We start from the raw sequence: 113,185 nt of genomic DNA, 5'->3' as shown, positions 1-113,185 counted from the left end.
CGACGACCGGCGCCTGTTCGAGAAACTGTGCCTGGAAGGCTTTCAGTCCGGCCTGAGCTGGCTGACGATCCTGCGCAAGCGCGAGGCGTTCCGCAAGGCGTTTGCCAATTTCGAGATCGACAACGTGGCGCGCTTTACCGAGCGCGACGTGGAGCGGCTGCTGGGCGACGCCGGCATCGTCCGCCATCGCGGCAAGATCGAGGCGGCCATCCACAATGCCCGCTGCGCGCAGGAACTGCTCAAGACCGAGCCGTCGCTGGCGGCCTACTTCTGGAAGTTCGAGCCCGACCCGAAAAGCCGCCCGGCCAGGCTGACGCCCGAGGTGCTGCGCACCATGGCGATCAGCCCCGAATCCACGGCGCTGTCGAAGGACCTGAAGAAGCGCGGCTGGAAGTTCGTCGGCCCGACCACGATGTACGCGCTGATGCAGGCCATGGGCCTGGTCAACGACCACATGGACGGCTGCGCCACCCGCGACAAGGTGCTGCGCGCCCGCAAGGCGTTCAAGGTGCCACGCTAGACGCCAGCGGACGCCAGCGCGCGCAACGGTCCGTATACGTATACCTGCATTGTTTACGTATACATAAATAGTAGTAGTAATGGTTAACGCGGGGTCCGGGCCGTGGATAACCGCCTTTTTCCTTGCCCGATCAGGGACTTGCCGGGCAGATAACCCTCTGGGCAAGCGGGCGGCGCATACGTGGACCGGCGTGGACAAGCCGGGCGTGCCGCGCGGCCACGCCGGCCCGGGCGCCGGGTTGTCCGTATACGCTCCACACCGCATCCCCATGGCGCTCCACAGACTGTCCCCAGCCTTGCCCGGGAGATGTCCACAGGAAGCGCGTGCATCCGGGCGGGAATCGGCTCACACTGACGCCTCGCCGATACGGCGCCTTGCCCGGAGCGCGTTCGATGGATAGCAGCACCCTGTTCCTGTACCTGATTGCCGTGGCCGCCGTGATGGTCACGCCCGGCCCGACCATGCTGCTGGCGCTGAGCAACGGCGCCACGCGGCCGATGCGCGTGGCCGCCTGCGGCATTGCCGGCGCCGCGCTGGCGGACCTGATCCTGATCGGCGCGGTCGGCTGCGGGCTGGGCGCGGTGCTGCAGGCGTCCGAGCAACTGTTCACGGCCATCAAGTGGATCGGCGCGGCCTACCTGCTCTACCTGGCCATCGCGATGTGGCGGGCGCCGACGCAGGCGCTGGCCGCGTCGTCCGACGCCAGCTCGGCCAGCGGCCGTTCGGCCTTCCTGCGCGCGCTGTTCGTGGCGGTGTCGAATCCCAAGGCGCTGCTGTTCACGTCGGCCTTCGTGCCGCAGTTCGTCCGCCCGGACCAGCCGGTGGCCATGCAGTACGCGATCCTGGCCGTGGTGGCGGCGCTGATGGATATCGCGATGATGTCGATCTACGCGTTCGGCGGCCGGCACGCCATGCGCACGCTGTCCGCGCGGGCCGTGCAGTGGATCAACCGGGGCTGCGCCGGGATGCTGGCCTGCCTGGCCGTGGGCCTGACGCTGTACCGGCGCAGCGACCTACGCTGACACCGCCGCGTCGCGCGGCAGCCGCACCGGGTCTACGTGGGTCATCACGTTGAGCACGTCGTCGCGCGCCATCGCCCGGCGCCGGGCCTCGGTGGCGATGGCATGGCCCTGCTCGACGGTCAGGTCGGCCTGGATCTCCAGATGCACGTCGACCAGGATCAGGTCGCCCATCTTGCGCGTCTTCAGGTCGTGCAGGCCCAGCAGGCCGGGCGTCTGGAGCATGGCGTCGCGCAACGCGGCCACGACGTCCTCGTCGGCGGCACGGTCCATCAGGTCGTTCATCGCATCCCAGCCAAACCGCAGGCCCATGCGCGACACCATCAGCCCGACCACGATGGCCGCCACCGGGTCCAGCACGTGATAGCCCAGCAGGTTGCCGCCGATACCGAGCGCCACCACCAGCGACGACGCCGCATCGGACCGTGCATGCCAGGCATTGGCCACGAGCATGCTCGACCGCACCCGCTCCGCCACGCGCAGCATGTACCGGAACAACCCCTCCTTGGCCGCCAGCGTGCCCAGCGCCACCCACAGCGCCATCCCCAGCACCGGCTGCACCCCCTCCGGATGCTGGATCTTGCCAACCGCCGCCCACAGCATCCCCACCCCCACGGCCAGCAACAACGCGCCCAGCGCCAGCGACGCCGCGGTCTCGAACCGCTGATGACCGTACGGGTGATCGTGATCGGCCCCCTTGCGGCTGTGATGGCCGGCAAACAGCACCACGAAATCGGAAACGAGATCGGACAACGAATGCAGCGCATCCGCCACCAGCGCCTGCGACCCGGCCACCACGCCAATCGTCCCCTGCGCGACGGTCAGGACGACGTTGACGACGACACTGACGAGCGTCGACCGCCTGCCGGCAAGATGACGGGCTTCCGGAGAAAGGGTATCGGGGGCGACTGACGGTTCGCGCATGACCGGACGAGGGAGGCTGTAGCGCGTACGGTAGCATTTTTGGGGGTGGGGTATGAAGCGCTTCAGGTGTGGAGCCCGAAGCTGAAGCGCAGGACCTGCATCGACAGGCCGTAGGCGGCGACGAAAGCCAGCGCCGACAGGACGGCGATCAGGCAAAGCTGCAGGCGTCCGACGGGCGCGGCCCACAGGCTATAGGCAAAGCCGCCAAGCCCCACCACCCCCACCAGCAGATCGAGCAGCAGGACAACGCCGGTCGCGGCCCCGGCCTGGCCGACATAGAAGTCGTTCTTCGTCGGCGCGGTGACGAGGTAATAGAGCGTCAGGCCCAGCAGGGACGCCGGGAGCAAGGCAGCGGGGAACAGGAAGAGCCAGCGTGTGGCAGTCATCTGACCCCCTCGGCAGCAATTCGCCGCGCCAGTCTGTCCAGCCGTTCCGGGAGCTCCGCCGTGACATGCGCGTAATAGAAATGGCCATGTCCCTTGCCGGCCGACATTTGAGCAGCAAGGATCGGCGCCGCTGCAACAACCTCCCATTGCGATATGCCAGCGTAGAGAGGGTCCCCCTGCTCCTGGAGATCAATCACCACAACCTTGCGTATGGCCTTGTTGGCTCGAAGGTTTCCGAGAAACACGGCGTCGATGGGACTGCCGATCAGCACCAGGTGATCCACGGTATGGCCTTGGTTGGCGTAGTAGTTGGCCGTCTGCGCCGCCAGGAGGGAACCGTAACTGTAGCCAATCAGATTGAACTGCCGTGCCTCGCTGTCCATGCCTGACGTAATGACCCACTCACCATCGTCCTGGTACCGTATTGTCAGGCCAGCGCGCAATGCATCGACAAACATCCCGCCACCTCCCAGGACGGTTTTCGTCGCCGTGTTCGTAAGGCCTACGTTGATCGCCGCGATGCCTGCCTGCTGAAAAGCTTTCGCAGTAATTGGAAGATAGTCGCCGTCCAACCCTGCTCCACCCCAATACAACGTTCCTCTCGGGCGAAGCAGATACGACTTAACGGGCAGGCCCGTTGGCTGTAACGTCCGCGCGCCCGCTTCTGCCTCTGCCTCTGCCTCTGCCTGTCTGGCCGGATAGGCGGCCTCCTGTCCTGCCGTCTTCAAGCTCGCGTGCGAAAGGGGCGACGCATGCGAGCGGCTCCCGTCTCCCGCGTGGCAAAAGATTCTGGCATCCGCACCGGCGATGACGCGGTTCTTGCCGCATGGGCACAGTACCGCCTCTCCATCCACGACCGCCGGACGACCTTGTTCCGATATGCCGTGCCCCGCGCCGGCAATCGGATATGCCCCTTTACACCGTCCGCACGTGGCCTTGTCCCCTGCCAGGGCGACTCTCTTGCCGCTGTCACGCATTGTCGACGTGCACGCAATGACCTGCCCCCCGGTCGTGGTTGCATCGCCATCCCGAACCACTGCCTTACGCATGGCAAGCCCCCAGTCCGTTCCAGCCGAGCAACGTAAAAACGGCGACCCTCTTTTTGTTCATATCCCGCTCCCTCAAGGCGCGACAGCGCGCGCCCTCGATACGACAGGAGGGGCGGCGACGGAACAATCGGGGAACGCTTAAAAAGAGGAGTTACTGGGGGATTACCGCTACAGGCTTTGGGGCCGGGAAGCCGGCAGATGGGCGGAAGGGATCGCGGATTGCGCGTAGCGTCGCTACGGACGCTTGCGACGGACTTATGGTGGCATTGCGCCAGTTCATGAGGTCCGTTGCCACAAATTTGCCACACGCATCGTGCAGAAACTGCATTCCAAAGCAAAACAACGCACTACATCGCCAGACGTAGTGCGTTGTTTTACAAGGAATTCCTGGTGGACCGAAGGAGGATCGAACTCCCGACCTCTGCATTGCGAACGCAGCGCTCTCCCAGCTGAGCTATCGGCCCGTAGCGGAGGATTGTAGCCCAATCCCGAGCGGCCTTTCAATCGCTTCGGGGCAACAGTTTGCCCGGTTTCCCGGCGGGGGCCATGCCTGCGTTGCCGTCCATGCCGCGGACCTTGGGCAGGTTCAGGGGGTGGGCGCTGACTTCCTTGCTGGCGCGCAGCCACTGGGCCATGACGTCCCAGATTGGCGGGCCGCCGGTCTGGCGGGCGTCTTCCGATACCGGGGCCCAGCCGGCTACCTTGTAGGTCCGGCTGGCGTCGATTGGCTGGCCGGCCAGGCGCATGTCGGTGATGCGCTGGCCGATGGGCTGGAGCGGGTCGATCGTGTACTGCAGGCCGCCCACGCGCACCATGTCGCCGCCCTGCTGGTAGTACGGATCGGGGTTGAACAGGTTGTCGGCCACATCTTCGAGGATGGTCTTGATCGTGGCGCCGGTCATGGGCGTGACCGTGGTGTACGGGTAGGTGATGGCTGTCTGGTCCATCAGCGCTTCCATCGTGATGGGCTGGCCCGGCAGCAGCGTCGTGCCCCAGCGGAAACCTGGCGAGAATGCGATCTGGGCGTCCTGCACCGCCATCAGGCCGTCCAGGATCAACTGGTCGAAGGTGCCGTTGAAGTTGCCGCGGCGGTACAGCAGGCCCTGGTTGACGGCCAGCACCTCGTTCAGGCGCGTCTCGTACGGGGCGCGCACCTTGTGGATCAGCGCGGTCATTTTGGGATCGGCCGGCAGGTAGTTGGCGAACACCGGCAGCAGCCGGTATCGGAAATCGGCCACCTTGCCCTGGCGGACGTCGAAGTCCAGCACGCCCAGGAACTTGCCGTTGGAGCCGGCGTTGGTCACCAGCGTCACGCCGCCGGCGTTGCGGACCGGCACCGGGGCCGGCACGCCGTCGTGGGTGTGGCCGCCCAGGATGGCGTCCAGCCCGCGCACGCGCGACGCCAGCTTCAGGTCCACGTCCATGCCGTTGTGCGACAGCAGCACCACCACCTTCGCGCCCTTGCCGCGTGCCTCGTCAATCACCTGCTGGAGGTTTTCCTCCTGGATGCCGAACGTCCAGTCCGGCACCAGGTAGCGCGGGTTGGCAATCGGCGTGTACGGGAATGCCTGGCCGATGATGGCCACGGGCACGCCGTTCATCTCGCGGATCACGTACGGGTCGAACACCGGGTCGCCGAAGTCGTTGGTCCGCACGTTCTGCGCCAGGAACGACACCTTGCCCTTGAAATCGTTGTCGACGATCTGCTTCACGCGGTCGGCGCCGAGCGTCATTTCCCAGTGCGGCGTCATCACGTCGACGCCCAGCAGCAGCGCCGCGTCCACCATGTCCTGCCCCTGCGTCCACAGCGCCGTCGCCGATCCCTGCCACGTGTCGCCGCCATCCAGCAGCAGCGCGCCGGGCCGGCCGGCCTTCACGCGCTGGACCAGCGTGGACAGGTGCGCGAACCCGCCCATCCTGCCGTAGCGCCGCGCGGCCTCGGCAAAGTCGATCGACGTGAAGGCGTGGGCCGCCGCGCTGCCCGGCGCGATGCCGTACTGGCGCAGGAACGCCTGGCCCACCAGGTGCGGCGGCTTGCCGGCCCATTCGCCAACGCCCAGGTTCACGCTGGGTTCGCGGAAGTGCACCGGGTTGAGCTGCGCGTGGCAGTCGGTGAAGTGCAGCAGGTGGACGTTGCCGAAGCGCGGCACGTCGTAGAGCCGCGCGGCCGCCTGCGCCGCCTGGGCGTCGCCGCCCGGAAAAGCCATGCCTCCGGCGCCGGCCACCGCCAGCGCCTGCAGGAACTCGCGTCGGTTCATGCTGTTATCCGTCTCGATGGGTGGCGCGGCTACGGGCGTCCGCCACGCGCAACGCCGGCAAACCCTTGCGGGGGCCGAACGCGCGCCGCTGGCCGTCGGAGCCCATGGCGGCCGGGAACGTGCAGCCGCGCTGCTTCAGGTACGCCCTACTGGTTGACCGGCGAGGCCGGGTCCAGCAGCAGCGCCATCACGTCGCGAATCTGCTGCTCGGTCAGGATGCCCTTGTGGCCAAAGCGCGGCATGTTCGAGCACGCGCTGTAGGCGTTCGAATCCCAGATCTTGCCCCACGTGTACTTGACCACGTCCGGCGAATTGCCGCGCAGCTTGCCGTACTGGTACAGCGACGGGCCGATGTTGCCAAACGAGATCTCGGCCTTGGTCAACTGGTGGCAGGCGTAGCAGTTGGCGCCGTTGGTGCCGCCGACCTGGTCGGAAAACTGCATCCCCCGGCCGTTCTGGGCGATCTTCTCGCCCTCCTTCCAGTCGCCCAGGAAGTTGTTGTCCGCCGGGTACTTCACCTGCTTCAGCTCGGCGGCCTCGACCTTGCGGGCCACGGCGGCCGGCACGTGCAGGCGGTCCGGGTACTGGCTGCACGCCTTCTGCGTGGCGTCCTGGTTGATGACGCCCTCGACCGTGGCCGGGCCCTTCGACTGGAACGACGATTCGATCAACTGCCGCAGGTCGGCGTCGGTCACCTTGACCGGCTTCTCGCCCCGGGCGCCCTTGGCGGGAGCCTGGGCCTGGGCCTGGGCCTGGGCTGCCGGCGCGGCCAGCAGCGCCAGCGTCGTCGCCGCTGCCAGCGCCATCGTATGCAATGTCTTCATGATGTCCCCTGGTCAGCGCTTCATGTTCGGGCCGTCGTACGTGCCGCCGTTCGCGTTCCGGGCCAGGAACATCGACAGGGCGGTGATCACGTCGGAGCCGTAGGCCGGCTCGGGAAAGCGCTGCTGGCGCAGGCAGTCGTACAGGCGGTGCTGCATCGTGCGGACCTCGCCCTGCGACACGCGGTACGCCGGCCACGTCGTGTACGCGGCCTGGGCGCCCTTGTCGGTCATCAGGTTCGGCAGGTCCTGCAGGCGGATGCGCTGGCCGTCCGCGGCGTGGCACGTGGCGCACGCGAAGTCGTAGGCGCCGCCCCGGTAGAAGAACATCTTCTGGCCCAGCGCGTAGACCCGCTTTTCCTCGGGATGCCGCAACTGGACATTCATCTTCACGCCGCGCGATTCGCCGGTCAGGAAGGCGGCCAGCCGCTCGATGTCCGACGGCTTGCCCTGCGACGAGAACGGGTTCTTCGTCGCCTCTTCCTGCGTCAGGCCCTGCAGCGTCACGCGGCACCAGGCCAGCCGCTGCTCCAGGTCCATCACCTTGTTCGCGTCCTTGAAGTAGCGCGGCAGCTCGGCGTAGGCGCCCTTGGTCACGCCCGGGCCCTTGCCCAGGTCGCACTGTTCCAGCGACGCGTTCTTCGGCCCGGCCGGCTTCTTCCACAGTTCCTCGCCGGCGGCTTCCCACAGCTCGGCGGGATTGCCCTCGGCCAGCATCTGCCGATACTTGGCGATTTCCTCGGCGGTCTTGTCCTGGGCCAGCGCGGGGCCGGCCAGCGTTGCCGCCGCGGCGGCGGCCAGCGCGCCCAGCGCCACCAGCGCGGGGGCCACGGCGCGGCGCAGGCGGATGTTGCGCACGGTAACCATTGGGGGATTCTCCTCGCCATCGCGCCGCATGGTCGGCGGGCGGACGGCCTTCTTGTGCGGGTCCGGCGGCTCGTTGCCGGACGGCTTGTCAGGGCTGGGCCGGCCGGCCCGGCCCGTCACGGCTTGATATACGCGTAGCCTTCGTCGAACTGCAGCCGGGCGATTTCCACCACGCCGGCCTGCACGACCTTGGCATCCATCAGCAGGCTCTGCTCGGAAATCCGGCGCGCGGTCAGCGTGTTGCGGCAGGCGCGGAATTCCACGCCCGACGAACTGAGCGCCGCCACGGGGGCCTCGAACGTGTTGCCGCGCGCGTCCTTGGCGCCTTCCACCAGAAAGTCCACGCCGTACCCGAACGCCACCACCACGATCTTGGTGTCGGGCGCGCCGTTCAGGTGGTTGCGCAGGTTGGCCATCGCGCGCACGGCCTGGTCGATGCCGTCGGATAGCTGGTAGACCACCTTGACGCGGCCCTTGCCCGGCGCCGCCGCCGGGGCCTGCTGGGCCGCCGCCCTGGCGGACAGCCCGATGGCGGCCAGGGCCGCCGTCGCGCGGATGAATGCTCGGCGCATGCTGGTTCTCCTTCGCCCGGTTCAGGCCGTCAGGCGATGGTCGCTTCGTCGGTCCGCTTGTCGCCGCGGTTGTCGACCCAGGTCACGGCGACCTTGTCGCCCTTGGCGCCGCCCTTGAACTTGAAGTTCAGGAACGGGTCCTTGGACACCGCCGGACCAAACTGGGCGTGGAACACTTCCTTGCCCTTGTACGACGCCACCACGGTCTGGATATGCCAGGCCGGGATGGTCTTGCCGGCCGCATCCTTGCGCTGGCCGGTCTCCATGTCGTGCTTCATCAGAATCTTGACGTCGACGACGCCGCCGTTTTCCGTGGCGCGAACGCGCATCGGGTCTGCCATGTGCTTCTCCTGTCAGCAGGTATGGGGAAATCCGGTCTCGGGGTGCGTGCGCGGCATCAGCCGCCGCAGCCGCCCAGCGTGACCTTGATTTCCTTCGATGCCACGTACCACTTGCCGCCGGCCTTGACCGCCGCGTGCACCACGGACGTCTGGCCCATCTTCACGCGCGTGGACACGAACGGCTCGGTGCCGGCGGGAATGGTGAAGTCCGCCGCCAGCGTGTTCGGGTTCTTTTCCACCAGGATGGCGATCTGCTCGGTGTCGGGCAGGTTGCTGGTCACCGCCACGGGCACCACGGCGCCGTTCTCGGCGATGTCGGGCGCGTTGAACACGATGGCCGTGCTCTTTTCGGTGCCGCTGCCGCCCAGGGCCTTGATTACGTCGGCCACGCTCTTGCCATCGAAGGCGGTCTTGTTCCATTCCGCGGCCTGGGCCTCGCTGATCAGGCCGGTGGCGGCCATCAGCGACAGCACGGCGGTCATCCGCAGTACATCTCGTCGTTTTGCGTTCATCTTGCTGTGTTTCCCGTACTACCCGGTTTCCTGTCGACCCCTGCGGCGCCGGTGCGTCGCCGGCCCATGTCGTGGTGTGGATGGGCGCCCGCGCCGGCCGCCGGCATTGCCGGCCGGCCCGCGCGGGGTATCCGGATTACTTGGCCGGTGCGCCGGCCAGCACCCACTCGACCACGGTCTTGATGTCGGCGTCGCTGACGGCGGCGTTGGCCGGCATCGGCACCGGGCCCCAGACGCCCGAGCCGCCGTTCTTCACCTTGGCCGACAGCTTGGCCAGGGCGTCCTTGTCACCCTTGTACTTGGCGGCCACCTCCTTGTACGACGGGCCCACCAGCTTCTTGTCCGCCTGGTGGCAGCCCATGCAGGCGTTCTTGTTGGCGATGGCCTGGGCCTTGGCGGCGTCGACGGCGGCATGCGCGGACGCGGCGGCGGCCAGCAGCGCGGCGGCGATGACAAACTGCTTCATGTGTTGTGCTCCAAACTGTATGAGAGCCGTGGGGACGGCAAATGGCCGCGCTCGGAATGGCTTCCGCGGCGCGGCGCGCGCTGGCCGCCGTTGGGGCGGGCTTCTCAGGAGTGCCTCTGCGGTGATCGGTAAGGGCTCCCGGGCGGTTGCGGCCAGTCCGCTATTTTGCCTGAAGTCAACGTCCGCAAACGGATGCGACAGTGATAACCATATGCACAAAAGCGATGGGAAATGTCGCCCCGCTACGGGTTAACCCTTGGGGCAGGCCAACACGGCTCCACGGTGGCCGCTATCGGCGTGCCAGCGCCCTGCCCGCCCCCAGCCGGTTGCCGAACACGTTGACCAGCAGCCCGGCCATCACGACCACGGCGCCGGCCCATTGCGCGGGCGCCAGGTCCTCGCCCAGCAGCAGGTGGGCCGATACCAGCCCCACCACGGGCACCAGCAGCGTCAGCGGCGCCACCTTGCTGGCCGCGTAGCGCGTGAGCAGCCGGCCCCACATCGTGTAGCCGAAAAGCGTGGCGGCGAATGCGAGGTAGCACACAGCGAACACGCCCCGGCCCGACACCTCGGTCAGCGCGTGGGCGATGCGGGCCGGACCCTCGAACCAGAGCGACAGCAGCGCGAACGGCACGATCGGGACCAGCGCGCCCCAGACCACCAGCCCCAGCAGGTCTACCGGGCCGATCTTCTTGCTGACGATATTGCCCGTGGCCCAGCACAGCGCCGCGCACAGCGTGAGCAGGAAGCCCGCCACCGTCATGCCGCCCGGCCCATGGGCCGCCGCGCTGCCGATCAGCGCCAGCCCGCCGGCCGCGATCACCATGCCGGCCAGGTTGTGCCAGCGCACCGGCTCGCCCAGCCACAGCGCGGCAATGGCCACCGTGAAGAACACCTGCGACTGCAGCACCAGCGACGCCAGCCCGGCCGGCATGCCCACGGCCATCGCGTAGAACAGAAAGGCGAACTGCCCCAGGCTGATCGACGCCCCGTACGCCACCAGCATGCGCAGCGGAATGCGCGGGCGCGGGATGAAGAAGATGGCGGGAAACACCACCAGGGCAAAGCGCAGCGTACCCAGCAGCATCGGCGGCACGCCGGCCAGCCCCACCTTGATGACGACGAAATTGACACCCCAGACCACGATGATGGCGAGGGCGAGCAGACGGTCTTTGGCTTGCATGATCGAGAAGAAAGTGCCGCGTCCCGGGGGCGGGACGTCCGGCACGGCCAGCGTACCAGCCGCTGCGGCCGGCCGATTGCACGATCCTGCGGTTCTGTTGCCGGTCGCCGGTCGCCGCCTAGGCGAGCATGTCGGCCCAGATGCTGCGCGCCCAGGCCCAGCCGTACTGGCCCTCCAGCGCGCTCGGCGCCGTGGACAGCCCGCCCGAGCCCGGCACCGTCACCATCGTCCGCTGGGCGGGGTCGTAGCGGTGGACGCTGGCGATGTGGATTGCCTCTGTCGCCGACGTGAAGCTGTAGCAGGTATTGGTATAGAGCGGCACCGGGTCCGGCGCCTGCCCCGCCAGCAACTGGAGGATGGCCGCCGCGGCCACCTTGCCGTGCTGGTTTGCCATCGTGCCGGACTTGGGCATCAGCGGCGCAATCTGCACCGCGTCGCCCAGCACGTGGATGTCGGGCGCCACCTTCGACGCCATCGTCAGGAAGTCGACCTCGCACCACCGGCCGTTGGCGGTGGCCAGCCCGGCCCCCACCGCGATGGCGCCGGCCCGCTGCGGCGGCAGCAGGTTGGCCACGTCCACTTTCTCATCGTCCTGCACGTCGAAGCGCAGCATGCCCGTGGCCGGGTCCACGCCCACCGTCTCGTGCTGCGGCCGGTACTCGATCATGCCGGCGTAGCGCGTCTGCCAGACCTGGCGGAACAGCGCACCCTTCGACGTGATGTCGGGATTGGCATCGAACACCAGCACCTTGCTGCGCGGCTTGTGCTGCTTCAGGTAGTCGGCCACCAGGCAGGCGCGCTCGTACGGCCCGGGCGGGCAGCGGTACGGCGCCAGCGGAATGGTGATGGCGAAGGTGCCGCCGTCGCGCATGGCGGCCAGTTGGCGGCGCAGGATATCGGTCTGCGGGCCGGCCTTCCAGGCATGGACCACCCGGTCGCCAGCGCCGGCCAGCCCGTCGATGGCGCTGGACTGCATCTCCACGCCGGGCGAGAGAACCAGCCGGTCGTACGGCAGCGTGCCGCCACCGGTCAGCCGCACCTGGCGCCGCGACGTGTCGATGGCGGCCGCCGTGTCCCGCACGTGCTGTACGCCGTGGCGCCGCACCAGCGCGTCGTAGGGCAGCGTGAGATCGGCCATCTGCCGGAAGCCGGCCACAACCAGGTTCGACAGCGGACACGAGACGAACGCGGCATCGGGCTCCACCAGCGTCACGTCCACCGTGCCCCGGCTCCAGGTGCGCAGGTAGCGCGCCGCCGTGGCGCCGCCGTAGCCGCCGCCGATGACCACCACCTTCGCGCGGGCGGCCGCGCGCGCCTGGCGCACGGACAACGCGCCCGGCGCCGTGGCGGCCAGCGCGGCCTTCAGTACCGTCCGGCGGTCCATCGGCTTACTTCTGGTCCGCGAACCACGCGGCCATCGCGATGATCTCGGTGTCGCTGTAGCCCTTGGCGATCTGCGGCATCACCGTGCCGGGCCGCTTGCCGTTCTTGAAGTTCAGCATCAGTTCGATCAGCTCCGCCTGGGACCGCCCGGCCAGCCCGGGCACGGGACTGTCCGCCGGCGCCCGGCCGTCGGGGCCGTGGCAGACCGCGCACGATGCGGCCTGGTTGCGCGCCTGGTCGGTCCGGGCGCGCTGGACCTCCACCGTCATCTTGCCGGTATCGGCCGGGCCGGCGGTCATCGGTGCCGAGGCCGGGGCCGCGGCCGGTTGCGCCAGCAGCGGCGCGGCGCACATCGCCGCCGCGAGGCCGGCCATCCAACGCAGGGAGAACGGGTATCGCAGCGGCGCGGTCATGGCAGTTTCCTTAAGGGAGATTGCGGCCCGGCGGCAGCGCCACCGGGGACGATACCGGCGCGGTCACGGGGCTCGTGGTGGCGCCCGACGTGCCCATCGACGCCGGCGCATCGGAGGTGACCGGCGCGTTCGGCTGGCTGCCCGGCACGCTCTGCACCGGCGCCGGGGTGCCCACGGCCTCGCTGCCGGCGTTACCGTTCTGCGAGCTCGACGCCTGGTCCAGGCGGGCACGCTCGGCCTCGCTCACGTAGTCGAACACCTTGACCACCTTCTGCACGCCGCTGGCGTTGCGCGCCACGTCGGTGGCCTTGTCGCCTTCGGGCGAGGTCACCACGCCCATCAGGTAGACCACGCCCTTTTCGGTCGTGACCTTGATCGAATTGGCCGGCACGCCCTCGGCCGTCACCAGCAGCGTCTTGACCTTGCTGGTCAGGTACGTGTCGTTGCTGCGCGTCATGAAGCCCGGCGACGCCGTGACCTCCAGCTCGTTGACCACCTCGCGGGCGTTCGACAGGCCGCGCACGTACTGTTCGATCTGCTGCTTGATCTGGGCGTTGGCCGCCTCGCCGGTCAGCAGCACTTTGCGGTTGTACACGGTGGTGTTGACGCGCGCCTGGCTGTCACCATAGCGCTGGCTCAGCGTGCTGTCGATTTCCACCTGCAGGCCGCGGTCGATCGCCTGGGTGCCCGTGGGCCGGCGGTCCGTCGCCAGCACCACGCCGGTTCCTACCGCGCCGGCCAGCACGGGAAAGCAGCCAGCCAGCTGCGTGGCGGACACCAGCAGGGCGGCCACGGTGACGGCGGTACGGGCCATGCGGGCGGGAGAGGTCTTCTTGGAATGGGTCACGTTCGCCATGCGTAGAGGGTGTCTGGATGAATGCCGAGATTGCCTGAAAAAACCGTGCTGCGCGAGGCGCCAATGCCGCCGCGCCTGTGGATAAGCCTGTGGAAGACGCGGCCATTCCTGTGCACAGGCTGTGGGTAGCCCTGTGGATAGCCGGGGATAACTGCCGCGCGGCGCGTCATGCCTCGCCCAGCAGCGCCTCGTCGATCCCGTCGCACAGGCAGTGCAGTGTCAGCAGATGCACTTCCTGGATGCGTGCGGTGCGATCGCTCGGCGCGCAGAGGTGGATGTCGAATTCGTCGAGCACCGTGGCAATGCGCCCGCCGCCCTTGCCGGTCAGCGCCACCACGCCCATGTCGCGCTGGTGGGCCGCGTGCACCGCCGCCACGACGTTGGCCGAGTCGCCCGACGTCGACAGCGCCAGCAGGATGTCGCCGGGCTGGCCCAGGGCTTCCACCTGCTTGGAAAACACCACGGAAAAGTCGTAGTCGTTGCCGATGGCGGTCAGGATCGAGCTGTCGGTGGTCAGGGCGATGGCGGCTAGCCCCGGCCGCTCGCGCTCGAAGCGCCCGATCAGCTCGGCGGCAAAGTGCTGGGCATCGGCCGCGGACCCGCCGTTGCCGCACACCAGGATCTTGTTGCCGCTGGTCAGCGCGGCCACCATCCGCTCGACGGCCGCGTCGATATGCGGCGCCATCAGCGTGGCGGCCAGCCGCTTGGTTTCGGCACTGTCCAGGAAATGCTGTTCGATACTGTCAATACTCATGGTCTGGAGACATCCGCGGAAATCCCGCGCATTATGACGCAGCGTCCGCGCCGCCGTTCCCGTCGGCCGACGTGAGATCGAACGCGCCGGGCAGCCAGTCGATCCGGCCCGGCTCGATGGCCACCACGTCCACCCGGCACGGCGGCACGCTCGGCAGCGTGGCCAGGTAGTGCGCGGCGGCGTGCAGCACCCGCCGCTGCTTGGCCGGCGTGATGCTCTGCGCCGCGCCGCCAAACCCCCGGCCGCGCCGCTGCCGTACCTCCACGAACACCAGCGTCCCGTCCGCGGCGCGCATGATCAGGTCGATCTCGCCGCCTTTGCAGCGATAATTGCGCACGACCTGCGCCAGCCCCTGGCGGCGCAGATAGGCCAGCGCGCGGTCCTCGGCCAGCGCGCCGGCCTGCGTCGCGGTACGCGCCACGCCCGGCGTGGTGGATTGGAATGAGCGATTCAACGGAAGTTCTCAAGCATGAATGACTGGACCCAACTGGCCGCCGGCCAGACCTATCCCGCGGGTACGCTGTACGTGGTGGCCACGCCGATCGGGAATGTCGCGGACCTGTCGCTGCGCGCGCTGCACGTGCTGGGCCTGGCCGACGCCATCGCCTGCGAGGACACCCGCAACACCGGCCAGCTGCTGTCGCGCGTGGGGCTGCAGCGGCCGCTGGTGGCCGTGCACGAGCACAACGAGCGAGAAGCCGCCGTGCGCATCGTCGAACGGCTGGGCGCGGGCGAGCGCATCGCCTACGTCTCCGATGCCGGCACGCCGGGTATTTCCGATCCCGGCGCCCGGCTGGTGGAGGCGGTGCGCGCGGCCGGCCTGAAGGTCGTGCCGCTGCCGGGGCCCAGCGCGGCGGTCACGGCGCTGTCGGTGGCCGGCGACATGGTGGAGGCCGGCGACGGCCGCTTCACGTTCGTCGGCTTCCTGCCCGGCAAGGCCAAGGCGCGCCAGGACGCCATCGCGCAACTGGCCGCGCTGGACCATGCCTGGATCCTCTACGAGGCGCCGCACCGCATCGCCGACACGCTGGCCGCGCTGGCCCAGGCCCTGCCCGCCACGCGCCGCCTGCTGATCGGCCGCGAGCTGACCAAGCTGTTCGAGGAAACGCCGGTGGTGACCGTTGCCGATGCACCCGCGTGGCTGGCGGCCGAGGCGGCGCGCGGCAAGGGCGAGTTCGTGCTGGTGGTGGAAGGCGCGGGCCGTGCCGAGGACGCCGATGCCGACACGCCCGACCCCGAGGCGGTGCGCGTGCTGAAGCTGCTGCTGGCCGAGCTGCCGGCCAAGCGTGCCGCCAAGCTGGCGGCGGCCATCACCGGGGCCCGCACCGACGCGCTGTACCAGTTGGCGCTCGCGCAGCGCGGCGAAGCGGGTGCGGACGGCAGCGAGCAGGAAGCCTGAAACGCCGCCTGAAACGCCAAACGGCACGTCCTTGCGGGTCGTGCCGTTTGAGATATTTCTTACTGGAAGGAGAAGCGGGAGGCGGCAGGTCGGGAGCGGGAGCATCCGGTGCCAGCCGTGGCGCATCGCCTTACTTCTTCTTGTGCCGGACGGTGCGGGCCTTGGCCTTCGCCTTGGTCGGCACCAGCGTGCTGGCCGTGTCGGGCACCTCGTCGGCGCCGCTGCCGTCGCCGGCTTCCATGCCGCCCGCCTCGACGTTCGGGCCCAGCGCCGCCACTTCGGTCCGCGACAGCCGGCGGATTTCCACCTGCGTGGCGCCGTGATCGACGAAGTTCAGCCGCTTGGCGGCGGCGTAGGACAGGTCCAGGATCCGGTTGCCGTGGTACGGGCCGCGGTCGTTGATGCGCACCACGGCCACCTTGTTGTTGCGCAGGTTGCGCACCAGCACCCAGCTATCGAGCGGCAGCGACGGGTGGGCCGCCGTCATCGCGCGCATGTCGAAGCGCTCGCCGTTGGCGGTTTTTCGGCCGTGGAAGCCCTTGCCGTACCACGACGCCATGCCGCGCTGCTCGAACGTGCCCATGTCGGCGCGCAGGCCGTCGATCGACGGCTGGGACGGCGCGTTGTCGTCCTGCAGCCCGAACAGGTTCCAGTTGCCGCGATCCTCGGACTTGGCGCCGGCGGCCGTGGCCGGACGCGCCGGCCGGGTCTTGGCGGACTTCGTGGCGATGGCGCCCGAGGCATCCGCGGCGGTGTCGGTCTCGCTGCCCGGTGGCGTCGCGCACGCGGCCATCACCAGCGCCGACACGATGATGGCGCATTGACGAAGGAAGCGGTTGGAGCCGGGCGCTGCCTCGCGCACGGACCCCGGACGAAATAGGGGCAGACTGAGCATCGGCGCAGTCTAACACCGGTCGTTTCAAGCTAGTGCCTTGATTTTGTTACGAAATCTGTAAGATTGGCGCCCAATTTCCCGCAATCCGCCGTCTGACAAGGGATTGCGCCGATTGGCCCGGCGCGTCGCGCGGGTGATCCATATTCGACTTTCAGACGATTCTCACTCGCGCTTCAAACGCCGAACCGAGGATTCCGGACACCGCCGCGCCTGCCGCCGGCGGCTACAATGTTTCACCCCGCCGGCGCGCCGTCCGCCCTGCCCGGCTGGCCCTTCAAGCGCTCTGTCGATCACAAAAGTGAAAGTCCTCCTGATCCCCGTCACGCCGTTCCAGCAGAACTGTTCGCTGCTGATCGACGAAGCCACGCAGCGCGCGGCGGTCTGCGACCCCGGCGGCGACCTGAACCGCATCACGGCGGCGATCCAGGAGCACGGCGTCACGCTGGAGAAGATCTTCCTGACGCACGGCCACGTCGATCACTGCGCCGGCGCCGCCGCGCTGGCGCGCCAGTTTGGCGTGCCGATCGAGGGCCCGCACGAGGACGAGCGCTTCTGGATCGAGCAACTGCCCGAGCAGACGCGCCGCTTCGGATTCGGGCACGCCGAGGTCTTCGAGCCCGACCGCTGGCTGCAGAACGGCGACACGGTCACGTTCGGCAACGAGACCCTTGAGGTCTACCACTGCCCCGGCCATACGCCGGGCCACGTGGTGTTCTTCTCGCGCGCCAACCAGCTGGCCATCGTCGGCGACGTGCTGTTCGCCGGCTCGATCGGCCGCACCGACTTTCCGCGCGGTAATCATGCCGACCTGGTCCGCTCGATCCGCACGCGGCTCTGGCCGCTGGGCGACGACGTGACGTTCGTGCCCGGCCACGGCCCCGTCTCGACGTTCGGCGACGAGCGGCGCAGCAACCCGTTCGTGGCCGACCACGTGATCGACGCCGCCTGACGGCCCGCCGCATGGCCAGGAAGCAGCCGCCCGACACCCGGCCCGAGATCTACGTCAGTACCGACGTCGAGGCGGACGGGCCGATCCCCGGGCCCCATTCGATGCTGTCGTTCGCGTCGGTGGCCATGCTGGCGGACAAGACCGTCGTCGGCACGTTCGCCGCCAACCTGGAGACGCTACCCGGCGCGGCCGGCCATCCGGTGCAGATGCAGTGGTGGAAAACGCAGCCCGACGCCTGGGCCGCCTGCCGCCGCAACCTGGAACGGCCCGAGGACGTGCTGCCGCGCTACGTCGACTGGGTGGAAAAGCTGCCCGGCAAGCCGGTGTTCATCGCCTTCCCGGCCGGCTTCGATTTCACGTGGATGTTCTGGTACATGATGCGGTTCGCCGGCCGTTCGCCGTTCGGCTGGGCCGCGCTGGACATCAAGACGCTGGGCTTCGCGCTGACCGGCCGGCCCTACCGCAAGTCGGTCAAGGCCGCGTTTCCCGCCCACTGGCACGACCCGTTGCCGCATACCCACGTGGCGCTTGACGATGCCCGCGAGCAAGGCGCGCTGTTCTGCAACATGCTCGCCGAACTGCGGGCGCGGGAAGCCCGGCTGGCGGCCGCCGACCCCGGCAGCCCGGCCGACCCCTTGCCGCCGTCGACGTCCTGACACGGCCGGCGGCGCGGCATCGGTGCGCTGGCCCACGGGCGCCGGCGCGACACGCCGGGCCACATTTTCGCGGCGTCTTCTATATTGGAAGGTGGGAATGGCCATCTGACGGCCATGTGAGCGCGGCCCCGGCCTCCGGGCGCGGTGGCATGCGGAAGGAGGCAAGACCATGCGATTCCATCCAGACCTGCATCTCAGGGACCTGTCCGGCAAGCTGCACTGGCCACACCGCTCTCCGGCGCGCACCAACGTCGTCTCGCATTTCCATTCCTCGTCGGAAGACGCCGAGGTCGCCAAGGCGCTGATCTACGTCAGCGCGGTCACCGCCATCGTGCTGCTGGTAGTGCTGGCAGGCATCAGTTTCGGTCAGGAAGCCATGCACTGGCTCGGTGTCGAATAACACGACGACCGCGCCTGAAGCAGATTGCCCACTGACCGGCCGGCCTCCCTCGGGGAGGCCGGTTCTGTTTTGTGCGCCGCAACATGGCGCTCGCCCGGTTCAGTCCAGCAGCGGCGCGACGTTTTCCGGCGGGCGGCCGATCACGGCGCGGCGGTCACGCACCACCACGGGCCGCTGCAGCAGGATCGGGTTGTCGGCCACGGCCGCCAGCAGCTCGGCGTCGGTCAGGCCCGAATCGGCGAGGTCCAGCTCCTTGTAGACCGCCTCGCCGTCGCGGATCATCTCGCGCACCGGCACGCCCAGCATGGTATGAAGCTGCCGCAGCGTGGACAGCGTCGGCGGCGTCTTCAGGTACTCGATCACCTCCACCGGCTCGCCCAGGCGCTGCGCCGCCGTCTCCACCAGCGCGAGCGTCTCGCGCGACTTCGAGCAACGGGGGTTGTGGTAGATCGTGATCATGAAGGTTCTCCTGCCGGCTTTTGGGGCCGATCCGGTGCGGTGGATGGGCATGCGCGGGGCGCGATGACTGGCACTATACAACCGGCCCCGCCCGATGCACCATGCTGGCGCGCACCATTGGGGCGCCACGGGCATGCATCGTGCGTGGGCTGCATCACAGCGGCCCGCCGTGGCCGTTCCGCCCGATAACCGAGACCATTCCGTGATGCCCGCCGCCACCCCGCGCCCGCCGTTCCGGCTGCGCGATGCCACCCCCGACGACGTTCCCGCCATCCACGCCATCTACGCGCACCACGTGCGGCACGGCCGCGCCTCGTTCGAGGAAGTCGAGCCCAGCGTCGACGACATGCGCCTGCGCTTTGCCGAAGTGCGCCGCAAGGGCCTGCCCTACATCGTGGCCGAGCGCGACGGCGCGGTGCTGGGCTACGCCTACGCATCGAGCTACCGCGCCCGCAGCGCCTACCGCTTCGCCATCGAGGATTCGATCTACATCGACCATCGCCATACCGGCGAGGGCTTGGGCCGCGCGCTGCTGGCCGAGCTGATCGCGCGCTGCGAAACCGGCCCGTGGCGCCAGATGGTGGCCGTGGTGGCGCTGACGTCGGCCGGCGAGGGCGCCAGCTCGGTGGCCGTGCACGAGCGGCTGGGGTTTCGCACCGTCGGCCGGCTGGAATCGGTGGGCCTCAAGCACGGCCAGTGGATCGACACCGTGCTGATGCAGCGCCCGCTGGGCGCCGGCGACGCCTCGGTGCCCGACCCCGACGCGCTACGCCAGTAGCGCCGGCACCACCGTCGCGCACCAGCCCTGGAGCTGGTCGAACGCGCGCGCCACGTGCTCGGGGCCGCGCGCCGTGCTTTCCAGCCGCACCACGTCCACCCGCCTGAGCCCGATGGTTTCCATCACGTAGGTCAGGTACGGCGTGAAGAAGTCGCGCTGGCTGATGGCGTCGTCCGAGAACCGGCCGCCGCACGCCACCACGGCCAGCACCGGCCGGTCGCGCAGCATCCCCTGCTTGCCCTGCGGCGTGCCGGCGAACGTGCGCTCGGGCCGGACGACGAGGTCGATCCACGTCTTCAGCGTGGCCGGCACCGTGTAGTTGTGCATCGGCGACGTGATCAGCACCACGTCGGCCGCCTCCAGTTCGGCGATCAGCGTCTCGGACAGCGCCAGCGCGGCCCGGTCCACGTCCGCATGGCCGGCCGCCACGGCCAGGTTGGCGTGCGTGAAGGCCGCGTCGATCGGCGGCAGCGGGCTGGCGGCGAGGTCGCGCTCGATCACGGTCAGCGTGCCGTGGTGCGCGGCCAGTTGTTCGCGGACCAGCTGGCCCGCGCGGCGGCTGGTGGAGGTGTCGCCACGCGGGCTGACGTTCAGGTGAAGCAGGGTTGCCATGGGTCGTTCCGGCCGGGCCGGGATTCAGTCGATCGGGAAATAGAAGCGCAGCGCCCGCGCCAGCAGGCCGTTGCGGTAGTAGAAGCGGTGGCCCAGCACGTTGGTCAGCGGGGTGTCCAGCACGAGCTGGGTGCAGCCGGCCGCCGCCGTTTCGGCCTTGAGCCAGTCCATCAGCCGGCGGCCGTACCCGCCGCTGCGCGCGTGGGCGTCGGTGACCAGGTCATCGACATACAGGTGCTGGCCGACGATCAGGTTGTCGGCCAGCCGGTAGCCGGCCAGCGCCACCAGCGCGCCGTCGTCCCACAGGCCGGCCAGGTGGTAGCCGTCGCCGGTCTGGCGGCGCCAGCGCGTGACCAGTTCGGCGGCGTCCGTCAGGTGCGGGCGTAGCTGGTGCATCAGCGGGAAGGCGGCGGCAACTTCCTCGGCCGTTTCCAGCCGGCGGATTGCGATGCGGTCGGCGATGCGGTCGCTCATTGCTGGCCTCCGCGCGGTGCCTCGGCCGGCGGCGGCGGAAAATGCAGGCCGACGGCGATACGGTTCCAGGCGTTGATGGTGGCCACGGCGGCGGCCAGGTTGACCAGCTCCTTCTCGTCGAACACGGCGCGCGCGCGGGCCAGGGCGGCGTCGCGGGGGCCGGGGGTGCCGGCATCGGCCAGCCGCGTCAGCGCCTCGGCCCAGTCCAGCGCGGCGCGCTCGCGCTCGGTGTAGAGGCCGGCGTCGCGCCAGCCGGCCAGCAGGTCGAACTTGCGCGGATCGATATCGAGCTTGCGCGCGATGTTCAGGTGGAATTGCAGGCAGAACGCGCAGCCGTTGATTTGCGAGACGCGCAGCTTGACCAGTTCGACCAGCGCCTTGTCCAGGCCCGAGGCCGTCACCGCCTTGCTGACGCCACCCAGCGACGCATACACGTCCGGGGCGAGCTGCGTGAAATTCTGAAAGTCCATCGGGGGCTCCTGGAGTAAGATGTCAGAGCTCGAAGATTAATGTAAGAACTCTGACAACATGGCAAAGACCCCTGCATCGAAAGGGAAAACAACCGGCGACACGCCGCCGGAGGTGGAAATCCCGGCACCCGGCGAGGGCAAGCGTGGCGAAAGCGGCTACCTGGCCTATCTGCTGCGCCAGGCCAGCGCCGCCAACCGGCTGCGGATGGAACGCGCGCTGGCGGACCTTGGCGTCACGCTGCCGCAGTTCTTCGTGCTGACGATGCTCGGCGCCTACCCGGGCGCGTCGGGCGCCGACGTGGCACGGCTGGCGCTGCTGACGCCGCAGACGGTCAGCGTGATCATGGGCAACCTGGAGAAGATGGGCGCCATCGCCCGGCAGCCGCACCCGGTGCACGGCCGCATCCAGACCATCGCGCTGACCGACGCCGGCACGGCGCTGCTGGCGCAGTGCAAGGTCCGCGCGAGCGCGGTGGACCGCGAGTTGCGCGCGGGGCTGACGCCCGACGAGGAGCAGGTCGTGCGGCGCTGGCTGGTCAGCCTGGCCGTGCCCGGCGACGCCGTGGCCGAGTAGCCGGCGCCATGAAAAAAGGCCCGCCGGCGGCATGCCGGGCGGGCCATCGTCACAACCAGGAAATCAGCGGATTCGCGGCGGGCGCGAACCCTGGGGCGCTCAGCCCATCAGGTCCGACAGCGCCAGCGCCACCACCTTCGTGGCACGGTTCAGGTCGTTCAGACGCAGGTTCTCATCGGAATTGTGGCCGCGCGCTTCCATCAGCGTGCGCGGGCCGGCGCCGTACAGCACCGTGGGGATGCCGCGGCTCGTGTAGTGGCGCGCGTCGGTGTACAGCGGCACGCCCTGCACCGGGATGTCCACGCCGAACACGGCCTCGGCGCGGGTCTTCAGCGCGCCGATCAGCTTGTCGACGCCGGGCAGTTCCGACAGCGGCTCGGCCAGGATGATCCGCTCCACCTTGACCTCGATGCCCGGACGCTCCTTCGCGGCCTTCTCCACCACAGCGCGCAGTTCGCCTTCGGCATCGAAGCCGATTTCTTCCGGAATCATGCGGCGGTCGACTCGGAACGTCACCAGGTCCGGCACCACGTTGGTGTTGATGCCGCCCTTGATCAGGCCGACGTTCAGCGTGGCGGTGTCGATGCCGGGCACCTTGCTCTTGCGCGTGGCCAGCTCGGCGCGCAGGCCGTAGATTGCCTGCAGGATGTGCGTGGCGGCCTCGATGGCGTCCACGCCCGTGTGCGGCATGGCGGCGTGGCCCTGCTTGCCCTTGACCGTCACTTCCACGTGCAGGCAGCCGTTGTGGGCCGACGTGATGCCGTACGAGAAACCGGCCGAGATCGCGTAGTCGGGCTTGGTCAGGTTCTCGTCGAGCAGGAATTTCGGGCCGATGTCGCCGCCGGTTTCCTCGTCGTAGGTGAACTGCAGCTCCACCGTGCCATTCAGCTTCGCGCCCTGCTTCTCGGCTTCCATCAGCGCCAGCACGGCGTACGTGTAGGTGGCGAAGTCCGACTTGGACACCGCCACGCCGCGGCCGTACATGACCGGGCCGTGCTCGCTGTCGGCAATCTCGCCGCCGTACGGGTCCTTGGTCCAGCCCAGCCCGGGCGGCACCACGTCGCCGTGGGCGTTCATCGCGATGGTCGGGCCGCCGCTGCCGAACGTCTTGCGCACCAGCAGGTTCGTGGCGCTGATCATGCCCGCCGCCTTGACCTTGGCCTCCGGCACCTTGTGGGCTTCCACCTTGAAGCCCAGCCCTTCCAGCAGCGCCTTGGCGCGCAGGCCGTGGGCCTCGCAGTCGCCGGCCGGGTTGTCGGACGGCACCTTCACCAGCTCGGCCAGGAACGCCTCCTGCTCCGGGCGGTGCTGGTCGACGTACTGGGTCAGCGTGGTCTCGATCGGGTTCATGTTGTCTCGTGCGGTCATCTTGGTCTCTCGGATTGTCTGGATGTCTGGCGGCGCCGTGGCCGCGTCTTACTGCGGACGGTGGAAGTGTTCGACGAAGCTTGCGAACACCCGCGCGGCGATCTGCGCGTCTTCGGCCGTCATGGTTTCGGTGGGGTGGTGGCTGATGCCGCCGTTGCCGCAGCGCACGAACAGCATCGCCACGTCGGCGATGGCGGCGATGGCCATGGCGTCATGGCCGGCGCCCGACGGCAGGTGCCGCACCGGCACGCCCTGGCGCTCCACGGCGGCGGCCCATTGCGACTGCAGCCACGGCGCGCACGGCACGCTGGCCGCCTCGTGCGTCTTGCGGATCTGGGCGCGCACGTTGCGGCGGGCGCAGACGCGCTCGATCTCGGCCAGCACGTCGTTGACGGCGGCCTCGCGCTCGGCGTCGACGCCCGCGCGGATATCGATCGAGAACGTCGCCCGGCCCGGCACCACGTTGGTGGCGCCGTTGGGCACGTTGAACTGGCCCACCGTGCCCACCAGGCCCGGCTTGCCGCCGCAGCGGCGCTCGATGTACAGGCCGATCTCGGCGCCAGCCATCGCGGCGTCGCGGCGCATGTCCATCGGCACGGTACCGGCGTGGCCGGCCAGCCCTTCCAGCTCGACGATGAAGCGCGTGGCGCCGGAGATGGCCGTCACCACGCCCACGGGCAGCCCTTCGTTGAGCAGCACCGGGCCCTGCTCGATATGGACCTCGACGAACGCCAGCACCTGGCTGCGGTCGTGGCGCGCGGCGGGCAACTGGGCGGCGTCGAAGCCGGCGTCGCGCATCACGTCGCGCATGGTGCGGCCGGCGTCGTCCACGTTGTCCAGCACGTTGGTATCGAACGTGCCGGCGATGGCGCGGCTGCCCAGCAGCGTGGCCTTGAAGCGCACGCCCTCTTCCTCGGCAAACCCGACCACCTCGATGGCGAACGGAAAGCGCTTGCCCTGGCGGTTCCACTCGGCCACGCAGGCGATGGGCAGGATCACGCCCAGGTTGCCGTCGTAGCGGCCGGCGTCGCGCACGGTGTCGAAGTGGGACCCTGTCAGCAGCGCGGGCGCGCCGGGCGACGTGCCTTCGTAGCGGCCGATGACGTTGCCGGCGGCGTCGCGGCGCACGGACATGCCGGCCGCCTGCATCCATTCGGTCAACTGCGCGGCCGCGCCGTGGTGGGCGTCGGTCAGGTAGGTACGGGTGAGCAGGCCGGGCTGTTCGGTATGAACGGCCAGGGCGTCGGCCCAGGACATGATGCGGGTGCCGGTGTCGGCCGACAACGGCGGAAGGGTTGCTGCCATGTGCGTGTCTCTCCTGCTGGTGGTGCGGAGCCGGTTCTGGGCGGGGATGACGGGCGGGCGCCCGCTGCCGTGGCTCTATTCTGTGCGATTCATGTTAGCACAGTGAATTCAAAAATTGCATACAAAAATGATATGCACTATATTGGCCTGCACGCACCGACAATCCGCCGCGGACAATCCGGTCCGGACAAGCGGGTAGCGCGGATTCCGCCTCAACAGGGAGGCTTATCCAGCGCGGGCAACGCCGACATGGCGTCTGCCGGCGGTGCCATGCCAGCCCGGCGTCTGCAAGGCACGTGACGGCGGGCACCCCTGAACCAGATCAGGGCCGGACGATGTGCGCCAGCAGGCGCCACGGACCAGGCCCGGCACGGAGACAACGATGCAGCATGCCGTACCCCCGCAGCCCGCCAACCGCGCGCGCCTGCACATCCGCTTCACCCGTTCCCTGTTTGGCCAGGTGCTGATCGCACTGGCGCTGGGCACCCTGCTGGGGCTCGCCTTTCCCGAATTCGCCGCCAAGCTGAAGCCGCTGGGCGATGGCTTCATCAAGCTGATCAAGATGCTGATCGGGCCCGTGGTCTTCTGCGTGGTGGTGGGCGGCATCTGCGGCGCCGGCGAGCTCAAGAAGGTGGGCCGCGTCGGCATCAAGGCGGTGGTCTACTTCGAGATCGTCACGACCCTTGCGCTGGCGCTGGGCATCGTGCTGGCCTATGTGTTCCAGCCCGGCGTGGGGATGAACGTGAACCCGGGCAGCCTGGACGCGTCGGCCATGGCCGCGTACGTGGAATCGGCCGACAAGGTCAAGAGCGCGGGCACGGTGGACTTCCTGATGAAGCTGATCCCGAACACGATCATGGGCGCCTTTACCAGCGGCGACGTGCTGCAGGTGCTGCTGGTGTCGGTGCTGTTCGGCTGCGCGCTGTCCGTGGTGGGCGAGCCCGCGCGGCCGGTGGTGAGGCTGATCGACGCGTTCTCCAGCGCGCTGTTCAAGATGATGGGCTTCATCATCAAGCTGGCGCCGCTGGGCGTGCTGGGCGCCGTGGCGTTCACGGTGGGCAAGTACGGCATCGGGTCGCTCAAGCAGCTTGGCTTCCTGGTGATCCTGTTCTACGGCGCCGTGGCGGTGTTCGTGTTCGGCGTGCTGGGCGTGGTCATGCGCCTGTGCGGCTTTTCGGTGCTCAAGCTGATCCGCTACCTGCGCGCCGAGCTGCTGGTGGTGCTGGGCACGGCGTCGTCCGACAGCGTGCTGCCGCAGGTGATGAAGAAGCTCGAATTCATGGGCATCCGCAAGTCGGTGGTCGGGCTGGTCATTCCCACGGGCTACTCGTTCAACCTCGATGCGTTCTCGATCTACCTGACGCTGGCGGCCGTGTTCATCGCGCAGGCCACCAACACGCCGCTGGCGCTGGGCGACCTGCTTGGCATCCTGGCCGTGGCGCTGGTCACGTCCAAGGGCGCGCACGGCATTCCGGGCTCGGCGATCGTGATCCTGGCCGCGACGCTGTCGGCCCACCCGGCCATTCCGGCCATCGGGCTGGTGCTGGTGCTGTCGGTGGACTGGTTCATCGGCATTGCGCGCGCCGTGGGCAACCTGATCGGCAACTGCGTGGCCACGGTGGTGGTGGCCGCCTGGGAGCGCGATATCGACCGCGACCGCGCGCACGCCGTGCTCAACGGCACGGTGCCGGCCGGCGAGCTGGACGAGGGGCTGCCCGCGCTGCCGGAGGCACCGGGGGAAGTCCCGGTGCCGGCGCCGCTGCCGGGCACGGCCCCGGGGCGGTAGAATCGCGCATCCCAGTCAACGCGCAGGTCCGGCAAGAGACGCGCGCTCACCATGCCCGAGCATATCGATCCCGACATGACCGCCGAGGCGATTGCCGACGACATCGTCGCCGCCATCGTCTCGCACCGTCTGCCGCCCGGCACCAAGCTGCGCGAGGAAGCGCTGGCCAGCGTGTACCGCGTGAGCCGGACGAAGGTACGCGCGGCGCTGCTGATGTTGTCCAAGGACAAGGTCATCCAGATCGTGCCGGACAAGGGCGCCTTCGTGGCCAAGCCCAGCGCCGAGGAAGCGCGCGAGGTCTTTGCCGTGCGCCGCATCCTGGAGGCCGCGCTGGCGCGCGAGTTCGTCGCCCGCGCCACGGCGGCCGACTACAAGCGGATCGAGAAGCACCTGGTGGCCGAGCGCAAGTCGCTGGCCGGCAACGACGCGCAGACGCGCACGCGGCTGCTGGGCGACTTTCATATCGTGCTGGCCGAAGTGGCGGGCAACAACGTGCTGACCGAAATCATGCGCGAGCTGTCGATGCGCAGCGCCGTGATCACGATGCTCTATCAGAGCCGTCGCGATGCCACGTGCTCGTCGGACGAGCATCGCGCGTTCATCGACGCCGCCAAGGCCGGCGACGCCGACCGCGCCGTGGCGCTGATGGTGGAGCACCTGAACCACGTGGAAAGCGCGCTGCATTTCGAGGAAGCCCCGGCCGCCGCGCGCGGCAAGGACCTCGTGGCCGCGCTGCTGGCCTAGGACAGTGCGATCGGCTTGATCGTCATCAAGGACGAGGACGGGGTGGGAGGCGCATCATTCCTCTCGCCATGGAGTTGCGGGGGCGCACTTCATGAGCTCTCCCCGTCCTTCGCAAGAAGGACTGCCCGCAGACCGCAATGGCTGCGGGCTTTTTCTTTCGGGCGTCCGGTTCCGGCCGGGCGCCCATCCCCCTTCCCCTTTCCCGATACCCCATATCCGATACCCGACAGCTATCCGTTCCCATGCCGGCGCGTGCTGCCCGGCGTCCAGCTGCTGTCGCGCTCGGTCCAGTACCCGGGCTTGCCGAACGCCTGCTTCAGGTGCTCGATGAAGAAGCGGATCTTGGCCGGCACCGGGCGCTGCTGCGGGTACACGGCCAGGATGTCGTAGTCGGGCAGCGCGAACTCGTCGAGCACCGTGATCAGCTCGCCGCTCTCCAGCTGCGGCAGGATTTCCCAGGTCGACCGCCAGCCCAGCCCCAGGCTCTCGCCGGTCCAGCGGTGCAGCAGTTCGCCGTCGTTGCAGTCCAGGTTGCCGCGCACGCGCACGGTCACGGTCTTGCCGTTCTGCTGGAAGTACCAGCCGCGCTGCTGGCCGCCCTGCAGGTTGAACGCCAGGCAGTTGTGCTTTTCCAGGTCTTCCAGCGTGTGGGGCACGCCGTGGCGCGCAAAGTAGGCCGGCGTGCCGCAGACCACGCGCTTGTTGGTCGCCAGCTTGATCGCCACGAAGTTGGGATCGATGGCGCCGCCGATGCGGATGCCCAGGTCGTAGCCCTCGCGCACCAGGTCCACCACGCGGTCGGTCAGGTTGAACGAGATCTGGACTTCGGGGTTGGCCGCCAGGAAGGCCGGCGCGTGCGGCGCCACGTGCTTGCGCCCGAACGCGGCCGGCGCCGACACGATCAGGTGCCCGGTGGCCTTGTGCTTGCCTTCGGCGATCAGCATCTCGGCCCGGTCCAGGTCGGACAGCGCCTTCTTGCACTGTTCCATGAACGCGGCGCCCTGCTCCGTCACCACGATGCGCCGCGTGGACCGGTGCAGCAGCTTCACGCCGATGCGCGCCTCCAGCGCGTTGATCCGCCGGCCGATCATGACCGGCGTGACGTTCTGCGTCAGTGCCGCGGCCGCCATGCTGCCGTGCTCGACCACGGCGATGAATGCTTCGATTTGTTTGAGTTTGTCCATAACGCCATTTGTCTCCTGCCGCCACATTGTGAGGCATTGGCGCCGCCATGCGGTATGCCCGCCCGGCGATGCCGCCCATGCGCGGGCGGCCATGGACTGAGGCCCGCCCGGCCCTAGCGGGCCAGTTTCTCGCTGATCTCGGCCGCCTCGCCCAGCACGTAGGCCAGCCGCCGCAGCGGCGCGCTGCACTGCAGCTGGGCGAACAGCGCCAGCGCCGCGCCCAGCACCAGCACCACGCCGTAGATGGCCACCACGGCCGGCGCGTGGCCCGGCTTGACCACGGCCATGCCGTCGGCCAGCACCACGGCGGCCGGGACCAGCGCCAGCACCAGCGCCACCGTACGGGCGCTGCCTTCCCAGATGCGGGCCTGCAGCAGGATGCGCCGCTGCCGCGCGCGCAATTGCAGCGCTGGAATCCGGCCCAGCCGCCGCAGCAGCGCGTTCTCGACCTCGTTCTGGCTATCGACCCGGCGCGACAGCCAGTGCCGCGGATGCCGCCACACCTCGCGCCCGCCCAGCAGCCGCGCCAGCCATGCCGCCACGTAGAACACGCCGCTGACCGCCAGCAGGATGTGGAACGCCTGCGGCAACCAGCCCGGTGGCGGCTGGAGCAGGACCTGGTGCCACCAGACCAGCGCCCCGCCGGCCACCAGCGTGGGCACCAGCGCCAGCACGAAGCCGGCCCACAGCACCGCGCCCAGCCGGCTGTCGGGCCGCTTCTGGGCCGGCGCCGTCTGGAGCGCTTCCATCAGTTCGAAGGTGGTGGGCAGCCGCGTGTACATGGCAAGGCGATGGCAATTCCAAACCCGCTATTCTGGCCCGAGCCCCTTGCGCGCGATAGTGCGGGGTGACCCTCTTTTGGTCTGGGGTGGGGTTGGCCTGGAATGGGTCGTGTCGCGGGTTGGGCGGCGGGCCCCCTCCCCCGGCCCGTCTTCCGATGGCGGGAGAGGGGAGCAAACCTTGCGGTAATTGCCCAAACGGGAAGTGCGCAAAGCGCCATAAATCTCCATCAGTCCCGCTGCCATTGCAAACCCCACGTATCGAATCAACTGATCCCCCTTCCGTTTATCCACAGGCTGCAGCGGCATAGCATCAACGCCAGAACGAATCCCACCCATTGTTTTTGAGCGTACTGGAGAGAGACATGCCGAAAATGAGAGCAGTCGACGCGGCCATTGCCGTGCTGGAAAAGGAAGGCATCACCACCGCGTTCGGCGTGCCCGGCGCCGCGATCAATCCGTTCTACTCGGCCATGCGCAAGGCCGGTTCGATCAAGCACCTGCTGGCGCGCCACGTGGAGGGCGCGTCGCACATGGCCGAGGGCTACACCCGGGCCGAACCCGGCAACATCGGCCTGTGCGTGGGCACCTCGGGCCCGGCCGGCACCGACATGATTACCGGCCTGTACTCGGCCTGGGCCGATTCGATCCCCATCCTCTGCGTCACCGGCCAGGCGCCGCGCGCGCGGCTGTACAAGGAAGACTTCCAGGCCGTCGACATCGAGTCGATCGCCAAGCCGGTGACCAAGTGGGCCGTGACCGTGCGCGAGCCGGCGCTGGTGCCGCAGGTGTTCCAGCAGGCGTTCCACCTGATGCGCTCGGGCCGTCCCGGTCCGGTGCTGATCGACCTGCCGTTCGACGTGCAGGTGGCCGAGATCGAGTTCGATCCCGAGACCTACCAGCCGCTGCAGCCGTACAAGCCGGCCGCGTCGCGCGCGCAGATCGAAAAGGCCATCGCGATGCTGAACCAGGCCGAGCGCCCGCTGATCGTCTGCGGCGGCGGCGTGATCAACGCCAACGCCAATGCACTGCTGGTGGAGTTTGCCGAGCTGGTCAACGTGCCCGTGGTGCCCACGCTGATGGGCTGGGGCGTGCTGGCCGACGACCACCCGCTGCAGGCCGGCATGGTCGGGCTGCAGACGTCGCACCGCTACGGCAACGCCACGCTGCTGGCGTCGGACTTCGTGATGGGCATCGGCAACCGCTGGGCCAACCGCCACACGGGCAGCATCGACGTCTACACCAAGGGCCGCAAGTTCGTGCACGTGGACATCGAGCCCACGCAGATCGGCCGCGTGTTCGGGCCGGACCTGGGCATCGTGTCCGACGCCAAGGCCGCGCTGGAGCTGTTCGTCGAGGTGGCGCGCGAGATGAAGATGGCCGGCCGCCTGCCGTGCCGCAAGGGCTGGGTGGCCGACGTGCAGAAGCGCCGCCGCACCATGAAGCGCAAGAGCGACTTCGACAACGTGCCGGTCAAGCCGCAGCGCGTGTACCGCGAGATGAACCAGTACTTCCCGCGCGACGTGCGCTACGTGACGACGATCGGCCTGTCGCAGATCGCCGCCGCGCAGTTCCTGTCCGTGAACCAGCCGCGCCACTGGATCAACTGCGGCCAGGCCGGCCCGCTGGGCTGGACCATCCCGGCCGCCATCGGCGTGAAGACCGCCTCGCCCGATTCGGACGTGGTGGCCATCTCGGGCGACTATGACTTCCAGTTCATGATCGAGGAACTGGCCGTGGCCGCGCAGTTCAAGGTGCCGTACATCCACGTGGTGGTGAACAACTCGTACCTGGGCCTGATCCGCCAGGCGCAGCGCAACTTCGAGATGGACTACTGCGTGCAGCTGGCCTTCGACAACGTCAACGCGCCCGAGCTGGAAGGCTACGGCGTGGACCACGTCAAGGTGGTGGAAGGGCTGGGCTGCAAGGCGATCCGCGTGTTCAAGCCCGAGGACATCGCCCCGGCCTTTGCCGAGGCGCGCGACCTGATGGCCGAGTTCTCGGTGCCGGTGGTGGTGGAGGTGATCCTGGAACGCGTGACCAACATCGCGATGGGCACCGAGATCGACAACATCAACGAGTTCGAGCCGATCGAGGACATCGAGGACGCCGACGAGGCCATCCTGGCCGAGGAAACCGCCACCGCTTGAGTTTCGCGGCAGTCGTCATTCCACGAGTTTTCCGCAGCAAGCCGCCCCTGCCCCGCCCCCTTGCGGGCAGGTGCGGTGCTTTTTCCCCAGACACCGAGAGAGACAACACAATGCCAAAGCTCGCAGCCAACCTGACGATGCTGTTCAACGAGGTGGGATTCCTGGACCGCTTCGAGGCCGCCGCCCGCGCCGGCTTTCGCGGCGTGGAGTTCCTGTTCCCGTACGCGTTCCACGCCGACCAGATCGCCGACCGCCTGAACCGCTTTCAGCTCGACCTGGTGCTGCACAACCTGCCGGCCGGCAAGTGGGATGCGGGCGAGCGCGGCATTGCCTGCCATCCGGACCGCGTGGGCGAGTTCCAGGACGGCGTGGGCGAGGCCATCAAGTACGCCAAGGTGCTGGGCGTGCGCCAGTTGAACTGCCTGGTCGGCATCGTGCCGCCCAACGTGCGCCGCGAGCAGGCCGGCGAGACGCTGGTGGAGAACCTGCGCTTCGCGGCCGGCGCGCTGGCCCGCGAGCAGATCGACCTGCTGGTCGAGCCGATCAACACGTTCGACATCCCCGGCTTCTACCTGTCCGGCACGCGGCAGGCCGTGGACCTGATCGGCCAAGTCAACGCGCCGAACCTGTACGTGCAGTACGACATCTATCACATGCAGCGCATGGAGGGCGAGATCGCCAACACGATCCGCGCCAACCTGCCGAAGATCCGCCACGTGCAACTGGCCGACAACCCCGGCCGCAACGAGCCCGGCACCGGCGAGATCAACTACCAGTACCTGTTCCGCTTCCTTGACGAGATCGGCTACGACGGCTGGATCGGCTGCGAATACAAGCCGAAGACAGCCACCGAGGAAGGCCTGGGCTGGCGCAAGGCGCACGGGGTCTGAGCGGCGCTGGCTTGTTGCGCCGGTTTCCCATGGTGTGGGAGCCCCCGCTTCTCGCTCCCCTCTCCCGCGCAGTGGGAGAGGGGTTGGGGGTGAGGGCAACGCGGTTCTGCTTGCCGACCTTGGCAACCTGAACCGCCGGCCCTCTCCCCCGGCCCCTCTCCCGCATGCGGGAGAAGGGAGAAAACAAGACACAAACCGACATCCATTTCATTCATCCACCGGAGACAAACATGGCAAATCAACGAAACATCGGCTTTATCGGCCTGGGCATCATGGGTGCGCCGATGGCGGGCCATCTGCGCGCTGCCGGGCATACGCTGTTCGTGCATGACGTGAACCCGGCGCCCCAGGCGCTGGTCGATGCCGGCGTGACGGTCTGCACGAGCGCCGAGGAAGTGGCCAAGCGCGCCGACATCGTCATCGTCATGGTGCCGGACACCCCGCACGTCGAGGCCGTGCTGTTCGCCGACAAGGGCGTGGCCGCCGCGTACAAGGCCGCCGGCAAGGATGCCACCTACGGCAAGATCGTCGTCGACATGAGCTCGATCTCGCCGATCGCCACCAAGGATTTCGCGGCGCGCATCAACAAGCTCGGCGCGTCGTACCTGGACGCCCCGGTGTCGGGCGGCGAAGTGGGCGCCAAGGCCGCGTCGCTGACGATCATGGTGGGCGGCCCGTCGGAGGCATTCGACGAGGTCAAGCCGCTGTTCGAACTGATGGGCAAGAACATCACGCTCGTGGGCGGCAATGGCGACGGCCAGACCACCAAGGTGGCCAACCAGATCATCGTGGCGCTGAACATCCAGGCCGTGTCCGAGGCGCTGCTGTTTGCATCGAAGGCCGGCGCGGACCCGGCCAAGGTGCGCCAGGCGCTGATGGGCGGCTTCGCGGCATCGCGGATTCTTGAAGTTCACGGCGAGCGCATGGTCAAGCGCACCTTCGACCCGGGCTTCCGCATCGAACTGCACCAGAAGGACCTGAACCTGGCGCTGCAGGGTGCCAAGGCGCTGGGCGTGGCGCTGCCGAACACCGCCACCGCGCAGGAACTGTTCAACACGTGCGCGGCCAACGGTTTCGGCAAGCAGGATCACTCGGCGCTGTGCCGTGCGATCGAGATCATGTCGAATCACGAAATCGCCAAGAACGCGAAGTAAGCCGCACCGCTGCCGCCCGCGCCGGGCGGTGGCCCCGTTTTTCCGCACCCGCCTTCCAGGACCCGCATGTTCGCCACCGACGCCAATGCCGCGCTGCTGTCACCCCAGCGGCCGCCCGATTACCGCCACCCCGCGCAGGCCCGCGCGCTGCTGCGCGACCTGTTCGACACGGCCGTCGCAGCCGTGAGCGCCAGCCACTGCCTGCCGCCGCACCTGCCGCAGCCCCCGCGTGGCCGCACGGTCGTGATCGGCGCCGGCAAGGCCGCCGCCGCGATGGCGCAGGCCGTGGAATCGCACTGGCAGGGCGAACTGTCGGGCCTGGTCGTCACGCGCTACGGCCACGGCGCCGCGTGCCGGCGCATCGGGATGGTGGAGGCCGCGCACCCGGTGCCGGACGCCGCCGGCCAGCAGGCCGCGCAGCGCATGGTGCAGATGGTGCAGGGGCTGACCGCCGACGACCTCGTGCTGTGCCTGATCTCGGGCGGCGGTTCGGCGCTGCTGGCCGCGCCCGCGCAGGGGCTGACGCTGGCCGACAAGCAGGCCGTGAACAAGGCGCTGCTGCGCAGCGGCGCCAGCATCGGCGAGATGAACTGCGTACGCAAGCACCTGTCGGCGCTCAAGGGCGGCCGGCTGGCGCTGGCGTGTGCCCCGGCGCGCGTGGAAACGCTGCTGATTTCCGATATCCCCGGCGACGACCCGACGCTGATCGCCAGCGGCCCGACGCTGCCCGATGCCACCACCTGCGCCGACGCGCTCGCAGTCATCGCCAAGTACGGCATCGAGGTGCCGGCCGCAGTGCGCGCCCATCTGGAATCGGGCGCCGGCGAGACGCCCAAGCCCGGCGACCCGCGCTTCGACGGCCACCGCAGTGCCACGCTGGCCAGTGCCCAGCAGTCGCTGGAAGCCGCCGCCGCGCGCGCCCGCGAGCTGGGCCTGACCGCGCACATCCTGTCCGACAGCATCGAGGGCGAGGCCCGCGACGTGGCCGAGGTGCACGCCGCCATCGCCCGGCAGGTGGCGTCGCACGGCCAGCCGTTCCAGCGGCCGTGCGTGATCCTGTCCGGCGGCGAGACCACGGTCACGGTGCGCGGCAACGGCCGCGGCGGCCGCAATGCCGAATTCCTGCTGGCGCTGGCCGTGGCGCTGGACGGCCTGCCCGGCGTGCACGCCATCGCGGGCGACACCGACGGCATCGACGGCTCCGAAGACAACGCCGGCGCGCTGCTGGACCCCGACACGCTGACCCGCGCCGCCGCGCGCGGCCTGTCGGCCCGGGCGCACCTGGACAACAACGACGGCTACGGGTTCTTTGCCGGGCTCGACGACCTGATCGTCACCGGCCCGACCCGCACCAACGTCAACGATTTCCGCGCGATCCTGATCGTCTGACCGACGCGCGCCCCCGCATAAAAGAGGATGGAGAAGGAGACACACATGAGACGCCAGCGCAAAGCCAAGATCGTCGCCACCCTGGGCCCGGCCAGCTCGGACATCGCGGTCATCCGCCAGTTGTTCGATGCCGGCGCCGACGTGTTCCGGCTGAACTTCAGCCACGGCAACCACGAGGACCACCGCGCCCGCTACGACGCCGTGCGCCAGGTAGAGGCCGAAACCGGCCGCCCGATCGCGATCCTGGCGGACCTGCAGGGCCCGAAGCTGCGCATCGGCACGTTCGCGGCCGGCAAGGTGGCCGTGCGCGCCGGCGACCCGTTCGTGCTCGACAGCGACCCCACGCCCGGCGACGGCACGCGCGTGCACCTGCCGCACCCGGAACTGTTCAAGGCCGCCAGCGCGGGCCAGTCGCTGCTGATCGACGACGGCAAGGTGCGGCTGAACATCGAGTCGGTGTCCAGCGGCAGCATCATCACGCGCGTGGCCAACAACGGCACGCTGTCCGACCGCAAGGGCGTGAACGTGCCCGACGCGGTGATCCCGATCCCGGCGCTGACCGACAAGGACCGCCGCGACCTGGCTTTCGCGCTGGAACTGGGCGCCGACTGGATTGCGCTGTCGTTCGTGCAGCGGCCGTCGGACATCGTGGAGGCGCGCGAGATCATCGGCACGCGCGCCGGCGTGCTGTCGAAGATCGAGAAGCCGGCCGCACTGCAGCAGCTGGAGGAAATCGTGCGTGTCTCCGACGCCGTGATGGTCGCGCGCGGCGACCTTGGCGTGGAACTGCCGCCCGAGCGCGTGCCCGGCGTGCAGAAGCGCATCCTGCGCATCTGCCGCCAGCTCGGCAAGCCGGTGGTGATCGCCACGCAGATGCTGGAGTCGATGATCGACTCGCCGGTGCCCACGCGCGCCGAGGCGTCGGACGTGGCCAGCGCCATCTACGACGGCGCCGACGCCGTGATGCTGTCGGCCGAATCGGCCAACGGGCGCCATCCGGTGCCGGCCGTGTCGATGATGGACCGCATCATCACCGAAGTGGAGCGCGACCCGCTGTACCGCAACATGATCGATGCGCAGCACGAGGTGCCGCTGTCCACGCGCCAGGACGCCATCTGTGCCGCGCTGCGCGAGGTCACGCACATCATCGGCGCGCGGGCCACGGTCACCTACACGTCGTCGGGCGCCACCGCGCTGCGCGCCGCGCGCGAGCGGCCGGGCGCGCCCATCGTCAGCATCACGCCGAACCTGGACATCGCCCGCCGGCTGGCCATTGCCTGGGGCGTGCATTCCACCGTGAGCCCCGACGTGCAGAGCGTGGACGAAATGGTGGAGGCCGCCGCGCGCGCCGCGCTGGTGGAAGGCTACGCGTCGCCCGGTGACCAGATCACCATCGCCGCCGGCATGCCGTTCGGCCAGGGCGGCACCACCAACCTGCTGCGCGTGGCCGAGGTGGGCACGGAAGTGGGCGCGCTGGCGCTGGGCAGGTCGCCGGCGGCCGCGGCGGTCTGACCGGGGGCGAGGGGGCGACGGGCCGGGCCAGCCCGGCATCCGGCGCCCCGTGCCCCGTTGCTATACTCCCTCGGACACCCCTAACAAACCCGACGGAGCCCCCAAATGCGTCTCGACGACGAAGCCGAAAGCCAGAACGTGGAAGATCGCCGCGGGGGCGGCTTTGGCGGGGGCGGCTTCCCGCTGGGCGGCAAGTCGATCGGCATCGGCACCGTCGTCATCGCGCTGGCGGCGTCCTACTTCTTCGGCATCGACCCGATGCTGATCCTGGGCGGCGCGTCCAACGTGCAGCAGCAGCCGGCGCCGTCATCGCAGGCCCAGCGCGCCCCGGCCACCGACGAGCTGACCGTCTTCACGCGCAAGGTGCTTGGCAACACCGAGCGCACGTGGTCGCACATTTTCGAGACCGACCTGAACCGGCGCTACGCGGCGCCCACGCTGGTGCTGTTCTCGGGCGCCACGCCGACGGCCTGCGGCACGGGGCAGTCGGCCATGGGTCCGTTCTACTGCCCGGCCGACCAGAAGGTCTACATCGACCTGTCGTTCTACAACGAACTACGCCAGCGCTTTGGCGCCAGCGGCGACTTTGCGCAGGCGTACGTGATTGCGCACGAGGTGGGCCACCATATCCAGAACCTGCTGGGCGTGTCGGGCAAGGTCGACGCGGCGCGCCGCCGCATGGGCGAGGCACAGGCCAACCAGCTTTCGGTACGCATGGAGCTGCAGGCCGACTGCCTGGCCGGTGTCTGGGCCGCCACGGCGCAGAAGATGAACCAGCAGCTACTGGAGCCGGGCGACATCGAGGAAGGGCTGAAGGCGGCGGCGGCCATCGGCGACGACCGGCTGCAGCGGCAGTCGCAGGGCTATGTGGTGCCCGAAGCCTTCACGCACGGCTCCAGCGAACAGCGCGTGCGCTGGCTGCGGCAGGGGCTGACGAGCGGCGACATCCGCAAATGCGACACGTTCGCGCAAAAGCAGCTTTAGGAATTCAGGGGAACGACCAGGGGAGAAAACCGGGGCGGGGCAAAAATCACCTGCGCGACGTGAGAGAGAAGGAGGAGGTCGGTCGCGCAGGTGGGAGAGAAACCGGAAATCAGGATCGGCGGCCAGCGTGTGGAACGGGGCCGCCGATTTGCGTTCTGGCCGGCTGACGGGTCATCAGACCTTATAGCCGTACAGGTCGCCGTTGCGTGCGTTGTCCAGCGCCGAGCCCGAGATCTCGCCGCTGAACGCGCGCGAGCCTTCGCTGAAGCTGTCGAACTTGCCGGTGCGGGCACCTTCGCTGAACGTGTCGAACGAGCCCTGGCGGGCGCCGTCCGTGAAGGTGTCGTACTTGCTGATCTTCGAACCTTCACTGAACGTGTCGAACTTGCCGGTGCGCGCGGCGTCGGCATACACGTCGAACTTGCCGACCTTCTTGGTGGCGGCGGGCGCGGCAATCGCTGCCGACGCGGCAAACGCGGCGAGCACGAGGGCGCCGCCAACGAAACGTTTGGCGTTCATCTGGGACTCCTTCAACTGATTTACGACTTGTTATGGGTGCTGCCGACTGCTGCCCGCCGACGCTCTCTGTGTAGCGATGCGAGCACGGAGTGAAGGTTAGTGGCTCGTAGTTCTACGAGAAATACCGCTGCGACGAATGGTGCGTTGCACGCCGTGAAACGCTGGGTCTGTGGACGAACGGTAGGGGTAGCCGGCCAAATGGAAAAGCGGCCGTCATTCTGCGGAGCGGAATGGGCCACCTACCGGGCGGTACGGGGAGGCGGTCTAGGGGGAAGAGGCGGTCTACGGGGAAGAGGTCGGGAAGGGCCGTTGGTTCAGATCCCCTCTCCCGCGCGCGGGAGAGGGGTTGGGGGAGAGGGCCAGCGGTCCAATCCGCGACAGGTCGGCAAGCAGAACCTCAACGCCCTCACCCCCGGCCCTTCTCCCGCGCTGCGGTGAGAGGGGCAGCAAGACATCGCCGGATACAGGCCAACCATGCCGGCCAGCCCAACCAGCCTCACAGCGTGAACTGCCCGCTGGCCTCCGGCTGGAATGCGATGCTGACGATGGTCACGCGCTGGGCGCTGCCGTTGGGCAGCCGGTAGTCCACCGTCTTGCCGGCGCGGGCGCCAAGCAGCGCCTGACCGATCGGGGACAGCACCGACAGCCGGCCGGCGGACAGGTCGGCGTCGTCGGGGTAAGCCAGTGTCCACTCACGCGGCGCGGGCTCGCCCTCCAGCGTGCAGACGACGCGCGAGTTCATCGTCACGACGTCTTTGGGGATGGCGTCGGGCGACACGATGGCCGCGCGGGCCAGCAGCGCGTCGAGCATCTCGTCGAGTTCGGCGGTGCCGGCGCGGCTGGCAATGCCTTCCAGGCGCGTCACGTCGAGTTCGGTCAGGTAGAGGGTCGGGTTCTGGGTCTTTGCCATGACGGGTGTCTCGCAAAAGCGGCGGCGTGGCGTCGGGGCGACGCGGACGGCAGCCAGGGAAAAATCGGTCGGCGCCAGCGCGCAGGCGCGCGGCGGTTCTACAGCGGCGATGCGGGGTGGCTGGGGCCCGGTTCGGCGCCGGACCCGTGCCGTTCAGGCGTGGGGGCGGTCAGGCCGGGACCGGGCGGGATCAAGCGGGGCGTCGATCCGGCGGCTGGCGGTGATGGGCTGCGCCACCGCCATGCGCGCGCGGGCCGGCCGCATGGAGCGGACCCGGGCCAGTACGGCGGACGGAAGGTGGCGAGACATCATGAGAATGTTCTGGGTAGCGAAGGAGCGTCATGGGTGACGCGAACGGCCATGCTAGCACAGGCCCGGCGCGGCGGCGGCGGGCCGGGTGCTAGTGCCGCGGATGGCATTCGCAGCCGGCGCCCTCGGCCGCCTGCTGCAGGTTTTGCAGGATGCCGCACTCGCTGGCCGGGTGCGGGTCGGGGTTCTCGCAGGTATGGCGCAGCGCCCGAAGCTGGACTTCAAGTGCTTCCAGCGCCACGCGCTGCGCGTGGATCTGTTCGATCTGGCGGTCCAGCAGCGTGTTGATGTCGTCGCAGGCCAGCGACGGATTGCGCTGGAAATCGCGCAGCCGCCGCACGTCGGCCAGCGTCATGCCGAGCGAGCGGCAATGCCGCACGAAGTTGAGCTGCACAAGGTGGCTGTCGCCATAGCGGCGATAGCCGTTGTCCTCGCGCTGCGGGGCGTCCAGCAGGCCCTCGCGCTCGTAATACCGGATGGTTTCCACGTCGCAGCCGCTATGGCGCGACAGTTCGCCGATTCGCATGGTCAATCTCCGCGATGGCCGGCCGCCGTGACGCGCGCCGTGCCGCTATCTCTGTAGTGACTACAGGGTTAAGCGGCAGTGTAGACCTGTCTGCCGCAGCGCGCAAAACCCGGCCGCGCGCAGGGTCTGGCGGCGACGCGGCCAGCCAGGCCGGGCCTTGTGCCGCCCGGCCATCGCCCCATATGAGAATCGTCGGATAGTGCGGGCCCCGCCCCGCCCTGCCGGCCCGCGCGCCATCCTGTAGAATCGGCGCATCGTTTTTTGGTCTTCCGCGTCACCCGCCCCCGTGCACCCGTTTCGATTCCTGATGATGATCGTGCTGCTTGCCTTCCTGCCGCTGCAGGCGTGGGCGGGCATGGGCGCGTCCGCATCAGTGGCCGGGATGGCGCGCGCGGCGCACACGGTGACCGTCGCGCCGGCAGCCGCCGGCGCAGAACGGACCGACCTTGCCCACCCGGCCGACCTGGCCGCGCTTGCCGATGTGGCCGGTTACGCCGATGCCGCGCCGGACGCTCCCGACCCTTCCCTGCCCGGCGACACTGCCGAGCCGACCCCGCCGGGCGCCGATTTTGCCGAGCAGTTGCTGCCGGCGCCGCTGCCCCGCGTGGCAACGTCGGGCGCGCGCGGCACCGTGCCGCGCTATGCCGCCGCGGCGCTGCCCGATCCCGACCTGCCCCTGCCGCCGCGCCCGCCGCGCGGCTGACCCGTCTCGCGCGCGCCCTGGCGGCCCGCGCCTGCCCTGAACGCCTGGCACGCGCATCGCGTGCCGCGCGCCCCTGCGGCCACGGCCGCGCCTTTACCCGTATTGCCCCACAACCATGAAACGCATCTTCCTGTTCCTGGCGACCAACCTCGCCGTCATGCTCGTCCTCAGTATCACGGCCAGCCTGCTGGGCGTGAACCGATTCCTGACCGCCAACGGGCTGAACCTTGGCATGCTGCTGGCCTTTGCGGCGGTGATGGGCTTTGGCGGCTCGTTCATCTCGCTGCTGATGTCCAAGACCATCGCCAAGTGGTCCACCGGCGCGCAGGTCATCACGCATCCGAGCACCAGCACGGAGCTGTGGCTGATGCAGACCGTGGAAAAGCTGGCCACGCGCGCCGGCCTGCCGATGCCCGAAGTGGCCATCTACGATGGCGAACCCAACGCCTTTGCCACGGGCGCGTCGAAGAACAGCTCGCTCGTGGCGGTGTCCACGGGGCTGCTGCAATCGATGTCGCATGACGAGGTGGAAGCCGTGCTGGCGCACGAGGTGGCCCACGTGGCCAACGGCGACATGGTCACGCTGACGCTGATCCAGGGCGTGGTGAACACGTTCGTGATCTTCATGGCGCGCGTGGTCGGCTACTTCGTCGATTCGTGGCTGCGCCGCAACGACGAGGAATCGAGCGGCCCCGGCATCGGCTACATGATCACCGTGGTGATCTGCGAGATCGTGTTCGGCATCCTGGCCAGCATCATCGTGGCCGCGTTCTCGCGCCACCGCGAGTACCGCGCGGACGCCGGCGCGGCCGGCCTGATGGGCACCCCGACGCCGATGGTGGCCGCGCTGCGCCGCCTGGGCGGCCTGGACGCCGACGGCCTGCCGCAGAACATGCAGGCCATGGGCATCTCGGGCGGCAAGTCGTGGCTGGCGCTGTTCTCCAGCCATCCGCCGATCGAAGCCCGCATCGCCGCGCTGCAGAACGCACGCTGACCGGCAGGCGCCGCGCGGGACGGGTTCAGTTGAACACGTCCTGCCGGTACCGGCCCTGCCGGACCAGGGCCGCGAACCAGTCGGACGCGCCCTCGGGCGCCATGCCGCCCTGGTCCGCGCCGATGTCGATCAGCGTCTGCCGCACGGCCGGCGCCATGCGGCGGCCATCGCCGCAGACATAGACCGTGGCGCCCGCCTGCAACTGCGTCCAGACCTGGGCGCGGCGCTGCCAGAGCAGGTCCTGCACGTAGCGCGCCGCGCCGGGCACCACCGAATACGCGGTGTGCACCTCGGCCACGCCCGCCGCCGCCCATCGGGCAATCTCGTCGTGAAACAGCCAGTCGTGGCGCGGATGCCGGCAGCCGAAGTAGAGCTGCACCGGCGTCACGCGCTGGCCGGCCGCCTGCTCGGCCGCGCGTTCTTCCAGGAAGCCCCGGAACGGCGCGATGCCGGTACCGGGCCCGACCAGCAGCATCGGCGCCGACGGATCGGCCAGCGGCGCGAACGGCGGGTTCGGCGTGCGGATGGACGCCGACACCGTCGCGCCGGGCGCCAGCCCCTGCAGCCACGTGGACGCCACGCCCCGGAACTGGCCGCGCCCCGACAGCGCCGGCGCCCACACCGTACCCACCAGCAGCGTCGCCACGTCCGGCGATACGCGCGGCGACGACGCGATCGAATAGAACCGCGGCCGCATTGGCACCGTGCACGCCAGCAGTTGCGGCAGCGTCGGCGTGACGGCCGGATGGGCCGCCAGCACGTCGCACAGGTTCAGGCGGCGGGCCGCCACCTGCGTGGCGTAGCCGTCGGCCTCATCGTCCGATGCCAGCCGTTCCAGCGCCGCGCGCGTGGCCGGGCAGCGCGTGGCCTGCGCCAGCGCGCGCAGCGTCTGGCGCGACACCACGTCCTGCAGTTCGACGAAATGCGTCAGCAGTTGCCGCAGCGGCAGCGGCTGGCCGATCGGCAGCCCGCGTCCGGTGCCATGCGGGGCGGACAGCGTGACCATCGCGTCGGCATCGAGGTCCAGCCGGGCGCACAGGTCATCCACCAGGGCGTCCGCGTTGCGGGGCCAGACCGCCACGTGATCGCCGGTCTCGTAGGTCATGCCCGGCGGCAGTTGCAGGCGAATGGCGCGCGTGGACGTGCGCGGCGGCTCGACGGCAAAATCCCACAGCCCGGCCGGGTCGCCGACCAATTCCTCGTTGGCCAGCACCGTGAAGGTCCGGGTGCCGGCCGGCAGCGTGTCCGCGCGGATCGCCGCCACGCTGCGCACGTCGACATCCACCCCGATGCCGCCCGCGCCGGCGCCGTCGGCCTGCAGCGCCTGCCAGAGCGCGGCCAGCCAGCGCTCGGCCGCCTGGTCGAAATCGCCATTGCCGTCGGCCTCGCCGCGCGGCAGCAGCGGCACCGCGCCGGCCTGCGTGAAGACGTCGAACACGCGGCGCGGAAACGCCTGGTACGTCGCCCACTGCGAATTGCCGCAGCCCAGCAGCGCCAGCCGCAGGCCGTCCGCGCGATAGCCGTCGGCGCCGCCCGCGTCGAGCATGGCCTCGAAGCGCCGGCCCGAATCGGGCGCGTGGCCGTTGTAGGTGGCGGCCACCACAACGAGCAGGCCCGATGTGGGCAGCGCGTCGGCCACATCGTCCAGGTCGGCCAGCGTGGCGTCGAAGCCCGCCGCCACCGCGCCGCCGTGAATCTGCTCGGCCAGCTCGCGCGCGGTGCCCAGGCTCGACGCGCAGAGCACCGCCATGGGCTGCCCGTGGCCGCGCACGTCGGCCTGCGCCGCATCGGTCACGGCCGGCGTGGCGGCCGGCGCGGCGATGCGCTCGTGCGGACGCCGCCGGCGCGCGCGCAGCACCAGGTTGTCGGGCTTGATGGTCAGCGTTTCCTTGAGCCGGAACTGGTAGTCGTAGGGGTCGTGGAACGCAAAGTTGCGCAGCATCAGCGCCAGCGCGAGCTTGGCCTCGGTCAGCGCGAACTGCCGGCCGATGCAGGCGCGCTCGCCGTGCCCGAACGGCAGGTAGGCATGGGCGGGCAGCTTTGCCTCGTGCTCGGGCAGGAAGCGGTCGATGTCGAACCGCTCGGGGTTGTCCCAGACCGCCGGGTCGCGGTGCAGCGCGGTAAGCACCACCGAGATCCGCCGGTTCTGGCGCAGCCGGTAGCGGCCGCCGAGCACGACGTCCTCGAACGGCGCCACCGCAAAGGCTGGCGCGGTGGGCCAGAGGCGCAGCGTTTCCTTGAGCACGCGGTCCAGCACCGGCATGCGCGCCAGGTCGGCATGGACGGGCGGCGCATCGCCGGGCAGCACGGCATCCACTTCGGCGTAGGCCTGGGCCAGCACGGCCGGGTTGCGCAGCAGTTCGTACAGCGTGAAGGTCAGCAGGCCGCTGGTGGTCTCGTGGCCGGCAATCAGGAACGTGATGACCTGGTTGCGGATGTTGGCGTCGTCGAGCTGGCGGTCGGTCTCGGGGTCGCGCGCCTCCAGCATCAGGTTCAGCAGGTCCATGCCGGGCCGGGGCGTGGCGCGCCGCTGGCGGATCACGTCGTCCACGAGGTTGCGCATGGTCGCCACGTCGTCGGCGAAGCGCCGGTGCGCGCGGCCCATGAAGCGGTCCTGGATCGGCAGTCGCGTGAGCTTGCGCATGGCCTCTTCGAGCGCGCCGACCATCGCCACGATGAACGGGTCCGGCGCGTCGCTGGCGAACGACCGGAAGTCGTAGCCGAAGCCGGCCAGCGCGATGGTGTCGAGCGTCAGCCGCGTCATGTCGTCGGCCACGGCGATGTCGGCGTCGGGGCCGTTGCGGTCCCATTTGTCGACGAGCCGGTTGGCCACGCGCAGCATCACGTCGAAATAGCCCTTCATCGCGCGCTGGCTGAACGCCGGCATCAGGATGCGGTGCGCGCAGCCCCAGTTGGGCTCGTCGCTGTGGGCCGTGAACAGGCCGTCGCCGGCCATGTCGCGCAGGTACGACAGCGGCGGGCCGATGATCTTGCGAAAGCGGGCCGGGTCGCAGACCTCGGCCGCCAGCGCCACCGACGACACGAACGGCACGCGCCGGCCCGCGAAATCGAGTTCGAAGATGCCCTGGTGATGCCGGCTGCGCGCCAGCAGGTGCTGGCCGACCTCGCCCGGCGTGATCTGGAACAGGTTGCCGACGATGGGCCAGCCCGGATCGCGCGGAATCGGTTCGAGGGCGTCGGGGGCGGGGACGGATGACATGGCTGGGGGCATTCCTGGTCGTGGGCGGACGGGCGCGTGGCTCCACAGCATGCCCGCCCGCCGCCGCATTGTCCCGCCCCCGCGCCGGGCGTTTGAAATCTTTGTTCGGATTTGCGCCGGGCGCTCAGTCGGTCACCCGGCCGCGCAGCGCCTTGATCTGGCCGCGCTGGACCTTGGCGTCCACCCGGCGCACCTTCGACGCCCGCGTGGGCCGCGTGGCGCGCCGCACGCGCGGCGGCTCGGCCACGCTGCGCACCAGGTCGTGCAGCCGGCGCACGGCTTCCTCGCGGTTCATCTCCAGGCTGCGATGCTGCTGGGCCTTGATGACGATCACGCCGTCGCGCGTGATGCGGTGGTCATGCAGCGCCAGCAGCCGGTCCTTGTGGTCGGCGGCCAGCGACGACATCCGCACGTCGAACCGCAGGTGCACGGCGTTGGACACCTTGTTGATGTTCTGCCCGCCCGCGCCCTGCGCGCGGATGGCGGTGATCTCGTACTCGTGGTGGGGAATGAACAGGTCGTCGGCCATGCGCCGCATCATAGCAACGCATGGCCGCCCCGAGTGTGCCGGATGGTCTCCGGCACGCCCGCCCGCCGGCCGTCAGGGCGCCGGCTGGATGTTCTGGTTGGTGCAGAACAGGTTCTGCGGATCGTAGGTGCGCTTGGCGCGTGCCAGTCGGTCGAAGTTGTGGCCGTAGGCCGCGTTGACGCGCGCGGTCTCATCCTCGGTCATGAAGTTCACGTAGACCCCGCCCGTGGCGTACGGCGCCGAGGCGTTGAAGAAGTCGCGCGCCCAGCCGATGCAGGTGGCGTCCTCGTCCGCGCGGTCCCAGCGCGAGTGCACGTTCATCACATAGCGCGCGTCGCGGTGGTGGTACGCGGTGGCGTCCGGCGCCACGCGGTTGGCCACCCCGCCCACCTGCCCGATGAAGATCTCCGCATTGGCCGACGGGCCGCGCGCGGCGTAGTCGGTCATCAGGTCGATGGCGGCATCGTCCAGCCGCGTGAAGTTGTGCGATTTCCAGTAGTTGCGGGCGCCCGGCGTGAGCAGCGGGTCGAACGCCTGCTGCCAGGCCGTGTAGGGCATCGGGCCCACGTGCTCGCCGATGGCCTGGCCAAAGCCGCGCAGCGGGTCGATGGCCCGCGCGGCCGCGCCCGGATCGCCGGCATGGAACACCGCCAGCACCACCACGTTGGCGCCGTGGGCCGACGACGGCAGGAACGGCAGCGGCGGCGCCTTGCGCAGCACGACCCAGACGTTCATGTCGTCCGGCATCGCCGATTCCGTGTACGCGCGATATTGCCGCAGCACCGACTTGCCCTCCACCGCCGGGAAGACGATCAGCCCGGCCGTGACCATCGGCCCCACCCGGTGCAGCCGGAACTGGAACAGCGTGACCACGCCGAAGTTGCCCCCGCCGCCGCGCAGCGCCCAGAACAGCTCGGGCTCGTGGTTGGCATCGGCCCAGCGGCGCTGGCCGTCGGCCGTCACCACCTCGCAGCCCAGCAGGTTGTCCACCGTCATGCCGTACTGGCGCGTCAGCCAGCCAAAGCCGCCGCCGAGCGTCAGCCCGGCCACGCCCGTGGTGGAGTTGATGCCGAGCGGCGTGGCCAGCCCCAGCGCCTGGGCCTCGTGGTCGAAATCGCCCAGCGTGGCGCCCGGACTGACCCACGCCACGTTGTCCTGCGGATCGACGTGGACGCTGCGTAGCTGGGACAGGTCGACCACCAGCCCGTTGTTGCAGATCGCGCTGCCGGCGATGTTGTGCCCGCCCCCGCGCACGGCCAGCGTCAGGCCATGGTCGCGCGCGAAGTTGACGGCCTGGATGACGTCGGCGGTGCCGGTGCACTGCACGATGACCGCGGGCCGTCGGTCCACCGTGGCGTTCCAGACGGTGCGTGCGACGTCGTACCCGGCGTCTTGCGGCAGCAGCACCTTGCCGCGCACGGCGTGGCGCAGCATGTCGAGATGATCGGCGGAAAGCGTGGGCATGGCAGGTCCTCCCCTTCTGCATCGGAATCCGATGGGCGAAGGAGCGTCGATGCAAGGCACGCGCCAGCGGCCGGCAAGCGGCCTCGCATCAACGTTGGCCCGCGGCAGCCGCTGGCCGCGTCACCCGGATCGGCACGAAAGGTTGCAACCGTGAGGCGGCGGACGCGAGACATGGGGCGGCCGGCCTGCGTGGCGGGACGATCGAGGGGGAAACGACGGAGGAGGAAAACCAGGAAGGACTTGGCGCGCCCGGCTGGGATCGAACCAGCAACCCCTGCCTTCGGAGGGCAGTACTCTATCCATTGAGCTACGGGCGCGATGTGTACGGCGTTGACTCCGGCGAGTGCCGGCGTCGGAAAGTCGCATAGGATACCCGAGTTGTCCGCCGGCGTCCATGCGGGATGGGCCGGGGCCGGCGGGGTCGGGGTTTCCACAGGTCTCTGAGCCGTCGCATTTGGCCCCTGTGCCGAAGTCTTGGGTCTATAATCGGCAGCTATTTGCGTCGTAACAGAGACGCGAGCGGGGTGGAGACAGCCCCGGACGCAAAGACCGACAGATTCATCCCCGAAAACAGGGCCAGACAAGCAAGCCGCCCCCACGTGCTGTGCACCAGGTTTCCCGCAAAATCGAGAGTTCTGTATGAGTGACGTCCATCAAAACGACCACCACGAGTCGCCAATCAAGACCCCTAAGCAACTAATTGCCGTGGTGATCGCCGCCTTTCTGGTGCCGATCATCGTCATCATCCTGCTTGTCAATTTTGTCGGCCACGGCACCCGTGACGGGGACGGCACCGCGTTCAGCGCGGAAGCCGTGAACGGGCGTATCGCGCCGGTGGCCTCGCTGGAAATCAAGGATCCCAACGCGCCGCGCGTGTTCAAGACCGGCGAGCAGGTCTACAAGGAAGTGTGCGCGGCCTGCCACGCCACGGGTGCCGCGGGCGCGCCGAAGTACGGCGTGGCCGGCGACTGGACGGCGCGTATCGGCCAGGGTTTCGACGGCCTGCTCAAGGCCGTGCTGCAAGGCAAGGGCGCGATGCCCGCCCGCGCCGGCACCTCGCCCGACGACATGAGCGATTACGAACTGGCGCGCGCCGTGGTCTACATGGCCGACGCCGGCGGTGCCAAGTTCCCCGAGCCGGCCGCACCGGCCCAGGGCGCCACCGCGCAGGCGGCTGCCTCCGCACCGGCGGCATCGGCCCCGGCCGCCGCTGCGGCCCCGGCTCCCGCCGCTCCCGCCGCCGCCGCGCCGGCAGCCCCTGCTGCCGCACCGGCTGCAGCCGCCGCACCGGCCGTGGCATCGGCCGAGACCGGCAAGAAAGTCTACGAACAGGTCTGCGCCGCCTGCCACGCGGCTGGCGTGGCCGGTGCGCCGAAGTTTGGCGACAAGGCCGCCTGGGCGCCGCGCCTCAAGGAAGGCATGGACGTCGTCCACAACTACGCGCTCAAGGGCAAGGGCGTGATGCCGCCCAAGGGCGGATACGCCGGCCCCGATGCCGACGTGATCGCCGCGTCGGACTACATGGCCAACGCCGCGAAGTAAGCTGCGAACCAAGCCCCCGGTTCAGCGGCCAAGCCTGCCGCTCCGGAACGAAAAAGCCCGCGATTCATCGCGGGCTTTTTGCTTGTGGGGCCGGACAGTCCTGGCCTGACGGTGAGGCTCAGACCACGCGCGAGTAGCGCACCAGCGGAATCACCTTGCCATCGTTTGCCGCCGGGGCCGGCTGCGGCCGGGCCGCGTCCTCGCGCAGGTAGCGGTCGAACACCATTGCCACGCGGCGCACCAGCAGGCGGCCCAGCGGCGTGATCTCGATCCGTTCGGGCGTGCGGCGCACCAGGTGGTCGGCGGCCAGCGTGTCCAGGTCGGCCAGCTCGGCCGCGAACGTCGATGCGAAGTCGATGCCGTGCTCGGCCTCCACCATGGCGATGTCCAGCGTGCCGTTGCACATCAGCGCGCCGATGATCGCCTTGCGCAGGTGGTCGTCGGCGGTCATTTCCAGCCCGCGCACGATGGGCAGCCGGCCGGCATCGAGCGCGGCGTAGTAGGCATCGGTCGTGCGGGCGTTCTGGACATAGTGGCCCGCCACGGCGCCAATGGCCGACACGCCGAGCCCGATCTGGTCGTAGCCGGCATGGGTGGCATAGCCCTGGAAGTTGCGCTGCAGCCAGCCCTCGCGCTGGGCCACGGCCAGGTCGTCGTCGGGCAGCGCAAAGTGATCCATGCCGATGTAGACGTAGCCTGCGGCGGTCAGCCGCTCGATGGTCGACACCAGGATGTCGAGCTTCTCGGCGGCCGGCGGCAGCGTCGCGGCATCGATGCGGCGCTGCGGCTTGAACACGTGCGGCAGATGGGCGTAGCTGTAGACCGACAGCCGGTCGGGGCGCAGGTCGAGCACGCGATCCACCGTGGCCGCAAAGCGTGCCGTGGTCTGGTGCGGCAGGCCGTAGATCAGGTCCACGCTGACCGACTGGAATCCCAGCCGCCGCGCGGCCAGCACGATGTTGCGCGTTTCCTCGTACGACTGCACGCGGTGGACGGCCTGCTGCACCTCGGGGTCGAAGTCCTGCACGCCCAGGCTGATCCGGTTGAAGCCGAGTTCGGCCAGCAGGTCCATCCGCGCGTCGGTCACGCGGCGCGGATCGATCTCGATCGAGTGTTCGCCCTCGGGCAGCAGGTCGAAGTGCTCGCGCAGCGCCGCCATGACGCGGCGCATCTCGTCCGGGTCCAGGAACGTCGGCGTGCCCCCGCCCCAGTGCGACTGCATCACCGCGCGGCGCTGGCCGAGCCGGCCGGCCACCATCGCCATTTCGCGCGCCAGATAGTCGACGTACTGCGCGCTGCGGCTGTGATCCTTGGTGATGATCTTGTTGCAGCCGCAGTAGTAGCAGATGTTTTCGCAGAACGGGATGTGCAGGTAGAGCGAGAGCGGGGCCGGCGCGTTGGCGCGGCAGTCCTGCAGCGCGCGCAGGTAGCCGGCGTCGCCGATCTCGTTGTGGAAGCGGTCGGCGGTGGGGTAGGAGGTATAGCGGGGGCCGTTGCCGTCGATGCGGCCGGCCAGGCTGCGGAAATCGGCAAGCGCGCGGCGGTCGAAGGCGGTGCCGGCGACGTCGGGATTGGGGGCGGACATGGCAAAACTCTGGGTTCGCGTGGGGGGACAAACGATCCTATGCCTCGCCCGATCGCCAAACCTTGATGCCAATCAAGGTCACGGCAACCGTACGCCTGCCAGCCCCGCCGACGAGGGGCGCCAAGTCGGGTAAAAGTCACGGAAGCGTCATGAAGGGCCGATAGTCTCGCTTCCGGCCCGGTGCCGGCTCGCTTTATGGCGATGTCCGCCGGCCGCCGTTGCACCGCCTTCGCACCCCCGCTCCACCGTCACTTGCCTACTGCCATGCGCCAAGCCTTGCCGCAGTCGATCCCCTCTTGCGCCCCCGCCCAGGCCGGCCGCCGCACCGCGCTGCGCACGCTGGGCGCGCTGGCGTCCGCCGCGATGGTGCCCGCGTTCGCGCAGCCGGCGGGCCCGGCGGTACGTCGCCAGCTGGTGGTGGCGCATCTGGTCGATCGCGCCGGGCCGCAGGCCGACCAGGCGCGCGACTACCTGGCCGGCGCCAAGGTCATGTTCGATGCCTGGAACGCCTCGCCCGGCGCCGGCGGTGGCCTGCGCATCGTCCACGTGGTGCGCGATGCCGACGCCGCCAACCCGCGCGGCGCGGCCGCGCAGGCCGTGGCGCTGGCTGACAACGAGCGCGCCGAAGTGTTGTTCGGACCCGGCGACAGCCTGCTGCCGACGCTGGCGGGCGCATCCGAACTGACCCGGCGCGGCGTGCAGATCGTGGCGCCGCTGTCCGGGCTGGCGCTGGCCGCCGACAACGTCTGGTTCACGCGCGCCGACTATCAGTCCGAACTCGATGCGGCGGTCCGCCAGTTGCGCAGCTACGGGCTCGGCAGCATCGCGCTGGCCGTGTCGCCCGACTTCGCGGCCGGCACGCTCGGCACCGGCACGCCGTGGCTGGCGCGGCTGGAGAAGGACATGGGCACGCGGGCCGTCGCGCTGGACGGCAACCTCGACGACAGCGCGCGCCGCATCGCGGCGGCGCGGCCGGGCGCGGTAATCGTGGCCGGTGACACGCTGGCCTACGGCAGCCTGGGACGCGCGCTGGCGGCGCGCAACTGGTATGGCTTCCTGGTCGGGCTGTCGGCGGTAAGCCCGTCGGCCGCGCGCGAGATCCTGGGCAGCGGCTACGCCGGCGGCATGGTCGTGACGCAGATCGCGCCGGGGCCGCAGGAATCGACGCTGCGCGTGGTGAAGGAACACGTGGCACGCATGAAGCAGTATCTCGACGAACCGCCCTCGCCCGCCACGCTGGCCGGCTACATCGGCGCGGCGTGGCTGGTCCGCGCCGCCGCCGGCATGAAGGCGCCCGGCACCGCCGAGTTGCGCCGCGCGCTGCAGGCCCGTATCGACGTCGGCGATTTCACGCTCGATTTCACGCGCGGGCTGCGCGGGTCGCAGTACGTGCAGCTTGCGGCCATCGGGAAAAGCGGGTTGCCGCAGCGGGCTTGAGGGGGCTGGATGCTGGTAGTTGGGTCCCCTCTCTCACGCGGTGGGATAGGGGTTGGGGTGAGGCATGGTGGTTGGATTTGCGACATGCGCATCTTGAGACGCCGGCCCTCACCCCCGGCCCCTCTCCCGCAGGCGGGAGAGGGGAGCAAAACGGCGCCGGACCTCGTGTGGACATTTCTCCCGCAGGCGGCAGCGGGGAGCAAACCGACGCCGACCCTCGTGCTGGACATTTCTCGCGCGGGCGGGAGCGGGGAGCAAACCGGCGCGGTTTATCCCCTGGGCAGCGTGATGCTGACGCGCAGGCCGCCTTCGGGGCGGTTGGACAGTTTCAGTTCGCCGCCGTGGCGCGCCACGATGTCGGCGGCGATCGCCAGGCCCATGCCGACGCCGCCCGTGGCGCGGCTGCGTGACGACTCCACGCGGTAGAACGGTTCCAGCACGCGCTGCAGTTCGGCGGGCGGGATGCCCGGGCCGTTGTCGCAGACGTCGATGGTCACGCGCTCGGGGCTGTCGGCCAGCACGATGTGCGCGGCGCCGCCGTAGCGGTGCGCGTTCTCGACCAGGTTGACCACGGCGCGGCGCAGTTCCGCCGGGTACGCCAGCAGCGGCGCGGCCTCGCCGGAGAGCCGGACGTCCTGGCCGATCTCCTGCGCGTCGTCGACGACGGCCTGCAGCAGCGCCAGCACGTCCACGCGCTGGCGCGGACCGGTGGCGTCGTCGCGCTCGCGCAGGTAGTACAGCGTGGCGTCGATCAGCCCGTTCATCTCGGCCAGGTCCTGGCGCAGCCGGTAGCGCACGTCGTTGTCCTCGATCCGCTCGATGCGCAGGCTCATGCGCGTGAGCGGCGTGCGCAGGTCGTGCGACACGGCCGCCAGAAAGCGCGACTGCTGCGCGAGCTGCGTGCGGATGCGCTGCTGCATCAGGTTCAGCGCGTGCGTGGCGTCGCGGGCCTCGGCCGGGCCGGTGTCCTCGTCCAGCGGCGGCGCGTGTACGTCCTGCGCCAGCCGGTTGGCGCCGCTGGCAAGCTGCTGCACCGGCCGCGCCAGCAGGCGCGCGCCCACCCACGACGCGATCAGGATGGCGGCGAGCTGGAACAGCAGCCCCAGGTGCGGTGGCCAGATGCCGCGGATGTGGAAGCCGTCGGGCCGGCCCTGGGGGCGGCCGCCGGGGCGTTCCATGAAGGCGTCCGGCCGCAGCGGCGGGCCATCGAAATCGAACGGTTCGTTGCCACGCATGCCCGGTGGCGGGCCGGCGGGATGGCCGGGCATGAACACGCCTTCGAGCGGATGCGCGGGCGGGCCGGACAGCAGCTTGCCGGCCACCTCGGCGTCGGACGCGGCGCGGCGCATCCGTTCCATGTAGCGCTCCGATCCCGGCCGTGGGAACACGCTCTCGATCACGGTCACGCCCAGCACGTGCACGGCCAGCATGATGGCCGTCATCACGAAGAACAGGCGCGTGAACATCGAGTTGAACCGGCGGCGGCGCACCGCTTGCGGGGGCGCGGCCGGGGCGCCGGCAGCGGGCGGGGGCGTTGCGGCCATGCGCTCAGTGTTCCACGTTGACCGTGAACACGTAGCCCTCGCCGCGCACGGTGCGGATCAGCGACGAATCGCGCGGGTCGTCGCGCAGCTTCTGGCGCAGCCGCGACACCAGCAGGTCGATGCTGCGGTCGAACACGTCCAGGTCGCGGCCGCGCGCGTTGTTGATCAGCATCTCGCGGTCCAGCACGCGGTTCGGGTTCTCGATGAACGTCAGCAGCAGCCGGAATTCGGCGTTGGACAGCGGCACCACGGTTTCCTCGGCATCGACCAGTTGCCGCAGCGTGGTGTTCAGCCGCCAGCCGCCGAACCGCATCTCGTGGCCCGCGGCTGCGGCCGGCGCGCGGCGCGTCTCGCCCCGGCTGCGGCGCAGCACCGTGTGGATGCGCGCCACCAGCTCGCGCATTTCGAACGGCTTGGTCACGTAGTCGTCGGCGCCCACTTCCAGGCCCACCACGCGGTCGGCCAGCTCGGCGCGGGCGGTCAGCATGATCACGGGCAGGTCGCTCTGCTCGCGGATCTCGCGGCACAGCGTCAGGCCGTTTTCGCCGGGCAGCGACAGGTCCAGGATGACCAGGTCGTACGTCTGCCGCCCCAGCGCCGCGCGCATGGCCGCGCCGCCTTCCACGCCCTCCGCCTCCATGCCGAACGTGGCCAGGTATTCGGCCAGCATGGAACGGATCTGGGGATCGTCGTCGACGATCAGCAGACGGGTGGGCAGGTTGAGCGACAGGTCCATGGCAAACGGGGAAAGCGGGCAACGGGAGGGTGGAACGCGGGAAATCCGAGCGGCCAATGTACCAGCCGCGAGATTACAGGCGATGCCCGCTTTGTATCAGCGCCGATACGTGCGCCATGCGGCACCTGGGGGGCGCCATCGACGATGATCGGCGCCAGGTGCCGAAAAATACGCTCCCGGTGCTGCCGCAGCCGGGAGCGTTCAACAGGGAAGAAGCCGGGCTCGCATGCGCCCAGCCACACCGCAACCGAAGGGCTGGCGCGGTGTGTCGGAGAAACGCCGAGACGTTTCCACGCGAGTGTCCATCGTAGTGAGACGACCCGGCCGAATCTTGTCGGCCTTGTATCAGCGTCAGCCGGCGGCGGGCTTGTTGAGCAGCGCCTTCAGGCCGGCCAGCCGGTCCTTGGGGCTCATGGCCGGCATGGCGTCCTGCGGCGCCGGGGCTTCTTCCAGCTTCATCTCGGCGATGAAGCGCGACGGCTCGACCGAGTAGGTCTCCCGCGCGCGCTTGCGCTTCTTGCACCAGCTGATCTGCAGGCTGCGCTGTGCGCGCGTGATGCCCACGTACATCAGCCGGCGCTCTTCCTCGATCTTGTCGTCGCCCAGGTCCTCGTCCTCGCGCGTGTGGGGCAGGATGCCCTCTTCCACGCCCACCAGGAACACGTGCGGATATTCCAGCCCCTTCGAGGCGTGCAGCGTGGACAGCCGCACGGCGTCCGGGTCCTCCTCGCGGCCTTCGAGCATGCTCATCAGCGCCACGGTCTGCGTCAGTTCCAGCAGGTTCTTGCCCTCGTCGCCAAAGCCGTCGGCGTTGTCGAAGCCGGTGGCATCGCCCTCGCCTTCCGGCTCGGGCCGGGTGCCCTTGCGCTTGAGCCAGTCCAGGAATTCCAGCGTGTTGGTCCAGCGCGACTGCGCCTGGCGTTCGTCGAAGGTGTCGTACAGGTACGCCTCGTAGTGGATGCCTTCCATCAGGTCGTCCAGCACCACGGTGGCGGGGTCGCGCGCGGCGCGGTCGGCCAGCCGCACCATCGACTCGCAGAACACGCGCAGCGGCTCAAGCTGGCGCGGCTGCAGCTTTGCCTCGATGCCGCCCATCATCGCCGCCTCGAACAGCGACACCTTGGCCTGGCCCGCGAACGTGCCCAGCACCTCCAGCGTGGTATTGCCCACGCCCCGGCGCGGCGTGGTGATGGCGCGGATAAACGCGGGGTCGTCGTCCGGATTGGCAATCAGCCGCAGGTACGCGCAGATGTCCTTGATCTCGGCCTTGTCGAAGAAGCTCTGGCCGCCCGACAGCACGTACGGAATCCGCTCGCGCCGCAGGATCTGCTCGAACAGCCGTGCCTGGTGGTTGCCGCGGTACAGGATCGCGTAGTCGCGGAACTGCGCGCGGCGCTCGAACTTGTGGGCCGACAGCCGGAACACCACTGACTCGGCCTCGTGCTCCTCGTCGTTCATCGGATGCACCGCGATCGGGTCGCCCATGCCGTGCTCGGACCAGAGCCTCTTGTCGAACAGCTTGGGGTTGTTGGCGATGACCGCGTTGGCCGCTTCCAGGATGCGCACCGTCGAGCGGTAGTTCTGTTCGAGCTTGACGACCTTGAGGTCCGGGAAATCCGTTTGCAGCAGGCGCAGGTTGTCCAGCGTGGCGCCGCGCCAGCCGTAGATGGCCTGGTCGTCGTCGCCCACGGCCGTGAACGCCGGCGCGCGCAGGTGCGAGCCTCCGGCCAGCAGCTTGAGCAACTGGTACTGGCACGCGTTGGTGTCCTGGTACTCGTCGACCAGGAAGTAGCGCAGCCGGTTCTGCCACTTCAGCCGCACGGCCTCGTCGCGGGCGAACAGTTCGGCCGGCAGCCGGATCAGGTCGTCGAAATCCACGGCCTGGTAGGCGTGCAGCGTGGCCACGTAGTTGCGGTAGACCATGGCGGCCTGGTGCTGGTCGGCATCGGCGGCCTGGGCCAGCGCGGTCTCGGGGTCGACCATGCCGTTCTTCCAGAGCGAGATCGCGTTCTGCACGCTGCGGATCAGCTTCTTGTCGGTGGTGCCCAGCTGTTCCTGGACCAGCCCGAAACAGTCGTCCGAATCCATGATCGAGAACTGTGGCTTCAGGCCCACGTGCTCGGCTTCCATGCGCAGAATTTGCACGCCGAGCGAGTGAAACGTACAAACCGTGAGCTGCTTGAGTGGAATGCGCTTCCCTTCGCGCGTGGTCTTGCCCTCCATGAGCTTGGCAATGCGCTCCTGCATCTCCTTGGCCGCCTTGTTCGTGAACGTGACGGCGGCAATGTGACGCGGCTCGAACCCCTTGTCCTCGATCAGGTGGGCGATCTTCTGCGTGATCACGCGCGTCTTGCCCGAGCCGGCGCCCGCCAGCACAAGGCAGGGGCCGTCCAGGTAGCGAACCGCTTCGGATTGCGCGGCGTTGAGTCCGTGGGTCATGGGCAGGGGGAAAAACGGGTACGGCCGGGATGGCGCAAGGCGCACGTGCGGGCCGGGCGCGAAAGGCGTCGATGTTAACACGCGGGCCGGTGTCGGGCGGTGTCCGACAAGAGGCGTTTCAGGCTGGTAACAATCGTAAAGCGGGGGCACCCGCGGCATGGAGATTGCCTCTTACCGTGCACGACCGCGCGGGTTTTGCGCCAAGCGCGACCGGCTCGGGAGACCAGACAACGGCCATCGCAACCATGACAATCCATTGAAAAGAAGGAGCCCATCATGAAGACGCTTCGCACCATTTCCAAGGTCGTGCTGATCGGTGCCACGCTGGCAGGTTTCGCCGGCTGCGCGGACATGACCCCGAAACAACGTAATACGGCCATCGGCGCGGGTGCCGGTGCGCTGGGCGGCGCCGTGCTGACCGACGGCAGCGCGCTGGGCACGCTGGGCGGCGCGGCCGTCGGCGGCGTGGTCGGCAACGTCGTGACCAAGGACCGCCGCTGATCTTGCCGGCCTGGGGGACCGGGTGCCCGCGCAAGGGCGCCGCCGGCGCGTTTGACAAAGGCAGACCGGTCCCGTACATTCTCGCGCATCCGGCCGGGAGAGCGCGCAGCGACTGCGCCGCCGAAGGGGAACTACCCAAAAACTCTCAGGCACCATGGACCGACCGGATCGGCATGCAACATGCACACGATGCATGCCGCACTCTGGAGAGCGACATCCGCCGCGGCACAGGCCAGGCGAGCATGTCCACCGAAGGGGCGCACGACGCCGGCGCACGCAAGCGCCAGGCTTCGTAATCTCTCAGGTATCGAGGACAGAGGGGTCATCGCCGTGACACGGGTCACGGCGATGACCCTTTTTTCGTTTTCGAACCGCCCCGAGGGAACTCCATGACGCTTCAGGCCACGCCTCTCAACGCTATCCACCGCGCCCTCGGCGCTCGCATGGTCGACTTCGGCGGCTGGGACATGCCGGTCAACTACGGCTCGCAGATCGAGGAACACCACGCCGTGCGCGCCGACGCCGGCATGTTCGACGTCTCGCACATGTGCGTGGTCGATCTCCACGGCGCCCAGACCCGCGCCTTCCTGCGCGGCCTGCTGGCCAACAACGTCGACAAGCTCCAGACCCCGGGCAAGGCGCTTTACTCGTGCATGCTCGACGAAAAAGGCGGCGTGATCGACGACCTGATCGTCTACTTCTTTGCCGAGGACCATTTCCGCCTGGTGGTGAACGCCAGCACGGCGCTGGGTGACATCGAATGGATCCAGCAGCGCAACGCGGCCACCGGCAGCGACGTGACGATCACGCCGCGCCGGGGCGACGTGGCGCCGGACGGCGCCGGCAAGCTGGCCATCGTGGCCGTCCAGGGCCCGAACGCGCGCGCCAAGGTCTACCAGGCATTCCCGTCCACGCAGCCGGCCGACGCGCTCAAGCCGTTCAACGCGCTGGTGGTGCAGGACCCCGACATGGGCGAGCTGATGGTGGCCCGCACGGGCTACACCGGCGAGGACGGCTTCGAGCTGGTGGTGCCGGCCCAGAACGTCGCCGGCATCTGGGAAAAGCTGTCCGCCGCCGGCGTGCGCCCGGCCGGCCTGGGCGCGCGCGACACGCTGCGCCTGGAAGCCGGCATGAACCTGTACGGCCAGGACATGGACATCCACACCTCGCCGCTGGACGCCGGGCTGGCCTGGACGGTCGACCTGCAGAGCGAGCGCGACTTCGTCGGCAAGTCGGCCCTGGTGGCCGGGGGCCATAAGCAGACCTTCGCGGGCCTGATCCTGCGCGACAAGGGCGGCGTGCTGCGCGCGCACCAGAAGGTCGTCACGCCCGCCGGCGACGGCGAGATCACCAGCGGCACCTTCAGCCCGAGCCTGCAGCAGTCCATCGCCTTCGCGCGGCTGCCGAAGGACGTGGCGCCCGGCACCGACGTCCAGGTCGAGATCCGCGACCGCAAACTGACCGCGACTGTGGTTAAACTGCCGTTTGTGCGCAATGGCAAGGCACTCGTGAGCTGAGGCATCGCCCGGCTTCACCCAACGGTCGCCCCTTCCACCCGTCCGCGTCGAGCCCAACCTGCTGCGGGCCGGGTGATTGAAACAAGAAACACACTGCATTGACGGAGAACCTCATGAACTTCCCCGCTGACCTGAAGTACACCGAGTCGCACGAATGGGTGCGCGTCGAGTCCGACGGCACGCTGACGATCGGCATTACCGACCACGCGCAGGACGCGCTGGGCGACATCGTCTTCCTGGAACTGCCCGAGGTGGGCAAGTCGGTTGGTGCTGGCGACGCGCTGGCCGTGGTGGAGTCCGTGAAGGCGGCCTCCGACATCTACGCCCCGGTGGCCGGCGAGGTGGTGGCCGTGAACGACGCCGCCTCGGCCTCGCCGGAATCGGTCAACGCCAACGCGTTTGACGCGTGGCTGTTCAAGATCAAGCCGGCCAACGGCGACGACGTGAACGGCCTGATGGACGCCGACGCCTACAAGGCCAGCGTCGGCGCCTGAGCCCGCCCGTTTGATGCCGCGCGCGGCGCGCCGGGCTGACCACCCGGGCGCCGCCCGCTCCTCGAGATCCTTGCCATGAATGCCCCGCTTCCCATGAACGCAGCCGCCCAAGCCCGGCCCACGCTGGCCGAACTGGAGGCGCGCGACGCCTTCGCCGCCCGCCACATCGGCCCCGATTCCGCCGAACAGCAGCACATGCTCAAGGTACTGGGCTTCGACAGCCGCGCCGCGCTGATCGACGCCGTGGTGCCCGCCGCCATCCGCCGCCGCGACGGCATGCCGCTGGGCGAATTCACCGCCCCGCTGACCGAGGAAGCCGCGCTGGCGCGCCTGCGCGGCCTGGCGGCCAAGAACCGGGTGCTCAAGAGCTTCATCGGCCAGGGTTACTACAACACGCTGACGCCGGGCGTGGTGCTGCGCAACGTCTTCGAGAATCCCGCCTGGTACACGGCCTACACGCCGTACCAGCCCGAGATCTCCCAGGGCCGTCTGGAAGCGATGCTGAACTTCCAGCAGATGGTGACGGACCTGACCGGGCTGGACATCGCCAATGCGTCGATGCTGGACGAGGGCACGGCCGCCGCCGAGGCCATGACGCTGCTGCAGCGCGTGAACAAGCATGCGTCGAACACGTTCTACGTGGCCGACGACGTGCTGCCGCAGACGCTGGAAGTGGTGCGCACGCGCGCGCTGCCGATGGGCATCGAGGTCAAGGTCGGCCCCGCCGCCGACGCCGCGCACGCCCACGCCTTCGGCGTGCTGCTGCAGTACCCCGGCGTCAACGGCGACGTGTCGGACTACCGCGCGATTGCCGACGCCGTGCACGCCGCCGGCGGCCTGGTGGTGGCCGCGGCCGACCTGCTGGCGCTGACGCTGATCGCCGCGCCGGGCGAATGGGGCGCCGACGTGGCCGTCGGCAACTCGCAGCGCTTTGGCGTGCCGCTCGGCTTTGGCGGCCCGCACGCCGGCTACATGGCCGTGCGCGACGACTTCAAGCGCTCGATGCCGGGCCGGCTCGTGGGCGTGACCATCGACGCGCAGGGCAACCGGGCGTACCGCCTGGCGCTGCAGACGCGCGAGCAGCACATCCGCCGCGAGAAGGCCACGTCGAACATCTGTACCGCCCAGGCGCTCCTGGCCGTGATGGCGTCGATGTACGCGGTCTACCACGGCCCGCAGGGTCTGAAGCGGATTGCCCAGCGCGTGCACCGCCTGACCGCCACGCTGGCCGCCGGCCTGCAGGCGCTGGGCCTGCCGCCGGTCAACGCCACGTTCTTCGACACCCTCACGCTCGAAACCGGCTTCAACACCGACGCCTTCCACGCCACGGCCACGCAGCGCGGCATCAACCTGCGCCATGCCGGCGCCACGCGCATCGGCATCTCGCTGGACGAAACCGCGTCGCGCGAGGACGTGGTCACGCTGTGGGAAATCTTCGCGCACGGCAAGCCGGTGCCCGACTTCGACCAGATCGAGACGCAGGTGGGCGACGGCTTTCCGGCCGCGCTGGCCCGCCAGAGCGACTACCTGACGCACCCGGTGTTCAACACGCACCACGCCGAGCACGAAATGCTGCGCTACCTGCGCTCGCTGGCCGACAAGGACCTGGCGCTGGACCGCACGATGATCCCGCTGGGCTCCTGCACGATGAAGCTGAACGCCACCAGCGAGATGATCCCGGTGACGTGGCCCGAGTTCAGCAACATCCACCCGTTCGCGCCGCTGGACCAGACCGTGGGCTACCGCGAGATGATCGACCAGCTCGAAGCCATGCTGTGCGCGGCCACTGGCTACGCGGCGGTCAGCCTGCAGCCGAACGCCGGGTCGCAGGGCGAGTACGCCGGCCTGCTGATCATCCAGGCCTACCACGCCAGCCGGGGCGAGAGCCATCGGAACATCTGCCTGATCCCGTCGTCGGCGCACGGCACGAACCCCGCGTCGGCGCAGATGGCCGGCATGCGGGTCGTGGTGGTGGCCTGCGACGAGAACGGCAACGTCGACCTGGACGACCTGGCGAAGAAGGCCGAGGCGCACAGCCAGAACCTGGCGGCGATCATGATCACGTACCCGTCCACGCACGGCGTGTTCGAGCCGGGCGTGCAGCAGATCTGCGACATCGTGCACAGGCACGGCGGCCAGGTCTACGTGGACGGCGCCAACATGAACGCGATGGTCGGCGTGGCCGCGCCGGGCCAGTTCGGCGGCGACGTGTCGCACCTGAACCTGCACAAGACCTTCTGCATCCCGCACGGCGGCGGCGGCCCGGGCGTGGGCCCGGTGGCGGTGGGCCCGCACCTGGCGGACTTCCTGCCCAACCAGGACAGCGTGGGCTATCGCCGCGACGACAACGGCATCGGCGGCATCTCGGCCGCGCCGTTCGGCTCGGCCAGCATCCTGCCGATCTCGTGGATGTACATCGCGATGATGGGCTCGGCCGGCCTGACCGCGGCCACCGAGAACGCGATCCTGACGGCCAACTACGTCGCCCGGCGCCTGTCGCCGCACTACCCGGTGCTGTACGCGGGCCAGGGCGGGCTGGTGGCGCACGAGTGCATCCTGGACCTGCGGCCGCTGCAGAAGAGCACTGGCATCACCAACGAGGACGTGGCCAAGCGGCTGATGGACTACGGCTTCCACGCGCCGACCATGAGCTTCCCGGTGCCGGGCACGCTGATGATCGAGCCGACCGAGAGCGAGGCGCTGGCCGAGCTGGACCGCTTCATCGACGCGATGATCGCCATCCGTGGCGAGATCGCCCGCGTGGAGGACGGCAGCTTCGACCGCGAGGACAACCCGCTGCGGCACGCGCCGCACACGGCCGCCGTGGTGGTGGGCAACGAGTGGACCCACAAGTACACCCGCGAGGAAGCGGCGTACCCGGTGGCGTCGCTGCGCACGCAGAAGTACTGGCCGCCGGTTGGCCGTGCCGACAACGTCTACGGCGACCGCAACCTGTTCTGCTCGTGCGTGCCGATGAGCGAGTACGCTGAAGGGGAATAAGCCCTTCGGCGAGCACCCGTTCCCTGCGTCACGCATCCGCCCCGCCGGGCGGTTCGGGCGGCGTGCCATGGGGCACGCCGTCTTTGCATCTGGAGTCAGCCGTGGCAGTCAGCGTTTTCGATCTGTTCAAGGTGGGTATCGGCCCGTCGAGCTCACATACCGTCGGCCCGATGCGTGCCGCCCTGATGTTCGCGCACGGCCTGGAGCGGGACGGCCTGCTGCCGAAGGTGGCCAGCGTGCGCGTGGAACTGTATGGGTCCCTGGGCGCCACGGGCAAGGGACACGGCACCGACAAGGGCGTGATCCTGGGGCTGATGGGCGAGGCGCCGGACACCGTCGATCCCGACACCATCGACGCCCGGCTGGCCGCGCTGCGCGCGAGCCGGACGCTGTCGCTGCTGGGCCGGCACGCGGTGCCGTTCGTCGAGCGCGAGCACGTGGCGTTCTACCGCCGCGAGGCGATGGCCGAGCATCCCAACGGCATGAAGTTCCACGCCTATGACGCGGACGGCACGCCGCTGCGCGAGGCGCGCTACCTGTCGGTCGGCGGCGGCTTCGTGGTCACGGCCGGCGCCCCGAACACGCAGGTGCTGGCGGCCGAGAAGCAGTTGCCGCACCCGTTCCGCAGCGGCCGGGCGATGCTGGACATGGCGCACGGCAGCGGCAAGTCGATCGCGCGGCTCATGCTGGAGAACGAGCTGACGTGGCGCACCGAGAGCGAGGTGGTCGACGGCCTGCTGCACATCTGGGACGTCATGCAGCAATGCGTGGCGCGCGGCTGCCGCACCGAGGGTGAGCTGCCCGGGCCGTTCAAGGTCAAGCGGCGCGCGCCGGAGCTGTACCGCAACCTGACCCAGCGCGCCGAGCGGACGCTGTCAGACCCGCTGTCGGTCATGGACTGGGTCAACCTCTACGCGATGGCCGTCAACGAGGAAAACGCCGCCGGCGGGCGCGTGGTGACGGCGCCGACCAACGGCGCGGCGGGCATCATCCCGGCCGTGCTGCACTATTACGACCGCTTTGTGCCGGGCGCGAACCGCGCGGGGGTGGTGGACTTCCTGCTGACGGCCGGCGCCATCGGCCTGCTCTACAAGCTCAATGCGTCGATCTCGGGCGCCGAGGTGGGCTGCCAGGGCGAGGTGGGCGTGGCGTGCTCGATGGCGGCCGGCGCGCTGGCCGCCGTGCTGGGCGGCACGCCCGGGCAGGTCGAGAACGCCGCCGAGATCGGCATGGAGCACAACCTGGGCCTGACCTGCGACCCGGTGGGCGGGCTGGTGCAGATTCCGTGCATCGAGCGCAACGCCATGGCATCGGTCAAGGCGGTCAACGCGGCCCGCATGGCGCTGCGTGGCGACGGCACGCACTACGTGTCGCTGGACTCGGTCATCAAGACGATGCGCGAGACCGGTGCCGACATGAAGACCAAGTACAAGGAGACGGCGCGCGGCGGACTGGCCGTCAATATCGTCGAGTGCTGACGCGCCGAGCGCGGCTTGCCGGCCCGCGCCGGCGACGTATGATGGAAGCACTTTTCCGGTTTGCCAGAAAAACACCGCCATGCAGACCTTTCACCAGCTGTTCGACGATGTCTCGTCCACGTTCACCTACCTGCTGATCGACGCCGCCACGCGCGACGCGCTGCTGATCGACCCGGTGGACCGGCAGTCCGCGCGCGACCTGGCGGTGCTGGAGCAGGCGGGCGCCCGGCTGGTCTGGATCGTGGAAACGCACGCCCACGCCGACCACATCACCTCGGCCGGCCATCTGGCCCGGTTGACCGGCGCCGGCACGGCCGCCCCGGCCGGCTGCGACATCAAGCCCGCGCTGAAGCAGTTGATCGACGGCGACACGCTGGCCTTCGGCACCCAGGTGCTGCGCGCGATCCACACGCCCGGCCACACGGCGGGCAGCATGAGCTATCTGTGGGAAGAAACCACGGCGGAAGGCACCACGCGCCGCATCTTTACCGGCGACGCGCTGCTGATCGACGGCTGCGGCCGTACCGACTTCCAGTCCGGCGATGCCGGCACGCTGTTCGACAGCCTGACGCAGAAGCTTTTCCGGCTGCCGGACGACACGCGCGTCTATCCGGCCCACGACTACAAGGGCCAGACCGAATCGACCATCGGGCGCGAACGCGCCACCAACAGCCGCGTTGCCGGGCGCACCCGCGACGAGTTCATCACGATGATGCGCGGCCTGAACCTGCCGCGTCCGAAGCTGATCGACGTCGCCGTGCCGGCGAACCAGCAGCTTGGGCTGGTGACCGGCCGGGACGGGGAAAGTGTGCCGCACGGGGCCTGACACACCGCGCGGCTACGACTCCCACTGCTCGCAGGTCCGCCGCACCGTGTCGCGCAGGCTGTGCGCCTCGTCGTTGACGGTGCGCACCATGCGCGCGTCGTTGTCGCGCGCCGCCGCCTGGGCGCGGATGTTCGCCAGCGCCTGGAGCGACCCCAGCGCCTCGGCGTGCGGCTCCAGCGCGTCGCAGATCGACAGGATATGGTCAGCAATCGGCATCCGCGTCAGCTCGTTGGGATGCACGTACTCGCCCTCCAGCCCGAAGCGGCACGCCTGGAAGCGGTTGAACGTGTACACGAGGTAGTCGTCTTCCTGGGGCATGAAAGGCCGCGACAGCAACAGGTAGCGGGCCAGCGCCTGGATATAGGCGGCGATGTCGCAGGCGCGCTGCACCGTCAGCGGCGTGTCCATCACGCGCACCTCGATCGTGCCGAACTCCGGCTTGGGACGGATATCCCAGTAGAAGTCCTTCATGCTCTCGATCACGCCCGTGGCGTGCATCTTGTCGAAGTACGCCCGGAAGCCCTCCCACGTCAGTACATGCGGCGCCCGGCCGCTCATCGGGAACGCGGCCACCGAATTGAGCCGCGCCGAGGCAAACCCGGTGTCCACGCCCTGCACGTACGGCGACGACGCGGCCAGCGCGATGAAGTGCGGCACGTAGCGGCCAATGGCGTGCAGCAGGAACAGCGACTCGTCGGCGCTGGGGCAGCCGATATGCACGTGCTGGCCGAACACCGTGAACTGCTTGGCCAGGTAGCCGTAGAGCTCCGAAATGTACTGGTAGCGCGGCGAGTCGGAGATCGTCCGCTCGGACCACACCTGGAACGGGTGGGTGCCGCCCCCGCAGATGCCCAGGTTCAGGCCGCGCGATGCATTGACCATCAGGTCGCGCATCACGGTCAGCTCCTCCAGCGCCTGCGCGTAGTCGCGGCAGATGCCGGTGCTGATCTCGATCATCGACGGGCTGATTTCCGGCTTGATATCGCCGGCGTGCTGGGCGCCCTTCAGCGCGCGGATCAAGTCGGGCGCGAACGGCGCCAGGTCGTAGTCATGACGATTGACGAGCTGCAGTTCCAGCTCGACGCCGAAGGTCAGTGCCTCGGAATGCTTGAACGGTTCGAGCGACATCAGCGCCCTCCTCCATTGACCCGTGCCTCGCCCGCGTACCGCAGCGCCCACGCGGCGATGATGGGCCCGAGCAGTTGCTCGATCGCCAGCGCGCACAGGATGATCGATGCCAGCGGCGCGCCCGTGCCCGGATACAGGCGGGCGACGTCGCTCATCAGAAGATAAGCCAGCCCCGACATTGGCGCCAGCGCCAGGCCCAGCGCCATGCACTGGCGCAGGCTAAGGCCCGAGAACGAACCCAGCGACACCACGCCGGCCAGCTTGGCCACGTGGCGGAAGAACACCAGCGCCACGGCCAGCGTGCCGCCGATGACCCAGTCCTTCGCGGTCAGCGGCAGGCCCAGCGACACCACCATCACGATGATCAGCAGGCTGCCGGCGCTGCCGAAGTGCGTGGGCCAGACATGCGGCTGGCGGTCCTGATGCTTGAACACGATGCCCGCCAGCATCAGCGTCAGCGGCATCGACAGCTTCAGCACACGCGTCAGCGCCAGCGTGAACAGCACCAGCCCCACCAGCACCAGGAAGCTGTAGTGGTCGTCAGCCGACATCCGGGCGTAGATCGCATGGCCCACCTTGCCCACCACCCACGCCAGCAGGCTCGACCCCACCAGCAGGTACAGCGGATGGAGCAGCGCGGCGCCGATGTTGCCGTATTCCGAATGGAGCCAGCCCGTGGCCACCTGGACGATCGCGGCGGCATAGATCGAGTTCAGCGCGGCCATCGCCAGCAGCCGCTCGGTCACCTGGCCATCCGCCCGAAGCTCGTTCTTGAGCTGCAGCACGATGGTCGGCGACGTGCTGACCGCGATACCGCCGGCCAGGATCGCCACGCCAGGCGAGGCGCCCAGCCATTGCAGCACCGTGGACACCAGGCCCCAGGTCAGCAGGCTTTCCGCCGCGCTGGTGATCAGCAGCCACGGGTTGGCCCGCAGCCACGACAGCGACACCCGATGCCCGAGCTCGAACAGCGCCAGGGCCAGCGCCATGTCGATCAGCACACGCGTCTGCGCAATCATGTTGTCGTCGACGATGCTGCGGCCGAGCATGCCGGCAAACAGCCCTACCACCGCGTAGCCGACGATACGCGGGCACCCCAGCCAGCGGCGGCAGACCTCTCCGGCCAGACCCGCGCCAACCAGCGCAAGGCCCACCCAGAACAGTCCGCCCGGCGCCAGCGGCAGGGAGGGGAAAAGTTGGCTCAATCCGTTCATGCGCGACATGGTAACGGAAGGACACGTCGGGAAATGTAAGTGCTTGTCCGACACTTTCTCGAACATGCGCGCAACTTACGCCATCCCCAAACAAAAACCGCCATCGTCTCCGATAGCGGTTTTGTAGGTCTTTCAAAATCAGAATCGTCGCATATGGCGCCGCGTGCGGTGGCTCACATGGCGCGGCGCCCGGTTCACACGCCCCAGAGCTTCCACTTGGGACGGGTGGCCTTCAGCGACGCCTCGACCTTGGCGAACAAGCCACGCGTGCTGCCCTTTTCGGCATCCTGCGCACGGGCCCGCTCGAACCACGCCAGCGCCGATTCGCGCTGACCCATGCCGAGGGCCGCCTGCACGGCCACCAGCCAGGTATGGGCGTCCCAGTCGTCGCGTGCCGCAAACGCCATCTGGAAGTCGGTCAGTGCCTCGGGGTAACGCTCCAGATCGACCAGCAGCCGGGCACGCTGCACCCGCGCCGTGGCCTGGGCGCGGGGATCGGCCTGCGCCAGCGTCACGGCCTGTTCCAGCAGTGGCAGCGCGCGTTCGTGGTCGCCCAGGTCGCGCCAGAGTTGGCCGAAGCGGCCCGATACCCAGGCATCGTCGACCAGCAGCGACCGCCGTTGCAGCGCTTCCAGCTCGGCCACCGCGTCGGCCTTGTCGTGCTCATCCATGGTCGCCATGCCGGCTTGCAGCAGCGCGGCATAGTGGGCGCGGGCATGGGCCATGGCGTGGGCGCCCTCGGTGCGGGCCTCCACGGGCAGCGCGTCGAGCCGCATGTCCATGTGAGAAAGCGCGGCGCTGGCCGATTCGGTGGCATCGCGGCCGCCGATTGCCGCCCAGGCGGCCACCAGCCGGCTGAACGCCCAGCTCACGCGGGCCGGATCGCGCTCGACCGGATACCGGTTCAGCACCTCGCCGGCCAGGTCCACCACCTGCTGGTGCTGGCCAGCCGCGGCGTGGGCGTCGAGCAGGTCGATCCAGTGGTCGATGAACTCGCTGGCGGCCATGCCTTTCTGGTGCAGCGCGACCTTCTCTTCCAGGTGCGTGGCGTCGGCCGGCAGCGTGCGCGCCAGCAAGCGGCACAGCAGCGAGTACAGATGCGGATCGGCGTTGCCGCCGTGGCCGTGGGCGTCGCCCTCGCCGGTCTCGAAATACGACTCGAAACAGGCCAGCCCCTTGCGGCACATGGCCTCCAGCATCGGCTTGAGCGCGGCCTGCGAGGCGGGCACCTCGTCCAGGAAGCTGCCGAGCGCCGTGGCGGCGTGGAAATACAGCGCGCCATCGTCGGCATCGGCCGTGACCGCAAAACCGGTCCAGGCAGGCTGGGCCGGCGCGCTGGCCCCGGCGGCCACGTGCGACTGGTGGCGCCACGTCAGCGCGCGCACCTGCGCGAGCGGATCGGGCCGCTGGCGCAGATAGGTCTCCAGGTCGTCCAGCGCGGCAGCCGGCTCCGAGCCCAGCCGCAGCGGGGCCCGCAGGCGGCGCGCCTCGGGATGGTCGGCCTGCTCGGCAAGCACGCGTTCGGCCTGCGCCGCCGCCAGGGCATCGCCCTGCGCCGGCGTGAGATCGAGCAATTCCGGCGAATCGAGCGCGATGCGGCCAAAGCAGATCCGCAACAGCGGCTCGCCAAGCTGCGCGGCGGCGTCGCTACGGGCCACGTAGTCCTGCACCAGCGGCAGGATGTCGCCCGCACCGAGATCGGGCGCCCGGTACAGCAGGTCGTGCCAGTACCGGCCGGCCAACGCGAAATCGTTGAGCCGGAACGCGACAAAGCCGGCGTAGAAATGCGCGGCCCACTCGCCAGTAGCCAGCCCGTTGCGCCGCGCCGCCTCGTGCAGCCACGGCTGCGCCTCGGCGTCGCGGCCTTCGCGCATCAGCAACGTGCCATACATGTGCGCCAGCGCCCCGCGCGACGCCCAGCGGTGCATCGGCGCCAGCGACAACTCCGGCAGCCGGGCCATCGCCTCGTCCAGCGCAGCCAGCGCACCGGCCACGTCGCCCCGGTCGGACTGGATCTGCGCACGCAGCGCGGCGTAGTCGACAACCTCGGGATGCGCCGCCCAGAGCTGGTCGGCTACCTGCAAGGCATCGTCATGGCGCCCGGCGTTCGCAAGCGCAATGGCTTGGTCGTAACGGACATCCTGCAAGGCCCGCTCCTTCATCAGAATTCAGCAAAAGCGGAATTATGCGCCAACGGCGCGACATGCTCCCGGGAGAACAGCGGAAGAATGGGGGTTGATCGGGGTTGACGGGGGGATTTTGGGGGTGGGTGGAGCTTGAAGACGAAGCCGAAGCAGATATAGAACGCGAGCCATGGCGAGACCTGTCGCAGCCACCGGAAGCGCATCCATGGTCAATAGCAAAGCCGATGGAAATCGCTCATCCCCGCGTCCGTCGGGAGATGCAGCGTGGCTTGAGGTTTGTTGAAGATATGGACCTCGGTGCCAAACCACCACGGCCCACCTTCGGTGTTGAGCGCGCCATCCCATCGATGCACGAGATTGCCGTACTTGTCGTAGATCAGCACCCAACCCTCCCGGTCTTCGTGTCGCCACGTCCACGAGGACACCAGCGATTCCTTGCGCACCATGAAATATTCGTGATTCGGGCTCCAACAATCGTCGTCGTAGGGAACGCCGCGCTGGAACTTGAAGACGACGAAGCCGAAGCAGATATAAAACACGAGCCATGGCAAAACGCGTAGCAGCCACCGAAAAAAGCGCCTCATGGTCAATAGCAGAGCCGTACCAAATCAGTCCGCCCCGCGTCGGTCGGAAGATCGAGCGTGGCTTGGGGCTCATTGAAGAAATGGATAGCAGTGCCCGACCACCACGGCCCGCCCTCGGAACTGAGCCCGCCGTCCCACCGATGTAGCAACTTGCCGTACTTGTCGTAGATCAGGACCCAACCGTCCCTGTCTCCATGCCGCGAAGTCCAGGAGGACACAAGCGACTCCCTCCGCACCATAAAGTACTCATGATTTGGGCTCCAGCACTCGTCGTCGTAGGGAACGCCGCGCTCGAATTTGAAGACGACGAAACCGAAGCAGATATAAAGGAAGGCCCAGGGAAGAAGCCTCCTAAGATAGCGCCACATGACCGTCAGCGGATCCAGCTATCGAATTGCAGAGAGACATCCAGCGGATCACCCTCCACCGCCGCGTAGAACATCGCCATCGTTCCCCCTGTTTGTCGAAGCTGACGCAGCAGGCTATTAGGCGTGGGCGATAGGCCGCAATCGGTGTTCCCTGAAATGCACGGCCAATAAAAAACGCCACCGCGGGCCGATGCCCGGGTGGCGTCAGTTCTGCCTGCGCGCCGGCCGTAGGAAAGCCGTCCGGCGCGCGTTGGGGCGGGATTACTTGCCGCCCACGGTCTCCAGCACGGTCCACTTGCCGCCTTCGACCTTGTAGACGGTGATGCCGCCGTCCTTCAGGTCGCCGCGTGCGTCGTAGGCCAGGGTCTTGGTGGTCACGCCCTGCATGTTCGTGGCGGCCAGCACCGGCAGGTAGCGTGCCGGATCTGCTGAACCAGCCTTGATCATGGCGGTCATCATCGCGGTGGCGCCGTCATAGGCGTACGGCGAGTACGTCTGGACCTTCGAGCCAAAGCGCTTCTCGTACTTCTTCTCGTAGGCGGCGCCGCCGGGCATCTGCTCCAGCGGCAGGCCGGCCAGCGACACCACGGTGCCGTCGGCGGCCGTGCCGGCCAGCTTCAGGAAGTTGTCGGTCTTGGACATTTCGCCCGAGACGATCGGTGCCTTCAGGCCCAGTTCCTTGACCTGCTTGGCCATCGGGGCCGACTGCGTCTCGGCGCCGCCGTAGAAGATCACGTCCGGGTTGCTGCGCTTGATGTTGGTCAGCACGGCCTTGAAGTCGACGGCCTTGTCGTTCGTGAATTCGCGGCGCACGATCTTGCCGCCGGCGGCCTTGGCAGCCTTCTCGAACTCGTCGGCCAGGCCCTGGCCGTAGGCAGTGCGGTCGTCGACGATGGCGATGTTCTTGGCGCCCAGCTTCTTCACCACGAAGGCGCCGATCACCGAACCCTGCTGCGTGTCGGACGTCATCATGCGGAACGTGGTCTTGAAGCCCTGGCGGGTGTATTCCGGGGCCGTCGCCATGGCGATCTGCGGAATGCCGGCGCGGTTGTAGACCATCGACGCCGGGATGCTGGTGCCCGAGTTGAAGTGGCCGAGCATGCCCTGGATGCCGGCGTCGACCAGCTTCTGGGCCACGACGGAACCGGTCTTCGGGTCAGCCTGGTCGTCCTCGGAGACCAGGACGAACTTGACTTCCTTGCCGCCGATCTTCGGCTTGGTGGCGTTCATGTCGTCGATGGCCAGCACGATGCCGTTCTGCATGTCCTTGCCGTACTGGGCCTGGCCGCCGGTCAGCGGGCCGGCGTAGCCCAGCTTGATTTCCTGCGCCTGCGCGAAAGCGGCCGAGGCGGCGGTCAGGCCTGCAACGGCCATGGCGACGGTCATGGCCGTCTTGCGGAATGTCGAGCTCATCAGTTCTCCTTGGGTCCCATAGGGTGCCATATGGTGCCGGTGTCGGCATATTTGCGGGCCGGCGTTGGCAGCACCGGCCCGTTCCTGGGTTGCGCGGCAGGGTCGGGATCGCCGGCCCCCGCCACGCGCTTCATGTGACCACCCGCGTGAGGCCGGAGCCTCAGCCGATCGTCATCAGACTTGCGTTGCCGCCCGCCGCCGCCGTGTTCACGGACAGCGAACGCTCGATCAACAAACGCTCCAGCGCGATATTCGGTTCACCCTGGGCCAGGCCCTGGACGCCGACGATCGGGCCGGGGCGCGTGGCCACCTGCTCGCAGACGGTGCGGAGCTGGTCGGAATCACCGTGGTGCAGCACCGCGTCGAAGCCGATATCCGTGCCCTGCCAGTCGGAAACCACGCGGACGCGCGATTGTACTGCGGCAGGCAGCCGCGCCAACAGGGCCTTGGCCACCGGTGTGTCAGTCCACAACGCCTCGGAGCCCACCGCCAGCACGGCGGCAAGCTGCAGCGCCAGGTCGGCGTCGGTCTGGGCCAGGCACAGCACCCGCTCACGCGGCAGCAGCGAGTAGGTGTTGCGCTCGCCGGTCGGGCCCGGCAGCGTCACCGACATGCCCGAGGCCGAGGCGGCGGCAAAGCGCTCGCAGGCGTCGGCCACGTCCGGCAGGTTGCCCTGCGCCCAGCCCTTCAGCGCGGCCAGCGCGGCGTTTTCCGGGGCCGGCGGCGTGGCGCCGCCCATGTCGGACGTGCGCACGCCGCGCACCACGGCGTCCTGCGGGCAGACCGACAGCAGGCGATGCAGGTACAGCGGGCCGCCCGCCTTCGGGCCGGTGCCGGACAGGCCCTCGCCGCCAAACGGCTGCACGCCCACCACGGCGCCCACGATGTTGCGGTTCACATACAGGTTGCCCACGTGGGCGCGGTCCACGATATGCGCGATGGTCTCGTCGATCCGGGTGTGGATGCCCAGCGTCAGGCCGTAGCCGGTGCTGTTGATCTGGCCGATCATCGTGTCCAGCGCGGCCCGCGGGAAGCGCACCACGTGCAGCACGGGGCCGAAGACCTCGCGCTTGAGTTCGTCGATCGAGTCCAGTTCGATCAGCGTCGGCGGCACGAAAGTGCCATGGCGGCACGCCCCCGACTGCACCACGTTCGGATCGGCCTGGTGCACGCGGCGCCCCTTGGCGCGCATGGCCTCGATATGGCGGACGATGTTGCCGCGCGCTTCCTCGTCGATCACCGGGCCCACGTCGGTCGACAGCCGGTCGGGGTTGCCCAGCGTCAGTTCGCCCATGGCGCCCTTGAGCATCTCGACGATGCGGTCGGCCACGTCTTCCTGCAGGCACAGCACGCGCAGCGCGGAGCAGCGCTGGCCGGCCGAATCAAAGGCCGAGCTGACCACGTCGCCCACCACCTGCTCGGCCAGCGCCGACGAGTCGACGATCATCGCATTCTGGCCGCCGGTCTCGGCGATCAGCGGGATCGGGCGGCCAGCGGCGTCCAGCCGGCCGGCGACATTGCGCTGGAGCAGGCGCGCCACTTCGGTCGATCCCGTGAACATCACGCCCTTGACGCGGGCGTCGCCCACCAGCGCGGCGCCCACGGTCTCGCCGCGGCCCGGCAGCAACTGCACCGCGCCGGCCGGCACGCCCGCCTCGCGCAGCAGGCGCACGGCGGCGGCGGCGATCAGCGGCGTCTGCTCGGCCGGCTTGGCCAGCACCGGGTTGCCGGCGGCCAGCGCGGCCGCCACCTGGCCGGTGAAGATCGCCAGCGGGAAGTTCCACGGGCTGATGCAGACCACGGGGCCCAGCGGGCGGTGCGTATCGTTCGAGAACGTCTCGCGCACCTGCACCGCGTAGTAGCGCAGGAAGTCCACCGCCTCGCGCACTTCGGCAATCGCGTTAGAGAACGTCTTGCCGGCCTCGCGCATGATGATGCCCATCAGCGACTGCATCTGGGCTTCCATCAGGTCCGCGGCGCGTTCCAGCGCGGCGGCGCGCACCTCGGGCGGCGTGGCCTGCCAGATCGGCGCCACGTTCACGGCGGCCGTCAGCGCGGCTTCCACCTCGGCCGGCGTGGCCTCGCCCACCTGCCCCACCACGTCGCGGTGGTCGGCCGGGTTCAGCACCGGTTCCAGCCGGGCGTCGCCGCGCGGCACATCGGCGCCCAGCAGCGGCTCGGCGCGGTGCGTCTCGCTGGCGCCGGCCAGCAGCGCCGACGACAGCGACGCCAGGCGGTGCTCGTTCGACAGGTCGATGCCGGCCGAATTGGCGCGCGCCTTGCCGTACAGCGTGCGCGGCTGCGGAATGCGCGGGTGCGGCAGGCCCAGCGCGCCCTCGGTCTTGTGCATCTGCTCGACCACGGCCACCGGGTCCGCCACCAGCTCGTCGAGCGGAATCGTGTCGTCGGCAATCCGGTTCACGAACGACGTGTTCGCACCGTTTTCCAGCAGCCGGCGCACCAGGTACGCCAGCAGCGTCTCGTGCGTGCCGACCGGGGCGTAGATGCGGCACGGGCGGCCGAACTTGCCGTCCGCCTTGGTGCCCACGATCTGGTCGTACAGCGGCTCGCCCATGCCGTGCAGGCACTGGAATTCGTACTGGCCGGGATAGTAGTTCTGGCCGGCGATCTGGTAGATGGCCGACAGCGTGTGCGCGTTGTGCGTGGCGAACTGCGGATAGATCGCGTCCGGCACCGACAGCAGCTTGCGCGCGCAAGCCACGTACGACACGTCGGTGTACACCTTGCGCGAATAGACCGGGTAGCCTTCCAGGCCGTCCACCTGGGCGCGCTTGATCTCGCTGTCCCAGTACGCGCCCTTGACCAGGCGGATCATCAGGCGGTGGCGGCTGCGGCGGGCCAGGTCGATCAGGTAGTCGATCACGAACGGGCAGCGCTTCTGGTAGCCCTGTACCACGAAGCCGATACCGTTCCAGCCGGCCAGCTCAGGCTCGAAGCAGAGCCGTTCGAGCAGGTCCAGCGAGATTTCCAGGCGGTCGGCTTCCTCGGCGTCGATGTTGATGCCGATGTCGTACTGGCGCGCCAGCACGGTCAGCGACTTCAGCCGCGCGTACAGCTCGGTGATCACGCGCTCGTGCTGGGCGCGGCTGTAGCGCGGATGCAGCGCCGACAGCTTGATCGAGATGCCGGGGCCTTCATAGATACCGCGGCCGCGCGACGCCTGGCCGATCGCGTGGATGGCCTGCTCGTAAGACGCCAGGTAGCGCTGGGCATCGGCCTCGGTCATGGCGGCCTCGCCCAGCATGTCGTACGAATAGCGGAAGCCTTCGGCCTCGTACTTGCGCGCGTTGGCCAGCGCCTCGGAGATCGTCTCGCCGGTCACGAACTGCTCGCCCATCAGGCGCATCGCCATGTCCACGCCCTTGCGGATCAGCGGCTCGCCGCCCTTGCCGATGATGCGCGTCAGCGCCTTCGACAGCCCGGCCTCGGTGTGCGTGGCCACCAGCTTGCCGGTCAGCAGCAGGCCCCAGGTGGCGGCGTTGACGAACAGCGACGGGCTCTGGCCCAGGTGCGACTGCCAGTTGGCGCCGCTGATCTTGTCGCGGATCAGCGCGTCGCGCGTGGCCTTGTCCGGAATGCGCAGCAGCGCCTCGGCCAGGCACATCAGCGCCACGCCTTCCTGCGACGACAGCGAGAATTCCTGGATCAGCCCCTGCACCAGGCCTTCGCGGCCGGTGCCCACCTTCTGCTCGCGCAGCTTCTGCGCCAGCGCCTTGGCCATCTTGATGGCGGCCTCGGCCTGCGCCTGCGGCAGCCGGGCCTGCTCCAGCAGCACCGGCACGCACTCGGTCTCCGGGCGGCGGTAGGCCGAGGTGATGGCCGCGCGCAGCACCGACTGGGGCTGGATGCTCTGGGCGAATTCAAGGAACGGCTGCGGCATCGCGTCGGCCTGGGCGGTGTCGCCGGCGTCGGCGCCATCGCCATCGGCCAGCGCGGTGGCGCCCGCTTCGTGCGGCATGTGGCCGCGTTCCACCTGTTCCAGATACGTGAAGATGGCCTGCTTGATCAGCCAGTGGGGCGTGCGGTCGATCGATTGGGCGGCGCGTTTCAGGCGTTCGCGCGAAGCATCGTCGAGCTTGACGCCAAGGGTGGTGGTGGCCATGCGGGCAGTTCTCCAGCGGATCTCGGGAAAGTCGGGAGGCAGCCTGGGCGATGCGCGCGCGCAAGCCGGCCAGGCTGCCGGATTGGCGCGATCTTACTCTCGCTGAATTACTAGGTGCAACCTAGTGCAACCCCTAATCTCCGGGCGGCGCGGGCAGGTTGCACTGACGCAACATTTCAGATGCGCAGCGGGTCGATTTCGAGCTGCCAGCGGACGCCCTTGACCCGCGTGGCGACGTCGTCGAAGGTGGGTACCCACTCGCTGACAAAGCGTTGCAGCACCGGGCGCGACGCCGCTTCCACCAGCATCTGGGCGCGTTCCTTGTTGAACAGCCGCACCATCGACATCGGCACCGGGTCGTGCAGTTGCACCTCCAGCGCCATCGGACACGACTCGGCGTGCTCGCGCGCCGCCTTCAGGAAGTCCAGCGCCCGCTCCAGCTGCCCGTGCTCGGCGGTGACCAGCACCTGGTACGCAAACGGTGGCAGGCCGGCCTGCCGGCGCTCGCGCAGCTGGCTGGCCGCGAATCCATCATAGTCATGCCGCGCCAGCGCCTGCAACGCGGGGGCGTCCGGATAGCGGGTCTGGATCATGACCTCGCCGCCCAGCCCGGCGCGGCCCGCGCGCCCGGACACCTGCATCAGCGACGCGAACAGGTGCTCGGCGGCCCGGAAGTCGTGGCTGAACATCGCCGCATCGGGGTGGACGATGCCCACCAGCGTCACCCGCTGGAAGTCGTGGCCCTTGGCGACCATCTGGGTGCCCACCAGGATGTCGACCTCGCCGGCATGCACGTCGTCGAACATGGCCTGCGCGCTGCCCTTGCGGCGCGTGGAATCGGCGTCGATCCGCGCGATCCGGGCCTGTGGAAAACGTGTGGACAACGCTTCCTCGATGCGCTGCGTGCCGCGCCCAAGCGGCGCAATATCCACATTTCCGCAATCGGGACAATGGTGCGGCACCGGCGATTCGAGGCCGCAGTGGTGGCAGCGCAGCCGCCGCTCGGGACGGTGCAGCACCAGGTACGCCGAGCAGCGCGGGCAGCCCGACAGCCAGCCGCAGCTATCGCACGCCAGCACGGGCGCGTAGCCGCGCCGGTTCAGGAACAGCAGGCTCTGCTGGCCACGGTCCAGCCGCTGCTGGATCGCATCGAGCAGCGGCACCGACAGCCCCTCGAACAGCGGACGCTGCCGCTGGCGCTCGTGGTTGAGATCGATCAGCCGCACCACGGGCAGCGCGGCATCGGCCTGCGCGCGCTCGCGCAGCACCAGCTTGCGATAGGCGCCCTGCTCGGCCCGCTGCCACGTTTCCATCGACGGCGTGGCCGACCCCAGCACCACGGGAATCCCGAGCTGGTTGGCCCGCCACACGGCGAGGTCGCGGGCGGAGTAGCGCAGTCCCTCCTGCTGCTTGTAGGACGTGTCGTGCTCCTCGTCCACAACGATCAGCGCCAGGTGCGGCATCGACGCCATCACGGCCATGCGGGTACCCAGCACGATGCGGGCTTCGCCACGATGGGCGGCCAGCCATTGCAGGCTGCGCTCCTGGCCGGCCAGGCCGCTGTGCAGCACGGCCAGCGGCATGTGGGGGAAGCGCTCGGCGATCCGGGCCTGCAACTGGGGGGTGAGATTGATCTCAGGCACGAGCATGAGGACCTGCGCCGCGGGGTCGGCCGCCAGCCGGGCGGCGATGGCGTGCAGGTAGACCTCGGTCTTGCCGCTGCCGGTCACGCCATGGAGCAGGAAAGCTGTGTATCCGGCTGCGGCGCCGATGGCGTCGACCGCCTGCTGCTGCTCGGCGTGGAGTGCGGGCGACGGCGACGGGGCCCGGCTGGCGTCGGGCTCCAGCAGCGGCCGGTCGGCGTGGCGGCACACGATCCAGCCGGCGGCCAGCCATTCCTCCAGCCGCTGCGGGGCGGCGGTGCACAGCGCGCGGGCGTCGGCCAGGCGTACCCAATCCTGCGTGCCGGCGGTGGCGGACAGCGCGTCAGCCAGCGCGCGGACGCTGCGCGCCCGGGCCGGCACCGATTCGACCAGCGCCTGGGCTTGGTCGGCGTGTACCTGATACTGCGTGGTCCGGGCGCGCTGGCCCAGCCGATCCCAATGCTCGGCCTCGCGCAGCGACGGCGGCAGCGACGGCAGCATCACTTCGCCGAGCCGGCGGTGGTAATAGCGCGCGGCAAACCGGGCCAGCGCCATCCATCCCGTGCTGAGCGGCGGCATCCAGCCGATTCGGGATGCGATAGGACGAATCTTGTCCGCGGGGACATCGGAGTGGTCGGCCAGCGCCACCGCTACCCCGACCGCCTGCCGCTTGCCGAACGGCACGACCACCAGTTCGCCGGGCTGGATGTCGAGATCGCCAGCCAGGTAATCGAAGCAATCGTCGGCCGGGGTATCGAGCGCGACACGAACGATAGCCGGGCGCTGATCGGGCGCAAGGTCGGTCGTCGGGCCGTTCGTTGTCTGTAAGGTATTCGCCACAGTGGCGGCGTCCGCCGGACCCGCGCTCATGGCCGCACCCCGGCCTGGTGCAGCGCTTTTGCGCCGGCGTTGTGCACGCGCGCAGTGGGCGAAAGAGGGGCGAAAGACGGTGTGCGGCGCAGCATCAACTTAAAGTAAAACTTCAAATGTGACCCTAAGTCGATGATCCACGGACGGTTTTCCAACCCTACCATCGGGCCTGTGGATAACTTTGTTGAAAAGTCGCATCGACTTCCCGCCAAGGCGCTTGACACAAGGCTTTCATCGACCTGGCACCCTGTGTTGCAGAAGATTCAAATCCTTATGAATCAACAACTTGCAAACACCCCCCAACTGAGTTAAGGGGTAACCCGCTCGTGCAGTGCCGCAAACCTATCGGTGTGCATAAGTCAAGCCTTGACAACAAGCCCCGGGCACCTTTTTGGCGAAAAGCGGTGAAATAGTTTACTTGACAGCGCGCCCGCAGCGCCTCTCGCGACACTGCGGCGCCCGTACCCATCACATCGCTGCGGCGCGGGGAAAGCGGTTCAGGCGGCCATGCCGCGCAGCCGGCGGCTGTGATTGTGGACTTCGTCCACCAGGACCGACACGTTTTCCGGCGGCGTGAACTGCGAGATACCGTGGCCCAGGTTGAAGATGTGACCGTCACTGCCCCCGGCGGCGGCGTAGCTGTCCAGCACGCCGCGCACTTGTTCGCGGATGGCGGCTTCGGGGGCGAACAGTACCGTCGGATCGATATTGCCCTGGAGCGCCACCTTGCCCTCGGTGCGGCGGCGCGCCTGGGTCAGGTTGACGGTCCAGTCGAGGCCGATGGCGTCCGGTTCAATCGCGGTGATCTGTTCGAGCCAGATGCCGCCGCCCTTGGTGAAGACGATGACCGGGATCTGCTGGCCGTCATGCTCGCGCTTCAGGCCCTGCAGCACGCGCCGCATGTAGGCCAGCGAGAACGTCTGGTACATGCCGTCGGCCAGCGCGCCGCCCCAGGTGTCGAACACCATCACGGCCTGCGCGCCCGCTTCGATCTGGGCATTCAGGTAGGCCGACACGGCCTGGGCGTTGATGTCGAGGATGCGGTGCATCAGGTCCGGGCGGCCGTACATCATGGCCTTGACCGTGCGGAAGTCGTCCGAGCCGCCGCCTTCGACCATGTAGCAGGCCAGCGTCCACGGGCTGCCCGAGAAGCCGATCAGTGGCACGCGCTGCTTGCCGTCCTGCACCAGCGCACGGCGGATTTCGCTGACCGCGTCGAATACGTACTGCAACGACGACATGTCGGGCACCGCCAGTTTGGCCACGTCGCCCTCGGTGCGCAGCGGATGGGCAAAGCGCGGGCCCTCGCCCTGCGCGAACGACAGCCCCAGGCCCATGGCGTCCGGCACCGTGAGGATGTCCGAGAACAGGATCGCCGCGTCGAGCGGATAGCGGTCCAGCGGCTGCAGCGTGACTTCCGTGGCGTACGCCGGGTTCTTGGCCAGGCCCAGGAAGCTGCCGGCGCGGGCGCGCGTGGCGTTGTACTCGGGCAGGTAACGGCCCGCCTGGCGCATCAGCCACAGCGGCGTGTATTCGGTCGGTTGCCGGCGCAGCGCGCGCAGGAAGGTGTCGTTCTGCAGTACGGTCATGGTCATCCTCGTAAGACCGCCATTCTACGGGAAGGCCGCTGCATGCAGCCGTCCACGGGGATGATGGCCGTCATATCCGCGCCGGCTTTCGGCGATGCCTCGCCGGGCTGGATTTCAGGCGTCGTCGAAGCTCGCCACGAAGGCCTGCGCGGCGCGGCGCATCCATTCGCGGGCGCGCGGCGCTTCCGGTTGCAGCCGGGCAAAGCCGTGGGTCATGCCGCTGGCTTCGATCGTGATGACCGGCGCGTCGTGGCGGACCAGGAAATCGGCATAGGCCAGGCCGTCGTCGCGCAGCACGTCGTTCGACGCCACTATCACCACGCTGGCCGGCGGCAGGCAGGCGGGGGGCGTCGCCATCAGGCAGATGCGCGGGTCGGACTGGTCGGCGCCCAGCGCCAAGGCATCGGCGCCGATGTACTGCGTCCAGAACCACGCCATCTCGTCGCGGGTCAGGCCGGGGCCGTCCGCGAAGGCGCGGTAGCTTTCGGTGGTCAGCACCGGCGCGGTCACCGGGTAGATCAGCAGTTGCGCGTTGACGATGTGACGGCCGGCGGCGTCGTTGATATGCCGCGCCGCGGCGGCTGCGAGGTGGCCGCCGGCGCTGTCGCCGGCCACGGCCAGGAAGTCGGCCGCCATGCCGAGCGATGCGCGCGCATCGGCCAGCCATTGCACGGCGGCGATGGCGTCATCGCAAGGGGTCGGGAAAGGCATTTCGGGCGCCAGCCGGTAGTCCACGCTGGCCACTGCGCACCCGGTATCGGCTGCCAGCAGCGCGGCCACCGTGTGGTGCGTGGCCGGCGATCCGACCACCCAGCCGCCACCGTGGAAGTAGACGATCAGCTTCGGGCTGGCTTCCCCGGCGGGACGGAACAGGCGGACGGGCAGCGACGTGCCGCCGGACGGGATGGCGAGATCCTCGACAGTCATGCCGTCCGGATCGGGTAGCTGGGACTGGGCCGCCACGTCCTCAAAACGTGCGCGGCGTTCGGGCGCGGTCACGGCGGAGGGCTGGCCGGCATAACGGTCCGCCATCTGGCGGTAATAGGATTGCAGCTGGGGATCGATGGCCATGGAGATGCGAGCTTGGGTGCAAACGTCCGCCAGTGTAGCGGCGGCCACCCTTGTCCGCGATCAGAAACGGCTGGCGCGCCGTTGCGAGTCACCGTTTCAAATCGTAACGCTGAATGCGCTACCGAACACACTTCTGCAAAACACGTTTCTGGCATCCCACGAAAGTAGGGAATGACTTAAGCGGACACGGAAAAAACGTAATGTATTCAGTACACTACGAATTAAATGTCTTAACATTTCGACTGTAACCGCCGGCGAACTCTCGCCGTGAAAACGCTTTCAAAATCGAATAAATGTGTTCAAAACGCCGGCCGCTTACTCGCCGGCCTTTCATCTACTTGCAAAACGATACATTTTGTTACTGCCACACCCGGAAGTTTCCCCCACAATGCATTGACAGACCAGCGCTTGGTGTGAGGCACCCCCGCCGCTAAAGCCTTAAATAATAAGGGGTGTGGAAGAAAGCCTGAGCAGTGCCCCGATTTACCGGATCAGACATTTCGTGCAAATGCCTGATCCGGCACTAGGAAGACCGGTAGCGCGTGGCTTGAGGTTCCGAGCATGGAATCTCGCCAGAATATACGGACGCAAAGTTCCGTTGCGCTTGTAAGTGAATCCTGGACCGAACCCGTTCCTTCGAATTGACCCCTCGAAGGGATTTTCCCGTCCGCGCGGAGCCTCCCCGGCCCGCGCGCTTTTTTTTGTGGTCCAGGCACAGAAATATAGCGTTTGGAAAATAAAAAAGGCAGCCCGTTGGCTGCCTTTTTTAATGCCTCGCCGAAAAAACAACAGCGCGGCGGGCCTGCGTAACGCGCTTACTTCTTGCGGCGCAGGCGGGCGATTGCGGCGAGCTGGGCAGCGGCGACGGCCAGTTCGCTCTGGGCGCGCGCCAGGTCCAGGTCGCTGCTCTGGTTCTGCATCAGTTCCTCCGCAGCACGCTTGGCTTCCTGAGCCTTGGCTTCGTCCAGGTCGCCGCCGCGAATCGCGGTGTCGGCCAGAACGGTCACGTGCTGAGGCTGGATTTCGAGAATGCCGCCGGCAACGAATACGAATTCCTCGCTGCCGTCTTCCTTCTCGATGCGCACGGCACCCGGCTGGATGCGCGTGATCAGCGGCGTGTGGCCGGGCAGGATACCCAGTTCACCCGTCTCGCCGGGCAGCGCCACGAACTTCGCCTGACCGGAGAAGATCGACGCTTCCGCGCTGACGACGTCTACAAGAATGGTTGCCATATAAGATCCTTTCTCCAGAAAGCGTTGGCTCCCTGCACATCAGGAAGCCTGTGTCCCGCCTTCACGCTGGCCGCGGCGCCGTGCCTGGGCACGACCGCCGCGACGCCGCGCGAAAGCGAAAGACGCCGCTTACTGAAGCTTCTTGGCCTTCTCGAAGGCTTCGTCGATCGAACCGACCATGTAGAACGCCTGCTCGGGCAGGTGATCGCACTCGCCATCGACCAGCATCTTGAAACCACGGATGGTTTCCTTCAGCGGCACGTACTTGCCCGGCGAACCCGTGAACACTTCGGCCACGTGGAACGGCTGCGACAGGAAACGCTGGATCTTCCGGGCGCGGGACACGGCCAGCTTGTCTTCCGGCGACAGTTCGTCCATGCCCAGAATCGCGATGATGTCGCGCAGTTCCTTGTAGCGCTGCAGGGTCTGCTGCACGCGGCGGGCCACTTCATAGTGTTCCGTGCCGACGATCTGCGGATCGAGCTGGCGCGAGGTCGAGTCGAGCGGGTCGACGGCGGGGTAGATACCCAGCGCGGCGATGTCACGCGACAGCACGACGGTCGAGTCCAGGTGCAGGAAGGTGGTGGCCGGCGACGGGTCGGTCAAGTCATCGGCAGGCACGTACACGGCCTGGATCGACGTGATCGAGCCAGTCTTGGTCGACGTGATCCGCTCCTGCAGCTTGCCCATTTCTTCAGCCAGCGTCGGCTGGTAGCCCACGGCCGAAGGCATACGGCCCAGCAGTGCCGACACTTCGGTACCGGCCAGCGTGTAGCGGTAGATGTTGTCGACGAAGAACAGGATGTCGCGGCCTTCGTCGCGGAAGCGCTCGGCCATCGTCAGGCCGGTCAGCGCCACGCGCAGACGGTTGCCCGGCGGCTCGTTCATCTGGCCGAACACCATGGCCACCTTGTCGAGCACGTTCGAGTCCTTCATTTCGTGGTAGAAGTCGTTCCCTTCACGGGTACGCTCGCCCACACCGGCAAACACCGACAGACCGCTGTGCTGCTTGGCGATGTTGTTGATGAGCTCCATCATGTTCACGGTCTTGCCGACGCCGGCGCCACCGAACAGGCCCACCTTGCCGCCCTTTGCGAACGGGCACACCAGGTCGATCACCTTGATGCCGGTTTCCAGCAGGTCCACCGACGGCGACAGTTCGTCGAAGCGCGGGGCCTTCTGGTGAATCGCACGCTTTTCATCGGCGGCGATCGGGCCGGCTTCGTCGATCGGGCGACCCAGCACGTCCATGATGCGGCCCAGCGTACCGTGGCCAACCGGCACCGAGATGGGGGCGCCGGTGCTCTTCACCGACATGCCGCGGCGCAGGCCGTCCGACGAACCCAGGGCAATGGTACGCACCACGCCGTCGCCGAGCTGCTGCTGCACTTCGAAGGTCAGACCCTTCTCGGCGAACGACTTGTCGTTGCCCTCTTCGAGCACGAGCGCGTCGTACACCTTCGGCATTGCGTCGCGCGGGAACTCGATGTCCACCACGGCGCCAATGCACTGCACAATATTTCCGATACTCATTTCGTATCTCCGATAGCTTGAATTCTTGACGCCTTAGACCGCCGCTGCGCCGCTGACGATTTCCGACAGTTCCTTCGTGATCGCGGCCTGGCGGGTCTTGTTGTAGACCAGCTGCAGTTCGCCAATCACGTTCTTGGCATTGTCGGAAGCCGCCTTCATGGCCACCATGCGCGCCGACTGTTCCGACGCCATGTTCTCGGCCACGGCCTGGTACACCAGCGCCTCGACGTAGCGGACGAGCAGCTCTTCCACAACCGTCTGGGCGTCGGGCTCGTAGATGTAATCCCACGAGTAGGCGCGCTTTTCATCTTCGGTCTGGTTCAGCTTGTCTGCCGCCAGCGGCAGCAGTTGCTCGACCACCGGCTCCTGCTTCATCGTGTTGATGAACCTGGTATAGGCCAGGTACACCGCGTCGACTTCGCCGTTGGTGAAGGCGTCGAGCTGGACCTTGATGGCGCCGATCAGCTTTTCCAGATGCGGGGTGTCACCGAGGTGCACAACGTTCGAGACCACCTTGGCGCCGATACGGCCCAGGAACTGCATCCCCTTCGTACCGATCGCGGTGGCCTGGACGGCCACGCCACGGTTCTGCAGGGTCTTCAGCTCGTTGGTCACCGCACGCAGCACGTTCGTGTTCAAGCCGCCGCACAGGCCCTTGTCGGTCGTCACCACGATCATGCCGGCGCGCTTGACGTCGCGGCCAATCATGAACGGATGCTTGAACTCGGGGTTGGCGGTGGCCAGGTGCGCGGCGATATTGCGCACTTTCTCGGCGTACGGGCGGGCATTGCGCATCCGTTCCTGCGCCTTGCGCATCTTGGACGCGGCGACCATTTCCATCGCCTTGGTGATCTTGCGCGTGTTCTGCACGCTCTTGATCTTGGTTCGAATCTCTTTCGTTCCGGCCATATCTTTCCTCTCCATTCGTGCCGCGCCGTCAGCCTTGCGGCGTCACGGCGCGGTCCGTGGAATCACGCGGTTAGAACGCGGCGGACTTCCTGAAATCCTCGATCGCGGCACGCAGGGCGGCTTCGTCGTCCTTCGACAGATCCTTGGTCTCTTCGATGCGGTTGACGAGGTCGGCGAACTTGGTCTTCAGGTGGTCGTGCAGGCCCTTTTCGAACGGCAGGATGTCCTTCACGTCGACGTTGTCGAGGAAGCCATTGTTCGCGGCGTACAGCGACGCGGCCAGTTGCCACACCTGCAGCGGCTGGTACTGCGGCTGCTTGAGCAGTTCCGTCACGCGGCGGCCGCGCTCCAGCTGCTTGCGGGTGGCATCGTCCAGGTCCGAGGCGAACTGCGCGAACGCAGCCAGTTCACGGTACTGGGCCAGGTCGGTACGGATACCGCCGGACAGCTTCTTGATGACCTTCGTCTGGGCTGCACCACCCACGCGCGACACCGAGATACCGGCGTTGATGGCGGGACGGATACCGGCGTTGAACAGGTCGGTTTCCAGGAAGATCTGGCCGTCGGTGATCGAGATCACGTTGGTCGGCACGAACGCGGACACGTCGCCGGCCTGCGTTTCGATCACGGGCAGCGCGGTCAGCGAACCGGTCTTGCCGGTCACGGCGCCGTTCGTGAACTTCGACACGTAGTCCTCGTTCACGCGCGCGGCGCGCTCCAGCAGGCGCGAGTGCAGGTAGAACACGTCGCCCGGGTAGGCTTCGCGGCCCGGCGGGCGGCGCAGCAGCAGCGACACCTGGCGGTAGGCCCAGGCTTGCTTGGTCAGGTCGTCATAGACGATCAGCGCGTCTTCGCCGCGGTCGCGGAAGTACTCGCCCATCGTGCAGCCGGCGTACGCGGCCAGGTACTGCATGGCGGCCGAGTCCGAAGCCGAGGCGGCCACGACGATGGTGTATTCCATCGCGCCGTTTTCCTCGAGCTTGCGCACGACGTTCGAGATCGTCGAAGCCTTCTGGCCGATTGCCACGTACACGCAGAAGACGCCCTTGCCCTTCTGGTTGATGATGGCGTCGACGGCCACGGCGGTCTTGCCGGTCTGGCGGTCGCCAATGATCAGCTCGCGCTGGCCACGGCCGATCGGCACCATCGCGTCGATCGACTTCAGGCCGGTCTGCACCGGCTGGCTCACCGACTGACGTGCGATCACGCCCGGGGCGACCTTCTCGATCACGTCCGTTTCCTTGGCGTTGATCGGGCCCTTGCCGTCGATCGGCTGGCCCAGCGTGTTGACCACGCGGCCCAGCAGTTCCTTGCCCACGGGCACTTCCAGAATGCGGCCGGTGCACTTGACCGTATCGCCTTCCGAAATGTGTTCGTACTCGCCCAGCACCACGGCACCCACCGAGTCACGCTCGAGGTTCAGTGCCAGGCCAAACGTGTTGCCCGGGAATTCCAGCATCTCGCCCTGCATCACGCCGGACAGGCCGTGCACGCGGCAGATACCATCGGTCACGGAAATCACCGTGCCGGTGTTGCGCACTTCAGCGTCGGCGCCAAGACCCGAGATGCGGGACTTGATCAGCTCGCTGATTTCTGAGGGGTTCAGTTGCATCACAATGCTCCTAATTCTTCAATCCGTCGGCCGTTGCGGTCAGGCGGTCAGCGTGGCTTGCATGGCAGCCAGGCGCGCGCGCACGGAGGTGTCGAGCACTTCGTCGCCGACCTTGACGCTCACGCCGCCAATCAGCGACGGGTCCACCGCCACCTTTGCGTACAGCTTGCGGCCGAACTTGCGTTCGAGTGCGGCGACCAGTTCCTTCGTCTGCGAATCGTCCAGCGGGTAGGCGCTGGTGATCTCGACGTCGGACGAACCCTCGCGGGCGTTCTTGAGCGCATGGAACTGCTCGGCGATTTCCGGCAACACCGTCAGGCGGTTGTTTTCCACCAGCAGCTTCACGAGGCGGCGAGCCTCGTCGTTGACCGGGCTCTTCAGCACCGACAGGAACACCTGCTCGAGCTTGTCGCCCGGCACGTTCGGATCGGTGGCGAGCGCCTGCATGTCGGGGTTGGCGGCAACCTGCCCCATCTCCGACACCAGTTCGGACCATGCACCCAGGTTGCCTGCACCGGCTTCGCTCGCGACGCGGAACAGCGCCTCGGCGTAGGGACGGGCAATGGTTGCGGTTTCAGCCATGATTAGAGCTCAGCCTTGAGTTGATTGAGCAGGTCGGCGTGCACCTGCGCGTTCACTTCACGCTTGAGGATCTGCTCTGCACCCTTCACGGCCAGCACGGCAACCTGGTCGCGCAGCGTTTCGCGTGCGCGGGTCACCTGCTGCTCTGCCTCGGCCTTGGCCTGGGCGATGATGCGTGCGGCTTCTGCCTGGGCGTTCTGCTTGATCTCGTCGGCGGCGGCCTGGGCGCGCTTTTCGGCGTCGGCCACGCGCTGTGCGCCTTCGGTGCGGGCTTCGGCCATGGCCTGGTCCACACGCTTGTTGGCGAGTTCAAGCTCCGCCTTGCCCTTTTCGGCAGCGGCGAGGCCATCGGCGATCTTCTTTGCGCGTTCGTCGAGCGCCTTCACCAGCGGCGGCCAAATGAATTTGGCAACAACCCACCACAGGATGAAGAACACGACCATCTGCGCAAGAAACGTTGCGTTCAGATTCATGGTGTGTTCCTTTCGGTAATCAAACTACAGATAAATGCACAAGGGCGGCCAGGCCATCGGACTGAGGCCTGCGCCGCCCGTCAGCATCATGCAGACCGAAAAGACTTACTGAATGACCGACAGCAGCGGGTTGGCGAATGCGAACAGCATTGCAACGCCCACACCGATCAGGAATGCAGCGTCGATCAGGCCAGCCAGCAGGAACATCTTGGTTTGCAGCGGGTTCATCAGCTCGGGCTGACGTGCGCAGGCTTCGATGTACTTGCCACCCATCAGGGCGATACCCAGGCAGGCGCCGATAGCGCCCAGACCGATGATGATGCCGATACCGATAGCGGTCAGACCCTGGATGTTGGCGAGAAATGCTTGCATGATGACTCCTTTAATTTAGAGAGACTTAGAACCAAAAAACCAAAAAACGAAGAACCGGAAAATCAGTGGTGATCGTGAGCCTGGCCGATGTACACCAGCGTCAGCATCATGAAGATGAAGGCCTGCAGCAGCACGATCAGGATGTGGAAGATGGCCCAGACGGCGCCAGCAATCACGTGACCGACGAAGCCCAGTGCGGACAGGTCCGCGCCGAACGTCCAGATCGAACCCAGCAGCGCGATCAGCAGGAACACCAGCTCGCCGGCGTACATGTTGCCGAACAGCCGCATGCCCAGCGACACGGCCTTGGCCAGGAACTCGATGATGTTCAGGACGAAGTTGAACGGCGCCAGGTACCACTTGGCACCGAAGGGGGCCGAGAACAGCTCGTGCGCGAAGCCGCCGACGCCCTTGATCTTGAAGCTGTAGTAGATCATCAGCACCAGCACCGAGCACGACATGCCCAGCGTGCCGTTCAGGTCGGCCGTGGCCACGGCGCGGTGGTGCGGCAGGTGGATGTGGAAGATGCCCAGCACGTGGTTCAGGCCGGTGACCCAGTCCACGGGGATCAGGTCGATCGCGTTCATCATGGTGATCCAGCAGAACACCATCAGCGCCAGCGGGGCGATCCACGAGCGGTCGCCGTGGATGATGCCCTTGGCCTGGTCGTCGACCATCTCGACGATCATTTCCACGAAGGCCTGGAAGCGGCCCGGCACGCCGGCCGTGACGCGGCGGGCGGCCATGTAGAGGAACAGCAGTGCGATGACGCCGCACAGCACCGACCAGAACACGGTGTCATAGTTGATGACACTGAAATCGACCACGGACTGCTGCTTGCCGCCGACCGAATTAAAGTTCTGCAGGTGTTCGGCGATATAGCCTGAGGGTGTGAGCACGTGCCCTGCGCCTTGCGTAGCTTCAGATGACATGTTGAAACGATCGGTATATTGCGAAATCTGCGTTGCCGGCGACCGCCCTGGCGGCCTACCGGTATGAGACTTGCCTGGGCCTTCGGTCACATGACCGGTCACCGCCGCGGCAAATCCTTCGTATTGTTCAGGGCAAAACCTTGCTCACGCAGCGCTGCACCGTTGTGACGCCCTGCGCGTTGAAACCTTGATATTCCGGATGGGTGCCTCATCTGAGACCGAACCCCAAGCCGTGGCCCTGCCTTGCGGCGTGGCCCGGGCGACGGGATTCGCGACTCTCCGCCTAGCGGATCGCGAGCGCCACCCAGTAAGTCTTGAGCGCCAGCAGGAACGTGACCAGCAGCGGCACCCATCGAAGCTCGCGGTACAGCACGATCACCAGCACCAGCAGTGCCACCGTGCCGAAGACCTTGATCGCCTCGCCGGCCACCAGGCCGCCGACCGACGGCTGCGCGCGCGACATGTACAGCCGCAGCGCGAAGAAGCCGCTCGGGACGAAACACGCCATGCCGCCGAAGAAGGCCGACCAGCCCGAAGGCCCCGGCGCCCCGGCGAACATCGCCCAGGCCAGGGCCGACAGCAGCGTGACCACGATCTGGGCCACCACGACCTTGCCCGGTGTCATCCGCGACGGGCGCAACGCGCGCTCGCCCAGCAGCCTCACCGCCTCGGCATGCGACAGCGGATCGACAGCTTCGTCCTCGCGCTCGGCGTTATCATCCCAGTCGTCTCGCCAATCGTCGTGACGACGACTGCCGGGGGACGCCGGGCCGGCTTGCGAATATTCCTGCTGACGGTCTCGAACCACCACCTGCCTAGCCTCGTTCCAGGCCGGAACTTTTCGTCGCCGGCCAGAATTCAAACCGCACGATTCTATTAGCAATCGCCAAGACGAGTCAATCTGCTTTCAGTTAGCTTGCAGTGAATTTCGCACAACGGTTGCTATCACGCCTTCATGATGGATGGTGGGATATTGCGCGGCAATGACGCGCAACGTAATCGGATTGCGCGCGCCCGAGCGGGCATGATGGTGAATCGGCCGTCACTGGACCCGGCCCCGGCGTGCACCGCATTGCGACACGCGCCGGGCGCCGTTCGGTTATCGCGCAGATTCATGCCGCGGCATGGTGCACGCTGGCGTGCCTGTCGCGCCGGGCCGACAGGCCACCGATTCCACCTGTAAAACGATTGCCGTATACCGTGGAAACGGCTAGGCGTTGGCCGCCGGCTCGCGCAGCCGCGTCAACACGCCGTCCAGCGCGTCGTTGTTGTTGAAGTGGATGGTCAACTGGCCCTTGCCGCGCGCGCCGAGCTTGATCTGCACGGCCAGCCCCAGCGCGTCGGACAGTTCCTCTTCCAGCCGCGCCACGTCGCGCGTGCCGTTGCCCTGCTTCTGCTTGAGCGACTTCAGGTCGAACGGCTTCAGCGTCGAGGCGACCAGCTTTTCCGTCTCGCGCACCGACAGCCGCTTGTTGACGATCTGGTTGGCCAGCGTGATCTGGTTGGCGCCGTCGACGGCCAGCAGCGCCCGCGCGTGCCCCATGTCCAGGTCGCCCGCCATCAGCATGGTCTGCACCGGCGCGGCCAGGTTCAGCAGCCGCAGCAGGTTCGACACCGCGCTGCGCGAGCGGCCCACCGACTCCGCGGCCTGCTCGTGCGTGAAGCTGAATTCGCGGATCAGCCGCATGATGCCCTGCGCCTCTTCCAGCGGATTGAGGTCCTCGCGCTGGATATTCTCGATCAGCGCCATGGCGGCCGCGGCCTCGTCGGCCACGTCCTTGACCAGCACCGGCACCTTGTCCAGCCCGGCGAGCTTCGACGCGCGGTAGCGGCGTTCGCCGGCGATGATCTCGTAGCGATCCGGCTCGGCCACGCGGCGCACCAGGATCGGCTGCATCAGGCCCTGCGCGCGGATGCTGGCGGCCAGCTCCTGCAGTGCGCCCTCGTCCATGCGCGTGCGCGGCTGGTACTTGCCCGGCTGAAGCTGATTGACGTTGAGCACCGACGGCAGCCCTTCCTGCCGCGCCGTCTCGACGATCTCGGCCGGCCCGCCGAGCAGTGCTTCCAGTCCCCGGCCCAGCCCCTTCTTCTTAGCGGTCACCATGCTCGCCACCCTTCCCTGTCAGTTCGTGCCGCTCAACCGAGCTGGCGGACGCGCGCGATCATCTCCGCGCCGAAATCGAGATACGCCTTGGCGCCCTTGGAGGACGCATCGAATGCCACGCCGGGCATGCCGTACGACGGCGCCTCGGCCAGCCGCACATTGCGCGGGATCACGGTCTTGAAGACCTTCTCCGCGAAATGCGCCTCAAGCTGGGCCGACACCTGCTGCTGCAGCGTCACGCGCGGATCGAACATCACGCGCAGCAGGCCAATCACCTTCAGGTCGCGGTTCAGGTTCGCGTGCACCTGTTTGATCGTGTTGACCAGGTCGGATAGCCCCTCCAGCGCGAAGTACTCGCACTGCATCGGCACGATCACGCCGTGCGCCGCGCACAGGCCGTTCAGGGTCAGCAGCGACAGCGACGGCGGGCAGTCGATCAGCACGAAGTCGTACTGGTCGTCCACCTCGGCCAGCGCCTGCTTGAGCCGGCGCTCGCGCTGGTCCAGATCCACCAGTTCGACTTCGGCGCCGGCCAGTTCGCGGTTGGCCGGCAGCACGTCGTAGCGTCCGGCTTCCGACCGCTGGCGCGCCTGCGGCACCGACGCCAGCCCCAGCAGCACCTGGTACACGCTGTGTTCCAGCGACTGCTTGTCGATGCCCGAGCCCATCGATGCGTTGCCCTGGGGATCCAGGTCGACCAGCAGCACCCGCTGGTCCTGCGCGGCCAGACCGGCGGCCAGGTTCACCGTCGTGGTGGTCTTGCCCACACCACCCTTCTGGTTGGCGATCACGAATACCTTGGCCATAAGCGCTAGCAGCTCCTGTTTGCCCAGTTTTTCGCCACTCATATTCATCAGATGAATGACATTTTCAAATTTACAGCTTTGACGATTCAACGTCGTGATATGGCGACGATGTGCCGCTCCGCATCCAGCTCTGGTACGTTGAGCTTGGTCACGGCTTCCACCTGCCACGTTTCCATCAGCCCCGCCGCGGCCATGCGGTCGATCTCGGCCTGCGGATAGACACCCTTCATCGCCAGCAAGCGGCCGCCCGGTGCCACCAGATGGCCGGACAGGTTCACGAAGTCGGTCAGCTCGGCAAACGCGCGCGACGTAATCACGGCGTACCCGGCGGCATCCTCGATCTTCTCCACAGGCCCCCAGTGTGCAGCCGCATTGGTCAGGCGCAACTGGGCGCGACACTGGGTCAGGAAAGCGGTCTTTTTCTGGACGATGTCGACCATCAACACCGACACGTCCGGGCACGCGATGGCCAGCGGCATGCCCGGCATGCCGCCGCCCGAGCCCACGTCCAGCACCCTGCCCCGCGCAGCGTCGGGTACGGATGCGACGCGCGCGGCGTCGGCCAGCGCCGGCACGGCAGCCAGCGAGTCCAGCAGGTGGTGGGTCAGCATCTCGTCAGGATGACGGATGGCGGTGAGGTTGTAGACGCTGTTCCATTTGCGCAGCAGCGTCAGGTACGCGAACAGCGTGTCGACCTGGGTTGGCGACAGCGCCAGCCCGATCGCATCGAGCCCCGCTTCAAGACGCTTGCGCTGCGCCGCCTCGTCGGTCACGGTGTAACGGTAGCCACCCACTCAGGCAGCCTCCTGACCGTCACCGGACTTTGCTGCCGCCGGCGCGGCGCGCCCCATGCCCTTCTTCTTCAGGTGGACCAGCAGCAGCGAGATCGCCGCCGGCGTCACGCCCGAGATGCGCGAGGCCTGGCCCAGCGTTTCCGGCCGATGCTGGTTCAGCTTCTGGCTGACCTCGAAGCCCAGCCCGCGCACCTCGGTGTAGTCAAAGTCCAGCGGCAGCCGGGTGGCCTCGTTGGCTTCCAGCTTGTCCACCTCGGCTGCCTGGCGCGCGATATAGCCGTGATACTTGATGCCGATCTCGATCTGCTCGCGGATCTGCTCGGCCAGCATGGCATCGTCGGCCAGCGGTGCCTCGGGGGCGTACTTGCCGTCCTGCATGGCGACCAGCGCCTCATAGCGGACTTCCGGGCGGCGCAGCAGATCGGCCAGCGAGTATTCACGCTCGATGGCCTTGCCCAGCAGCGGCACGGCGTCGGCTTCCGGCAGCAGCGTCGGGTTGACCCAGGTACTCTTGAGCCGCTCTGTTTCACGTGAAACAGCGTCGCGCTTGCGGTTGAAGGCGTCCCACCGGACGTCGTCCACCACGCCCAGCTCCCGGCCCACTTCGGTCAGGCGCATGTCGGCGTTGTCTTCGCGCAGGCTCAGGCGGAATTCCGCCCGGCTCGTGAACATGCGGTACGGCTCGGTCACCCCGCGCGTGATCAGGTCGTCGACCAGCACGCCCAGGTATGCCTGGTCGCGGCGCGGTGTCCAGGCATCGCGCTCGCGCACGTAGCAGCCAGCGTTGATCCCGGCCAGCAGCCCCTGCGCGGCAGCTTCCTCGTAGCCGGTGGTGCCGTTGATCTGGCCGGCGAAGAACAGGCCCGAGATCGCCTTGCTTTCCAGCGACGCCTTGAGCCCGCGCGGGTCGAAGTAGTCGTACTCGATGGCGTAGCCCGGGCGCAGGATGTGCGCGTTCTCCATGCCTCGGATCGAGTGGACGAGATCGAGCTGGACGTCAAACGGCAGGCTCGTCGAGATGCCATTCGGGTAGAACTCGTTGGTCGTCAGCCCTTCCGGCTCCAGGAAGATCTGGTGGCTTTCCTTGCTCGAAAAGCGATGGATCTTGTCCTCGATGCTAGGACAGTACCGCGGCCCTACCCCTTCGATCACGCCCGTGTACATCGGCGAACGGTCCAGGCCGCCCCGGATGATGTCGTGCGTACGGCTGTTGGTATGGGTGATCCAGCACGGCAGTTGCTGCGGGTGCTGGGCGGGGTTGCCCAGGAAGGAGAACACCGGCACCGGATCCAGATCGCCCGGCTGCTCTTCCATCACCGAAAAGTCGATGGTGCGGCCGTCGATGCGCGGCGGCGTGCCGGTCTTCAGGCGGCCTTGCGGCAGCTTCAGCTCCTTGAGCCGCGCGGACAGCGAGACGGCTGCCGGGTCGCCGGCACGTCCGCCCGTGTAGTTGTCCAGCCCGACGTGGATCTTGCCGTCCAGGAACGTACCGGCCGTCAGCACCACGGCGCGGGCCCGGAAGTCGATGCCAGCCTGGGTACGGGCGCCGACCACGCGGTCGCCCTCGACCATCAGGTCATCCACGGCCTGCTGAAACAGCATCAGGTTCGGCTGGTTCTCCAGCCGCGTGCGGATGGCCTTGCGATACAGCACCCGGTCGGCCTGGGCGCGCGTCGCGCGGACGGCCGGCCCCTTGCTGGAATTCAGAATCCGGAACTGGATGCCCGCCTCGTCGGTGGCGGCAGCCATCGCGCCGCCCATGGCGTCCACTTCCTTGACCAGATGCCCCTTGCCGATGCCGCCAATCGACGGATTGCAGCTCATCTGGCCCAACGTTTCGATGTTGTGCGTGAGCAGCAGCGTCTGGCAGCCCATCCTTGCGGCAGCCAGGGCGGCTTCGGTGCCGGCGTGACCACCGCCGACGACTATGACGTCGAATTCTTTCGGGTAAAGCATGGGACACCTCCTCCGGGAGGCTGGGCGGGAAAATACGGGATGCCGAATTATAGCGGCAATCGATTTGGGATCGTCGGCCGTGGCAAGTGTTTCACGTGAAACATGGGCGCCAAGGTATGCCGGCGGCACAAAGCGTGTTCCACGTGAAACACCATCCGGAAACAACAAGGCCCCGTTTGCACGGGGCCCTGCCCTACCGTCGATGTTTCACGTGAAACGTCTCGTTAAAGCTGCGCGCGGATATAGGCGGCGAGCTGGCCGGAAAGCGTAGCCAGGTCACGCTGCAGCGCAGCGAAATCGGCATTCGGCACCTTGGTCGCCTCGTCCATATAAAGCGGCCGGCGGATCTCGATCTGCAGGCTGTTGCGCCGCTCGGCCGGACGGCCCATCTGGGCAATCAGTTGCACACCCTTGTACGGGTCGTTGCGCGCCACCGTGTAGCCCATGGCCTTCAGCCCGGTCTCGACCACATCGACCAGCCCCGGCTCGCAGGTGGTACCGTCCCGGTCGCCCAGCACGAAGTCCGCCAGCGGATGCGGGCTGTCGATCTTGAGCCGCGCGTAGGCGTTGTTCGGCATCGAGTGCAGGTTCAGGTGCCAGACCGCGCCAAAGCGCCGGTGCGCCGCCTCCACCGCCTCGGACAGCGCGGCGTGGTACGGCCGGTAGTAGGCGTCGATCCGGCGCTGTACCTCGGCTACGGTCAGCAGGCGGTCGTAGATCGGCGTGGTCGCGTCCAGCCGACGCCAGATCAGGCCGTAGCCCAGCCGCGTCTTCTCGCCCGGCGACAGCAGCGTCGGCCACGGCGACACCAGCAGCTCGGGGTCCAGGTCGTCCAGCGTCCGGTTCGGGTCGATGTAGACGCGCGGGAAGGTGGCGCCGATCAGCGTGCCACCCACCTGGGGGATGGCGGACCACAGCGTGTCGATATGGGTATCCTCGCCGCCGCGCAGCCGCTCCAGCGGCACGGCCGCGCCGAAATCCAGCGGATAGTGGGTGCCGCTGTGCGGCGAGTCGCATACCAGCGGCAGCGCGTCGGCTTGCGGCAGGGCCAGCGTGAACGGGCCGGCCGGGGCGTCGCCCTGCACCGCCTGGGCTTCGATCATCGTCATCGCTCAGTCCAGGCGGATATTGGCGGCCTTGGCCACGCGGGCGTAGCGGGCCATCGCCTGCTGGATCTGCGCCTTGAACTGGTCCGGCGTGGTCGGCACCAGCGTGCCGCCCGATTCCTCGATCTTGCGCTTGAACTCGGGGTTCAGCATCGCCTTGTGGATGGCGGCGTTGAGCTTGTCGACCACCGGCTGGGGCGTGCCGGCCGGCGCGACGATGCCGAACCAGCCGCCGTCGCCCATGTCCTTGTAGCCCAGCTCGGCGTAGGTCGGCACGTTGGGCAGTTGCGGAGACCGCTGCGCGCCCAGCACGGCCAGCGCGCGCAGGCGGCCGGCCTTGACGTGGGGCAGCGTGGTCGACAGGTTGTCGGTGATCGCGGTCACCTGCCCTGCCAGCGCGTCGTTCAGCGCCAGGCCGGCGCCCTTGTACGGCACGTGCAGCAGGTCGATCTTGGCCAGCATCATGAAGTTCTCGATGTTGGCGTGGCCCAGCGATCCGGCGCCCGGCGAGGCAAACGTGTACTTGCCGGGGTTGGCCTTGGCCAGCGCCACGAATTCCTGCATCGTCTTGGCCGGCACGCTCGGATGCACGGCGAACACGCTGGGGATGGCCGCTACGTTGGTGATCGGCGCGAAATCCTTGATCGGGTCATAGCCGAGCTTCGGATAGACGGCCGGGTTCGAGCCGTGTGTGCTGACCGTGGCCATGCCGATGGTGTAGCCGTCCGGCGCGGAGCGCGCCACCTGCTCCATGCCGATGGAGCCGCCCGCCCCGCCCTTGTTGTCGACCACGATGGTCTGGCCCAGCTCGCGCCCGGCGTACTCGGCCACCAGGCGGGCCGACAGGTCGGTGGTGCCGCCGGCCGCAAACGGCACGATCAGGCGGATGGGCTTGGTCGGGTAGGTAACCTGCGCCGCAGCCGGCAGGGCCACACCGCCAAGCGTGGCGATCACGGCTGTGGACAACACTGTGGAAAACACCAGCCGGCGACGCTGCGCGCGGCAATTCTGGGCTCGCTTCATGGCAAACACTCCTCGATTTATCGTTGTCGAATCTGGGTATCGAGCAGCGAGTGTCGGAGAGTTTACCGGTCCGACACAAACGACTATATTGCACGCTTCCATTACCAAAGATCATGCTCGGCGGCTATGCGTATACGGTCTCCTTCGATGTCGGAACTGCACGCGTTTGCAACGGCCGCGCGGCTGGGCAGCTTCACGCGGGCGGCTGAAACGCTGTGCGTGACCCAGGGCGCCATCAGTCGCGCCATCGCCCGGCTGGAGGCCCATTTCGGCCAGCCGCTGGTCCATCGCAATGCCCACCGCCTGACGCTAACCGAGGCGGGGCGCGCCTATCTGGACGCCATCGCCGATCCGCTGGCCGCCTTGGAGACCGCCAGCGCCGCCATGTTCGGCGAGGATCGGCGCCACCATCTGACGCTTTCCGCCGTGCCGACGCTGGCCAGCGTATGGCTCGTGCCCCGCCTGCCCGACTTCCATCGCCAGCATCCGGACATCCAGCTGGACTTCGTCCCGTACCGCCGCGAGGAGGATTTTTCGGGTGCCCGGCCGGACGCCGCCATCCTGACCGGCGAGGCCAGCCAGTGGTCAGGCTGGCAGGTGGATTACGTGATCGGCCGCGAAATGGTGCCCATCTGCCACCCCGCCCGCGCCCACGCACGGCAGGCCGCGCATCTGTGGAAAACTCCGGCCGACCTGATGGCCGAACCGCTACTTTTCCACACAACTGCCCCCAGGAACTGGCAGCACTGGCTGCAGGCCGCGGGCGTACCCGATGCTGCGCCCACCCTGGCGCGCGGCTTCGACCAGGTGTCGATTTTGCTGGAGGCCGTGAAGGCCGATATGGGCGTGGCCGTTTTGCAGCGATGCCTTGTCAGGGATGCGTTGCAGGCCGGTCAGGTGGTGGCGCCGTTCGACCTGCCCATCACGCTGAGCCGGGGATATTTCCTCTGCGCGCCGCGCGAAAAGCGTGACCATCCGGCCCTGGCGGCCTTCCGTTCCTGGCTGCTGGGAGTTGCCGCCACCGATATCGCCGCACTGATGCGCTGAGGCTTATCCACACTGTGGATAAAAGTGTGAACAAGATCGGCTGCATGAATAGAAAACGGCGCCAAGATGGCGCCGCTATTTTCATGACGTATACGTAGCCGGTTCAGGCGGCCCGTTTCGCCAGCCCTAGGTACGTTTCGATCACCTTCGGGTTGCTGGCCAGCGCGGACGCCTCGCCTTCCATCGCCATGTCGCCGGTCTCGATCACGTACCCGTAGTCCGCCACCTGCAGCGCGGCCCGGGCGTTCTGCTCGATCAGCAGCGTCGCCACGCCGGTCTGGCGCAGGTTGCTGATGATGTGGAAGATTTCCTTCACGATCAGCGGCGCCAGGCCCAGGCTGGGCTCGTCCAGCATCAGCAGTTGCGGCTTGGCCATCAGCGCGCGGCCGACGGCCAGCATCTGGCGCTCGCCACCGGAGAGCGTGCCGGCTTCCTGCCGCGCCCGCTCCTTCAGGCGCGGGAACAGCGCGTAGACCACTTCCAGCTGGTCCAGGTAGTTGCGCTCGCCGGCGCGCTTGCGGCGGAAGGCGCCAAGCTGCAGGTTGTCCTCGACGCTCATCGTCGCAAACAGCTCGCGCTTCTCGGGCACCAGGCACATGCCGCGCGCCACCCGCCCTTCCACGGGAATGCCGGCCATGTCGTGCCCCAGGTATCGCACGGTGCCGCTGGCCGAGCCACTGACGGGCAGCGCGCCCATGATCGCGTTGAGCATCGTCGACTTGCCCGCGCCGTTGGGCCCGATCACGGTGACGATCTTGCCGGCCTCCACCTTCAGGCTGGCGCCGTGCACCGCCTCGACCTTGCCGTAGCGGACGTGCAGGTCGCCCACCTCCAGAATCAGACTCATCTCCGCTCCTTACTCCACGCCGCCCAGGTACGCTTCCAGCACGGCCGGGTCCTTCTGCACGTCGGCCGGCACGCCCTCGGCGATGCGCGTGCCGAATTCCATCACCACGAGCCGGTCGGTCAGGTTCATCACGAAGTCCATGTCGTGCTCCACCAGCAGCACGCTCATGCCTTCGCCGCGCAGCTTGCGCAGCAGGTCGGCCAGCGCCTGCTTTTCCTTGTAGCGCAGCCCGGCAGCCGGCTCGTCGAGCAGCAGCAGCGCGGGGTCGCAGCACAGCGCGCGGGCGATCTCCAGGATGCGCTGCTGGCCCAGCGCCAGGCTGCCGGCTTCCATGTACATCGCATCGGCCAGCCCCACGCGCTCCAGTTGCCGGCGTGCCTCGAACAGCAGCTTCTGCTCCTCGGCGCGGTTCATGCGCAGGATGGCGGCCGATACCCCGCCCTGCGCGCGGAAGTCGCCGCGCAGGTGGGCGCCGATGGCCACGTTCTCCAGCACGGTCATCGTCGGCAGCAGGTGCACGTGCTGGAACGTCCGGCCCACGCCGCGCTTGACGATCTCGCGCGACGGCAGCCCCGAGATGACCTCGCCGCGATAGCGCACTTCCCCGCCGGTCAGCGGCAGCACGCCGGTCACCAGGTTGAACGTGGTGGACTTGCCCGCGCCGTTCGGCCCGATCAGCCCGATGATCTCGCCCGCGCGCACCTGGAAGCTCACGTCGTTGACGGCCACCAGCCCGCCAAACTGCTTGCGCGCGGCGCGTACGTCGAGGATCAGCTCGCCGGCCGCCGGCTTCTTGCGCACTGGCAGCGGGTCGGCCTGGGTGGGCGCCAGCACCGGCGGCCCGGACGGCATCAGCCGGCGCAGGAACGGCCAGATGCCGTCGCGCGCGTACTGCAGCAGCAGCACCAGCAGCACACCGAACACGATGATCTCGAAGTTGCCGGTGCTGCCCAGCAGCCGCGGCAGCAGGCCCTGCAGCACGTCCTTGAGGATGGTCAGGATGCCAGCGCCCAGCACCGCACCCCACACGTGGCCCACGCCGCCCACCACGGCCATGAACAGGTACTCGATGCCGTAGTTGAGCCCGAACGGGGTGGGATTCACCGCGCGCTGCAGATGGGCGTACAGGAAGCCCGACACGCACGCCAGGATCGCCGCCACGACGAAGATCACCACCTTCATCCAGGCCGTGTTCACGCCCATCGCCTCGGCCATCGTGCCGCCGCCCTTGAGCGCGCGGATGGCGCGCCCGGGCCGCGAGTTCAGCAGGTTCTGCATGGCCACCACGGCCAGCAGCACCACGGCCCAGATCAGGTAGAACATCGACCGCCCCGACTGCAGCTCGATGCCCAGGAACGACAGCACCGGAATGCCGTTCAGGCCGTCGTACTTGCCCAGGAACTCCAGGTTGCCGAACAGGAAGAACAGCGACAGGCCCCAGGCAATGGTCGCCAGCGGCAGGTAGTGGCCGGACATCCGCATCGTGATGAGCCCGATCACATAGGCCGACGCCACCGTGATCAGCAGCCCCACCAGCAGCCCGAGCCAGGGCGACAGTCCGAACTGCGTGGTCAGGTACGCGGTGCTGTAGGCGCCCAGCCCCACGAACGCCGCCTGCCCGAACGACGTCATGCCGCCCACGCCCGTCAGCAGCACCAGGCCGATGGCCACGATGCTGTACAGCCCGATGTAGTTGCCCAGCGTGATCCAGAACTCGGGCGTGGGCAGCACCGGCAGCAGCGCCAGCACCGCCACGAACACCAGCGCCACCACGCGGTTGCGCGCGGCCCCCGCCACGCGCGGCGTGGCCTGCGCGGGCACGTCCTTCTGCAGCGGCTTGTTGGTCAGCATCGTCATGGCTTACTCCTCTTCCTCGACGTGCTTGCTGGTCAGCGACCGCCACAACAGCACGGGAATGATCAGCGTGAAGACGATGACCTCCTTGAACGCGCTGGCCCAGAAGGACGAATACGACTCCAGCAGCCCCACCAGCAGCGCACCCAGCGCCGCCACCGGATAGCTGGCCAGGCCGCCGACGATGGCGCCCACGAAGCCCTTGAGCCCCACCAGGAAGCCCGACTCGTAGTAGACCGTGGTCAGCGGCGCGATCAGAATGCCGCACAGCGCGCCCATGGCCGCCGCCAGCGTGAACGACAGCCGCCCGGCCTGCGTGGTGCCGATGCCCACCAGCCGCGCGCCCAGCCGGTTCACGGCCGTCGCGCGCAGCGCCTTGCCCTGCAGCGTGCGCTCGAAGTAGAAGTACAGCGCGGCAATCAGCAGCCCGGACACCGCCACCACCCACAGGCTCTGGCCAGACACGCTCAGGCTGCCCACCTCGAAGCGCGCGTCCGAGAACGGGTTGGTACGCGACCCTTCTGCGCCGAACATCACCAGCCCCAGCCCCACCAGCGCGAAATGCACGCCGACGGACACGATCAGCAGCACCAGCGTGCTGGCCTCGGCCAGCGGCTGGTAGGCCAGCCTGTAGAGCATGGGCCCGAGCGGAATCACGATCAGCAGCGTCAGCGCGATCTGCGCCGCCATCGGCAGCGGCAGGCCGCCGTACTGCTGCACCAGCACGTGCACCGCGCCCGGGAACAGCAGGTACTTGCCGGCCAGCACCAGCACCCGGCGCGGCGCGGTCAGCCGCAGCTCGGGGCTGCGCAGCACGGCCACGCCGTCGTAGAGAAAGGTCAGCACGCCCATCGCCAGCAGCAGCCACGTGGTCTGCGGCGCGTGGCCGGCCTGCATCGCGGCCAGCGTCAGCGCGCCATAGGCCACGAACTCGCCCTGGGGAATGAAGATGACGCGCGTGACCGAGAACACCAGCACCAGCGCCAGTGCCAGCAAGGCGTAGATCGCGCCGGAAGTGATGCCGTCCTGCGCCAGGATGGCGGCAATCGAAAGGTCCATTGTCTGCCCGTGTGATGTGCGGATTCGCGGTGCCAGCTTATCGGCTGCGCCGCACGGTGCCTAGGGACGGCGTGCGGCAGCGGAGGCGAAAAAAAGGCGCATGGATGTCCATGCGCCCTCCGTGTGCTGCGTCTGCCCTGCGCGGCTCCCGCGTGCCGGTGATGAACGCCGGCTTACTTCTGCAGCTTCCACTTGCCATCGACGATCTGCACCATCACGCGCGCGCGCTGGTCCATGCCGAGGTGGTCGGTGGGGCTCATGTTGATGATGCCGTGCGATACCGGCAGGTTCCGCGTCTGCTCCAGCGCGTCGCGCAGGGCCTTGCGGAATTCCCGCGTGCCGGGCTGCGCCTTCTTGAGCGCCTCCGGAATCGCGTTCTGCAGCAGCAGGCCGGCATCCCAGGCATGGCCGCCGAAGGTGGACACCTGCCCGCCGAACGCCTTTTCGTAGGCCGTCTTGTACGTCATGGCCGGCTTCTTGACCGGATTGCTCTCGGGCAGTTGCTCGGCCACCAGCAGCGGGCCGGCCGGCAGGAACGTGCCTTCGCAGTCCTTGCCGCACACGCGCAGGAAGTCCGGGTTGGCCACGCCGTGCGTCTGGTAGATCTTGCCCTTGTAGCCGCGCTCCTTGAGCGCCTTGACCGGCAGCGCCGCGGGCGTGCCCGAGCCGGCGATCAGCACCGCGTCGGCGTTGGCGCCCATCATCTTGAGCACCTGGCCGGTCACCGAGTTGTCGGTGCGCGCAAAGCGCTCGTTGGCCACCACCTTGATCTTGCGCATTTCCGCCACCTTGGCGAATTCCTGCGCCCAGCTATCGCCGTAGGCATCCGCAAAGCCGATGAACGCCACCGTCTTCACGTTGTTGCTGGTCATGTGCTCGGCCAGCGCGGTGGCCATGTGCGAATCGTTCTGCGGGGTCTTGTAGACCCATGCGCGCTTGGCGTCCATCGGCTCGATGATGCGGGCCGAGGCGGCCATCGAGATCATCGGCGTCTCGCTCTCGGCGGCCACGTCCACCATCGCCAGCGAATTCGGCGTGACAGTGGAGCCCACCACCACGTCCACCTTGTCCTCGCTGATCAGCTTGCGCGTGTTCTTGACCGCCGTGGTCGTGTCGGTGGCGTCGTCGAGCACGATGTACTCGATCTTCTTGCCGGCGATTTCCTTGGGCAGCAGCGTGAACGTGTTCTTCTCGGGGATGCCGAGCGACGCGGCCGGCCCGGTGGCCGAAACCGTGACCCCGACCTTGACCTGGGCGCTGGCCGCACCCGCGAACAGGCTGGCGGCGGCAAGCGCCAGCAAGCTGGCGCGCTTGAACGTCATGACTTGTCTCCTTCGATTCCAAAACGGAAAAAGGCACCCGCCGGCTTCCGGCCGGCGGATGCCTTCAGTTTGTTTGTCGGCCCGCTCTGGCAGGCTCTCTGGCGGATGCAGCGCTGGCATCCGATCTGGTCGGGCACCTCGAAGTTCGTCCCGTTATTTTCCCGTCCTGCGCCGTTACCCCCGGATTGCGCAGTTCATTCGCCGACCGCTCGGTCGGGAATGCGAATCGAGTCTAACACAGCGATGTGATACGAAAAGGCGGGATTAACCCGCAGCGGCACGGGCGCAACAGGCAAGGGTTTCCCGGCGCGCTAGCGCAGGAACGCGTCGTAGGCCGTCTTGACGATCAGCGCGCTCACCACGGCGATGAACACCTTGCGCACGAAGCGGCTGCCATGGCGCAGCGCCAGCTTGCTGCCCACCTGGCTGCCGGCCACGTTGGCCACGGCCATCACGATGCCGAGCTGCCACCAGACGTGGCCCTTGGCGGCCAGCAGCAGCAGCGCCGCCAGGTTGGTGGCCAGGTTGACGATCTTGGCCGACGCCGACGCATGCAGGAAGTCGTACCCGAACACCCGCACGAAGACGATCATCAGGAAGCTGCCCGTGCCGGGGCCGAACACGCCGTCGTAGAAGCCGATGGCGGCACCGGCCAGCAGCGCGGCCAGCCGTTCGCGGCCGCCCGACAGCGCCGGCGCGTGGTCGGTGCCCAGGTCCTTCCTGGCCACCGTGTAGGCCAGCAGCACCAGCAGCACGAACGGCAGCGCCTTGCGCAGCGGCTCGGCCGGGATCATGGTCAGCGTCCACGCGCCGGCCATCGAGAAGATGAACGCCGCCAGCGTGGCCGGCCCGGTGGCGCCCCAGTAGATCCGCACCTTGCGCGCGTAGCGCAGCGCCGCGTTCGACGTGCCGGCCAGCGACGCCACCTTGGTCGTGCCGATCAGCGTGGCCGGCGACATGTTCGGATAGGTCGAGAACAGCGCCGGCACCTGCACCAGGCCGCCGCCACCGGCCACCGCGTCGATCAAGCCGGCCAGGAAGGCGGCCGCCGCCAGAAAAACGAACTCCATGGATCTACCGTGCGAGGGGGTGAAAGGTCAAAGGGGATGGGCCGGAGCAGGACGGTCGATGACGATGCCGGGCCCGGTCAGCCGAGCTGCTTCGGCGTCGGCAGGAGGCTGCGGGTCCAGAGGCCGTCGGCATCGCGCCGAAAGCCGTCGGGTGCTTGCGCGGCGTCGGCCACCAGCGCCGGGGCCAGCCGGATATGGCGGATGCCATGGGCACGGCACCAGTCGGCCAGTTCGGCGCAGCAGGCGTCGCGCCATGCTTCGGCGGCTTCCGCCGGATCGGCGGGCGGCCACCATTCGGCCACCATCGCCACCCACCCGCCCAGCGCCAGGCTGTGGACCAGCGTGACCGGCATCAGGCAGACCGGCTGCCCGGAACTGGTGCGACCCACCAGGCACAGCCCCTCCCCGCCCTGCGCCAGCAAGGCGTCGAGCGACAGCCGCCGGGCGCGCGCCTCGGGCACCGGCAACGGCGCGCGGGCCTGCAGCCAGGCGTCCAGCAATGGACCGTCGGCGCCAGTCGCGGGATGTACCCGATACGGCACTTGATGGGATGGGGAAACGTCGGATGGGGTGGACATGGCCGGGCCGGAAGATGCAGCCGGGCATTGTCGCACGCGGGCTGGCGGCCGGTCATGCCGAAGATGCATCGGCGGCACATGCGCCGGAGGGGCGGCGATGCGGGGCGCCGGAAATGAAAAAGGCGTTGCCAGGGATCACCCAGCAACGCCTCTTTATCGTATTGGCTGCTGCTACCCGACACCGGGTGCGCGCCTGTCGTCTCCTCGCTTCCGCCTCCAATTAACCTGCGAAAACCGTATATGCAATGTAACGAAGCGGTGCGTATGAAACAAGTCAGCAATAACCCTAGCCCCAAAATCGGGCATGTCGCCCCATCTTCACTCGCGGCCGGCTACTTGTGGCCCGGCTTGCGGCTGGTCAGGGCGATCAGCTCGCCCATGATGCCACGCCGGAACGTCAGCACGCAGATCACGAAGATGATGCCGGTCACCATGGTCACGGACTCGCCCAGCGAATTGAACCAGGACACGCCAGTCAGGTTGGCCAGGAAGGCGCCGATGTCGCCGAGCTTGTTCTCCAGCGCCACGATCACGAACGCGCCGACGATCGGGCCCGACAGCGTGCCCAGGCCGCCCACCAGCGTCATCAGGATCACCGAGCCCGACATCGACCAGTGCACGTCGGTCAGCGTGCCAAAGCCCAGCACCAGCGCCTTAATCGCGCCGGCCAGGCCCGACAGCGCGGCGGATATCACGAAGGCCAGCAGCTTGAAGCGGTCCACGTCGTAGCCCAGCGAGATGGCGCGCGGCTCGTTCTCGCGGATCGCCTTCAGGATCTGGCCGAACGGCGAGTGCACGGTGCGCACGATCAGCGCGAACGCAGCCACGATGATGACCAGCGCAACGTAGTACAGCGTCATGTCGTCAGACAGCGGCAGCACGCCGAACAGCTTGCCGCGCGGGACGCCCTGCAGCCCGTCCTCGCCGCCGGTGAACGGCGCCTGGAGGCAGACGAAGAACAGCATCTGGGCCAGCGCGAGCGTGATCATCGAGAAATAGATGCCCTGGCGGCGGATGGCCAGCCAGCCCACCACGAGCCCGATGACCGCGCCGGCCAGCGTGCCGAACAGCAGGCCCAGCTCCGGCGTCACGCCCCACACCTTCATTGCGTGGCCGGCCGCGTAGCCCGCCCCGCCGAAGAATGCCGCGTGGCCGAACGACAGCAGCCCGGTAAAGCCGATCAGCAGGTTGAACGCGCACGCGAACAGCGCAAAGCACAGCACCTTCAACACGAACACCGGATACGCCCCGGCCAGCGGCGCCACGATCAGCCCCAGCAACAGCAGGCCGTACAGCACCTTCTTCTGCACGCCCGTCCCTTCCCTGAAGCCCTTGGCCTCGACTGCCACGGCAGTCTGTCCCGTCTGCCCGCTCATCACTTTTCCCTCCCGAACAGCCCGGCCGGGCGCAGCATCAGCACGATCACCATGATGAAGAACACCACGGTCGACGATGCCTCCGGATAAAACACCTTGGTCAGCCCCTCGACCACGCCCAGCCCCAGGCCGGTGATGATCGATCCCATGATCGAGCCCATGCCGCCGATCACCACCACCGCGAACACGATGATGATCAGGTTCTGGCCCATCAGCGGCGACACCTGGATCACCGGCGCCGCCAGCACGCCGGCAAACGCGGCCAGCGCCACGCCGAAGCCGTAGGTCAGCGTCACCATCAGCGGCACGTTGACGCCGAACGCCTCCACCATCTTGGGGTTCTCGGTGCCGGCGCGCAGGTACGCGCCCAGCTTGGTCTTCTCGATCACGAACCACGTGGCCAGGCACACCACCACCGACGCCGCCACCACCCACGCGCGGTAGTTCGGCAGGATCATGAAGCCCAGGTCCGTGGCGCCCTGCAGCGCGTCCGGCGGCGAATAGGGCAGCCCCGACACGCCGTAGATCGACCGCAGCACGCCCTCGATGACCAGCGTGATGCCCAGCGTCAGCAGCAGGCCGTAGATGTGGTCGAGCTTGTAGATCCAGCGCAGCATCGTCTTCTCGATGATCACGCCAATCACGCCCACCACGATGGGCGACAGCGCCAGCATCACCCAGTAATTGAGTCCGGCGTATTCCATGCCCGCCCAGGCCAGCACGGCCCCGAGCATGAACAGCGCGCCGTGCGCGAAGTTGATCACGTTGAGCAGGCCGAAGATCACGGCCAGCCCCAGGCTCAGCATCGCGTAGAAAGCACCATTGACCAGCCCAAGCAGCAGCTGGGACAGCATGGCGGGTAGCGGAATTCCGAAAATGTCCATGGGCGTCGATTGCCTGTCTGTTTCTCCCCGCGCCCTGAGGGCGCGGGGTCGGGGGCGAGGGCCGGCGGCTCAAATGGCGACAAGTCGCACCCAGACCGCCCTGCCCTCATCCCCAGCCCCTCTTCCGCGTGGCGGGAGAGGGGAGCCACACCTCACGCCTTACTTCTTCAGCACCGAGCACTTCGACTCGGCCACGGTGGTGAAGGCCTGGTCGCCCGGGATCGTGGTCACGACCTTCATGTAGTCCCAGGGCTTCTTGGAGTCGGCCGGGGCCTTGACCTGCATCAGGTACATGTCGTGCACGTAGCGGCCGTCGGCGCGGATCTGGCCCTTGCTGTAGAAGTCGCTCAGCTTCATCTTCTTCAGCTCGGCCATGACCTTGTCCGGATCGTCGGTCTTGGCGGCTTCCACGGCCTTCAGGTAGTTGCTGACCGACGAGTAGTCGGCGGCCTGCAGGCTGCTCGGCATCTTCTTCATCTTGCCGAAGAACCGGTTGGCAAACTTGCGCGTGTCGTCGTTCATGTCCCAGTACCAGCTGTCGGTCATCAGCAGGCCCTCGGTGTTCTTCAGGCCCAGGCTGTGCACGTCGTTGATGAACATCAGCAGGCCGGCGATCTTCATGTTCTTGGTGATGCCGAATTCCTTGGCGGCCTTGATCGAGTTGATCGTGTCGCCGCCGGCATTGGCCAGGCCCAGGATGTCCGCCTTGGACGACTGCGCCTGCAGCAGGAACGACGAGAAATCAGACGCCGACAGCGGATGGCGCACCTGGCCCACCACCGTGCCGCCGTTGGCCTTCACCACGGCCGCCGTGTCGCTTTCCAGCGAATGGCCGAACGCGTAGTCGGCGGTCAGGAAGAACCACTTCTTGCCGCCCTGCTTGACCACCGCGCTGCCGGTGCCCTTGGCCAGCGCCACCGTGTCATACGCGTAGTGCACCGTGTACGGCGAGCATTCCTCGTTGGTCAGGCGTGCCGTGCCGGCGCCGATGTTGATGTAGACGCGCTTCTTTTCCTGCGCCACCTTGTTCATGGCCAGCGCCGTGGCCGAGTTGGTGCCGCCGATCAGCACGTCCAGGCCCTGCTGGTCCATCCATTCGCGCGCCTTCGACGCGGCGATGTCGGCCTTGTTCTGGTGGTCGGCCGAGACCAGCTCGATCGGCTTGCCCAGCACCTTGCCGCCGTGGTCCTCGATCGCCATCTTGATGGCTTCCAGGCCGCCCGGGCCGTCGATGTCGGCGTACAGGCCGGACAGGTCGGTGATGTAGCCGATCTTGACCGTATCGTTGGTTACCTGCGCCGAAGCGCTGCCCGCGAATGCACCAAGGACAGTTGCCGCCACTGCGACGGCCAGCCGAGTCATCTTCATGTTGTGTCTCCTGAGTTGCGGCGGCGCGCTGCGCCACCCGTTCCTGCCAATCGTTGACGACGACAAATCGTGCGACCCTGGCGCGGGATGCGCGCAGTGGGTCAGACCCCTAGCAGTTCATTGAGCACAGGCATCTTGGCCTGCAGCTCGCTGGCGGCAAAGCGCTCGACGATGGCGCCGTGCTCCATCACGTAGAAGCGGTCGGCCAGCGGCGCGGCAAAGCGGAAGTTCTGCTCCACCATCACCACCGTGTAGCCCTTCTTCTTGAGCATCAGGATCATCCGCGCCAGCGCCTGCACGATCACCGGCGCCAGCCCCTCGGATATCTCATCGAGCAGTAGCAGGTTCGCGCCCGTGCGCAGGATGCGGCCCACGGCCAGCATCTGCTGCTCGCCGCCTGAGAGCCGCGTGCCCTGGCTCTGCCGGCGCTCGCGCAGGTTCGGGAACATCTCGTAGATCTCGGCCTCGCTCATGCCCGGCGTATCGCCGTTGCCGGACCCCTTGAGCACCGGCGGCAGCAGCAGGTTTTCCTCGCACGACAGCGACGAGAAGATCGCGCGCTCTTCCGGGCAGTAGCCAATGCCGTAGTGGGCAATCTTGTGCGTGGGCAGGCCGATGGTTTCCTGGCCGTTGACCTTGATCGATCCCTTGCGGGTGCCGGTCAGGCCCATGATCGCGCGCAGCGTGGTGGTGCGCCCGGCGCCGTTGCGGCCCAGCAGCGTGACCACTTCGCCACGGTTCACGGTCAGGTCCACGCCGTGCAGGATGTGCGATTCGCCGTACCAGGCGTGCAGGTCCTTGATTTCCAGTGCGGGAGTGTTGGCCGTCATCAGTGCGCTCCCTGCAGTTCGGCGTCGACGGTGCCCATGTAGGCTTCCATCACACGCGGGTCCTTCGACACGTCGGCGTACGGCCCCTCTGCCAGGATGGCGCCGCGCTGGAGCACCGTGATGGTGTCGGCAATCGACGACACCACGTTCATGTTGTGCTCGACCATCAGGATGGTGCGCCCGGCCGATACCTTCTTGATGAGCTGCGTCACGCGGTCCACGTCCTCGTGGCCCATGCCCTGCGTGGGCTCGTCCAGCAGCATCAGCTCGGGCTCCATCGCCAGCGTGGTGGCAATCTCCAGCGCGCGCTTGCGGCCGTACGGCAGGTTGACGGTGGTGGTCTCGGCGAATTCGGTCAGGCCCACCTGGTCCAGCAGCTCCATGGCGCGCGCGTCGAGCACGTCCAGCGACCGCTCGCTGCGCCAGAACTGGAACGCGGTGCCCAGCTGGCGCTGCAGCCCGATGCGCACGTTCTCGCGCACGGTCAGGTGCGGGAACACGGCGGAGATCTGGAACGAGCGGATCACGCCGCGCCGGGCAATCTGCGCGGGCTTCTCGCGCGTGATGTCGACGCCGTTGAAAAGGATGGTGCCCGTGGTGGGCTCCAGGAATTTGGTCAGCAGGTTGAAGCAGGTGGTCTTGCCCGCGCCGTTGGGCCCGATCAGTGCATGGATCGAGCCGCGACGCACGCGCAGGTTGACGTCGCTCACCGCCGTGAACCCCTTGAATTCCTTCGTGAGGTTCTTCGTTTCCAGGATGATTTCCTGAGTCATAGTCTCCTGCCCGCCCTCTTGCTGCATGCCGGGTTGTGCCCGGCTACTGACAATGGTTCGAACTCCGGCGCTTTGTCGCCATGGTTGCCGCGTTATAGGTGTGTGGGAACGGTGCGGCTGCCGTGTCGGCCGGTGCGCCAAGTGAAGGTGGCGGCACCGTATACCGGCGACTATTGTGTGCGCCTGCTGCGTCGCAAAACATCGGGGTTTGCACTAGGCTTAATACATTCCCGATGCCGCGCGAATCCGGTGTGCGGAGCCGCACCGACGCCCCCCGCGCTGCCTTGCGCCGGGTATCGTGGAAGACCCCTATGCCGACACCGGCGCGACGATTTCGGGCGCATTTGCTGCACCGCTCGCGCGCGCCTTGCGGTCGGCGCGAATCATGTCGCTGGCGCGCTCCGCGATCATGATCGTGGGCGAGTTGGTATTGCCCGACGTGATCAGCGGCATGACCGACGCATCCACCACGCGCAGCCCGGCAATGCCGCGCACGCGCAGGCGGCTGTCGACCACTGCGTCGGCGTCATCGGCGGCCCCCATGCGGCAGGTGCCCACCGGGTGGAAGATCGTCGTGCCGATCGCGCCGGCCGCCTCGGCCAGCTGCTCGTCGGTCTGGAACGCGGCGCCGGGCAGCCATTCGGACGGCTGGTACGGCGCCAGCGCCGGCGAGGCGACGATGCGCCGCGTGAGCCGGATCGAGTCGGCCGCGACCTTGCGGTCCGCGTCCGTGGACAGGTAGTTCGGCGCGATGCGTGGCGCGCGCCGGAAGTCGGCATCGTCGATATGGACACTGCCGCGCGACGTGGGCCGCAGGTTGCAGACGCTGGCCGTGAACGCGTTGAACGCGTGCAGCGGATCGCCGAACTTGTCCAGCGACAGCGGCTGCACGTGATATTCGACATTGGGACGCGCCTGGCCCTCGTCGCTGCGCGCGAACGCGCCAAGCTGCGACGGCGCCATGCTCATCGGCCCGCTCTGGTTGAACGCGTACTGCAGCCCGATGCCGAGCTTGCCCCACCACTTCGACGCGCGCGTGTTCAGCGTCCGCACGCCCTGCACCTTGACCACGGTGCGCAGCTGCAGGTGGTCCTGCAGGTTCTCGCCGACGCCGCGCAGCGCATGGCGCACGCGGATGCCCAGCGCCTGCAGCCGCTCGGGCTGGCCGATGCCGGACAGCTCCAGCAACTGCGGCGAATTGATGGCGCCGGCCGCCAGGATGACTTCCTCGGTGGCGCGCGCCTCCAGCGGCTGGCCGCCGCCCACGTACTGCACGCCGGTGCAGCGGCGGCCGTCGGGCGTGTCGAACACCAGCCCGCTGACCTGCGCGCCGGTCACGATGGTCAGGTTGGGCCGCTCGGCAGCCTTGCGCAGGAACGCCTTGGCCGTGTTCCAGCGGATGCCGCGCCGCTGGTTCACCTCGAAATAGCCCACGCCGAAGTTGTCGCCCCGGTTGAAGTCGTCGGTGCGCGGAATGCCGGCCTGCTCGGCGGCGTCGATGAAGCGCTCCAGGATGTCCCAGCGCAGCCGCTGCGCCTCCACGCGCCATTCGCCGCCCGCGCCGTGGTACGCGTTGGCGCCGCGGTAGTGGTCCTCGCTGCGCTTGAACAGCGGCAGCACGTTGTCCCAGCGCCAGCCGTCGTCACCGGCAATGCGCGCCCAGTCGTCGTAGTCCTCGCGCTGGCCGCGCATGTAGATCATGCCGTTGATCGACGAGCACCCGCCCAGCACGCGCCCGCGCGGGTAGCCCAGCGAGCGGCCGTTCAGGCCCGCTTCCTCGACCGTGCGGTAGAGCCAGTCGGTGCGCGGATTGCCAATGCAGTAGAGATAGCCGACCGGGATGTGGATCCAGTGGTAGTCGTCCTTGCCGCCCGCTTCCAGCAGCAGCACGTTGACATCGGCGTCCTGCGTCAGGCGGTTGGCCAGCACGCAGCCGGCCGAGCCTCCGCCCACGATGATGTAGTCGTACGTCTCCATGTCCCTAGCTTCCTTTGCCGGCCCTGAGGGCCTCGGATTTTTCTTGTTGGAATGCCGGGCATCATCGCACGTCTGGCGCGCCGCTGTCGTCAGGGCTTTGCCGGAGCCTCCAGGTGGCGCCGCAGCCAGTCGGTCAGTGCCGCAAGCACCTCACCACGCAGCGGCTCGGCCTCATTGAATATCTCGTGGTAGCCGGTGTCGAACCAGACCATCTCGCGCAGGTCCTCGGGCGTGCTGGCAAAGAAGGTGCGGCTGCCCTGCGGGTCGACGATGCGGTCCGCGCCGCCCACCAGCATCAGCATCGGCGCCTCCAGCCGTGGCGCGTCGGCCTGGGCCTGCGCCATGCCGCAGATCATCGACTCCAGCACGCAGGCGCTGATCGTGCCCTGCACGACCGGGTCGGTGCGATAGGCGCGCGCCACTTCCACGTCGTGCGACAGCAGCCGTGCGTCGATGGGATTCGGCACACGAATATTTGGCGCCAACGCCAGCAAAACACGATGCATCGTGAGCATACTATTGGAAATCTTCAGCGCCAGCGCCGGCGACGAGAGGATCAGCGCCCGGATCGGCCGCACGCGCGCCGTGGCAAAGCGTGCCGCCACCAGCCCGCCCATGCTGTGGCCCAGCAGGATCGGCAATTCGTGCCACTGCCGCACCGCCGCGTCGTGGATTTCAGCCAGATCGTCGAGATAGCTGTCCGGGCCCGGCACCACCATGCGCGGGCCGCCGCTGGCGCCATGGCCGCGATGGTCGTAGGCGCGCACGCGCAGGCCCAGCGCCAGCAGCGCCGCCGCCACGTGGGCGTAGCGCCCGCTGTGCTCGGCCAGTCCGTGCACCAGCAGCACCGTACCGAGCGGCGCCGGATAGCGCTGCGGATCGGGCAGCCAGGTGCGCAGCAGCAGTTCGGTGCCGTCGCGCATGCGCTGGCGCGACTCCACGGCGGCGGGCGCGGCCGGGGCGGTATCGGACGGGTGCGTGGCCATCACAGGTTGATCCATGCCGGGGGTCTCCTCGTGGTCCCTGCTTGCGGTGCGGGGTAAGGCAAGGTGCCGGTGCGGGCTGGCGCGGCCTAGCGGTGGCAGGACGGACAGTCCGACGCCATGTCCGACAGGATCGGGCAGTCGGGCCGGTCGTCGCCGCTGCACGCCTCGGCCAGCGCGCGCAGCGTGTCGCGCATCGCGGCCAGTTCGGCAATCTTCACTTCCAGGTCCGCCACGTGCCGCAGCGTCAGCGCCTTCACGTCCGCGCTGGCCCGGCCGCGGTCCTGCCAGAGCGACAGCAGGTTGCGGATCTCGTCGAGCGAGAAGCCGAGATTACGGGCGCGCCGCACGAAGCGCAAGGTGTGCACCGCCCGGTCGTCGTAGCGCCGGTAGCCGCCCTCGGTGCGCGGCGGCGCCGCCACCAGCCCGATCGATTCGTAGTGCCGGATCATCTTCGCGGACACGCCCGAGGCGTCCGCCGCTTCGCCGATATTCATCGCGTCTCCCTGGTGTCCGCCGGGTGCCAGCGCCGCAGCAGCAGCGCGTTGCCGACCACGCTGACGCTGGAAAACGCCATGGCGGCGCCGGCCACCACGGGGTTAAGCAGGCCGGCCACCGCCAGCGGAATGCCGATCACGTTGTAGATGAAGGCCCAGAACAGGTTCTGGCGGATCTTGCGCACGGTCCGGTGCGACACGGCCAGCGCGTCGGCCACCAGCGCCGGGTCGCCGCGCATCAGCGTGATGCCGGCCGCGTGCATCGCCACGTCGGTACCGGTGGACATGGCGATGCCGACGTCGGCCGCCGCCAGCGCCGGGGCGTCGTTGATGCCGTCGCCCACCATCGCCACCACGGCCGCGCCATCGCGCCGCAGCGCCGTGACGCGCGCCGCCTTGTCCTGCGGCAGCACCTCGGCCTGCACGTCGTCCAGGCCCAGCGCCTGGGCCACATGCGCCGCCGCCCCGGCGTTGTCGCCGGTCAGCATGACGGTGTGGATGCCGGCCGCGCGCAGCCGGGCGATGGCGGCCGCCGCGCCGGGCTTCAGCGCATCGCCAAACGCCACGAGGCCCAGCACCACGTGCCGAGCCGGATCGACCAGCCACGACACGGTGCGCCCCTCGCCGCGCAGGCGGTCGGCCTGGGCCTGCAGCGGCCCGGCCGGCGCGTCCAGCGACACGCGCAGCGCCTCGCTGCCAAGCTGCAGCGGCTGTCCGTCGACGATACCGGCGATGCCACGGCCCGGCAGCGCGCGCACGTCGCTGGCAACCGGCGCCGCCACGCCGCGCGCGGCGGCCAGCGCCACCACGGCGCGCGCCAGCGGATGCTCGCTGCCCGCCTGCAGCGCCGCCAGCCGCGCCAGCAGGCCGGCCTCGTCGCCATCCGCCGCGTGCAGCGCGACGACCTCGGGCTTGCCCACGGTCAGCGTGCCGGTCTTGTCGAACGCCACCACCGACACGCGATGCGCCACTTCCAGCGCCTCGGCGTCCTTGATCAGGATGCCGGCGCGCGCGCCGGCCCCAGTACCGGCCATGATCGCCGTCGGCGTGGCCAGCCCCAGCGCGCACGGGCAGGCAATCACCAGCACGGCCACGGCGTTGAGCAGCGCCTGGCTCCAGTCGCCCGCCACCACGCCCCAGCCCAGCAGCGTGACCAGCGCGATGCCCAGCACCACCGGCACGAACACGGCGCTGACACGGTCCACCATGCGCTGGATCGGCGCCTTGGCGGCCTGCGCGTGCTCCACCATGCGGATGATCCGCGCCAGCACCGTCTCGGCGCCCACGGCCACGGTGCGCGCCACCAGCAGCCCTTCGAAATTGATGGCGCCACCGGTCAGCCGATCGCCCGGCTGCTTGGGCACCGGCACCGATTCGCCGGTCAGCATCGATTCGTCGGCGTGGCTGGTGCCCTCCACCACTTCCGCATCGACCGGAATCCGCTCGCCGGGCCGTACGACGATGGCGTCGCCCACGCGCACGTCGGCCATCGGCACCGTGTGTTCCACACCATCGCGACGAACCCGCGCGGTATCGGGCCGCAGCGCGGCGAGCGCGCGGATGGCGTCGGCGGTCTGGCGCTTGGCGCGGACTTCGAGCCATTTGCCAAGCCGCACCAGCGTGATGACCAC

The 113,185-nt window shown here is 68.3% G+C and carries 102 protein-coding genes, 2 tRNA genes, 1 pseudogene and 2 riboswitches (2 of these 107 only partly in view); of the genes and pseudogenes, 27 read left to right on the top strand and 78 right to left on the bottom strand.

Going from position 1 to position 113,185, the window contains the following annotated elements; genetic code table 11:
- Positions 1-520 carry the 3' portion of a DNA-3-methyladenine glycosylase I gene (locus EHF44_RS06355; RefSeq protein ID WP_124682978.1) on the top strand. 104 nt of this gene lie to the left of the window's left edge, so the window shows 520 of its 624 coding nt (coding positions 105-624); the start codon falls outside the window, past its left edge; it ends in the stop codon at positions 518-520.
- A gap of 392 nt (positions 521-912) precedes the next feature.
- Positions 913-1,542 (top strand): LysE family translocator, encoded by a 630-nt coding sequence (locus EHF44_RS06350; protein WP_124682977.1) that lies wholly within the window; start codon positions 913-915, stop codon positions 1,540-1,542.
- Here EHF44_RS06350 and EHF44_RS06345 read toward each other — a convergent pair.
- The 18 genes and pseudogenes from EHF44_RS06345 to EHF44_RS06260 form a co-directional block, all read right to left on the bottom strand.
- Positions 1,534-2,463, bottom strand: coding sequence for a cation diffusion facilitator family transporter (locus tag EHF44_RS06345; RefSeq protein WP_124682976.1), 930 nt, complete (start codon positions 2,461-2,463; stop codon positions 1,534-1,536). The two genes, EHF44_RS06350 and EHF44_RS06345, sit on opposite strands and share 9 nt — an antisense overlap.
- A gap of 62 nt (positions 2,464-2,525) precedes the next feature.
- The gene (locus EHF44_RS06340; RefSeq protein ID WP_124682975.1) at positions 2,526-2,849 is read right to left on the bottom strand and encodes a hypothetical protein; all 324 of its coding nucleotides are present in this window, start codon (positions 2,847-2,849) and stop codon (positions 2,526-2,528) included.
- On the bottom strand, positions 2,846-3,421 hold the full coding sequence (locus EHF44_RS06335) for a thioesterase domain-containing protein (RefSeq protein ID WP_253700054.1): 576 nt from the start codon (positions 3,419-3,421) through the stop codon (positions 2,846-2,848). The genes EHF44_RS06340 and EHF44_RS06335 overlap by 4 nt, the downstream gene beginning before the upstream one ends.
- A 312-nt stretch (positions 3,422-3,733) precedes the next feature.
- Positions 3,734-3,826: pseudogene (locus tag EHF44_RS28655) on the bottom strand (PAAR domain-containing protein); the annotation flags it as partial.
- Positions 3,827-4,286: 460 nt separating this feature from the next.
- A tRNA-Ala gene (locus tag EHF44_RS06325) sits at positions 4,287-4,362 on the bottom strand.
- Between the two features lie 36 nt (positions 4,363-4,398).
- Positions 4,399-6,156 (bottom strand): thiosulfohydrolase SoxB, encoded by a 1,758-nt coding sequence (soxB, locus tag EHF44_RS06320; RefSeq protein WP_124682974.1) that lies wholly within the window; start codon positions 6,154-6,156, stop codon positions 4,399-4,401.
- Positions 6,157-6,302: 146 nt separating this feature from the next.
- Entirely contained in the window at positions 6,303-6,980 is a 678-nt protein-coding gene (soxX, locus tag EHF44_RS06315) for a sulfur oxidation c-type cytochrome SoxX (RefSeq protein ID WP_124682973.1), read from the bottom strand.
- Between the two features lie 12 nt (positions 6,981-6,992).
- A complete protein-coding gene (soxA, locus tag EHF44_RS06310; RefSeq protein WP_124682972.1) occupies positions 6,993-7,844 on the bottom strand; it encodes a sulfur oxidation c-type cytochrome SoxA in 852 nt (283 codons plus the stop codon).
- A gap of 116 nt (positions 7,845-7,960) precedes the next feature.
- Positions 7,961-8,416, bottom strand: a complete 456-nt coding sequence (locus tag EHF44_RS06305) for a DsrE family protein (RefSeq protein WP_124682971.1) — start codon at positions 8,414-8,416, stop codon at positions 7,961-7,963.
- Between the two features lie 29 nt (positions 8,417-8,445).
- The gene (gene soxZ / locus EHF44_RS06300) at positions 8,446-8,757 is read right to left on the bottom strand and encodes a thiosulfate oxidation carrier complex protein SoxZ (protein WP_124682970.1); all 312 of its coding nucleotides are present in this window, start codon (positions 8,755-8,757) and stop codon (positions 8,446-8,448) included.
- 56 nt (positions 8,758-8,813) lie between these two features.
- Positions 8,814-9,269, bottom strand: coding sequence for a thiosulfate oxidation carrier protein SoxY (gene soxY / locus EHF44_RS06295; protein WP_124682969.1), 456 nt, complete (start codon positions 9,267-9,269; stop codon positions 8,814-8,816).
- A gap of 136 nt (positions 9,270-9,405) precedes the next feature.
- Complete coding sequence (locus EHF44_RS06290; protein ID WP_124682968.1) at positions 9,406-9,735, bottom strand: c-type cytochrome; 330 nt, start codon at positions 9,733-9,735, stop codon at positions 9,406-9,408.
- A gap of 289 nt (positions 9,736-10,024) precedes the next feature.
- A complete protein-coding gene (locus EHF44_RS06285; protein ID WP_124682967.1) occupies positions 10,025-10,918 on the bottom strand; it encodes an EamA family transporter in 894 nt (297 codons plus the stop codon).
- Between the two features lie 118 nt (positions 10,919-11,036).
- Positions 11,037-12,302 (bottom strand): NAD(P)/FAD-dependent oxidoreductase, encoded by a 1,266-nt coding sequence (locus EHF44_RS06280; RefSeq protein WP_124682966.1) that lies wholly within the window; start codon positions 12,300-12,302, stop codon positions 11,037-11,039.
- Between the two features lie 4 nt (positions 12,303-12,306).
- Entirely contained in the window at positions 12,307-12,714 is a 408-nt protein-coding gene (locus EHF44_RS06275) for a c-type cytochrome (RefSeq protein ID WP_124682965.1), read from the bottom strand.
- A 10-nt stretch (positions 12,715-12,724) separates the two neighbouring features.
- Positions 12,725-13,570, bottom strand: a complete 846-nt coding sequence (locus tag EHF44_RS06270; RefSeq protein ID WP_124682964.1) for a BON domain-containing protein — start codon at positions 13,568-13,570, stop codon at positions 12,725-12,727.
- 166 nt (positions 13,571-13,736) lie between these two features.
- Positions 13,737-14,324 carry a phosphoheptose isomerase gene (locus tag EHF44_RS06265; protein WP_124682963.1) on the bottom strand — a complete coding sequence of 196 codons (588 nt, stop codon included), beginning with the start codon at positions 14,322-14,324 and terminating at the stop codon, positions 13,737-13,739.
- Between the two features lie 31 nt (positions 14,325-14,355).
- A complete protein-coding gene (locus EHF44_RS06260; RefSeq protein WP_124682962.1) occupies positions 14,356-14,778 on the bottom strand; it encodes a YraN family protein in 423 nt (140 codons plus the stop codon).
- A 15-nt stretch (positions 14,779-14,793) separates the two neighbouring features.
- Here EHF44_RS06260 and rsmI point away from each other — a divergent pair, with 15 nt between their 5' ends.
- Positions 14,794-15,723, top strand: coding sequence for a 16S rRNA (cytidine(1402)-2'-O)-methyltransferase (rsmI, locus tag EHF44_RS06255; protein ID WP_124682961.1), 930 nt, complete (start codon positions 14,794-14,796; stop codon positions 15,721-15,723).
- Positions 15,724-15,853: 130 nt separating this feature from the next.
- Here the strand turns inward: rsmI and EHF44_RS06250 are convergent, their stop codons facing one another.
- On the bottom strand, positions 15,854-16,618 hold the full coding sequence (locus EHF44_RS06250; RefSeq protein WP_172966017.1) for a septal ring lytic transglycosylase RlpA family protein: 765 nt from the start codon (positions 16,616-16,618) through the stop codon (positions 15,854-15,856).
- Between the two features lie 298 nt (positions 16,619-16,916).
- Here EHF44_RS06250 and EHF44_RS06245 point away from each other — a divergent pair, with 298 nt between their 5' ends.
- From EHF44_RS06245 to EHF44_RS06235, 3 genes are all read left to right on the top strand, one after another.
- Entirely contained in the window at positions 16,917-17,567 is a 651-nt protein-coding gene (locus EHF44_RS06245) for an MBL fold metallo-hydrolase (RefSeq protein ID WP_124682960.1), read from the top strand.
- Between the two features lie 11 nt (positions 17,568-17,578).
- Positions 17,579-18,223 (top strand): exonuclease, encoded by a 645-nt coding sequence (locus tag EHF44_RS06240; protein ID WP_124682959.1) that lies wholly within the window; start codon positions 17,579-17,581, stop codon positions 18,221-18,223.
- 169 nt (positions 18,224-18,392) lie between these two features.
- Positions 18,393-18,623: a hypothetical protein gene (locus EHF44_RS06235; protein WP_124682958.1), complete on the top strand. Its 231-nt coding sequence runs from the start codon at positions 18,393-18,395 to the stop codon at positions 18,621-18,623.
- Positions 18,624-18,722: 99 nt separating this feature from the next.
- On the opposite strand, the gene arsC is transcribed toward EHF44_RS06235, so the two are convergent.
- The gene (arsC, locus tag EHF44_RS06230; RefSeq protein WP_124682957.1) at positions 18,723-19,082 is read right to left on the bottom strand and encodes an arsenate reductase (glutaredoxin); all 360 of its coding nucleotides are present in this window, start codon (positions 19,080-19,082) and stop codon (positions 18,723-18,725) included.
- Between the two features lie 205 nt (positions 19,083-19,287).
- On the opposite strand from arsC, the gene EHF44_RS06225 reads away from it, so the two are divergent.
- Positions 19,288-19,860, top strand: coding sequence for a GNAT family N-acetyltransferase (locus EHF44_RS06225; RefSeq protein ID WP_124682956.1), 573 nt, complete (start codon positions 19,288-19,290; stop codon positions 19,858-19,860).
- Here the strand turns inward: EHF44_RS06225 and EHF44_RS06220 are convergent.
- Genes EHF44_RS06220 through EHF44_RS06210 form a run of 3 tightly spaced genes read right to left on the bottom strand, consistent with a single transcriptional unit; the run spans position 19,849 to position 21,416 of the window.
- A complete protein-coding gene (locus tag EHF44_RS06220) occupies positions 19,849-20,472 on the bottom strand; it encodes an FMN-dependent NADH-azoreductase (protein WP_124682955.1) in 624 nt (207 codons plus the stop codon). The genes EHF44_RS06225 and EHF44_RS06220 overlap by 12 nt on opposite strands.
- Positions 20,473-20,496: 24 nt before the next feature.
- On the bottom strand, positions 20,497-20,946 hold the full coding sequence (locus tag EHF44_RS06215; RefSeq protein ID WP_124682954.1) for a GNAT family N-acetyltransferase: 450 nt from the start codon (positions 20,944-20,946) through the stop codon (positions 20,497-20,499).
- Positions 20,943-21,416 carry a carboxymuconolactone decarboxylase family protein gene (locus EHF44_RS06210; protein WP_124682953.1) on the bottom strand — a complete coding sequence of 158 codons (474 nt, stop codon included), beginning with the start codon at positions 21,414-21,416 and terminating at the stop codon, positions 20,943-20,945. Before EHF44_RS06210 ends, EHF44_RS06215 begins: the two co-directional genes overlap by 4 nt.
- Positions 21,417-21,474: 58 nt before the next feature.
- On the opposite strand from EHF44_RS06210, the gene EHF44_RS06205 reads away from it, so the two are divergent.
- The gene (locus tag EHF44_RS06205) at positions 21,475-21,990 is read left to right on the top strand and encodes a MarR family winged helix-turn-helix transcriptional regulator (RefSeq protein WP_124682952.1); all 516 of its coding nucleotides are present in this window, start codon (positions 21,475-21,477) and stop codon (positions 21,988-21,990) included.
- 99 nt (positions 21,991-22,089) lie between these two features.
- Here EHF44_RS06205 and EHF44_RS06200 read toward each other — a convergent pair whose 3' ends face one another.
- Both EHF44_RS06200 and EHF44_RS06195 read right to left on the bottom strand, forming a co-directional pair.
- Complete coding sequence (locus tag EHF44_RS06200; RefSeq protein WP_253700053.1) at positions 22,090-23,340, bottom strand: M20/M25/M40 family metallo-hydrolase; 1,251 nt, start codon at positions 23,338-23,340, stop codon at positions 22,090-22,092.
- Between the two features lie 66 nt (positions 23,341-23,406).
- Positions 23,407-24,663: an allantoate amidohydrolase gene (locus EHF44_RS06195; RefSeq protein WP_124682950.1), complete on the bottom strand. Its 1,257-nt coding sequence runs from the start codon at positions 24,661-24,663 to the stop codon at positions 23,407-23,409.
- 382 nt (positions 24,664-25,045) lie between these two features.
- Here EHF44_RS06195 and EHF44_RS06190 point away from each other — a divergent pair, with 382 nt between their 5' ends.
- Together EHF44_RS06190 and EHF44_RS06185 are read left to right on the top strand one after the other, a co-directional pair.
- Complete coding sequence (locus tag EHF44_RS06190; protein ID WP_124682949.1) at positions 25,046-26,449, top strand: C4-dicarboxylate transporter DctA; 1,404 nt, start codon at positions 25,046-25,048, stop codon at positions 26,447-26,449.
- A gap of 51 nt (positions 26,450-26,500) precedes the next feature.
- Entirely contained in the window at positions 26,501-27,193 is a 693-nt protein-coding gene (locus tag EHF44_RS06185) for a GntR family transcriptional regulator (RefSeq protein ID WP_124682948.1), read from the top strand.
- Positions 27,194-27,423: 230 nt separating this feature from the next.
- On the opposite strand, the gene EHF44_RS06180 is transcribed toward EHF44_RS06185, so the two are convergent.
- Positions 27,424-28,377: a LysR family transcriptional regulator gene (locus EHF44_RS06180; RefSeq protein WP_124682947.1), complete on the bottom strand. Its 954-nt coding sequence runs from the start codon at positions 28,375-28,377 to the stop codon at positions 27,424-27,426.
- Positions 28,378-28,490: 113 nt separating this feature from the next.
- Positions 28,491-29,159, bottom strand: a complete 669-nt coding sequence (locus EHF44_RS06175) for a hypothetical protein (RefSeq protein ID WP_124682946.1) — start codon at positions 29,157-29,159, stop codon at positions 28,491-28,493.
- 362 nt (positions 29,160-29,521) lie between these two features.
- Between EHF44_RS06175 and gcl the strand changes: the two genes are divergently transcribed.
- The 6 genes from gcl (at position 29,522) to ypfJ (ending at position 37,235) form a co-directional block, all read left to right on the top strand.
- Positions 29,522-31,306 (top strand): glyoxylate carboligase, encoded by a 1,785-nt coding sequence (gcl, locus tag EHF44_RS06170; protein ID WP_124682945.1) that lies wholly within the window; start codon positions 29,522-29,524, stop codon positions 31,304-31,306.
- Positions 31,307-31,416: 110 nt separating this feature from the next.
- Positions 31,417-32,196, top strand: coding sequence for a hydroxypyruvate isomerase (gene hyi, locus EHF44_RS06165; protein ID WP_124682944.1), 780 nt, complete (start codon positions 31,417-31,419; stop codon positions 32,194-32,196).
- A 230-nt stretch (positions 32,197-32,426) separates the two neighbouring features.
- On the top strand, positions 32,427-33,350 hold the full coding sequence (gene glxR, locus EHF44_RS06160) for a 2-hydroxy-3-oxopropionate reductase (protein WP_124682943.1): 924 nt from the start codon (positions 32,427-32,429) through the stop codon (positions 33,348-33,350).
- Between the two features lie 66 nt (positions 33,351-33,416).
- Positions 33,417-34,739 carry a glycerate kinase type-2 family protein gene (locus EHF44_RS06155; protein WP_124682942.1) on the top strand — a complete coding sequence of 441 codons (1,323 nt, stop codon included), beginning with the start codon at positions 33,417-33,419 and terminating at the stop codon, positions 34,737-34,739.
- 45 nt (positions 34,740-34,784) lie between these two features.
- Positions 34,785-36,251 carry a pyruvate kinase gene (pyk, locus tag EHF44_RS06150; RefSeq protein WP_124682941.1) on the top strand — a complete coding sequence of 489 codons (1,467 nt, stop codon included), beginning with the start codon at positions 34,785-34,787 and terminating at the stop codon, positions 36,249-36,251.
- Between the two features lie 105 nt (positions 36,252-36,356).
- A complete protein-coding gene (ypfJ, locus tag EHF44_RS06145; RefSeq protein WP_124682940.1) occupies positions 36,357-37,235 on the top strand; it encodes a KPN_02809 family neutral zinc metallopeptidase in 879 nt (292 codons plus the stop codon).
- 174 nt (positions 37,236-37,409) lie between these two features.
- Here ypfJ and EHF44_RS06140 read toward each other — a convergent pair whose 3' ends face one another.
- The 3 genes from EHF44_RS06140 to EHF44_RS06130 all read right to left on the bottom strand — a co-directional run bounded on the left by EHF44_RS06140 (position 37,410) and on the right by EHF44_RS06130 (position 39,499).
- Complete coding sequence (locus EHF44_RS06140; RefSeq protein WP_124682939.1) at positions 37,410-37,754, bottom strand: hypothetical protein; 345 nt, start codon at positions 37,752-37,754, stop codon at positions 37,410-37,412.
- Positions 37,755-38,250: 496 nt separating this feature from the next.
- Entirely contained in the window at positions 38,251-38,664 is a 414-nt protein-coding gene (gene rnk / locus EHF44_RS06135; RefSeq protein ID WP_124682938.1) for a nucleoside diphosphate kinase regulator, read from the bottom strand.
- Between the two features lie 400 nt (positions 38,665-39,064).
- Complete coding sequence (locus tag EHF44_RS06130) at positions 39,065-39,499, bottom strand: Cd(II)/Pb(II)-responsive transcriptional regulator (protein WP_124682937.1); 435 nt, start codon at positions 39,497-39,499, stop codon at positions 39,065-39,067.
- Positions 39,500-39,806: 307 nt separating this feature from the next.
- Between EHF44_RS06130 and EHF44_RS06125 the strand changes: the two genes are divergently transcribed.
- Together EHF44_RS06125 and htpX are read left to right on the top strand one after the other, a co-directional pair.
- Entirely contained in the window at positions 39,807-40,202 is a 396-nt protein-coding gene (locus EHF44_RS06125; RefSeq protein WP_253699992.1) for a hypothetical protein, read from the top strand.
- Between the two features lie 115 nt (positions 40,203-40,317).
- Entirely contained in the window at positions 40,318-41,196 is an 879-nt protein-coding gene (htpX, locus tag EHF44_RS06120; protein ID WP_124682936.1) for a protease HtpX, read from the top strand.
- 25 nt (positions 41,197-41,221) lie between these two features.
- Here the strand turns inward: htpX and EHF44_RS06115 are convergent, their stop codons facing one another.
- From EHF44_RS06115 to EHF44_RS06100, 4 genes are all read right to left on the bottom strand, one after another.
- The gene (locus tag EHF44_RS06115; RefSeq protein WP_437340317.1) at positions 41,222-44,416 is read right to left on the bottom strand and encodes a bifunctional cytochrome P450/NADPH--P450 reductase; all 3,195 of its coding nucleotides are present in this window, start codon (positions 44,414-44,416) and stop codon (positions 41,222-41,224) included.
- Between the two features lie 124 nt (positions 44,417-44,540).
- On the bottom strand, positions 44,541-44,945 hold the full coding sequence (gene arfB / locus EHF44_RS06110) for an alternative ribosome rescue aminoacyl-tRNA hydrolase ArfB (RefSeq protein WP_124682934.1): 405 nt from the start codon (positions 44,943-44,945) through the stop codon (positions 44,541-44,543).
- A 72-nt stretch (positions 44,946-45,017) separates the two neighbouring features.
- Positions 45,018-46,409, bottom strand: coding sequence for an FAD-binding oxidoreductase (locus EHF44_RS06105; protein ID WP_124682933.1), 1,392 nt, complete (start codon positions 46,407-46,409; stop codon positions 45,018-45,020).
- A gap of 241 nt (positions 46,410-46,650) precedes the next feature.
- Positions 46,651-46,726 (bottom strand) — tRNA-Arg (locus tag EHF44_RS06100).
- 322 nt (positions 46,727-47,048) lie between these two features.
- Here EHF44_RS06100 and EHF44_RS06095 point away from each other — a divergent pair.
- A complete protein-coding gene (locus EHF44_RS06095) occupies positions 47,049-47,951 on the top strand; it encodes a c-type cytochrome (protein ID WP_124682932.1) in 903 nt (300 codons plus the stop codon).
- 118 nt (positions 47,952-48,069) lie between these two features.
- Here EHF44_RS06095 and hemN read toward each other — a convergent pair whose 3' ends face one another.
- Positions 48,070-49,536, bottom strand: coding sequence for an oxygen-independent coproporphyrinogen III oxidase (hemN, locus tag EHF44_RS06090; protein WP_124682931.1), 1,467 nt, complete (start codon positions 49,534-49,536; stop codon positions 48,070-48,072).
- A gap of 264 nt (positions 49,537-49,800) precedes the next feature.
- On the opposite strand from hemN, the gene EHF44_RS06085 reads away from it, so the two are divergent.
- On the top strand, positions 49,801-50,973 hold the full coding sequence (locus EHF44_RS06085) for an ABC transporter substrate-binding protein (protein WP_124682930.1): 1,173 nt from the start codon (positions 49,801-49,803) through the stop codon (positions 50,971-50,973).
- Positions 50,974-51,242: 269 nt separating this feature from the next.
- On the opposite strand, the gene EHF44_RS06080 is transcribed toward EHF44_RS06085, so the two are convergent.
- The 3 genes from EHF44_RS06080 to EHF44_RS06070 all read right to left on the bottom strand — a co-directional run bounded on the left by EHF44_RS06080 (position 51,243) and on the right by EHF44_RS06070 (position 55,692).
- The gene (locus tag EHF44_RS06080) at positions 51,243-52,517 is read right to left on the bottom strand and encodes an ATP-binding protein (protein WP_253699991.1); all 1,275 of its coding nucleotides are present in this window, start codon (positions 52,515-52,517) and stop codon (positions 51,243-51,245) included.
- A 4-nt stretch (positions 52,518-52,521) separates the two neighbouring features.
- A complete protein-coding gene (locus EHF44_RS06075; RefSeq protein ID WP_124682929.1) occupies positions 52,522-53,253 on the bottom strand; it encodes a response regulator in 732 nt (243 codons plus the stop codon).
- Positions 53,254-53,604: 351 nt separating this feature from the next.
- Entirely contained in the window at positions 53,605-55,692 is a 2,088-nt protein-coding gene (locus EHF44_RS06070) for a UvrD-helicase domain-containing protein (protein ID WP_124682928.1), read from the bottom strand.
- A 276-nt stretch (positions 55,693-55,968) separates the two neighbouring features.
- Here EHF44_RS06070 and EHF44_RS06065 point away from each other — a divergent pair, with 276 nt between their 5' ends.
- The 6 genes from EHF44_RS06065 to EHF44_RS06040 all read left to right on the top strand — a co-directional run bounded on the left by EHF44_RS06065 (position 55,969) and on the right by EHF44_RS06040 (position 63,508).
- On the top strand, positions 55,969-56,193 hold the full coding sequence (locus tag EHF44_RS06065; RefSeq protein WP_124682927.1) for a glycine zipper 2TM domain-containing protein: 225 nt from the start codon (positions 55,969-55,971) through the stop codon (positions 56,191-56,193).
- 84 nt (positions 56,194-56,277) lie between these two features.
- A riboswitch (glycine riboswitch) is annotated at positions 56,278-56,365 on the top strand.
- A 21-nt stretch (positions 56,366-56,386) separates the two neighbouring features.
- Positions 56,387-56,520: riboswitch (glycine riboswitch) on the top strand.
- A gap of 62 nt (positions 56,521-56,582) precedes the next feature.
- Positions 56,583-57,710, top strand: a complete 1,128-nt coding sequence (gene gcvT / locus EHF44_RS06060) for a glycine cleavage system aminomethyltransferase GcvT (RefSeq protein WP_124682926.1) — start codon at positions 56,583-56,585, stop codon at positions 57,708-57,710.
- A gap of 113 nt (positions 57,711-57,823) precedes the next feature.
- On the top strand, positions 57,824-58,204 hold the full coding sequence (gene gcvH, locus EHF44_RS06055) for a glycine cleavage system protein GcvH (RefSeq protein ID WP_124682925.1): 381 nt from the start codon (positions 57,824-57,826) through the stop codon (positions 58,202-58,204).
- Between the two features lie 75 nt (positions 58,205-58,279).
- Positions 58,280-61,204 (top strand): aminomethyl-transferring glycine dehydrogenase, encoded by a 2,925-nt coding sequence (gcvP, locus tag EHF44_RS06050; protein ID WP_124682924.1) that lies wholly within the window; start codon positions 58,280-58,282, stop codon positions 61,202-61,204.
- A 101-nt stretch (positions 61,205-61,305) separates the two neighbouring features.
- Complete coding sequence (locus tag EHF44_RS06045) at positions 61,306-62,682, top strand: L-serine ammonia-lyase (RefSeq protein WP_124682923.1); 1,377 nt, start codon at positions 61,306-61,308, stop codon at positions 62,680-62,682.
- A gap of 79 nt (positions 62,683-62,761) precedes the next feature.
- Positions 62,762-63,508: an MBL fold metallo-hydrolase gene (locus EHF44_RS06040; protein ID WP_124682922.1), complete on the top strand. Its 747-nt coding sequence runs from the start codon at positions 62,762-62,764 to the stop codon at positions 63,506-63,508.
- A gap of 12 nt (positions 63,509-63,520) precedes the next feature.
- Here the strand turns inward: EHF44_RS06040 and EHF44_RS06035 are convergent, their stop codons facing one another.
- From EHF44_RS06035 to EHF44_RS05915, 25 genes are all read right to left on the bottom strand, one after another.
- Positions 63,521-64,636 (bottom strand): YbdK family carboxylate-amine ligase, encoded by a 1,116-nt coding sequence (locus EHF44_RS06035; protein ID WP_124682921.1) that lies wholly within the window; start codon positions 64,634-64,636, stop codon positions 63,521-63,523.
- Positions 64,636-65,859: a cation:proton antiporter gene (locus EHF44_RS06030; protein ID WP_172966016.1), complete on the bottom strand. Its 1,224-nt coding sequence runs from the start codon at positions 65,857-65,859 to the stop codon at positions 64,636-64,638. The genes EHF44_RS06035 and EHF44_RS06030 overlap by 1 nt, the downstream gene beginning before the upstream one ends.
- Before the next feature lie 185 nt (positions 65,860-66,044).
- Positions 66,045-68,012 (bottom strand): hypothetical protein, encoded by a 1,968-nt coding sequence (locus EHF44_RS06025; RefSeq protein ID WP_172966015.1) that lies wholly within the window; start codon positions 68,010-68,012, stop codon positions 66,045-66,047.
- Positions 68,013-68,203: 191 nt separating this feature from the next.
- Positions 68,204-68,578 (bottom strand): hypothetical protein, encoded by a 375-nt coding sequence (locus tag EHF44_RS06020; RefSeq protein WP_124682918.1) that lies wholly within the window; start codon positions 68,576-68,578, stop codon positions 68,204-68,206.
- A gap of 2 nt (positions 68,579-68,580) precedes the next feature.
- Positions 68,581-68,946: a hypothetical protein gene (locus EHF44_RS06015; RefSeq protein ID WP_124682917.1), complete on the bottom strand. Its 366-nt coding sequence runs from the start codon at positions 68,944-68,946 to the stop codon at positions 68,581-68,583.
- 261 nt (positions 68,947-69,207) lie between these two features.
- Complete coding sequence (locus EHF44_RS06010) at positions 69,208-70,359, bottom strand: branched-chain amino acid ABC transporter substrate-binding protein (RefSeq protein ID WP_124682916.1); 1,152 nt, start codon at positions 70,357-70,359, stop codon at positions 69,208-69,210.
- Between the two features lie 160 nt (positions 70,360-70,519).
- Positions 70,520-74,482 (bottom strand): trifunctional transcriptional regulator/proline dehydrogenase/L-glutamate gamma-semialdehyde dehydrogenase, encoded by a 3,963-nt coding sequence (putA, locus tag EHF44_RS06005; protein WP_124682915.1) that lies wholly within the window; start codon positions 74,480-74,482, stop codon positions 70,520-70,522.
- 176 nt (positions 74,483-74,658) lie between these two features.
- Positions 74,659-76,995, bottom strand: coding sequence for a primosomal protein N' (locus EHF44_RS06000; protein ID WP_124682914.1), 2,337 nt, complete (start codon positions 76,993-76,995; stop codon positions 74,659-74,661).
- A 497-nt stretch (positions 76,996-77,492) separates the two neighbouring features.
- On the bottom strand, positions 77,493-78,584 hold the full coding sequence (hemE, locus tag EHF44_RS05995; RefSeq protein ID WP_124682913.1) for a uroporphyrinogen decarboxylase: 1,092 nt from the start codon (positions 78,582-78,584) through the stop codon (positions 77,493-77,495).
- A 114-nt stretch (positions 78,585-78,698) separates the two neighbouring features.
- Positions 78,699-79,655 carry an alpha/beta hydrolase gene (locus tag EHF44_RS05990; RefSeq protein WP_124682912.1) on the bottom strand — a complete coding sequence of 319 codons (957 nt, stop codon included), beginning with the start codon at positions 79,653-79,655 and terminating at the stop codon, positions 78,699-78,701.
- An 815-nt stretch (positions 79,656-80,470) separates the two neighbouring features.
- Positions 80,471-80,887, bottom strand: a complete 417-nt coding sequence (locus EHF44_RS05985) for a F0F1 ATP synthase subunit epsilon (protein ID WP_124682911.1) — start codon at positions 80,885-80,887, stop codon at positions 80,471-80,473.
- A gap of 129 nt (positions 80,888-81,016) precedes the next feature.
- Positions 81,017-82,420, bottom strand: coding sequence for a F0F1 ATP synthase subunit beta (atpD, locus tag EHF44_RS05980; protein WP_124682910.1), 1,404 nt, complete (start codon positions 82,418-82,420; stop codon positions 81,017-81,019).
- Positions 82,421-82,453: 33 nt separating this feature from the next.
- Positions 82,454-83,329 carry a F0F1 ATP synthase subunit gamma gene (gene atpG / locus EHF44_RS05975; RefSeq protein WP_124682909.1) on the bottom strand — a complete coding sequence of 292 codons (876 nt, stop codon included), beginning with the start codon at positions 83,327-83,329 and terminating at the stop codon, positions 82,454-82,456.
- A gap of 70 nt (positions 83,330-83,399) precedes the next feature.
- Positions 83,400-84,941 carry a F0F1 ATP synthase subunit alpha gene (gene atpA, locus EHF44_RS05970; protein ID WP_124682908.1) on the bottom strand — a complete coding sequence of 514 codons (1,542 nt, stop codon included), beginning with the start codon at positions 84,939-84,941 and terminating at the stop codon, positions 83,400-83,402.
- 39 nt (positions 84,942-84,980) lie between these two features.
- Complete coding sequence (locus tag EHF44_RS05965) at positions 84,981-85,523, bottom strand: F0F1 ATP synthase subunit delta (protein ID WP_124682907.1); 543 nt, start codon at positions 85,521-85,523, stop codon at positions 84,981-84,983.
- Between the two features lie 2 nt (positions 85,524-85,525).
- The gene (locus tag EHF44_RS05960; protein ID WP_124682906.1) at positions 85,526-85,996 is read right to left on the bottom strand and encodes a F0F1 ATP synthase subunit B; all 471 of its coding nucleotides are present in this window, start codon (positions 85,994-85,996) and stop codon (positions 85,526-85,528) included.
- Positions 85,997-86,101: 105 nt separating this feature from the next.
- Complete coding sequence (gene atpE, locus EHF44_RS05955; protein ID WP_124682905.1) at positions 86,102-86,368, bottom strand: F0F1 ATP synthase subunit C; 267 nt, start codon at positions 86,366-86,368, stop codon at positions 86,102-86,104.
- 62 nt (positions 86,369-86,430) lie between these two features.
- Positions 86,431-87,300, bottom strand: coding sequence for a F0F1 ATP synthase subunit A (atpB, locus tag EHF44_RS05950; protein ID WP_124682904.1), 870 nt, complete (start codon positions 87,298-87,300; stop codon positions 86,431-86,433).
- A gap of 283 nt (positions 87,301-87,583) precedes the next feature.
- Entirely contained in the window at positions 87,584-88,111 is a 528-nt protein-coding gene (locus tag EHF44_RS05945; RefSeq protein WP_124682903.1) for an ATP synthase subunit I, read from the bottom strand.
- Positions 88,112-88,510: 399 nt separating this feature from the next.
- The gene (locus EHF44_RS05940; protein ID WP_124682902.1) at positions 88,511-89,404 is read right to left on the bottom strand and encodes a ParB/RepB/Spo0J family partition protein; all 894 of its coding nucleotides are present in this window, start codon (positions 89,402-89,404) and stop codon (positions 88,511-88,513) included.
- Between the two features lie 32 nt (positions 89,405-89,436).
- The gene (locus EHF44_RS05935) at positions 89,437-90,210 is read right to left on the bottom strand and encodes a ParA family protein (RefSeq protein ID WP_124682901.1); all 774 of its coding nucleotides are present in this window, start codon (positions 90,208-90,210) and stop codon (positions 89,437-89,439) included.
- Positions 90,211-90,296: 86 nt separating this feature from the next.
- Positions 90,297-91,004 carry a 16S rRNA (guanine(527)-N(7))-methyltransferase RsmG gene (rsmG, locus tag EHF44_RS05930; protein ID WP_437340315.1) on the bottom strand — a complete coding sequence of 236 codons (708 nt, stop codon included), beginning with the start codon at positions 91,002-91,004 and terminating at the stop codon, positions 90,297-90,299.
- Positions 91,005-92,960: a tRNA uridine-5-carboxymethylaminomethyl(34) synthesis enzyme MnmG gene (mnmG, locus tag EHF44_RS05925; RefSeq protein WP_124682900.1), complete on the bottom strand. Its 1,956-nt coding sequence runs from the start codon at positions 92,958-92,960 to the stop codon at positions 91,005-91,007.
- 224 nt (positions 92,961-93,184) lie between these two features.
- Positions 93,185-94,063 carry an N-formylglutamate amidohydrolase gene (locus EHF44_RS05920; RefSeq protein WP_124685008.1) on the bottom strand — a complete coding sequence of 293 codons (879 nt, stop codon included), beginning with the start codon at positions 94,061-94,063 and terminating at the stop codon, positions 93,185-93,187.
- A gap of 9 nt (positions 94,064-94,072) precedes the next feature.
- The gene (locus EHF44_RS05915) at positions 94,073-95,089 is read right to left on the bottom strand and encodes a Bug family tripartite tricarboxylate transporter substrate binding protein (RefSeq protein ID WP_124682899.1); all 1,017 of its coding nucleotides are present in this window, start codon (positions 95,087-95,089) and stop codon (positions 94,073-94,075) included.
- Positions 95,090-95,215: 126 nt separating this feature from the next.
- Here EHF44_RS05915 and EHF44_RS05910 point away from each other — a divergent pair, with 126 nt between their 5' ends.
- On the top strand, positions 95,216-96,136 hold the full coding sequence (locus tag EHF44_RS05910; protein ID WP_124682898.1) for a LysR substrate-binding domain-containing protein: 921 nt from the start codon (positions 95,216-95,218) through the stop codon (positions 96,134-96,136).
- 103 nt (positions 96,137-96,239) lie between these two features.
- On the opposite strand, the gene EHF44_RS05905 is transcribed toward EHF44_RS05910, so the two are convergent.
- The 15 genes from EHF44_RS05905 to EHF44_RS05835 all read right to left on the bottom strand — a co-directional run.
- Positions 96,240-96,983 carry an ABC transporter ATP-binding protein gene (locus EHF44_RS05905; RefSeq protein ID WP_124682897.1) on the bottom strand — a complete coding sequence of 248 codons (744 nt, stop codon included), beginning with the start codon at positions 96,981-96,983 and terminating at the stop codon, positions 96,240-96,242.
- A 9-nt stretch (positions 96,984-96,992) separates the two neighbouring features.
- On the bottom strand, positions 96,993-98,840 hold the full coding sequence (locus tag EHF44_RS05900) for a branched-chain amino acid ABC transporter ATP-binding protein/permease (RefSeq protein WP_124682896.1): 1,848 nt from the start codon (positions 98,838-98,840) through the stop codon (positions 96,993-96,995).
- 3 nt (positions 98,841-98,843) lie between these two features.
- Positions 98,844-99,896, bottom strand: coding sequence for a branched-chain amino acid ABC transporter permease (locus EHF44_RS05895; RefSeq protein WP_124682895.1), 1,053 nt, complete (start codon positions 99,894-99,896; stop codon positions 98,844-98,846).
- A gap of 173 nt (positions 99,897-100,069) precedes the next feature.
- Positions 100,070-101,218 carry an ABC transporter substrate-binding protein gene (locus tag EHF44_RS05890; protein WP_124682894.1) on the bottom strand — a complete coding sequence of 383 codons (1,149 nt, stop codon included), beginning with the start codon at positions 101,216-101,218 and terminating at the stop codon, positions 100,070-100,072.
- 311 nt (positions 101,219-101,529) lie between these two features.
- On the bottom strand, positions 101,530-102,288 hold the full coding sequence (locus tag EHF44_RS05885; protein WP_124682893.1) for a sulfite exporter TauE/SafE family protein: 759 nt from the start codon (positions 102,286-102,288) through the stop codon (positions 101,530-101,532).
- 77 nt (positions 102,289-102,365) lie between these two features.
- Positions 102,366-102,866 (bottom strand): hypothetical protein, encoded by a 501-nt coding sequence (locus EHF44_RS05880; RefSeq protein WP_253699990.1) that lies wholly within the window; start codon positions 102,864-102,866, stop codon positions 102,366-102,368.
- A 332-nt stretch (positions 102,867-103,198) separates the two neighbouring features.
- A complete protein-coding gene (locus tag EHF44_RS05875; protein ID WP_124682891.1) occupies positions 103,199-104,242 on the bottom strand; it encodes a branched-chain amino acid ABC transporter permease in 1,044 nt (347 codons plus the stop codon).
- Positions 104,242-105,126 (bottom strand): branched-chain amino acid ABC transporter permease, encoded by an 885-nt coding sequence (locus EHF44_RS05870; protein WP_124682890.1) that lies wholly within the window; start codon positions 105,124-105,126, stop codon positions 104,242-104,244. The genes EHF44_RS05875 and EHF44_RS05870 overlap by 1 nt, the downstream gene beginning before the upstream one ends.
- Positions 105,127-105,285: 159 nt before the next feature.
- On the bottom strand, positions 105,286-106,494 hold the full coding sequence (locus EHF44_RS05865; RefSeq protein WP_124682889.1) for an ABC transporter substrate-binding protein: 1,209 nt from the start codon (positions 106,492-106,494) through the stop codon (positions 105,286-105,288).
- A 101-nt stretch (positions 106,495-106,595) separates the two neighbouring features.
- Positions 106,596-107,327 carry an ABC transporter ATP-binding protein gene (locus EHF44_RS05860; RefSeq protein ID WP_124682888.1) on the bottom strand — a complete coding sequence of 244 codons (732 nt, stop codon included), beginning with the start codon at positions 107,325-107,327 and terminating at the stop codon, positions 106,596-106,598.
- On the bottom strand, positions 107,324-108,097 hold the full coding sequence (locus EHF44_RS05855) for an ABC transporter ATP-binding protein (protein ID WP_124682887.1): 774 nt from the start codon (positions 108,095-108,097) through the stop codon (positions 107,324-107,326). The genes EHF44_RS05860 and EHF44_RS05855 overlap by 4 nt, the downstream gene beginning before the upstream one ends.
- Before the next feature lie 309 nt (positions 108,098-108,406).
- Positions 108,407-110,074, bottom strand: coding sequence for a GMC family oxidoreductase (locus tag EHF44_RS05850; RefSeq protein WP_124682886.1), 1,668 nt, complete (start codon positions 110,072-110,074; stop codon positions 108,407-108,409).
- A gap of 89 nt (positions 110,075-110,163) precedes the next feature.
- Positions 110,164-111,075: an alpha/beta hydrolase gene (locus EHF44_RS05845; RefSeq protein ID WP_124682885.1), complete on the bottom strand. Its 912-nt coding sequence runs from the start codon at positions 111,073-111,075 to the stop codon at positions 110,164-110,166.
- A 71-nt stretch (positions 111,076-111,146) separates the two neighbouring features.
- Entirely contained in the window at positions 111,147-111,554 is a 408-nt protein-coding gene (gene cueR / locus EHF44_RS05840; protein WP_124682884.1) for a Cu(I)-responsive transcriptional regulator, read from the bottom strand.
- A protein-coding gene (locus tag EHF44_RS05835; RefSeq protein WP_124682883.1) for a heavy metal translocating P-type ATPase crosses the window boundary here: on the bottom strand, positions 111,551-113,185 show its 3' portion. The gene runs 819 nt beyond the window's last position; only the last 1,635 of its 2,454 coding nucleotides appear in the window; its start codon lies off the right edge, out of view; the stop codon is at positions 111,551-111,553. The genes cueR and EHF44_RS05835 overlap by 4 nt, the downstream gene beginning before the upstream one ends.

This window comes from Cupriavidus pauculus (genome assembly GCF_003854935.1).
Classification (GTDB): Bacteria; Pseudomonadota; Gammaproteobacteria; order Burkholderiales; family Burkholderiaceae; genus Cupriavidus; species Cupriavidus pauculus_C.
The sequence above is the reverse complement of the archived record's forward strand: the minus strand, read 5'-3'. Positions and strand labels throughout refer to the sequence as shown.

Excerpts from the sequence above, each read along its gene's own strand:
- EHF44_RS06350 (WP_124682977.1), top strand. The coding sequence starts at position 913 with ATGGATAGCAGCACCCTGTTCCTGTACCTGATTGCCGTGGCCGCCGTG.
- EHF44_RS06345 (WP_124682976.1), bottom strand. The coding sequence starts at position 2,463 with ATGCGCGAACCGTCAGTCGCCCCCGATACCCTTTCTCCGGAAGCCCGT.
- EHF44_RS06340 (WP_124682975.1), bottom strand. The coding sequence starts at position 2,849 with ATGACTGCCACACGCTGGCTCTTCCTGTTCCCCGCTGCCTTGCTCCCG.
- soxB (WP_124682974.1), bottom strand. The coding sequence starts at position 6,156 with ATGAACCGACGCGAGTTCCTGCAGGCGCTGGCGGTGGCCGGCGCCGGA.
- soxX (WP_124682973.1), bottom strand. The coding sequence starts at position 6,980 with ATGAAGACATTGCATACGATGGCGCTGGCAGCGGCGACGACGCTGGCG.
- soxA (WP_124682972.1), bottom strand. The coding sequence starts at position 7,844 with ATGGTTACCGTGCGCAACATCCGCCTGCGCCGCGCCGTGGCCCCCGCG.
- EHF44_RS06305 (WP_124682971.1), bottom strand. The coding sequence starts at position 8,416 with ATGCGCCGAGCATTCATCCGCGCGACGGCGGCCCTGGCCGCCATCGGG.
- soxZ (WP_124682970.1), bottom strand. The coding sequence starts at position 8,757 with ATGGCAGACCCGATGCGCGTTCGCGCCACGGAAAACGGCGGCGTCGTC.
- soxY (WP_124682969.1), bottom strand. The coding sequence starts at position 9,269 with ATGAACGCAAAACGACGAGATGTACTGCGGATGACCGCCGTGCTGTCG.
- EHF44_RS06290 (WP_124682968.1), bottom strand. The coding sequence starts at position 9,735 with ATGAAGCAGTTTGTCATCGCCGCCGCGCTGCTGGCCGCCGCCGCGTCC.
- EHF44_RS06285 (WP_124682967.1), bottom strand. The coding sequence starts at position 10,918 with ATGCAAGCCAAAGACCGTCTGCTCGCCCTCGCCATCATCGTGGTCTGG.
- EHF44_RS06280 (WP_124682966.1), bottom strand. The coding sequence starts at position 12,302 with ATGGACCGCCGGACGGTACTGAAGGCCGCGCTGGCCGCCACGGCGCCG.
- EHF44_RS06275 (WP_124682965.1), bottom strand. The coding sequence starts at position 12,714 with ATGACCGCGCCGCTGCGATACCCGTTCTCCCTGCGTTGGATGGCCGGC.
- EHF44_RS06270 (WP_124682964.1), bottom strand. The coding sequence starts at position 13,570 with ATGGCGAACGTGACCCATTCCAAGAAGACCTCTCCCGCCCGCATGGCC.
- EHF44_RS06265 (WP_124682963.1), bottom strand. The coding sequence starts at position 14,324 with ATGAGTATTGACAGTATCGAACAGCATTTCCTGGACAGTGCCGAAACC.
- rsmI (WP_124682961.1), top strand. The coding sequence starts at position 14,794 with ATGAATGACTGGACCCAACTGGCCGCCGGCCAGACCTATCCCGCGGGT.
- EHF44_RS06250 (WP_172966017.1), bottom strand. The coding sequence starts at position 16,618 with ATGCTCAGTCTGCCCCTATTTCGTCCGGGGTCCGTGCGCGAGGCAGCG.
- EHF44_RS06240 (WP_124682959.1), top strand. The coding sequence starts at position 17,579 with ATGGCCAGGAAGCAGCCGCCCGACACCCGGCCCGAGATCTACGTCAGT.
- EHF44_RS06235 (WP_124682958.1), top strand. The coding sequence starts at position 18,393 with ATGCGATTCCATCCAGACCTGCATCTCAGGGACCTGTCCGGCAAGCTG.
- arsC (WP_124682957.1), bottom strand. The coding sequence starts at position 19,082 with ATGATCACGATCTACCACAACCCCCGTTGCTCGAAGTCGCGCGAGACG.
- EHF44_RS06225 (WP_124682956.1), top strand. The coding sequence starts at position 19,288 with ATGCCCGCCGCCACCCCGCGCCCGCCGTTCCGGCTGCGCGATGCCACC.
- EHF44_RS06220 (WP_124682955.1), bottom strand. The coding sequence starts at position 20,472 with ATGGCAACCCTGCTTCACCTGAACGTCAGCCCGCGTGGCGACACCTCC.
- EHF44_RS06215 (WP_124682954.1), bottom strand. The coding sequence starts at position 20,946 with ATGAGCGACCGCATCGCCGACCGCATCGCAATCCGCCGGCTGGAAACG.
- EHF44_RS06210 (WP_124682953.1), bottom strand. The coding sequence starts at position 21,416 with ATGGACTTTCAGAATTTCACGCAGCTCGCCCCGGACGTGTATGCGTCG.
- EHF44_RS06205 (WP_124682952.1), top strand. The coding sequence starts at position 21,475 with ATGGCAAAGACCCCTGCATCGAAAGGGAAAACAACCGGCGACACGCCG.
- EHF44_RS06200 (WP_253700053.1), bottom strand. The coding sequence starts at position 23,340 with ATGAACCCGATCGAGACCACGCTGACCCAGTACGTCGACCAGCACCGC.
- EHF44_RS06195 (WP_124682950.1), bottom strand. The coding sequence starts at position 24,663 with ATGGCAGCAACCCTTCCGCCGTTGTCGGCCGACACCGGCACCCGCATC.
- EHF44_RS06190 (WP_124682949.1), top strand. The coding sequence starts at position 25,046 with ATGCAGCATGCCGTACCCCCGCAGCCCGCCAACCGCGCGCGCCTGCAC.
- EHF44_RS06185 (WP_124682948.1), top strand. The coding sequence starts at position 26,501 with ATGCCCGAGCATATCGATCCCGACATGACCGCCGAGGCGATTGCCGAC.
- EHF44_RS06180 (WP_124682947.1), bottom strand. The coding sequence starts at position 28,377 with ATGGACAAACTCAAACAAATCGAAGCATTCATCGCCGTGGTCGAGCAC.
- EHF44_RS06175 (WP_124682946.1), bottom strand. The coding sequence starts at position 29,159 with ATGTACACGCGGCTGCCCACCACCTTCGAACTGATGGAAGCGCTCCAG.
- gcl (WP_124682945.1), top strand. The coding sequence starts at position 29,522 with ATGCCGAAAATGAGAGCAGTCGACGCGGCCATTGCCGTGCTGGAAAAG.
- hyi (WP_124682944.1), top strand. The coding sequence starts at position 31,417 with ATGCCAAAGCTCGCAGCCAACCTGACGATGCTGTTCAACGAGGTGGGA.
- glxR (WP_124682943.1), top strand. The coding sequence starts at position 32,427 with ATGGCAAATCAACGAAACATCGGCTTTATCGGCCTGGGCATCATGGGT.
- EHF44_RS06155 (WP_124682942.1), top strand. The coding sequence starts at position 33,417 with ATGTTCGCCACCGACGCCAATGCCGCGCTGCTGTCACCCCAGCGGCCG.
- pyk (WP_124682941.1), top strand. The coding sequence starts at position 34,785 with ATGAGACGCCAGCGCAAAGCCAAGATCGTCGCCACCCTGGGCCCGGCC.
- ypfJ (WP_124682940.1), top strand. The coding sequence starts at position 36,357 with ATGCGTCTCGACGACGAAGCCGAAAGCCAGAACGTGGAAGATCGCCGC.
- EHF44_RS06140 (WP_124682939.1), bottom strand. The coding sequence starts at position 37,754 with ATGAACGCCAAACGTTTCGTTGGCGGCGCCCTCGTGCTCGCCGCGTTT.
- rnk (WP_124682938.1), bottom strand. The coding sequence starts at position 38,664 with ATGGCAAAGACCCAGAACCCGACCCTCTACCTGACCGAACTCGACGTG.
- EHF44_RS06130 (WP_124682937.1), bottom strand. The coding sequence starts at position 39,499 with ATGCGAATCGGCGAACTGTCGCGCCATAGCGGCTGCGACGTGGAAACC.
- EHF44_RS06125 (WP_253699992.1), top strand. The coding sequence starts at position 39,807 with ATGATGATCGTGCTGCTTGCCTTCCTGCCGCTGCAGGCGTGGGCGGGC.
- htpX (WP_124682936.1), top strand. The coding sequence starts at position 40,318 with ATGAAACGCATCTTCCTGTTCCTGGCGACCAACCTCGCCGTCATGCTC.
- EHF44_RS06115 (WP_437340317.1), bottom strand. The coding sequence starts at position 44,416 with ATGTCATCCGTCCCCGCCCCCGACGCCCTCGAACCGATTCCGCGCGAT.
- arfB (WP_124682934.1), bottom strand. The coding sequence starts at position 44,945 with ATGGCCGACGACCTGTTCATTCCCCACCACGAGTACGAGATCACCGCC.
- EHF44_RS06105 (WP_124682933.1), bottom strand. The coding sequence starts at position 46,409 with ATGCCCACGCTTTCCGCCGATCATCTCGACATGCTGCGCCACGCCGTG.
- EHF44_RS06095 (WP_124682932.1), top strand. The coding sequence starts at position 47,049 with ATGAGTGACGTCCATCAAAACGACCACCACGAGTCGCCAATCAAGACC.
- hemN (WP_124682931.1), bottom strand. The coding sequence starts at position 49,536 with ATGTCCGCCCCCAATCCCGACGTCGCCGGCACCGCCTTCGACCGCCGC.
- EHF44_RS06085 (WP_124682930.1), top strand. The coding sequence starts at position 49,801 with ATGCGCCAAGCCTTGCCGCAGTCGATCCCCTCTTGCGCCCCCGCCCAG.
- EHF44_RS06080 (WP_253699991.1), bottom strand. The coding sequence starts at position 52,517 with ATGGCCGCAACGCCCCCGCCCGCTGCCGGCGCCCCGGCCGCGCCCCCG.
- EHF44_RS06075 (WP_124682929.1), bottom strand. The coding sequence starts at position 53,253 with ATGGACCTGTCGCTCAACCTGCCCACCCGTCTGCTGATCGTCGACGAC.
- EHF44_RS06070 (WP_124682928.1), bottom strand. The coding sequence starts at position 55,692 with ATGACCCACGGACTCAACGCCGCGCAATCCGAAGCGGTTCGCTACCTG.
- EHF44_RS06065 (WP_124682927.1), top strand. The coding sequence starts at position 55,969 with ATGAAGACGCTTCGCACCATTTCCAAGGTCGTGCTGATCGGTGCCACG.
- gcvT (WP_124682926.1), top strand. The coding sequence starts at position 56,583 with ATGACGCTTCAGGCCACGCCTCTCAACGCTATCCACCGCGCCCTCGGC.
- gcvH (WP_124682925.1), top strand. The coding sequence starts at position 57,824 with ATGAACTTCCCCGCTGACCTGAAGTACACCGAGTCGCACGAATGGGTG.
- gcvP (WP_124682924.1), top strand. The coding sequence starts at position 58,280 with ATGAATGCCCCGCTTCCCATGAACGCAGCCGCCCAAGCCCGGCCCACG.
- EHF44_RS06040 (WP_124682922.1), top strand. The coding sequence starts at position 62,762 with ATGCAGACCTTTCACCAGCTGTTCGACGATGTCTCGTCCACGTTCACC.
- EHF44_RS06035 (WP_124682921.1), bottom strand. The coding sequence starts at position 64,636 with ATGTCGCTCGAACCGTTCAAGCATTCCGAGGCACTGACCTTCGGCGTC.
- EHF44_RS06030 (WP_172966016.1), bottom strand. The coding sequence starts at position 65,859 with ATGTCGCGCATGAACGGATTGAGCCAACTTTTCCCCTCCCTGCCGCTG.
- EHF44_RS06025 (WP_172966015.1), bottom strand. The coding sequence starts at position 68,012 with ATGAAGGAGCGGGCCTTGCAGGATGTCCGTTACGACCAAGCCATTGCG.
- EHF44_RS06020 (WP_124682918.1), bottom strand. The coding sequence starts at position 68,578 with ATGAGGCGCTTTTTTCGGTGGCTGCTACGCGTTTTGCCATGGCTCGTG.
- EHF44_RS06015 (WP_124682917.1), bottom strand. The coding sequence starts at position 68,946 with ATGTGGCGCTATCTTAGGAGGCTTCTTCCCTGGGCCTTCCTTTATATC.
- EHF44_RS06010 (WP_124682916.1), bottom strand. The coding sequence starts at position 70,359 with ATGAGCTCGACATTCCGCAAGACGGCCATGACCGTCGCCATGGCCGTT.
- putA (WP_124682915.1), bottom strand. The coding sequence starts at position 74,482 with ATGGCCACCACCACCCTTGGCGTCAAGCTCGACGATGCTTCGCGCGAA.
- EHF44_RS06000 (WP_124682914.1), bottom strand. The coding sequence starts at position 76,995 with ATGAGCGCGGGTCCGGCGGACGCCGCCACTGTGGCGAATACCTTACAG.
- hemE (WP_124682913.1), bottom strand. The coding sequence starts at position 78,584 with ATGACCGTACTGCAGAACGACACCTTCCTGCGCGCGCTGCGCCGGCAA.
- EHF44_RS05990 (WP_124682912.1), bottom strand. The coding sequence starts at position 79,655 with ATGGCCATCGATCCCCAGCTGCAATCCTATTACCGCCAGATGGCGGAC.
- EHF44_RS05985 (WP_124682911.1), bottom strand. The coding sequence starts at position 80,887 with ATGGCAACCATTCTTGTAGACGTCGTCAGCGCGGAAGCGTCGATCTTC.
- atpD (WP_124682910.1), bottom strand. The coding sequence starts at position 82,420 with ATGAGTATCGGAAATATTGTGCAGTGCATTGGCGCCGTGGTGGACATC.
- atpG (WP_124682909.1), bottom strand. The coding sequence starts at position 83,329 with ATGGCCGGAACGAAAGAGATTCGAACCAAGATCAAGAGCGTGCAGAAC.
- atpA (WP_124682908.1), bottom strand. The coding sequence starts at position 84,941 with ATGCAACTGAACCCCTCAGAAATCAGCGAGCTGATCAAGTCCCGCATC.
- EHF44_RS05965 (WP_124682907.1), bottom strand. The coding sequence starts at position 85,523 with ATGGCTGAAACCGCAACCATTGCCCGTCCCTACGCCGAGGCGCTGTTC.
- EHF44_RS05960 (WP_124682906.1), bottom strand. The coding sequence starts at position 85,996 with ATGAATCTGAACGCAACGTTTCTTGCGCAGATGGTCGTGTTCTTCATC.
- atpE (WP_124682905.1), bottom strand. The coding sequence starts at position 86,368 with ATGCAAGCATTTCTCGCCAACATCCAGGGTCTGACCGCTATCGGTATC.
- atpB (WP_124682904.1), bottom strand. The coding sequence starts at position 87,300 with ATGTCATCTGAAGCTACGCAAGGCGCAGGGCACGTGCTCACACCCTCA.
- EHF44_RS05940 (WP_124682902.1), bottom strand. The coding sequence starts at position 89,404 with ATGGTGACCGCTAAGAAGAAGGGGCTGGGCCGGGGACTGGAAGCACTG.
- EHF44_RS05935 (WP_124682901.1), bottom strand. The coding sequence starts at position 90,210 with ATGGCCAAGGTATTCGTGATCGCCAACCAGAAGGGTGGTGTGGGCAAG.
- mnmG (WP_124682900.1), bottom strand. The coding sequence starts at position 92,960 with ATGCTTTACCCGAAAGAATTCGACGTCATAGTCGTCGGCGGTGGTCAC.
- EHF44_RS05920 (WP_124685008.1), bottom strand. The coding sequence starts at position 94,063 with ATGATCGAAGCCCAGGCGGTGCAGGGCGACGCCCCGGCCGGCCCGTTC.
- EHF44_RS05915 (WP_124682899.1), bottom strand. The coding sequence starts at position 95,089 with ATGAAGCGAGCCCAGAATTGCCGCGCGCAGCGTCGCCGGCTGGTGTTT.
- EHF44_RS05910 (WP_124682898.1), top strand. The coding sequence starts at position 95,216 with ATGCGTATACGGTCTCCTTCGATGTCGGAACTGCACGCGTTTGCAACG.
- EHF44_RS05905 (WP_124682897.1), bottom strand. The coding sequence starts at position 96,983 with ATGAGTCTGATTCTGGAGGTGGGCGACCTGCACGTCCGCTACGGCAAG.
- EHF44_RS05900 (WP_124682896.1), bottom strand. The coding sequence starts at position 98,840 with ATGACGATGCTGACCAACAAGCCGCTGCAGAAGGACGTGCCCGCGCAG.
- EHF44_RS05895 (WP_124682895.1), bottom strand. The coding sequence starts at position 99,896 with ATGGACCTTTCGATTGCCGCCATCCTGGCGCAGGACGGCATCACTTCC.
- EHF44_RS05890 (WP_124682894.1), bottom strand. The coding sequence starts at position 101,218 with ATGACGTTCAAGCGCGCCAGCTTGCTGGCGCTTGCCGCCGCCAGCCTG.
- EHF44_RS05885 (WP_124682893.1), bottom strand. The coding sequence starts at position 102,288 with ATGGAGTTCGTTTTTCTGGCGGCGGCCGCCTTCCTGGCCGGCTTGATC.
- EHF44_RS05880 (WP_253699990.1), bottom strand. The coding sequence starts at position 102,866 with ATGTCCACCCCATCCGACGTTTCCCCATCCCATCAAGTGCCGTATCGG.
- EHF44_RS05875 (WP_124682891.1), bottom strand. The coding sequence starts at position 104,242 with ATGAGCGGGCAGACGGGACAGACTGCCGTGGCAGTCGAGGCCAAGGGC.
- EHF44_RS05870 (WP_124682890.1), bottom strand. The coding sequence starts at position 105,126 with ATGGACATTTTCGGAATTCCGCTACCCGCCATGCTGTCCCAGCTGCTG.
- EHF44_RS05865 (WP_124682889.1), bottom strand. The coding sequence starts at position 106,494 with ATGAAGATGACTCGGCTGGCCGTCGCAGTGGCGGCAACTGTCCTTGGT.
- EHF44_RS05855 (WP_124682887.1), bottom strand. The coding sequence starts at position 108,097 with ATGACTCAGGAAATCATCCTGGAAACGAAGAACCTCACGAAGGAATTC.
- EHF44_RS05850 (WP_124682886.1), bottom strand. The coding sequence starts at position 110,074 with ATGGAGACGTACGACTACATCATCGTGGGCGGAGGCTCGGCCGGCTGC.
- EHF44_RS05845 (WP_124682885.1), bottom strand. The coding sequence starts at position 111,075 with ATGGATCAACCTGTGATGGCCACGCACCCGTCCGATACCGCCCCGGCC.
- cueR (WP_124682884.1), bottom strand. The coding sequence starts at position 111,554 with ATGAATATCGGCGAAGCGGCGGACGCCTCGGGCGTGTCCGCGAAGATG.